The following is an 87444-nucleotide window of genomic DNA, read 5'->3' as shown; positions in this document are numbered from 1 at the left end:
CGCACGCGTTCCTATCCGTTTTCCTCGGTATCCGGTTTTCAAGGTTCCCGGGGCGTCTAGCGCCCCGCCCCGCCGCTTCCTTCCGTCCGCGGCGCAAGGAGATATATTACGCGCACCCCCTCCCGCGGTCAAGGGGCTTTCTCGCCTTTTTCCCGGGAGGGGGCGCCTCAAGGGCCTGTTTTCCCCATATGACCTGGGACGACGCGCTTCTATCGCCTTTCCTGACGCATACACATTCCCTCCATAAGCCCAGGAAGGGCGTTCGGATGCGGTGCGGGGCATCTCGACGCGCGAGGACGGGGCCGACCAAATGTTCCCGAGCCCGACTAGCCAAGCGAGCCCGGTCCCTGGGCACTCCGAACAACTGTCGGGCAGAATCATTCGAAGCGAAATCCGCCGAAGGGGTCGACGCATCACTATATATAGTAGCGTTATGCCACGCAGAGATATTTCCCGCTTCATAGTGGCACCCTTACTATAAGAAGAGGCCGAGCGCTTCTCGAGCACTCGGCCTCTTGAATGGATGAGACAATCGCCTACGGCATTCGCCCCACAGTTCTCTTCCCTCTTGGCTCTACTCAACCTCGGTGAGCGCTTCGCCCATCTGCTCCGGCGTGAGGACGGCGCCCTCGCTGGAGAACTTCGCAAGGATTGCCTTCATCGCAGCAAGGTCGACCAGACGCTCCGCGTGCGACGTCATATTGCGCACCTTCACCTTGCCCTCGGAGAGCTCATCGGGACCAAGGATGGCGACCATCGATGCGCTCAGTTTGTCGGCAAGCTTGAACTGACTTTTCAGGCTGCGCTTCTGATGGTCCATATCGGCAGACTGCCCCGCATCGCGGAACGCCTGCACAAGGGAAAACGCCTCAGTGTGAACCGAATCGTCGACGCAGGCGACAAACAGATCGCACCGCTGGGCACGGGGAAATTCAACACCTGCTGCCTGCAGCGCAAGCGCGCAACGCTCATATCCAAGCGCGAACCCAAGACCCGGCGTCGGGCGTCCGCCAACTTCCTCGACGAGCTTGTCGTAGCGGCCGCCGCCGCCGATCGCGTTCTGGCTTCCCATGCCGTTGTCCACCTGAACCTCGAACACGGTGCGCGTGTAATAGTCCAAGCCGCGCACCAGCTTATAGTCCTCCTCGTAGGCGACGCCGGCAGCATCAAGATAGGCCTTCACCGCTTCGTAATGCTCACGGCAGTCCGGGCAGAGATGGTCCGAAATCTTCGGAGCGCTCTCCATTACGTGAGCGCAGCCCTCGTTCTTGCAGTCGAACGCGCGCAGCGGGTTGATTTCGGCGCGCGTCATGCACGTCTCACACAGCTCATCAGCATGCTCGTTCATATAGGAGCGGACGAGCTCTCGATAGGCGGGACGGCACTTCTCGCACCCCATCGAGTTGATGAGCAGGCGCATCGATTCGCGCGGGATGCCGATTGTCTCGTAGAAGCGCATGAGCATGATGATGGCCTCAGCGTCGATCGTCGGCTCCTCGGCGCCCAGGCACTCCACGCCCACCTGGTTAAACTGGCGCTGACGTCCCTTTTGCGGACGCTCCGCGCGGAACATGGGTCCCGCATACATCAATTTCGCGGGCGCGCCACCCTGGGGAACGAGGTCATGCTGCGCCACCGCGCGCACGACGCCGGCCGTGCCTTCGGGACGAAGCGACAGGCGGCTTTTGCTCTTGATGGTGCCGCCGTCGATGAGGCGTTTCAGGTTCTCGCCCGACACGGCGGTGAACATCTCCTTGGACACAACGTCGGTCGCTTCGCCAATGCCGCGGACGAACAGGTCGGTCTGCTCGAATATCGGTGTCTCGATGGGCACATACCCGTAACGGGCGAAAACGGAGAACGCCGTCTCCTTAAAATGCAGCCAAAACGCCGCCTCGTCAGGTAAAAAATCCCTCGTGCCTTCAGCAGCCTGCATTGCCATTGCGCCCACCTTTTCCTTCGTTTAGCTTGATTGCGATTTGCATTGTAACGTAAATGAAGCGCGGGCTCCGATTGCCCGCGCTTCAACATATTCCATCGGGGAGTGGCGACCATGCCGGAATCGGTCGCCGCCCGCCACTTACTTGAAGTACTCCACACCGCCTTCGATGAGCGGCTGATACGTGAAGTCCGGGATGTTGCGATAGAGCCCAGCGCCCGAACGCTCGGTGTGGCCCATCTTGCCGAGCACACGACCATCGGGACTCGTGATGCCCTCGATGGACAGCACGCTGCCGTTGGGATTGACCGAAAGGTCCATCGACGGCTTGCCCTCCGCATCGACGTACTGCGTCGCTACCTGGCCGTTCGCGATGAGCTTCTCGATCAGCTCGGGGCTTGCCACAAAGCGGCCCTCACCATGGCTGATAGCAACGGTGTGAGTGTCCCCCACCTTACACTCGGAAAGCCACGGGGAAAGCGACGACGCCACGCGCGTGCGGACGAGGCGGCTTTGATGGCGGCCGATCGTGTTGAAGGTAAGCGTCGGGCATTCATCGGTCATGGGAACGATGTCGCCGTAAGGCACAAGGCCGAGCTTGACGAGCGCCTGGAATCCATTGCAGATGCCGAGCATGAGGCCGTCGCGGTTCTGAAGAAGATCGCGCACCGCCTCGGTCACCTCGGGAGCACGGAAGAACGCCGTGATGAACTTCGCCGAGCCGTCAGGCTCATCGCCGCCGGAGAAGCCGCCTGGAATCATGACGATCTGGCTTTCGCGGATGGCGGCAGCGAGGGCGACGATGCTCTCGGCGACCGCATCGGGCGTAAGGTTGTTCACGATGAGCGTGGTCGGCAGGGCGCCGGCACGCTCGAACGCGTGCGCCGTGTCGTACTCGCAGTTCGTCCCCGGGAACACGGGGATGATGACGCGCGGCTTCGCGATCGAACCGCTATACGTGAGCGGCAACTTGTCGTCGCAGGTGATGGGCGCAACGTCGGTGGCGCTGGATTCCGATTGGGCAGCGGTGCTGCGATACGGGAACACCGACTCGATCGCGCCTTCCCACACATCCTGCAGGCGAGCCAAATCAACCGCCTCGCCCGCAACCGAGAGCACGTAGTCCTCGGTCGTCGTGCCGAGAAGGGCGACGTCGAGGCACTCGGTCGCCTCGGGAAGCACCGCGTCGTCGGCCAGCTCGATGATGAAGCTGCCGTATGCGGGGGTGAAGAGCGCATCGACGTCAGCGTCTTCGAGCGCCACACCGATCCCGTTGCCGACGCACATCTTGAACAGCGACTCCGCCGCGCAACCGTAACCGGGCGTCGACACGGCAAGGGCTGCTCCTTCGCCGATAAGGCCCTCAACCGCGGCAATCGCCGCAAGCTCGTCCTCGGCAGCGGGCGCCACATCATCGGCGTCGTAGCAGCGCGGAGCGATGAGCGCGACCCTGTGGCCAGCGCCCTTGAACTCAGGACTCGTCACGCGATCGACCTTGCCGACCGCAGTGGCGAAGGACACGAGCGTCGGGGGAACATCGAGGTCCTCGAACGAGCCCGACATGGAGTCTTTTCCACCGATCGAGCCCAGCCCCAGATCGAGCTGCGCCTGAAGCGCACCGAGAACGGCAGCCGCGGGCTTGCCCCAGCGAGCAGGCTCGTTGCGCAGGCGCTCGAAGTATTCCTGGAACGTAAGGTACATGTCCTCGCGCTTGAAGCCCGTGGCCACCAGGCGCGAAACGCTCTCGACGACGGCGATATAGGAGCCGACGAACTGATTCTTCTCGGTGAGATAGGGGTTGAAGCCCCACGCCATGCCGGAGCACGTCGTGGTCTCGCCGTCGACCGGCAGCTTCGCCACCATGGCGAGCGCGGGCGTGAGCTGGTATTTTCCACCGAACGGCATGAGCACGGTAGCCGCGCCGATCGTGGAATCGAAGCGCTCGGAGAGACCCTTGTTGGAGCAGACGTTCAAGTCGCTCACGAGCGATTCCATGCGCTCGGCGAACGTGTCGCCCGCCCAGGTGCGCTCATAGGAGCTGCCTGCCTCGATATGAACGTCCTGATGCTTCGGGGCACCGTTCGATGCCAAAAACTCGCGGCTCACGTCGACGATGGCCTCGTCGTTCCAGAAGATGCGCACGCGCGGCTCGGCGACGACCTCGGCGATCACCGTGGCCTCGAGGTTCTCCTCCTTGGCGTATCCGAGAAATTCTTCCACATCGGCGGCGGCAATGGCGCAAGCCATGCGCTCCTGGCTCTCCGAGATGGCGAGCTCAGTGCCATCAAGTCCGTCGTATTTCTTCGGAACCTTGTTGAGGTTGATACGCAGGCCGTCAGCGATCTCGCCCAAGGCAACCGACACGCCGCCCGCACCGAAGTCGTTACAGCGCTTGATGAGACGGCAGGCCTCGCCGCGGCGGAACAGCCTTTGAAGCTTGCGCTCGACAGGGGCGTTGCCCTTCTGCACCTCGGCACCGCAATGCTCGAGGCTCTCGAGGTTGTGCGCCTTCGACGATCCAGTCGCGCCGCCGATGCCATCGCGGCCGGTGCGTCCGCCCAAAAGGACGATGACGTCGCCCGGCTCGGGCTTCTCGCGACGCACGTGATCGGCCGGGGTCGCCGCGACGACGGCACCGATCTCCATGCGCTTGGCGACATAGCCCGGATGATACAGCTCGTGGACAGAGCCTGTGGCCAGGCCGATCTGGTTGCCGTAGGAGGAGTAGCCGGCAGCGGCCGTCGTCACGAGCTTGCGTTGCGGAAGCTTGCCCTCAAGCGTTTCCGACACGGGGACCGTGGGGTCACCCGCACCGGTTACACGCATCGCCTGGTACACGTAGCTGCGCCCCGAAAGCGGGTCGCGGATAGCGCCCCCCAAGCACGTTGCCGCGCCGCCGAACGGCTCGATCTCGGTGGGATGGTTGTGCGTCTCGTTCTTGAAGAGGTAGAGCCAGTCCTCGTCCTTCCCGTCGACGTCGACCGTACACTTCACCGTGCAGGCGTTGATTTCCTCGGACTCGTCGAGGCCGGTCAGGATGCCTTGGGATTTCAGCCACTTCGCGCCGATGGTGCCCATGTCCATAAGGCAGATGGGCTTCTCGTCGCGGCCAAGCTCATGGCGCAGCTTAAGGTAGCGCTCATAGGTCTCGCGCACCTGCTCGTCGTCGATCACAACGTTGGTGAGCTCGGTGCCGAACGTGGTATGGCGGCAATGGTCCGACCAGTAGGTATCGATCATCTTGATCTCGGTGATGGTCGGGCAGCGCTTCTCGCCCGCGAAATACTGCTGGCAAAACGCGATGTCGGCAAGGTCCATCGCCAGACCGCGCTCCTCGATGAACTGGGAAAGACCCGCCTCGTCCAAATCGAGGAAACCCTCGATGACCTCGACGGGCTTGGGCGTCGGGTGAGCGATCTGGAGCGTTTCGCGCGCAACGAGGCACGCCTCGCGCGTCTCGACCGGGTTGATGACGTAGTGCTTCACCGCAGCGAGCGCATCGTCGGTGCACTCGCCCTCGATGACGTAGACCTGCGTGAAGGCGACGTCGGGGCGCTCGCCCTGGCTGATGAACTGGATGCACTGCGACGCGGAGTCGGCGCGCTGGTCGAACTGGCCGGGCAGCGCTTCGACGGCGAACACGTGCACGTTGGCGGGAGCTGCGGCGATTCCGGAAATGTCCGCCCCCTCCGCGGCGAGCTGCTTGGCAGTCTTGCCCGAGAACTCGACGCCCGTAACGGGAAACTCACGCGAGGCATCGTCGACCTGCGGCTCAGAGAACACCGTGGGGATGCAGCGCTCGAAAAGCTCTTCGTCGATGCCCTCGACGTCGTAGCAGTTGATTAGGCGCAGGCGAGCCGTCTTCGCAAGTCCCTCGGGAACGGCGGTGTGCAGCTCGGCGAGCAGCTGTTGCGCTTCGACATCGAAGCCGGGCTTCTTCTCCACGTATACGCGCGAAACCATGATGATCCTTTCCAGGGTGGCAGGCGATTACTTGTCGGCAGGCTTTGCAGCAGAAGCGGCATCGGCCGGCTTCGCGGCATCGACGGCGTCGACCTTCTTGCGGCTGAACAGGCCGCGCTTGGGCTTGATCTGCTCCTCGGCAACCTCCGCAGCGGCATCTTCCTTCTGCTTTTCCGCCTCGCGCTCGGCTGCGCGCTTCGCCTTCTCGGCGCGGCGGCTTTCCTTGGTGTTCTGGGATTCCATTTCCATCTGGTACTTGCGGCGGCACTTGCGAATCTTCGAGAAGTCAAGGTAGAACGCAAAGATGATGAGCACGTAGGACGAGCCGAGCGTGACGTAGCTGATCCACGCAGGCTCCCACGATCGGGCGAACCACGACAGCGCGACCATAAGCACCGCGGCAATCAGGACGACCCACCAAAGGCGGCGCAGGCGCTTGTATTCCGCTGTGGGCGGATTGTAGTACTTGCGGTCGAGCTCGTTTTGCTTGGCGCGCTCGGCCTTGCGGCGAGCCTTCTGCTCCGCCTTTCTCTCCTGAGGGGTCTTCGTCGAGGACTGGATATGCACCGAGGCGGCAGCTTTCGACTTCGGCTTCGCCGAGGCCGCGCTCTTGCGCGTCGTACCCTTAGGGCCCTCGTCCTGGTAGCGGTCGTTCATGTAGTTACGTTGTGACATGCAATGGTTCTTTCTCGTGGACACTTACTTCAAAAGCGGGAAGGCCCTTTAGGGCGGCGCGCTCGGCCGGGAATGCCCGCCTGTCGGCACGGACCGGGGAGGCTCCCTATGCGAACGGGAACTTCTCACCCGTGATCTTCTCGTAGGCCTCGATGTACTTCTCGCTCGTGCGCTTGATGACGTCCTCGGGAAGGCGGGGCGGCTTGGTGCCGGACTCCTTGTCCCAATGGGCGGTAAGCCAATCGCGGACGTACTGCTTGTCGAAGCTCGACTGGCTTTTGCCGGGCTCGTACTCGTCGCCGGGCCAGAAGCGCGAGGAGTCGGGAGTGAGCACCTCGTCGGCCAAGATGAGGCGGCCGTCGACGCGGCCGAACTCGAACTTGGTGTCGGCGATGATGATGCCGTGGTCGGCCGCGTGGTCGCGCGCGGCGGTGTACACCTTGATGGCCGCGTCGCGCAGCTCGGCCGCCGCCTCGTCGCCGATGATCTCGGCGCAGCGCTCGAAGCTGATGTTCTCGTCATGGTCGCCGATTTCGGCCTTGGTGGAAGGCGTGAAGATGGGCGTCTCGAGCTTGGAGGAGTTCACAAGGCCACCGGGCAGCTCGATGCCGCAGACCGTGCCCTGCGCCTGGTACTCCTTAAGGCCGCTGCCCGCGAGATACCCGCGCACGATGCACTCGATGGGATACATGTCGGCCTTCTTGACCAACATGAACCGCCCCTCCAACTTGTCGGCATAGGGCTTGAAGCGCTCCGGCAGGTCGGCGACGTCGGTGGAGATGAGATGGTTCTCGATCACGCCGTCGAGCAGCTTGAACCAGAAGCACGAGAGCTGCGTGAGCACCTGGCCCTTATGGGGAATCTCGTCCTCAAGAATATAGTCAAACGCGGAGATGCGGTCGGAGGCGACGACCAAAAGACGGTCGCCTAGATCGTAGAGGTCGCGAACTTTGCCTTGCGCATCGGGTTCGATGTCGATCACGCTCATGATTTCAGGTCCTTTCAAAACCTCGTTGCGAATATGCGGCGTACGAGCAAGTGCCCCGTGCGCCGACAAGCGATAATGAGTCGCGACCCATTATCGCGCACTGCCTTACTTTTTGCGATTGGAAGCGGATTTTCCTTCGGCCGAGCGTTGCTGGCGGGCGCCCGAGAGCAACTGCTGGCGGTGCTGCTGCTTTTGCTGCTGGCGCTGCCTTTGCTGCTCGCGCTTGTCGTTGGTGCGCGTGCGCTGCTCGTCGTAGAGGGGGAAATGGAGCGTGAAGCAGGCGCCCTTGCCCTTCTCGCCCTCGACCTGCACCCATCCGCCATGGCGGTCGACGATTTCCTTCACGACCGCAAGCCCGATACCTAAGCCGCCGCTCGCGCGGTTACGCCCGGCGTCCGCCCTCCAGAAGCGCGAGAAGACCATCTTCGCCTCCTCGGGGGAAAGCCCGATGCCGGTATCGCGCACGGCGATCGAGGCCATGATGTCGCCCTTCGACACGGTGACCGACACATGCCCGCCTTCGGGGGTGTAGCGCACCGCGTTCGAGATGAGGTTGGCTGTGGCCTGGCGAATCATGTCGGGATCGCCCACGACGAGCACGCCTTTCTCGGCGCGGTACTCGAACGTGAGCCCCGAGTCGGCAACGAACGCCTCGTGCGTGGAGACGATGCTCTGGATGAGCTCGCCCACATCGACCACTTCCTCTTTCATGGGGGTGGCGCGGTTTTCCAGGCGGGAGAGCTTCAAGAGCGCGTCAACCAGGCGACTTAAGCGCTGCACCTCGGAGTTCACGGTCTCGAGACGCTCGGCATCGGCCTCAAACACGCCGTCGACCATCGCCTCGACGGTGGACTGGATGGCCATAAGCGGCGTGCGCAACTCGTGGGCGACGTCGGTTGTGAGACGGCGCTCCAGCTCGCGGTCCTTCTCGACCGACTCCGCCATCTCGTCGAAGGTCTCTCCCAGACGGGCGATCTCGTCCTCGCCGTGAAGATCGGTGCGCGCCGAGAGGTCGCCTTCCTTGATGGCGCGGGCCGTCTTCGTCATGCGGTTGATGGGAGCCACCAGATTGCGCGCGAACAAAAAGCCGATGCACGACGCAAGCACGATGGCCACGAGCGACGCGAAGAGCATAGCCTGGTAGGAATTCTCGCGGAACTCCTGGTCGGGGCCGCGCATAAGCGTATCCGACCCGTAGACCCAGATGCGTACGGAGCCGACGACCTTGTCGTCGACCACAATCTTGGCGAGCGCGACCTTCGAGGCGTCCTTCGGCTCGAAGGAGCTCGTGGCGTTCGGGATGCCGTTGATGCGGTTCGAGGAATCGAAGACGGTGACGTCGTTCTCGTCGACGACCTTGATGGCGATGCCCGGCGTAACCTCGAGCGCGGCCTCGACGGGCATGAGTGCCGCAGAGCTCTTGATGGTGAGCGAGCTGTCGGCCTCCATGCGCTCCTCGATGCGGCTGGCGGTCGTCTCCGCGAGGGTCTCCATGTTGGACGCGGTGTAGGTTTGGAAATGCTGCTCCCACACAAACGAGATGACGCCGATGGCGACAAGACCGGTCATCGCGGCGATGAGCGCGAACGCCAAGGTGACGCGCGCGGTGTAGGAAAGGCTCGTCCAGCCGAACTTGCGGCGGCGCTCCTTTCGCGCGAGCTTTCCCTGATGGGGCTCGCCCGTTGAAGCCCGCTCCTCGGAAGAGTCGGGCATGACGCGAATGCGGGCAGCCCCGCCGCCCGCATTCGCAGAGGGGCTCGACGTCTCTTCGGACGCCGAGCCGTTATGTACTCGGTTCGTTTCGCTCACGGGTCACCCGCAGGCTATTTGCCGGATTTCGTGGGGTCCTCGAAGCGATACCCCACGCCGTGGACAGTGTGCAGCCATTTCGGGTTGCGCGGATTGTCGCCGATCTTCGCGCGCAGGTTCTTCACGTGCGAGTCGATGGTGCGCTCGTAGCCCTCGAAGTCGTAACCGAGCACCTTTTCCACCAGCTCCATGCGAGAGTACACGCGGCCCGGATAACGGGAAAGCGTGGTGAGCAGCTTGAACTCGGAGGCCGTGAGGTCAACTTCCTCGCCCTTCACGAGAACCTTGTGACCGGAAACGTCGATCGTGAGGTCGCCGAACTCGAGCACTTCGCGCTGCGGTTCGGAGTCGGCGTGCACGCGGCGGAGCAGGGCGCGCACGCGCGCAACAAGCTCGCGAGGGCTGAAGGGCTTCACCAGGTAATCGTCGGCGCCCAGCTCAAGCCCGATGATGCGGTCTTCCACCTCGCCCTTCGCGGTGAGCATGATGATGGGCACATCGGAGTTGTCGCGGATGGCGCGGCAGACACGCTCGCCGGGAACGCGCGGGAGCATGAGGTCGAGAACGACCAGGTCGAAATGATGCTTCTGGAATTCCTCAAGCGCCTCCTGGCCGTCGCCCACGGCGGTTACCCAGTAGTTTTCGCGCTCGAGATAAGCAGCGACCGCATCGCGGATCGCCTTTTCGTCTTCTACAAGAAGAATGCGTCGGGTTTCGTTGTTCATTGACGTCTCCTAACATGGGATTTTCCTGCGCGCATGGTCCATGCACGAGGCCGGCGGAGCGCGCAAGGCTTAAAGCCCACGGCGGACCGTCAGATTCGTCTTTGGGTTTATTGTAGCAATTGGGCGTATTCTCGCGCGAGGCGTAGGCGAAATGACACAATTACCACCATGCCAACGAAAAGACCCACTCCAGGAAAAAACAGCGCGCACGCGCAAAGAAGCCCTCGCCAAAGCACGCGGCGGGGCACTTCTGCGAGCTATCGTCCGCGTGCGGCGCATGCAACGCACGCGCCGACGGTCCGCGTCGCCGAAGGGCGCTCAGAGCAGGGCATCAAGGTTCCCGCCCCAGGCGGTGGGCAGGTCCTCCTCACCCGACGGCACTTCCTTTACGGCGCGATCGGCATCGGAGCCCTTGCCGTTGTCGGCGGGGGCATCGGCGTGGGAGTGAACGCCGCCTCGAAGGCGAACGAGCCCACCTTCAACACGCTGACCGTCTCTAAGGACGCCGTCACGTCGTGCTCCGCCGCGACGCCGGGCGACTTCACCGAAATCGAGGATTCAAGCACCGCGCTCGGGCTTTCAGGAACCTACGAGCTCCCCTACGGAACGCTCGTCTGGGCAAGCGACGATTCCGTCGCGGCGTGCCTCGTGCCCACCGACGGCTCGAAGCCGCTTACGAAGGTGGTGTTGCTCTCCCTTTCGTCGGGCAACCAGACCACGGCGATTTCCCAGGCGAAAGGCCAAGAAGAAGGTTTCGAGATCTACGATGTGCGCGCGTGCGCGACCGGCGTCGTGTGGACCGAGGCAAACATCCTCGACGGCACCTGGCGCATCTACAGCGCAGCGCTTTCGAATGGGGAACTCGGGACGGCGGCGCTGGCCGAAGAGGGCGGCGCCGATTGGGAGACCCCGACGCTCGCCGTATCGAGCGGATACGCCTTCTGGCAGGTTCTCCCCAAGAAGGACGGATCGGCGAGCAAGGAAGCGTCACGCCTGATGAGAGCACGTTTCGGCTCGAGCGACACCGAGGAGGCCTACACCTCGAAAGGCCGTATGTGCACACCGCCCTATGCGACGGGCGACTCCGTCGTCATCACCCCGCGCGCCGCGGCATCCTCGTCGCGCTACCAGCTCACGCGCATCGACGCGCAATCCGCGAGCGTGGTCGACTCCCTCGTGCTTCCCTCTTCGATGAAGCCACTCGAGGCGGGTTACGGCGACACGGGGTTCATGTTCTCGTTCGAAGCAATCTACAATTTCGGCGAAGGCATCGCCAACCTGGGAACATACATTCCCGCAAGCACCGTGCAGCCCGACACCGACGCGCAGGGCAACGCCTCGTACAGCCTGGTTCCGTGGTTCCGTCATGGCGTGACCCCCACCGCCCCGCCCGCATGGTGCGGTGGGTGGATCATCGCGAAGGACTCGTACAACGTGTGCGGGTTCAGCCCCGAGAGCAAGCAGTATTTCATGCTGGAGGTGAAGTCGGGCGCGCCGAGCTTCGGCGACTACCTGGCGTCGACCGGCTCGGTCAAGCGCGTCGTCACGTACTCGAACATCGACAACACCACGCTTCAGGGCGAATCGCAGCAGTACTGCTGCGTGCGCGTCTGGGAACCGGCTTAGCAGCCCTCCAGCCGCGCACGCTCTTCTTACAGTAGGTTCCTACAGAATGCCCTTCTCGAGCGCATTCGAGAGCACCACGGCAACGCGTTCGCGCGCGATGTGCTCGCCTGGGACGAGCTGATGCGTGCCGTCGGGCAGCTCGTACCCGCTGACCACGCCCTGTTGAATCGCCCATGCCGCAGCGGATCTCGCCCAAGGTGAAATGCTCTCGGCATCGATGAGGGACGAAAGCGCCGCTTCATCGGCATTGGATGCCCCCTTCAGGTTGGCGAGAATCTGAAGGAGCTGCTCCATCGTTACCGCGTCATCCGGCCCGAACGCCGTGCGCGCGCCCGTCTCGTCGGCATAGCCGTTCATGACGCCGTTCGCAACCGCCCAGTTCACCGCGCCCGTGTACCACACGCCGTCGCGAACGTCGGGAAGCGAGGTCTCGTTTTTGGCAGCGCTTGCATCATAGGAGCCCTCGGCTGTCGGGTCGGAATAGCGCCAGAGCACCATCGCGAGCTCGGAGCGCGTGAGCGAGGCGCCAACGCCGAACAGCGACACCTCGCTGTATCCACGCATAAGGCCTGCATCAGCGACTTTCTTCACGCCGGACGCATACCACGCATTCGGGTCAACGTCGCTGAAGCGCTTCTCAATCGAGGGAGCAGGGTCGGAGCCTTCTGCATCGGGGTCGTAGGTTTTCGCGACCTCCGAGCTGCCGGGAGTCGCGCCCTGGCCGCCTGCGACGGTGATGTCCGACTTCTGGGACACCGCAACGTCGGCGGCCACGCCATCGCCCGCCTTGTGCTTGGAAGGGTCGCCTATCGAGCCCTCGCCCGCCGCGGGAATGTTGCCGCCCGTGGCCACGACAGTCGCAACGCCGACCTTGCCCTGGCCGCCGATGCCCGCACCGCCATTGCCAAGCCCCAGGCCGACCGATCCGCCCGTGGCAGTCAGCGAGCCCTCGCCAACGATGGAGCCTCCGTCGAGCTTCACGCCCGCGCCGCCGTTGCCGCCGGTCGTGTCGACCGAGCCGCCCTTGGCGACAAGCGACGAGCCTGCTGGGATAGTCACCGTCGCGCCCTTGCCAACCACGAGGGCTGACTGGGCATCGCTGCCCGACGTGATGTTGCAACCGGTGATAGAGTTCGCGCCCTCGAACGTGACGTTCCCGTTTACCACGACAGGCGCCTCGGGAGCCTTGACCTGGTAGTTTCCATCGGAGAGGAAGTTAGCGTGCGAGACGATCGTGGCGTCCTTGAGCGTTGAACCGTCATTGAGCACGATCTGGCCCACAAACGACGAGGAGTTCTTCGCGGAAACCGTGCCGCCGTTCACTTCGACCGTTCCGTACGCCACGGAATCGTCAAGAGTGAGTTTCGCGCCCTTCTCAACGACGACCTTCACGCTGGAGAGCACCTTCATGTTGTGCAGCGTGACATCGGCGCCGGCAGGGATGGTGAGCGTTTCGGTGCCGAAGTTCCCGTTCTCGCCCTTGCCGATGGTGCCGTACGTGCCGGACTCGTGCGAGCCGTAGATGTCGGTCAGCGTGGTGGGGACGGTCGCGTTGCCTGTCTCGGCGATGGTGTAGGGCTCCATGTCCCACGATGCCGTCCCCTCGGGAAGGTCGGCGATGCGCTCGGCGAGCGTCTTGTCGTTGTCGTAGATGCGCATCTCGACCGCGTTGCTCTGCTCCGTGCGGGCACCGGAGGTCACCGTGGCAACGACCTGATAGGTGCCTGATTTTGCGGGGGTACCCGTGATGAAGACCGAGCCCATCGTCACCTTCGCTGCCATGCCGCTGCCTTCAGGGGAAATGGAGACGCTGACCTTGTCCTGGCGCTCACTGTCGTTCTTCGCCCAGTCGTTCCAGGCCGTCCACTCGCCTTCGCCTTCCTTCACCTCGACATCGAGCCGGTTGTTCTCAGACGAGCTGCTGCCACCACTCGCACCGCCGCCAGCCGACGCGAGAGCGATGCCATCGTGGTCGAGGCCCATCATGCTCGCGCCATCGACGACGAAGCATTGCAGCTTGCCGGAAAGGCGGACCTGGATCTGCTGCTGGACCTCGAATGAGAGCATTTCAGCAACGGAATCGGTCGAGCCGTCGTCCTTCGTCGCCTCGGCGGTGAGCTTCACCTGATAGGTGCCCGCCACGGGGGCCGTGCCCGAAAGCGACACCTGGCCGCCTTCGACCGTCGCGGAAAGGCCCGCCACGTCTTTGCCTTCGGCGTCGACGACGGCAGCCGAGAACTTTGCGTCCGCCGCCTTCGTTCCCGCCACGCTAAACGCGAGCTTCTGGTCGACCGAGCTTCCCTCGACCGCAGGGGAGAACGCCTTGCCGCCCGCGAAAGCGAGCGAAAGCGACTGGTACGTGTCGGCAGGTTTGCTGATGTTTTCGGGCTCTTGGGTCGACCCGGTGTAGGTTGCCGTGCCGTTGTTCTCGATCTTGCCCGTAGCAAACGTGCAGTCCTCGAAGATTGCCTCGCCGTTCACCACGGGTGTTTTGGAGAACGCGCAGTTGGAGAACTTCACCTTCGCGCCCGCATCGACGGTAACCGTCGCGCCGCCATCATCGGACTTCGCGTAGAAGTTCACGCGGTCAATCGAAACGTCGCTACCTGAGGGGATAACGAAGGAGAGAGCGCCCACATACCCGATGCTGACCGTCTTAGGCCCCTGGCTGAAAAAGCCCTCGGAATAGCCGGCGATCTCGGTGAGCGACGAGGGGATGGTAACCGTCCCAGAATCCGAAAAGCTGGTTCCGACGTGGACTTTTGTGTACCCGTTCGACGCGGCCTGACCGAGATAATACGACAGCCCGTAAGAGCTGTCGTCGATGTAATAATATCCGTCGTTTGTGCTCAGCGGCTGAATTCCGCCATCGTCTTGCGCTTCCCCGTCGGCGAGCGCCACCACGGGCGTGCCCGCCATACCCGCCGCGAGCACCGTTGCGACACCGGCTCGCGCCGCGGCTTCCCACGGTTTAATCGTCTGCGCCTTTTGTTTTTCCATATGTTTCCCAGCCTTTCTGTGGGCTCATTTCGGGACAATCACTATTTGTCACCCCTGTCGACGCGTGAGTTTACCATAGTTGACTTATATAGGTAAGCCATGTATAACATTTTTTGATAAATCTCACTCCCCATTGCAAGGAACACCTGTGAACGATTACGCAAGCAGCTCGAATACCGACTCGAGCGAAAGCCACCGCGCACCCCGCCCTTCCTCGATGGACGTGCCTTCCCCTTCCTCGGCGTGGGCGCTCCAACCTTCTTCGACAGACGCGCCCCACCCCGAGGAAACCCAGTGGCGCGAACGATGGTTCCACGCATTCGACACCGAGTGCTTCGTGAAAGCGCGCGCAACCGAACACAATCTCGACCAGGTTGTTTCTCTCTGTGCGCGATACGAACGGCTCCTCAGCCACACGTTGCCCGGAAGCGATATCTGGGCCGTGAACCACGCGAAGGGCAGGCGCACGAAAGTCGATCGGGAGACGGCGGCGCTCGTTCGCGAGGCGCTTCGGTACTGCTCGAAGTCGGGCGGTCTTTTCGATATCACGCTCGCGCCGCTCGCCCGCCTTTGGAACTTTCACACAGCGCACGTTCCCTCGGAAAGCGGCGTCGCCCGAGCGCTTCGCCATGCGGGATGGCAGCGAGTCGATGCGACCGAGGACACCGTCATCGTCACCGACCCCGAAGCCGAGATAACGCTTGGGGGCATCGCGAAGGGCTACATCGCCGATCGCGTGCGCGATTTGCTGGTTGACCAGGGCGTGCGCGACGCGTTCATAAGCCTTGGCGGGAACGTTGTGACCATGGGGCGCTCCCCTCACGACAGGCCGTGGAACATCGGGGTGCGCTCGCCCGACTTCCATCGCGACCAGGAGAGAAAGCGAATCGAGAACGAGGCAATCGCGCGATCGCCGCACGGCATCGACAAGCGCGCGCTTCGCGATTTGGGAAGAAGGCCCGAGAAGCCAGCGTGCGTTCTCACCTGCTCCGATCTGTCCGTGGTGACAAGTGGAATCTACGAGCGCTGCTTTCTCGATGAGGCGACCGGGGCGGTCCACCACCACATCATCGACCCGAAAACGGGACGCCCCTGCGAAAGCGACCTCGCGAGCGCAACGGTTCTTTCGCGCATGTCGATAGAGGGAGACGGCCTGTCAACAGCGCTTATTATCATGGGATGCGACCGAGCTGCGGCGTTCATCCGCGAGCAGACCGACGCCGCCGCCCTCTTCATCAGACGCGACGGGTCCATGGCCGTCGCTGGCAACGAGGAGATTCTCAAAGAGACCCGCGCGATCGAGATTCCCGGCGTGGAGATCATCAGCTAGAAAACGCCATATCGCAGGCATTAAGCGCAAGAAAAGGCCCTGAAACCCGAGCGGGCTTCAGGGCCTCGAAAAGCAGACGACGAAGAAAACCCGCCGCAAGGCGATTCCCGAGCCGAAACTCAAGCTGCCAGAATCCCAACCCGCGAGTCGCTAGAACTCCAGGCTCTCGAGGCGCTTGAAGACCTCGTCTTTGCGCGTGAGGAAATCCCACGGATCGAAGATCTCGTCGAGCGTTTCCTTCGTAAGCTTCGCCTCGGGGTCGGCCTCCAGGCGCTCGCGATACGTCGGTCCCTCGACGGCGTTCTGGATATCCTCCCACACCTTCATGGCGTTGCGCTGCACGATAACGTACGCCTCTTCGCGCGTGATGCCCGTCTGCACAAGCGCGAGCAGCACCTTCGAGGAGAAGATAAGCCCGCGGGTGCGCCACAGGTTGTGCTCCATCTTGTCGGGGTAGGTCTGCAGGCCGTCCAAGATCCACTGCATCTTGCCGAACATGTAATCGAGCGCCGTGAAGGAGTCGGCCAGCGCGACGCGCTCGGTGCCGGAGTGGGAAATATCGCGCTCGTACCAAAGCGCTACATTGTCAAGCGCCACCTGGGCGTTCGCCTTCACCACGCGGGCGAGGCCGCAAACGCGCTCGGCAGTGATGGGGTTGCGCTTGTGGGGCATCGCCGACGAGCCCTTCTGGCCTTTCTTGAACGGCTCCTCCGCCTCGATCACGTCGGACTGCTGAAGCAGGCGCACCTGCATCGCGATCGACTCGAGCGTCGCCGCGGCGCACGCGAGCGCGCACATCACCTGCGCATGGCGGTCGCGCGCGAGCACCTGGGTCGAAAGCGGGTCAGGCGTAAGTCCCAGTTTCTCGCACACGTACTGCTCGACGAAGGGGTCGATAGAAGAATACGTGCCCACCGCGCCCGAGATGGCGCCCGTCGCAGCAACCTCGCGTGCCTGCTCGAGACGCGTCTGAGCGCGCTTCAGAGCCCATGCCCAGCTGCCGAACTTCATGCCGAAGGTCATCGGCTCGGCATGGATGCCGTGAGTGCGGCCCACGCACAGCGTGTTCTGGAACTCGAAGGCGCGGCGCTTGCACGTCTCGCCAAGCTGCTTCACGTCGGCCAAGATGATGTCGATTGCCTGGGTGATCTGGTAGGAAAGCGCCGTGTCTCCCAAGTCGCTGCTGGTCATGCCGTAGTGCACCCAGCGCGAGGGCTTCTCCTCGCCCTCCGGCACGTCGGCATCGATGTACTCGGCCATGTTGGTGGTGAAGGCGATGACGTCGTGGTTGGTGACCTTCTCGATCTCGTCGATGCGCTCAACGGTGAAGTCGGCGTGGTCGCGAATCCACTTCGCCTCTTCTTTCGTGATGCCGGCTTTCCCCAGCTCAGCCTGCGCCTCGCACGCCAGAATCTCGATTTCCTTCCAGATGGAGAACTTGTTTTGAAGCTCCCAGATGGCGCCCATCTCAGGACGCGTGTAGCGGTTGATCATTGCGCTTGCTCGCCTTTCCCGTGTCGATCGTTCCCGTTTTGCTTGTCGCTAGCATACTATACGCCCGCGCGCGCTGGTTAAAGCCCCTTGAACAAAGCGCGTACGCGGTCGAGCGCTTCGGTGTCGGCGACGACGACCGCCTTGTCCCCAGGGTGCAGCACGGTGTCATGGCGCACCACCTCGACGTCGTCGGCGGTGTCAACGGCGACGATCAGGCTACCGTCGGGCATGGGGATGTCGCGCGCGAGCACGCCGTCGGCGTTCGAGTGGTAGCGCATGCGCGGCACCGTGACCTCGGAAAGCGCAACGTTGCCGTGCGTGAGCGAGGACACGACGCTCACCGAGCCCATAAGCGCTTCCTCTTCGATCATGTTCGCGATGAGCGTGGTGGAAGAGACGCTCTCGATGCCGACCTCGTGGAAGATGCGCATGTTCTTCGGGCTGTTCACGCGCGCGATGCATCGAGGCACGCTGAACACGCGCTGCGCGATCTCGCACGACACGAGGTTGCTGTCGTCCTGGCCGGTCGTGGCGACGAACACGTCGGCGTGGCGGATGCCCGCGTCCTCTTGGAACTTCGAGTCGCAGCCGTCGCCGTGGATGATGAGGTAGCGACCCGTGAGCTCTACCGACAAACGGTCGGCGGTGCGTCGGTTCTGTTCGATGACAGCGACCTCGTTGCCGCTCTTCAGAAGCACGTTCGCAAGATAGGCGCCGATCTTTCCGCCGCCGTTGATCACTACATACATGAATGCCCTTTCACGGAAGAGGCGCGGCGCCCGCAAGGCACGGTGTGCGATGCGGACAGACGAGCCCCCTACTCCTGGATGTATTTGCTGAACATGGGGATAAGCTCATGGCGCACGCACGCGAGCACCGAATCCCCCTGGTAGAGAACGCTTTCCTTGTTGGGAATGGAACTCGCCGACCCATCACCGCGCTCAAAGGCGATGATGCGGATGTCATGATCGCGCTCGAGCTCGCCCACTCGAATCGTGCGCTTCCCCTCGCGAGAGCTCAGGTCGAGGGAGAATCGCAGCACCTCGAATTCCCCGAAGGTATCGATATGCGCACCGTGGCCCGATACCACCTTCGAGAACACGTCCTCGGCGACCAGCGATGTGCCGCACACGTAGTCGATGCCAAGCTGCATGTAGGCGCGCTCGTGATCGGGGTTGTACAGGCGCGCGATCACGTGGGGAACGCCGAACAGGCGGCTTGCAACCTCCGCGACCATGAGGTTCGTGTTGTCGAGCTGCGTGACGGCCGCGACGACATCGCAGTCGTCCACACCCGCCTTCACGAGGGTGTCCTCGTCGAAGCCGACGCCCTGCAGCGTGGAGCCGTTGAAGTTGCGGCCGAGGTTCGCGAATGCGTCGGCGCTCCTGTCGATCACGCAGACGTTGCTCCCGTTGTCGGAAAGCATGTTGGCGAGCTGCGAGCCCACGCGCCCGCACCCTACCACAATGACATTGCTCATAAATCGCCTTTCGCCGCGACGCCGTTTAGGTGCTTAGCATAGCGCATGCGGAAAAGAAAAGGCCGGACTCGCGCCCGGCCTTCAACCTTACGTTAGATTTTCGACATTTCCCGAAGCGTGTCACGGAACCAGTTGTCGTAGTTCGGCGGACAGTACTTCTGGGCGTTCGAGTAGCTGATGGTGTAGCCATACCCCTTCGCAAGGCCTGCGACATGGGCGTTGATGGCTTCTTCCCACGAGCTCCAACCGGTAGAGCCCCAGCCCCACGCGTTGTGCGGCAGAAAGCAGTTCGCACCCTTGGTGGACTCGGTGTTGGAAATAGCCGGCGACCAGCGAGGGTCGACGCCGTTTTCCCATGCAGCGGTGGCGAAGGTCTCCCCTTGGCCGGCAAGCGGGGAACCCGCGAGGTAGTTGTTGATGCGATTCGCCCACTCGGAGATGAAGGCGTCCTTGCCGCAGCTCCAATCCACTTCGGTGAGCTGGGACATCGCGAAAGAGGCATCAGTGGTGCGCGCCTTGGCGAGCGCCTGCTCGGCAGCCTGGATGCGAGCCTGCTCCTCGGCGAGGGCAGCTTGCTCGGCGGCGATGCGCTCGGCTTCCTTCTCGGCCTCGACGGCCTGAACACCTTGGGTGATGTCGCGCGATGCGGGCTGCGACAAGACGCTGCCGACCGATGCGTCGGACACGTTGGAGACAAGCACTTCGGCAGCAGGCGCCGAAGAGGCCGTGCCACCGAACGGAGACGACGAGCCGCCTGCCGCGGCAAGGCCGTAGCCGAAGCAGCCGACCGCCACGACGGAGGCGCACCCGATCGCGGCGATTTTCGCAACCAAGCCCGTCTTCTTCATATTATTTCGACGTGTTACCACGCAGTGTCAACCTTTCTCGAACAGCACGAGACCTAACCGCCGAAGCGGTGACAGCGTATTGAATTGTGGGTGGGATTGCTGCCAAGAGAAGAACTTATGCTGTTGTTTGCAAGGCAAGATTTTACCTTATGCGGGGGTTTCAACGCAAAATCTTATGGAGGACGCTCCACGGTTTGTTCGATATTGAGCAGCGGAAATATAATCGCACCAGGTAATTGTTATTCTCATTTTTGGATTGAACGAGAACGAAATTCACACTTATCGGAACGAGCGCGGCGGCTTCGGGGGCAAATGGCCGACCCCCACATAGGTTTGCCGCTCGCCTTCGGAAGACGGCGCGGCGCAATCGATGGGCCCGAATTTCTCGGAGGACGCCGACTCGGGACGAACGTCGAACACGTCCCCGGAAACCGACGATTTCGGCAAGACAAAGATGAGCGCCACATAGGCCACGGCGAGAAGGCCGCCCGTGAGCAACGTGCCCGCGACGACGAGGATGCGCACGACGATCGGGTCGATGCCGAAGTAACGCGCAACGCCCGCGCACACGCCTCCGAGCCGCGCGTTCGCATCTCGCATGAGCTTCCTTCCGACCACGGTGTCGTCCCTTTCGTCCTAGTGCGTCTTTTCCTACTGGCCTTCCCCCTCTTCGGCGACGTCGGCCTCGCCGGCCAGACGCTCCACGCGAATGGTGGAAATGCGCGAGCGGCGCATGCGCTCGATCTTGAACGAATAGCCGCCCAGCGTGAACTCATCGCCCATCTCCGGCACGAAATCGAGTGTGTCGATCAGCCAACCGGCGATGGTCTCGTAGTCCTCCGACTCGGAGACCGGCCAGCCGAGAGCCGCCGCATCCTCGACCGGGAAGCGCCCGTCAACGCGCCAAACGCCGTCGGAGAGCTTGGTGATTTCCTTGCCCTCCATGTCGTACTCGTCGACGATTTCGCCTACGATTTCCTCGATGATGTCCTCAACGGTAATTAAACCATCGGTCCCACCGTATTCGTCCACCACGATGGCCATCTGTTGCCGATTCGTTTGCATTTCCTTGAGCAGCGGGAAGATGTCCTTGGTCTCGGGGACGAACAGGGGCTCGAAGGCGTACTTCGCGGCAAGGTCGTCCTCGCGGCCGTCGATGAGCGGCCCGACGAGGTTTTTGTAATGCACGATGCCGATGATGTGGTCGGCGTCCTCGTGGAAGATGGGGAGGCGCGAGTAGCCCGTGCCGTGCATGCGCTCGACCGCCGTGCGCACCGTCTCGGTGTCCTCGACCATGATCATGTCGACGCGCGGTTGCATGATTTCATGCACCGACATGTCGCCCAGGTCGATGATGTCGTGAATCATGCGCTTCTCATCGTCGGCGAGCTCATCGTTGTCAGCGACGATGTCTTTGATTTCCTCCTCGGAGACCGTTTGCTTCTTCGCCGATCCGAAACGTGAGAAGAAGCCGGTCAGGCCCTTCTGCTCCTCGTCGCTCATCGTAATCATCCACTCCTCGCACTCTTAGGGGACGTCAACCCCGAAAATCCATCCGCTGCGCCCGCGCAGGTGCGGACGCTCACCTCGCCGCTACATCACATACAGCGCCACGGCCAGAAACTGCAGCACGCTCGCCGCAACGACCATCACGTGGAACACCGAATGCATGTAGGGAATCTTCTTCAACACGTAGAATACGCAGCCGACCGTATAGACCAGGCCGCCCGCAACCAGGAGCGCAAGACCCTCCATGGGAAGGTTCGCCACGAGAGCCGGCAGATACGCAACGACGCACCACCCCAGAAGAAGGTAGAGCAACGCCGAGATCCAGCGCGGGCGAAATACCCAGAACGCCTCGCAGGCAATGCCCGCAAGCGCTACGACCCACACGAACACAGCCAGGTAGATTCCCCCGTCGTTTCCAAGCGTGACCAGGCAAAACGGCGTATACGTTCCCGCGATGAACAGGTAGATCCCGCTGTGGTCGAGCACCTTGAACACACGCTTGGCGCGGTCTACCGCGATAGCGTGGTACAGCGTCGACATGAGGTATTCCACCAGCATGGTGATGGTGTAGACGAGCGCAGCCGCCAGCTTCACGCCGCCGCCAGCGCGCACCGCGATCACCACGAGAATGGGAATCGCCGCAATGGAAAGAAGCGCGCCGATGCCGTGCGTCACGGAGTTGGCAATCTCCTCGCCGAGCGTGTACTCACGAACGTTGCGGCGTGCGCGATCGGCGTTCGCAGACGTGTTGGCGGGCTCGTTTCTATGTTCGCGCGCCTCAGAGAGGGTGCGCGGCTTGAACTGAGAAGGAGTCCACGCCCGAGGCGTGGGAGGATGCTCTTGCGCACGCGAAGACGACGCAGCGGGCAGAGGGGCGTCTTTGCGGGCGGCAGGCCCAGGCGCCGAAGGGTCAGACGCCGAACTTCGGCCGCCTTTCGAATCGGATGTCGCATGTGTGTCCATGCGTATCACTCTATCACATTTCCTCCAGGGACAAGCCACGCCAGCCATGCGGCGGCATCTTCTTCACATGCGTCGATCAACCTGGTCGAGGTGCCCTGCAAACCCGCAGCTGTCCGCGCGGTGATGGTCGCCACCTTCGCACGGCGCTGGAGGGGGTTCGACTTCGAGAAGCCGAACTGGATCTTCTCTCGAGGCAAGCAAACCGAGACTGTGCCGAGGCCGCCGTTTTCCACCTGCATAAAGCGCCTGTTGAACGAGAACCACGACGAGCAGGCCCAGAAAACCGCACTCACGGCGGCGAGCACCTCAGCAACCGCGCACGCGACGTAGCCCACAAGCGCGATCCGGTCGAACCAGAAGAGCTCCCCCGCCGACATGAAGCCGTCGCCATAAGCGCTCACGCCGAATATCACGCCCACGTGAAGAAGCGCAAGCGCCACAGCGCACCAAAGCCCCCATCCCTGGACGATCGTACGTCTGACCAGCGCACGGCGAAGGGCCACCTTAGGAACACGGCGACGCTCGGTCGGCATGTCGGCGAACTCGGGAACGAGACCCGCGACGATCTCGGGCACGCGGTCGACCTTCACGAAGGGATGCACGATAAGCGCGCCCTCGGAAAGGGAGTCCTCCATGCCACCCGACCCGCTCGACGCGTCCACCTTCCCGAGCGACAGCTCGCAGAAGCCGAAGATGCGCCTGACGAAAGTCTGCTTCACGATAACCGACTGCACGCGATCGACCGACACGCCGTGGAACCTGTGTTGGAGAAGGCCGCGCTCGACCTCGATGCGGTCGCCGCGACGGCGCGCCTTGAAGCCTCCGAAGGAGATGCAGGTGCCGAGCGCCGACATCACCCACACGAACAGGGATAACGCGATGAACCCGACAGCGATAAGGGCGATGAGGCTGTTGCCGAAAAGCACGAGGCCCGCGTCGGCGAGCACTTCTGCAACGGCTCCGCCAGCCTCGCCCGCCATTTGCGAGACGAAGTCGGCGACCTGCGAGAACACGCCGATGATGCCGACGACGACGAGAACCAGCGTCGTGCTGTTCGAAAGCCCGGTGAGAATGAGCTCGCTGTTGGTTATGCCGTACTGGAAGGAGATGCGCCCCGTGTCGACCTCGCTCCCGGCGAATACGCCGCGCACGTCGTCCCACACCTCAGCAGGCGCATCGAGCACGTTGCCGAAGCTGCTCGGAGCGTCGGCTTCCCGAAAGGGCGCCCCGACGGCCGCCGACTTGCGGGCGAACAGGTCGGCCCGCAGCGCCTCCGCGTCGGCCTTGCGCAAAAACGGCACCGACACGGCCTTGTTCGACGCACCGCCCGCCGTGTCGATCTGCACCGTGCACACGCCGAACACGCGCTGGAGAAGCGAGGCTGTCTGGTCGACCGACTGGATGCGCCGGTAGGGCACATGCACGCGCTTTTTGTTGAAGATGCCCGAATAGAAGCTGAATTCCTCGTCGCCGAACTCGTACCAGATATGCTTGTAGGACACGAGGCGGTAGATGAGGCTCGCGGCGAGCGAGACGATGACCGTGCCCAGGAAAAGCAGGACGATGATAATAGCCGCAAGCCCGCCGTTCACGAACTGCCCGAGGCTGTCGGGGTTGAATAACTCGGGGATGATCTGGGGAAGCACGCCGACGAGAAGCGCCGCGAACACCGCAGCGGCACCCTGAAGACCGCCAAGCCAGATGTAGCTGGAATGGACCGCGTGCCTCTCGCGATTCTCGCGCATCCCGCGCCTCTCGCGGTTCTCGCGGTTTTGGACCCCGTCCATCACATGTCCTCGCGCGCGATCCGGGCAAGCTCGGCCGCGCGGTCACGCACCTGGTCGGCGACGTCGTTCGCAAGCCCGGGGATCACGTGCTCGCCAGCGGCCGTGGCGACGGTGACGCTCGAGAGCCCGAAGGCGCGCAGAATAGGCCCCTGGCGCGTGTCAGTGTTCTGGACGCGGATGAAGGGGATGATGTAGCGTTTGTGCCAGATGATCCCCTTGGCGATGTCGAGGTAGTCATCGTGAAGCTCATAGCGCCAGCGAGCATAGCGGATAGGCGGCAGCACAACGAGGAACACCACGAGCAGCACCGCAGCAATGGCCGAGAGCACGGCGACAAGGACGAACGCCCAAGGCGCCGGTTCGATGGCGGCGCAAATGGCGAAGGGGGCAGCGCAGCAGAGGTAGCCGAGCACGATCCAGATGACGTCGTTTACCCGCCACACGTTCTTCACCCGAGGATCGAGCTTGCTTTGAGGGGTTCCGTTCATAAGGAAAGCCTTTCTCGAGCGCGCCCGCGATGCGAGCGCTTTCCCCATGATAACAAGTGTCGGCAAACTTTTCGTAAAGCGAAGGGGAAAGCCCGGCGCCGCCAAGGGGTGATGTTGCCATCGAACCTGCTCACGGCATCGATGGCATTTGTCGCCTTTTTGCAGAAGGCCGCATGGGCCAGCCAAATTGTGTACGATGGAAAGGCTGAATCGATTGCGCAGCAGAAAAGAGGGAATCATGAAATACCAGGAGCTGCAAGACGAAGTGAAGGCCGCGTTGAAGGCGCACGACAAACCGCGCGTGTCCATCCTGCGCCAGGTGCACGGCGAAGTGAAGAACATCGAGGTGAACGAGCGCCGCGAGATCATGGACGCCGACGTCGACGCCATGCTCAAGCGCGTGATCAAGCAGACGAAGGAGACGCTCGAGGGCTCCATCAAGGCGGGGAACAACCAGGAGCGCACCGACCTTCTCGCCGCGCAGGTGGAAATTCTCGAGTCGTATCTTCCCAAGCAGGTTTCGGGCGACGAGCTTATCGCGCTCATCGAGAAGACGCTCACCGAGACCGGTGCCACCTCGAAGAAGGAGATGGGGAAGGTGATGGGCGCGCTCACGAAGGCGACCGGCGGCAACTTCGACAAGGCCGCGGCCGCAGCCGAGCTCGGCAAGCGCCTCGCCTAGCGCAGGACCCGCGCGACCCGCTGCTACGTTTTGGAGACAGCGCCCGATCGCTTCGATACCCGCAAGGGCTTCAAAGCGGTCGGGCGCTTTTTGCGGGCAATCGGCTTGCGTTGTGCGAGATGACGGGAAGAACCGCTGTAGGCGGGACAACAAAAAACGCCCGCAGGCGTTTCGTTTCGAGGAGAGGAGGCCGGTGAGGGCGAGGGGGGGGTAGGCCCTCACCGGCTTGTGATGGATGGCCAGACGAGAGGAGCCTCCACCACCGGGTCAGCATTAAGAAGTGTGCTGGTCAGCGGGTTCGTTTTCTTGAGAGAGAGGGGGGATTCGAACCCTCGCTGCTGACATTTGTTATCTTAGGTTAACCTTGCTGGCGCGTCAATGGGGTTAACCATGGTTTACAATTCCTCCACAAATGTCTTGCAAGTTGGTAGGAGAATCCGCCATCACCGCAAGCGGCCTCGCCAGAAGATTGCCCGCATGAAGGAAAAACTGTGCAAAGTCAACGCGCTTTCATCGACAGCCGCGTGAGAGCAGCAAGTGAAAAGCAAATGACAGGCAAATGAAAAGTTGCGGCTAACTTTTCACGAATCCGCAGGTTATCGCACTGCTGAGGCAAAATCAAACCCGCGATAAGCTTTCCCCGCGGCCAGAAAAGCAAGTGACGAGCAAGTGAAAAACACGCAGGGAAGACACACGTTGTCGTTTATGCCCATTGAGGAATGTATCTCATATATCTCGGCGACGTCGACGGATCGACGGGCTTAATCAGCCCTTGTTCAACGCATGTTTTAAGCAACCGGGAAATCTGCGCCGAGTTGGAGTCTTTCAATCCGAAGCGCTCGCGAAGAGACTGATTACTCGCATAATCACGCGCCGCATAGCGCACGCACACATGCCAATAGCATGCGTCCCGCTTTTCCTCGATAGTTAAATCTTTAAAGGGACGCCGGCCATAAAGCACCACCCTCGTGCTGTCGCCGTACAGCTCAATGCGCGGAGCAGGAAGATGGAGCAGCTCGCACGAATAGATGATTTTATCCCAACCCGTCCCCGCCTCCTCGCATATGCCCATGCGCCGCATAACGCCCGCAAGATGCTCATTGCGCGAGCACGGCGGGTCATTCACGATTCGAGATACGTCAACCAAAGGCTGACCTGGGTTGGTGAATTCAATACGCCCGTCGAAAACCTCGACCATGGGTCCCGCGCCGCCAACCTGGAAGTCCTGATGGATCAGCGAGTTCCCCATAAGCTCGCGTAAGGCTATTTGAGGATACTCCCCTTCCGTTCTTCTTACCGCACCTTCGATGCGCTCTTCAGAAGGCAGAAGCGCCATAAGATAACGAAAAGCATCTTCGAACGACTGGGCATAGCCAGATGAAAGCGTCTCTTCTTTTTGCATGAGAATTCGAGAGGAACCATCGTAGCGGATCACCCGCAGCGCCTTCCTGGCAACGGGAGGAAACGCCGACATATCGCGCGCGATGGTTAAGGCACCTAAGTTCGTAATCGCATAGGAACCATCCACGTCTTTCGCAACGAAACGATCGACCTCGAGGGCGTGTAGCGCAGATTCCGTCTGAGCGGGCATCGGCTCGTCAAGTTTCTCGTAATAAAGGGGAATATCAAGAAGCGACACAACCTCGTCAAGCGTCAAGCGATCGAGCGCCACTTGCGTCTCAAACGCCGCCCGCCCAACCTTCGCCCATAGCTCCGATTCTCGACGAGAACCCGGAACGAGCTTCTGGGTACTGCTCCCCGTTCGAATGTAGGCTTCGTTTTTAAATCGAGCAATCTGGTACGCAGCGGGCATTATCTTCGCGACAACGACGTGCTTCCCGAACGCCTCCCCTTCCTCGAATTCGAAATGCACGTTGCTGCTCAACATACTCCGAAGCCAAATCTCCAGATCTTGGTTGCCGTGTTTTTGCCTACGCGGATAAAAGGACGTGCCCACGACCTCGTGCGATTTATCGGTAACTCCCCATACCTTGTAGGCGAATCGGACGTCATGCAACGTCGCCGAATTGGCCAGAGCGCAAATGTCCTTCCCCTCTTTCTCGAACTCGACGAAGTTCTCTTTGAATTCGAGGTATTCGGTTTCTTCGGGATATGCGCTTAGCTCTTGAATGAGCAGTTTCATATCTTTCACGGCGAGCTCCTTGCTTCCTTAGGTTTTCATTATAAAGAAAAGCAAGTGACAAGCAAGTGACAAGCAAATGACAGGCAAATGAAAAGTTGCGGCTAACTTTTCACGAATCCGCAGGTTATCGCACTGCTGAGGCAAAATCAAACCCGCGATAAGCTTTCCCCGCGGCCAGAAAAGCAAGTGACGAGCAAGTGAGAAGCAAGAAGCACGAAATTGCAGCCCGCCCGAAGGCAGACGCGAAAACGACCGGTTCGGCCCGAAAGCAGGCACAGGAAGGCGCACATCCATACACCTTACAGGGGGCTTTCGCGAAAAACCGCCCAAACAGCAAGTCCCGCAGAGTCCCTCTCGCGCGCCGCAAGCGGCCTCGCCAGAAGACTGCTCGCATGAAAGCTCTCCCCAAACGCAGGAAGGCCGGGCACTTTCGCACCCGGCCTTCCCCTTGGCTCGTAAGAAAACGTGCTATCTGAGCGCCTTGTCCATGTCGGCTACCATGCACTCGACCGCTCCGCAGCCGGAACAACCATGGCAGCTTCCACATCCGCTTCGAGGGCTATCGCTATCGCCGCAGTGGTCGTGGCAATCGCACAGGCCGCGCGTCGCGATGCGGCGCACCGCCAGCACAGCAAGCACGGCGATGACGAGCGCGACGACAATCGTCGAAGGCGTCCAAACCAAACCCATCATAAGTGCGCCTCCTTTCTTGCGGTTTGATATCGGGGACGCGCCCGAAAGCGCATCCCCAAAAGTTACTCTCAGTAGACTTTACGCTGCCTCGTTCTCGGTTTCAAGCTTGCGGGCAACCTTTTCGTCCTTCTTGCCGTAATTCGGCATCGGGCGGAAGATTTGGAAGAGCATGAGCGCCGCGATGATGATGGCGATCACGGTCCAGATACCGAAGCTCACTTCGCCCAAAGCCAGACCAACGAACTGGTAGAGCATGCAACCCACGCACCACGCGAAGCCGCACATGTAGCCGATGGTGATCCAGAACCACTTAGCGGAACGCTGCTGCTGGCGGATGGCGCCCATCGCCGCGAAGCACGGCGCGCACAGCAGGTTGAAGGCGCAGAAGGCGACGATCGCAGCGGTCGATCCGCCAAGCATCTGGGCAAAGCCGTACCACAGCTGCGGGTCCGCCTCGCCGAAGTCGCCGAGCTGGGTGATGATGCCGACGGTCGCGATGACGTTTTCCTTCGCAACGAGGGCGGTGGCGGCGGTTGCGGTGGCCTGCCAGTTCGCGAAGCCAAGCGGCGCGAAAATCCAGGCCAGCAGGTTGCCGAGACCCGCCATGAGGCTGTACTCCATGTAGTCGGGCGCCTCGGAATCAAGCAGGCCGAAGCCCTCGCCCGCATCGCCGAAGTTCATGAGGAACCAGATGACGATCGTGGACAGGAAGATGATGGTACCTGCTTTGATGATGTAGCCCTTCACGCGCTCCCACATCGAGAGCAGGATGTTCTTCACGCCCGGCATGTGGTACTGCGGAAGCTCCATGATAAACGGCGTGGTCTCGCCGGCGAAGAGCTTGGTCTTTTTCAGCATGATACCGGAGATGATAATCGCGACGACGCCCATGAAGTAGAACATCGGGGCAACATACCAGGTGGCGTCGGAGTTGCCAGAGGCAATCGCGCCGAACACGAGGGCGATGATCGGCATCTTCGCACCGCAGGGGATCATGGTGGTGGTCATGATCGTCATGCGGCGATCCTTCTCGTTCTCGATCGTCTTGGTTGACATGACGGCGGGCACGCCGCAGCCGGAGGCGATGAGCATCGGGATGAAGGATTTGCCGGACAGGCCGAACTTGCGGAAGATGCGGTCCATGATGAACGCAACGCGGGACATGTAACCGCACAGCTCCAGGAAGCCAAGGAGCAAAAAGAGGATCACCATCTGCGGGATGAAGCCGATAACGGCGCCAACACCTGCGACGATGCCGTCCATGACGAGCGACTGCAGCCACGGGGCGACGTCGGCGGCCTCAAGGGCGTTGCCGATGATAGCGCCAAGACCCGGGATCCACAGGCCCCAAGAACCATCGGAGGGGTCGGGCTCTTCGACTTCAAGAGCAGCCTGGTAGTCAGCGAAGGTGATCGCCTGCTCCTCGACCTCGCCGTCGTCACCTTCGACCTCCATCGTGGCAACAGCGTGCTTGGCCTGGGCCTCCTCATCGAACGCCGCGATCGTTGCCTGGGCATCGTCGTACTCGGCAACGGCGTCTTCGTACTCGGCCATAGCATCGACGTCAGTGGCGTCTTCGGGAGCCTCAGGCTCGGCCAAGGCAAGCGCATCGAGCACTTCCTGGGCGTCGTCGGAGGGAAGACCGGACACCTCGTCCTCGCCGAGGACGTTCTCAACGTAGGCGGTAATCTGCGCCTGGGCGTCTTCGTACTCGGCCGTGGCCTCGTCGAACGCCTCGCCGCCGGTGTAGAGCCAGCCGTCGCCGGAGATGCCGTCGTTAGCCCAGTCGGTCACGACGCCGCCACCGACGGAGACCGCCAGCCAGTACACGAAGAACATAATGACGATGAAGATCGGCAAGCCGAGGAAGCGGTTCGTGACGACGCGGTCGATCTTCTGGGTGGTGGACATGCCCTTGGTCGACTTCTTCACCGTGTCGTCGACAACACCGGCGATCTCGTCGTAGCGGGCAGAGGTCACGATAGACTCTGCGTCATCGTCAAGCTCGGTCTCGAGCGCGTCACGGATGGCGTCGACCGTTTTCTTGTCGGCGTCCGTCAGCTTGAGCTGGGAAATCGTGCGCTCCTCGCCCTCGAGCACCTTGATGGCGAACCAGCGGGCTGTCGCGGAGGAAACCCGCGAGCCGAGAACGTCGATAATCTTCGCGAGCGCCGTCTCGATCTCGTCGGAGAAGCGGATCTGCGGCGCAGCGGGAACGCCCTTCTTGCCGAGCTCGATCGCGGTCTTCACGAGCTCGTCCATGCCGCGGCCCTTGAGCGCCGAGGTGGGAACGATCGGGCAACCGAGCTCACGGGAGAGCTTGTCGATGTCGATCTTGTCGCCGTTCTTCTCGACGAGGTCCATCATGTTGAGGGCGATGACCACAGGCAGGCCTAGTTCGAGAATCTGCGTGGTCAAATACAGGTTGCGCTCCAGGTTGGTCGCGTCGATCAGGTTGATGACGACGTCCGGGTCGCCATCGAGAAGATAGTCGCGAGCGACGATTTCCTCAGGCGAATACGGCGAGAGCGAATAGATGCCGGGGAGGTCGGTAACCGTGACATCCTTGTCCTTGGTGTACTTGCCTTCCTTCTTTTCAACAGTAACGCCAGGCCAGTTGCCAACGTATTGGTTGGCTCCGGTCAGGTCGTTGAACATGGTCGTCTTGCCGCAGTTCGGGTTGCCGGCAAGAGCAATGCGAATTCCCATGATCTACCTTTCCAAAATCAACGATGCTTACCTTTGCTGCTTCGCCGAAACGGCGGCACCTTGAACGGTTGGTGCGGTCGCTTCGATAAGTTAGATACCACTAACCGCCAAGCAAAGAAAAAGGCCCGCGAAGGCCCTGCTCGAACTAAAGAACGAGCACGCTTTCGGCTTCGCTCTTGCGCAGCGAAAGCTCATAGCCGCGAACGGTGACCTCGATAGGGTCGCCGAGCGGCGCCACCTTGCGAACGAAAACCTCGACGCCCTTGGTGATGCCCATGTCCATAATGTGACGCTTGAGGGCACCCTCGCCCACAAGGCGGCGCACCGTAGCGGTCTCGCCGATGGCGACATCGCGCAGCGTCTTGTCCTGACCTGCTTCTGCCATAGCTTCTCCTCCTTTTCCTTCCTGTCTCAAAAGTCGTCCTGTCGCCGCAGCTTTCCGCGCGGTTGCGAAAACAGGCGCAATGCGCCCCTTGCTACAGCTTTAGCTTTTCACGGGGCAAGTGCACTCCCCTTTGCGGAAAGTGCGCCCGCCCACGAAAACTAACGGGTGATGATTCGTTGTGCGACCTGCTTATTCAGCGCGACCTGCGCACCTTTGACCTCGACGATGAAGTTGCCCGCCTGCTCCGAGACGACCTTCACTTCAGCGCCGGCGACAAAGCCGAGATTCTCGAGATGATGGAGCACATCGCCCTTTTCGCGAACCTTGACGACGGTGCCCGTCTCGCCCGTTTTCATGAAGGTGAGCGGCATCTGCGCCATGGAAGGTCCCGCAACGGTTGCGGTGCTCATGCCTTTGTCCATCGCCATTGCTTCCTGCATCATAGCTACCTCGTCTTTCTTTGCTAACCGTGGTTAACATCTAGCTATCATATGCCATCTCTGGCTCGATTTGGAAGCCTTGGTGAACTTTTTTGTTTCCTGCGGCTAATCTCCATAATTCGCCGTGGTTAATTTTTCGTTACGAAGGACTTTGTGAACAGACGCCGAAGCGAAGGTTGCGATAATGGTTGAATTGCAAAAATTGCGGATAATTTCCCTTTAAGATGTTTTCGCAGATAGTATAGTAAGCATGACTTATCTGAACGCGGAAGGTTGCAATATGAAAGACAGCTTCGCCCCGGCTGCAGGCGTAAACGAGAACCTCTATTCCGACACGCGCGGCCTCGTGAGCGACCCCGTCCCCTTCACGAAGGCGGTCATTGACGGCCTGGCCCATGGAGGCGGCCTCTACGTCCCTGCTCACGTGCCGACACTTTCAATCGACGAGATCTGCAGCTTGGCAGAGATGCCCTACTCCAAGCGCGCCGCCACGGTTTACCGCGCCTTCGGCGTCGACCTGCCGACCGAGCGCATCGAAGCGCTTATGGAAAGCGCCTACGGCGACCAGTTCGACGACGAGCGCATCTGCCCGATCACCTCACTCGACGAGAACACTCACGTGCTCGAGCTGTGGCATGGTCCCACGAGCGCGTTCAAGGACATGGCACTGCAATGCCTGCCCCGCTTCTTCTCTGCAAGCGCCGAGGCGCTCCGCGAGCGCGGGGAGCTCGACCACGACTTCCTCATCCTGGTGGCAACTTCGGGCGACACGGGCAAGGCCGCGCTCGAAGGCTTCAAGAACGCCGAGCACGTGCGCATCGGCGTGCTGTTCCCCGATGGCGGAGTGAGCGACATCCAGCGCAAGCAGATGGTCACGACCACCGGCGACAACGTGCAGGTCTGGGGCGTGCGCGGCAACTTCGACGACTGCCAGACCGGCGTGAAGAACGTCTTCGGCGACGAGGCGTACGCCGAGAAGCTGCTCTCCGAGCACAACGTGACCCTATCGAGCGCGAACTCCATCAACTGGGGACGGCTCATGCCCCAGATCGTGTACTACATCTCGAGCTACGCCGAGCTGGTTGCGAAGGGCAAGGTCGAAGCCGGCAAGCCGATCGACGTCTGCGTCCCCACGGGCAATTTCGGGAACATCCTCGCCGCATGGTACGCCAAGCGCATGGGCGCCCCGATCGAAATGCTCTTCTGCGCGAGCAACGAGAACCGCGTGCTCACCGACTTCATCAACACCGGCACCTACGACATCTCCGAGCGCGACTTCGCACTGACGCCGTCGCCGTCGATGGACATCCTGGTGTCCTCCAACCTGGAGCGCCAGCTGTTCGAGCTTTCCGGGCGCAACGCTGAGGCGGTTCGCGGCTGGATGTCCGACCTGCGCGAAAAGAAGTGCTTCCGCGTGGATACCGATACCTTCGCGGCCGTGCGCGCCGAGTTCGCGGCCGACTCCGTCGACAACAAGACCTGCCTTTCTACCATCAAGGAGGTCTTCGACGCCAACGGCTATCTCATCGACCCGCACACCGCGGTCGCCTACAAGGTCGCCGAGCAGCTGCGCGGCGAAAATCCCGTGCTCATCGCGAGCACGGCCCATTGGGCGAAGTTCGGCGACAACGTGTATCGCGCGCTTCACGGCATGGCGCCCGGAGAGCCGCTTCCCGAAGAGGCTGCTGCGCTTTCGGGATGCCAGCTCAACGAGCTGATCGCCGACGAGACCGGGCAGCACAACGTGCCCGCCAACCTGGCATCCCTCGACGCGGCGCACGTGCGCTTCGAAGAGGTTATCGATAACTCGACCGAGGACATCGAGCACGCAGCAGCGGCTTTTCTCGGCAAGACAAACTAGCAATCAGGAAACCACAGGCAAACAGAAAACCGTCGAAAAAGGGGAACCCATGAGCAAGCTCACCAACCTCACTCCATCCATCAGGCTTTCCATCAAGAACCCGGACTCCGAGAGCGGATCGGTGTTCGGCCGCGGCATCGCCGATCTGTGCCTCGGCGTGCGTGAGAAGGGCTCGCTAAACGCCGCCGCAAAGAGCATCGGCATGGCATACAGCAAGGCCTGGCGCATCATCAAAGAAACCGAAGCAGCCTTGGAAATCCAGCTGCTCAATCGCGATGGCGCCCACGGGAGCAGCCTTACCGACGAGGGCAACAAGCTCCTCGACTCCTATCTTGAAATCGCCAAGCGTGTTCAGGAAGCAGCCGAGAAGGAATTCCACCGTCTCGTCGACTAGGCATCGGCGGCTCTCGTTCGCCCAGCTGGGGCGCATCCCGCAAAATCGACGGCAACCCGCACGCCCGCGGCGCCTTCCGGCACTGCGATATGGAGTACGAGGTCCCGCGTAGCCGGTTTCGCATCCGCTTTGCTTTTTTGGCGCACGTCCACAGGGCGTGCGCCTTTCTTTTTCTCCTCGGCTTCGACCGAATCGCGGGCTTTTCCCGAGCAATCCGACGGCTCCTCTGGTTCGAACACACCCCCATGCGCCTCTTCGGCATCGGGGGAATCGAATCGATGCAGGCATCCGTAGCAAGTATCCATATCGTCGAACACCCGCGCCTTGCACACAGGGCACACTTTCATCTTGCTGGTCCTTTCCGCTCTCTTTGCGCCGCATAGGCAACAAGCCCCACGCGATCCCCTTCTGAAAACCAAGTCCCGCATTCGGCAAAGCGCTCAATAGTCGCCACCGCACGAGGACATCGCAGACGCCTCATCGGGCCCACTGCGCGATACGATTCGAGCACCACGCCGCAGCGATCGACGAACGCGATGTCGAGTTTTCGAACCATGCCGACGGTATGCACGTCGTTGCACGGCATGAGAATCAAAGGCTCGCTGCGCCGGCGCCGCAAAAGCAGCCCGCGCGCCCTCGACGGGCCATCCGTCGCCACCATAAGCCGCGACCAGGCGCGATCGCCCGACCTCAATCCTCGCTTATCGCGCACTGCACGACCACGCTTGAGCCCTCCCTCATAGGCACGCACGACACCATCGTCCACAGGCACACGCCCCCTTCCTTCACAAAGACCGAACACCCCTCGATGCCCGTTTCCGATTCGACCCAACCCTTGCGCGTAAGTTCGCCCTCTATCTGCGAGAACTCGCTTTCCGCCGAATTTGCGCACGAGAATCCGACGACCCCGCCCCCGCCTGAAACCCGCACCGACTTAGCCCCGCCGAGCGAGAAGAGCTCTTCCTCGAACCATGAGGGCACCGCCTCGATTCCCGTTTGCTCGCCCGCGAGCGACACCGCAGCATCGCCGTCGCTCGAATCAGGGCCGCCCCCGAGCGCGATTTTCGCCTGGTCTCCCGCGTCTTCAGCCCAAAGCGCGCGGCTCATCTTCGTCGCCGCACCCGCGACTTCGAGCCCGTCGTCGATCGCCATCGCGAGCACGACGGCGACAGCGATCGAAAGCAGGGCGGCAAGCGCCCGATGCCCCTGCCCCATCAGAACAGCACCCCCGGCTTGTAGACATCCACCACCAACTCCGTCGAATGCTCCAACTGCGGAAGCGACACGCCGAAAACGGAGGACTTCAAGCCCATGCCGAAAAGCGTCGGAGTGAAGCGGAGGGTCGCACGGAAGCGCTTCTGCCCGAACGACTCGCTCGCCACCGAAACGCTTGCCTCCAGGTAGTCCTTGTCCGCAATGCCCATTCCCTCCTCGATTGCATCAAGCGCAGAGGCGCAGCTTTGGCTTGAGTCCTCGCCATATGCCGGAGACGTCGCGAACACGCGCACCGCATTACGGGCAAGCCTGTCGAATGCGGCGCACTCCGAGAAGAAGAGCATCGCGTTCATCGCGATCACCGCAATAGCGACGAGCACCGGGATCATCACGGCGAGCTCGACAGTCATCTGCCCGCGCTCGTCGCGCGAGCAGCCGAACCTTTCTTTTAGCCCGCCCATCAGTGCCACACCCTCGTGCCGGTAACGCTCGCAACAACCCCGCGGAGCGCATCCGCCGCCGCGCTCACCAACCCTCCCGTCGCCCGCTTCACCGAATCGGGTAGCGTGATGGTTATGGGAACCGAGCCACCGCCAAGCGGAAACTCTACCTGGACGATCTCGATTGCGCCGTCCGCGCCCTCAAGGGTTCGAAGCGCTTCGTCTTCTACCTTCCCGACAAGAGAGTCGAACAAGCTTGCCGACGAGCCCGAAGTCGAGAGCGCCCCATTACGAATCACCTGATAGTTGGCAGAAAACGTACCCGAATCAGACGCGGCAACGTACCCCGTGCTCACAAGTACGGGTTTCAGAGCATCCAGCTTCGCAGGCGCAAACCCCGCCGCTTCGACGATGCCCGCAAGCTTGTCTGCCGCCCATACGCCTAAACCGCTTGCGCTTGCGAGCGGCAACGAATCGAGCGAATGGCGAATCGCGTTGTCGATTGTTTCTTGCCCATCGCAGTAAGCGTGAAGAGCGCGCGACCACACGTCGAGCGCAAACCTTGCAGCGCCAATAGCCGCTCCTCCGTCTTCGGCCAGGCCGTCGAGGAGCGAGGAGACGACCGTGCGGCCCTCTTCACTGTCCTCCTCGAGCAGCGTTGCACCGGAAACGGCGGCTCTCGTCCCGAGCGAGGGCGAGCCCCCAACAAACGAGCTCGCGAAGCCGGTATCCGCAGGCGCCGCAACAAGGTTCACAACCATCGAGATGGCCCCCTTGCATCCGGGAGGCTTCGCATCGATGCGCATACCTCCAATTTCGGAGAGCGCCTCCTTGCACTTTTCGAGCAGGCCGCCGGCTTTGCCCTTCACCTCCTTCGCCGCCTCATCCTGCTTTTCGCGAGCTGCCGTGTAATCCGCTGCAGCTCGTGCCACGGCGCCGTAGTGGTACTCGAAGCCGTTCGAGATGGAGCTCGATGCGGCGGCCACCCTCCCAAGGCTCGAGGCGGTGAAGCGGCAGACGTCGCACACGGGGTAGTTTTCTGCCTCCATCTGGGCGATCGAAGCCGTGCCCATACTAGGAGACGCATTCGGGCAACCTTCCCACACATGAAGCGTCGTCGCGCCCGATGAGTCCTTCCCAAGCGGGAACACCAGGTCCGTATAGAGCCTTGTGGCCTTCATCTCCGCCGTGTTCTTAGGGAACAAAGGGAAGAAAGCGTCGAAGGAATCTCCCGTGTCGAGCACGAACCCGCGCGACACCTCGGCAAGCGCGAAGCGGTAGAACACCTTGCGCAAGGCGGACTCGGCCTGCTCCTCTGTCGCCGAGGACTGAGGAGCCTCGTCCTCGAAGCGCGCCGAGTAATAGGCTTTCGCGCGATCGAGGGCGACGGAAAACGACCACGCATCAACCGCGCGGAACAGCGGGTTCGATGTCGGGGAAATGCTCGAAAGGGCCTCGGCGCGCTCGTACATGCAGTACGCGGGCGCATCGCCGCAATCGCGCTTGAAGCCTTCCTCCTTTGCAGAGAAGGCCTCTTCTGCAGCCTCTTCCGCCTCTTCAGAAGCTTGTTTGAGCGATTCAGCATCCTCGGACACGGCGTTGGCGGCATCGGAGAGCGCCTTCGACGACCCTACCTCGATCCGCTCCCCCTCTGCGGGAACGAGCATCGCCACACCGAGATAGCTCGCAGCCATGACACCGCCCGAGTTTGAGCTCGCCGTCGCATACGCGCTCGCCGCCGCGAGAAACGGCAGTGCCTCCTGGAGGGCGTTGAGACCCGACGCAGCACGCTCGGCGAAGGTGCTCCTCGACTGAAGCACCCTCGTCCCCAGGTTCACCAGCTCGATCCCCAGATCTGCCGCAGGCGGAGCGCAGAGCGCAACGACGCCCAAGCCGAACATCGCGGCGCTCGTCAGCGAAAGGGAAAGCACGACGGCGTCGCATACGCGAACGGCGATCATGAACTCTGCAACCTCGCCCTCCGCCGCAAGAACGCATGCGTCGGCGACGTCCTGTATGTCCGCAGAGGCAGAAGAGACCCGATACACCTGGGCCGCCGAGAACACGAGGGACAACGTGACCAAGAGGGCAATAGCCATGCCAAGCGTCGAGAATCCCCCATCGTCATCCCAGAAGGCACCGCGCCCACCCTTGAGCCTAAGCCTCATCAACCCACGCTCCAATCCATTCAGAGGGCGATCTTCCCGCCGCAGCATCAGCCACCCATGTCGGCTGCACAGGCGCCGACGCCTCGACGGATACTTCGAAGTCCTCGCCATCGTTGACTACCCCCAAAAGACGGGCTCCCACCCCGATAAGCGGCAGCGGCCTTGCCTTCGTCGCAATGCGCACATAAACCGTATCGCTCGACTCCCCGCCCTCAAGCTCCACCTCCCATGTGCAACCTCCCTGGTGAACGTGGAAGCAATCCTGCTCGGGCACCGCGCCCAGCCGCCTGAGCGCGAACGCCCTGCACACCCCCGAAGGGTCCCCCTCAGGAGTCGTCGCAAGCAGGCGACAGGTTTCCGCGGCAGCTTGCTGCATGACGATGCGGTCGTAGAGCAAGATGCCCGGCTGCACGAGCAGTATCACCAACGCCAGCGCGACAGGGAGCGCAAACGTCGCCTCCACGGTCGCCTGACCAGCATCTTCGCGAAATACCTTGCAAGCTAGAACGCGAACACGTCCGCCACCGACCCTAAGGCCGCGAGCTGCAGGTGATGGGAAGCCGACATGAGCGCATGCTCCACGAACAGCCCTTCCCCCATCGCCTTGGCAAGCATGCCCAGCGCCATAATTGCACACAGCACGCCGGCGAGCACGACAGCGTATTCCACCGTGCCCTGTCCCCGCTCCGATTGCATCTTGTCGGCGAGGGGCGCGAGGTCGGCCTTTGCCCTCGGGGCCGTCACAGCCCGTTGATACCGTTTGCGATCGCATCCCAAAGCTCCTGGATTTTCGGCCGGAACAAGGTTATGGCGACTATCGCGATCACGACGAGCACGCCGACGAGAATCGCGTACTCGGTCGTCCCCTGCCCCTTCTCGCAAGCGAGCTTCGCCTTTGCTGCACACCATGCGCCTATTGCACGTTGACCGATTTCGGCACGTACCCTTCTCATGAACATCATCCTGCATCCACCTTTCCTTTCTAGAAACCGCCGACCAGTTCAAGCAGCATCGGCCCTAACACCAAGATGAGCATCGCGGGGAGCATGAGCGTCCCTGTCGGGACCATCATTTTCACCGGCGCCTTCGCGACCTGCTCCTGCTTGAGCGCGCGATACGACGCCCTCGCTTCGCGCGCCGTCGCCTCGAGCCCCTCCGCAAGCGAGGAGCCGTAGCGCAAAGACCTAATCACGGACTCGATCGCCCGCGAGAAAAGCGCCGAATCGTAGGTTTCGGCGACACCGCGAAGCGCGTCGTCCCGACGAGCGAGCCCTAAGGACCATTGCTGACGAGCTGACGCCAAGGAACGTGAGAGCAGCGTGTCGAAATGATCGAGGTACACGTCAAGGCTCCTATCGAACGACAGGCCGCTCCTCAAACCGAGCGAGATCACCTCGAGCATTTCGGGAAGATGCCGTTCGAGTTCTTCCGCCCGCTCCTTCTTTCTTTTCTCAAGCGCCCTTTTCGGAGCCGAGAAACCCCACAGCCCGCCCGCTATCGCAAGCAGAACAGCAAGTTCGAAGGAAAGCGCACACCCGAGAAGAGCACCTGCGGCAGCTGCGAAGAGCGCCAAACGAAGCCGCGCGTCGAGAAACCCTGCGATCGATGCCGACGAGGCCAAGCCCGCCTGTCGAATTATCTGGACAAGGGCCTCTTCCCGTCGTAGGGGAACCGGGCGGGCAGACCGCTTCTTCGCAACGCGGCTTCGCGCCTCGACAAATGAGATCGCCCCGTCCGAGATGCCCTTGCCCCCGCGAGAGGCAGCAAGACCTTCCCCCGAGAGGGAAGCCCGGTGCCTCGCTGCGGCACGGCTTTTCTCGCGCGCGCGAACGGCCCCGGCAGACGCGACGAGCCCTGCGCCGAAAGCCCCGACACCCGCAAGCACCGCGACGACACCGCTTTCCGCAACCATCACTCCACCTCAACTTTCAACATATGGCGCACGGACACGATGCCCGCGACCTGCATGGCAACGGCAATGCACAGAAGTGCCATCCCCGCGAAGCTCGAGAAGAAGGGACCAAGAAAATCTTCGCTCACCAGCGAAAACAGGGCGACAAGGACAATCGGCATCACGCTGACAATGCGGGCCGAAAGCTTCGCCTGAGCGGTTTGGACGCGAAGCGAGCGCGTGAGCTCGAGCTCACCTTCGACGGTCTCCCGCGCGGCGTCGAGCACGCGCTCCATGCTTCCCCCCGTTTGATGCTGCACGTCAAGCGCAACGGAAACGAAGGCGAGCTCGGGAACCGAGTTCCTCCCTTGAAAAACCGAGAGTGCCTCGCGTGTGCTGCCGCCCGTCTCGAGAAGGTGAGCTGCGCGCTGGAACAGTACCCCAACAGGACCTTTCGTAGCAGCCCCAACCTGCTGCATCGTCTGGAGAAGCGACTGCCCCGACCGAAAGCACACCGCCATCGAGCGCAGCGCGTCGGGAACGGCCTCTCGCATACGCTCACGCCGCTTGTCTTCCGAGCTCTTCGCGCAGATCGCGCACGCCGCCGCAACGCAGAAGGCGAGGGCCACGCCGCATATTGGAGCCGCGGTGAGCGCAGCTCCGCCCACGCCTGCGACGAGCATCGTGGCGAAGATGAGCGTGAGCACCGATTCCTCGGTTGCCGCAAACCCCCGCCCCTCTGCGGCAGCAAGAACGTTCTCGCTCGTCGCGCGCACCTTCGCGCTCCTAAGCGCAAACCGCGCAGCAGGACGCATGATTCCCACCCCGTTGCGAACAAGCCACGAGAACCAACCCGATTTGCCCCTTTCGGGCCCGATCGAGTATGCGGCGGCACGTGGCCTTTTGCCGAGCACTCCCAAAATGGCATGCGCCGAGAAGAGCGCACAGCCGAACGCCGCTAAAACCGCTACAGAGCGCAAAGTGAGGCTTCCCTCCATGAGCGCACCTCCTCATCGGTTGCAATTCCCCTCTTCGTCAAGCTACACACCCATTCAGGCGCAGCGAGCCATGTGCCCTCCTCGCCGCAGATATCCCGCTGGTAAATCGGCGCAACGATGCACTCCCTTATGCTTTCACCTGGGGAAATGACCGCAATTTGGGATACCATCCGCGAGCCATCGGCGCCGCGGGCCGTCTGGACGATAAGGTCGAAAGCGCTCGCAATCTGCGATTCGATAACATCGACGGGCAAATCGGCAACGAAGCGCACCATGGTCACCAAGCGAGAAATCGCCTCCTTGGGAGAGTTCGCATGAAGCGTAGTAAGCGACCCCTCATGCCCCGTGTTCATCGCGGAGAGCATGTCGAGCGCCTCACCGCCACGGCATTCGCCCACGATGATGCGGTCGGGGCGCATGCGAAGCGCGTTCGCAACCAAATCGCGAATGGTGACTTCCCCCACCCCTTCCGCATTGCGCGGACGAGCCTCAAGGCGCACGACGTGAGGGTGCTCCAAAAAGCGCAGCTCAGCGGAGTCCTCTATCGTGATGATTCTCTCATCAGGGGGAACGTGGCAAGAAAGGGCATTAAGCAGCGTTGTTTTGCCGCTTCCCGTTCCACCGGAAACAGCGATGCTCTTGCGAGCGCGAACAGCCCAGATGAGCAAGCGCTGCACGCATTCCTCAATCGAGCCGCTCTCCACCATGTCCTGCAAGGTGATGACCCTCGAGGAGAATGTTCGGATCGTGAGCATCGGGCCGTCGAGCGCAAGAGGAGGCACAATGGCGTTCACGCGATGCCCCTGCGCAAGGCGGGCGTTCACCATAGGCGACGACTCATCGATTCGCCGGCCGAGCGGGCCGATGATGCGGTCGATGAGCATCCTCACCTCATCATCGCTCGTGAAACAAAACTCGCTTCGATGCAAAACACCGTCGCGCTCATAAAACAACGAACGCGACCCGTTCACCATGATCTCGGTGATCGACTCATCCGCGAGAAAAGGTTCGAGCGGCCCGAATCCCAGCATGGAATCAATCAGGGTGTCGGCGAGCGCTTCCTGCTCCGCAAGGCCGGTATCGAAGCGGCCGCTTCCCTCGAACGCTGCCCGGCAAACCGCTCGGATCTCGTTGCGCGCCCGCTCGGGATTGCCCTTGGCAAGCGAGGCGATATCGTCAGCGGGAAGCTGCTCGCGAACCCGCCCCTTCAACCACTCGAGCATTTCATCGCGAGTCGCCCGAGAAACGGCAGGAGTTTCATTTCCCGCCGCCCGAACGCGATCGAGGAGCGTCATGGGAGCACCCCCTCTCGGCGAGCACGCCTGAAGGAGAATAGCCCGCGCGAAGACGCCTCGGACTCCTCGGATGAAGCCAATGAGCCCGCAGCCTCCCCTGCCACCTCGCCCATAAGCTCCCTCACGCTTAGCGCGAAGGGGTTGCGCGAGGAAACCAAATCGTAAGCAAGCCCTGTACCGAGCGCCTGCTCGACTTCCACTCCGCCATCTTTAAGTTCGGCAGCATGCGCACCCTGCATCGCGCACGACACATCGATTGACGAGAACAGCGAACGCTTCGAGCAGCGATTTGCGACGAATAGGAAGGGGCTTGCCGCAATTCCGCAACGAGCGCACAGCTCGACCGCATGCTTGCATGCCCGAAGAGACGATGCCCTCTGATCGACGAGGAACAGCGCCCGAGAAGATCGCTCGAGAAGCACCGCATGCTGCTCTCCCCAGTTTGCGCCCGTGTTTGCAACAATCGCGTCAAAGTGAGCCATTGCCGAATCGAGCAGCGCAGGCAATTCGTGCACTATCGTTTCGGATTGCTCGAGTCTTCTCGGTGCAGCGATAAGGCAGAGCCCTTGCTCGTCGCGCGGCAAATCGGACAGGGGAACAGCGCCGGAAAGCACCTCGTCAACCCCGTAAGCACGCTTGGCCCCGAGCAGTTCGCGCATATCCCCGAATTGGAAGTCGCAATCGAGAAGCAGCGTCTTGATTCCCGCCGAAGCTAACGTCGCCGCCGCAACCGCAGATACCGCACTCTTACCCGCGCCGCCGCTTCCACTGACGACGGTAATCAGAGTAGCTCGCTTTTCACCTGATGAAACGACAGGTTTTGGCAAAACCGAGCCCGTGCGGGGAACCGCGCAGGGACCAGTCTCCCTTTTGGAATCGCGCGAGCCCGAAGCTAGCGCACGGACCTGCCGCTTGCGCGCCGCATAACGTTCAGCAAGCACCTGGTGAGTCATTGTCTCATCTATTCCCGCCGCCTTCGTCCGACTATGAAGCGAGCCAGACGGCTGCGAACAGAGCATCGACACGCGACGCCTTGGATTGTCGCGCTTCACCGCCGCAGCCAAGTTAATCGGCTCGACGTCGGGGCAAGAGACCACCCATATTTCCTCAATCGAGGCGCTTTTCGCGGCCAAGTTCCGCGTTTCCCGAGCCGTCGTACGAACCGCAAGCCATGGCTGCTCGAGCAGATTCTCTTCCCGAAGGCCGATAAGCTCGGGGTGACGTGCGCTCTCCTCGTCGGCGCACAGCAAAACCTTAGCGTTCATGGGAAGCCCCTTCTCCAGAGTCGAGGTCGGAAGCAGGCGCCGGCAAGGCGCCCTCAGCCTGCGATGAGTCAGCAGCCGCGGACCGATCGTCAGGTTGCGAAACTTGAGACGAAACCGAATCAGACGCCGCGCCCGACCTCTGTTGGGCACTCGGTCCCTTCTGACCCTCGTTCGCATCGAGCGACTTCGACACCGTCGGCTCGGGAACGTCTTCGCCAGGAAGGGTGAAATACAGCTCTGAGCTCTGCGCAACCGATACGATTTCCTGAACATTCGCAGGGTCGAGCGCAAGCGTTACCCATGAAACGGAATCGGCCCCCGATTTCGACTGCACGCTCGCGTTCGTTGCAAGCACCAAAACGTTATGGGCGATGAGCGTCGTTCCCGCCGAGCCCGTCGCGTACACATCGACGAACATCCCGGGGCGAAGCGCGCCCCCAACCGTTTGCACATCGCGCGCAGGAACGCTGACGGCGGTCAGCTCGCCGGGAACCTCGATGGAAGATGACGACTCCTCGAACCGCCTTGAGGTCAGCACCTCGCCTTTCAGCACCGTTGAGGTCACCTGCTTGCCAAGGACGTCGCCATCCTGCGTAAGGGGGTCTTCGGGCAGAAGCGCTGTGACCCACATCCGCTTCTCGAAAGAGGAGGCATCGACTACCTCACCAGCTGCGATGTCCCTTTTCGCCACGCACACCTCGACTTGTTCGCCGCCAAAACGCTCGAGCGCCTCGGCGCGCGCCGCATCGACCTGCGCACCCGCATCCTGCAGGTACACAAACACGCAGACAGCGCATAACACGCCGCACGCGATACCAACGATCCACGATTTCGTTCGCCTCATGAGTCCTCCGCTCATCCAAGTGAAGAACATGCTAGCGAGCGATTCAGGCACAACTCGAGCAAATAGCTTCTCGAAAACCCACGCCTTATCCGCAGGGATTAGTCAGCTTTTCCGAAAAAGCGCGCAAAAACCTGGCAGCAAGTCCCTGAATACGCGCCATTTCTCGGCAGAAACGAAGCGCGAAATCGAAAAAACCTTGCAGAAACCCGGCAGGAACCTGGCACGACGTCGACGGAAAACAGGCAGGCCCGACGAGCCGTCAAGACGCGAACAATCCTCCGCCGAAAGAAAAAACGGGCCACGGAAAACCCGTGGCCCGTCGAATATCTGGTGGTCGCTGAGGGATTTGAACCCCCGACCCAGTGCTTGTAAGGCACTTGCGCTCCCGCTGCGCCAAGCGACCATGATTGCGCGAATGCGCTTAAGTATTGTCCCACACCTTCCTAGCGAGCGCAATATGGCGTGAAACCGAAGTGTTCCCGAAGCGCCGCCGAGACCGAAGCATCATCTTCGAGCGGAGTCTTTTCGCTCACGCCGGATTCGCGCACATTCAACACCCCGCGGCCAATGCTTTTGAAGCCGGAAGCCGTGCGGATATTCGCCATCACGGTATCGCGGAACACGGTCCCAGGCTGTGAACAGGCCAAACTCAACGCCGCAAAATCAATATCCTCGACAGCGGCAAGGCAGAACTCAAGCTCAGTCTGGCGCCTCGACGGGCCCTCGTCGCCGTACAGGTCGCGCTTCGCCTGCGAAATCCGGTCGATGGCCCACCAGTGCTCGTCGATACGGCGTGGAATGTACACCTCGCCGCGAACCGTCTGCTCACGCTCGTCGCAGACGACAAGCGAACCCGCGGGAAGCGGTCCGCCGAACCCGACGTCGACCGAAAGCAGCTCCCCGTCAAGGGAAACAAGCGTGCCCCGGTGGTTGATCGGCATGCGTCCTTCCCTGCCGCGGACAGCTCGGCTGAGGCAGGGACGCACCTCGAAGCCCACCGAACGAAGCAGCAGCTCGAACATCTTGTTCAGCTCGAAGCAAAATCCACCATGGCGATCGACAACGATCTTTTGATAGAGGTCGCCCATCTCAAGAGAGGGCGCTTCCCCAAGCGCAACCAGATCGGCGGTCTCGAACGGGACGCTGCACTGATGCGCGTACACCAAGCCATCGAGCGTCTCCCTCGTCACCGGGGCGTCGCCTTCCCATCCGATTCTCGCCAAGTACGCCGAAGTCATGACGTCATTGAGCATTTCCATCGCCATAGAGGGCCTCCCTCGCAAATCGCCGCGTTTCCCATCGGTTCCATAATACTAAAGCGAGCCTCCTACATCGGCTACACTCCGATTGAGTGTTGACTTGTCCTCACTGCAGCGTATCTTGCATAGGAGGAACGCGTATTGCCGAGCCGAAGGGGGACGCCATGGGATCCTACGAACGAGAGCAGCAGATGATTGCCGACAAGACGGCATCGCGAGGAGAAACCGCGCGCCGATACTTCGCGGAGCTCGATTCCCAGCTCAACGAGGAGACGTCGCATCTCTCCCATCGACCCGATTACTCGAAAACGCTCTTCGCGCCCGAGAATGACGACATCTACCGCGAGTTCTGCGCCTTCGTCGACCTTCCCGAGCCGCGCCATTTCGACGACATCGAAGACCCGATTTCCGTCGATGGGCGTACTGCCGCCGACGTCTACTTCGCCATGAAATCGAAGAACGACCGTATCGTCGCCATCGACGGCGCGGCAGTCTATAACATGCTCGTGAAACTTCGCACGCAGCCCGAGATTGCCAACAAGGTGCTCAACTTCCGCCCCACGTGCTACCAGGGAGGGTGCGGCTCCAAGGACGCCGGCTTCGACCTGGGGTATTACGACTAGGAAGGCACCCAAGCAAGCCGCACACCTGGTGGAAAACAGGCTCGCCTCGGGCTACAACGAGGGAAGCCCACCCGCGCGAAGGCTTACGCCCGTTCCATAACAAAGCCGTGCGATTCGTCCCATAATTCCCGCACCGTCCAAGCGAACCCCCCGCACACCGCATACTTAAACAAAAGAACACACCACCGTACCTGAGGAGTTCGTATGCAAACCAGTAATGCGCTTTTGCTCGATATCGTGGGCGCATCCCGAACTCGATTCGTTATTCCACCTTATCAGCGAGCATATTCGTGGAAGCGCCGCCAATGCGAGGAACTCTGGCTCGACATTTTCCGTGCCGCGCGGTCCGCCTCGCAGCACTTCGTCGGAACGCTCCTCTACGCCCCCGAGCGCAACGACGAGAATGGCAACGCCCGCTTCTCCATCGTGGACGGCCAGCAGCGCACGACAACCGTTTCGCTTATCCTGATCGCGCTCGTTCGCCACCTGAAGAACACGGGCACCACCCTCGTTCATACCACGGCAGGCGAAATCGAGGCGCGCTACCTTTTGCTCGACGGCGACTCGAACCTCCCCGGCAAGCTCGTGCTCTCCCGAGGGGACCGCGCCTCCTACTTCGACGCGCTGCGCGGGGCCGCCCCCGACGCGATCACCTCGGAGTCCATCGCGCACAACCTCGCGTTCTTCAGCGAGAAAATGGCCGAGCCCGATTTCGACGCCGAAGCGCTCTGGCAGGGGCTCAACCTGCTTTCCGTCATCTTCGCCGAAGTCGAGAAGACGGAGAGCGCACAGCCGATCTTCGAGAGTTTGAACTCCAAAGGTGCACCTCTTACCACCGCTGACCTGGTACGAAACTATCTTCTGCTCGCCGAAACGCACACGCAGCAAACCTATCTCTACGACACGTACTGGAGCATCATCGAGAGCCTGTTCGTGCCCGACCCCGGCTCCCTTCGGCTCGACAACGCGATCCAAGGGTGGCTTTCGGTAAGGTTCCGAAAGGTTCGTGCGCACGGGCCCGGCGAGGTGTACAGCATCTTCAAGCGCTACGTCGAGGACGACTACACCGGCACGACCGAGGACCTTTTGCGAGAGCTGCGCAACTTCTGCTTCGTCTGGGCGGAAAACTACCGCTACCACGCGGTGAAGAAATTCCGCACCATGGATTGGGCGGTTAACGGCGCACCAACCTTGACCAGCGGGTTCACCCGCCAGAAAGCCCACAACGAAGCATATGCGCAACGCGTGCGCGCCGAGATGCGCAACACGGACGCGGCGCTTTAGGAGAGATGGCATGAAAACGACGCAGCGCACCTTCCTCGATTACCTCGGGGCACCGCACACGCACTTCATCATTCCCGTCTACCAGCGCGTCTACACCTGGAGCGACAAGCAATGCGCGACGCTCTGGCGCGACTGCGCGCATGCGGGCGAGACGCAAAGCGAGCACTTCATCGGGACGGTGCTCTATTCGCCCGATTCGGAGCTCACAAGCGCGCAGACGCAGGCAATCGACATCATCGACGGACAGCAGCGCACGGCAACGATCTCGCTGCTCATCGCCGCATTGGCCGACTATTTGGAAGAACAAGGGGTAACGCTTGAAGACGGCACCGACGCGTCGACGCTGCGCGCGCGATTCCTCCTCGCAGACGAGCGCACCCCTGGGGAAGGCTCACGTAAGGAGAAGCTGACCCTCTCGCGGCTCGACAGGGAGACCATGACCGCGGTGCTCAACCACACCGACCTTCCCGAGGAGGACGACCTGTCGAAAAACGTCGTCTCCAACTACCAGCGCTTCAAAAGCTATCTGCAAGCCGAATCTGATGCGGAAACGATATGGCGAGGCCTCAAGCAGCTGACCATCATCGCCGCCGAGGTCGAGGAAAGCGACCATCCCCAAACGGTGTTCGAGAGCCTGAACTCGAAGGGAATGCCGCTCACCACGGCGGACCTTGCGAGGAACCTATTGTTTTCCGACGTCGAATACGAGGAGCAGGAGCGGCTCTACGACCAGTATTGGAAGCCCATCGAGAATATGTTCGCAGACGATGACGATGATGCCACGAGCATGAACGCTGCTTTGCGCGGATGGCTCGCCGTGAAGGCACCGCGCCTGCGCAGTAGGGCGAGCGATGATGTCTACGACGCGCTCAAGGCGTTCTTGCAAACCGAGAACCACTCAGATACCGAATCGCTGCTGCGCGGATTCAAGGGCTTTTGCGAAACGTTCCGCGCGCGTTCCCAGTCGAAGGGAGCGCGAACCGCCGATATGCATACGACCTGGGGAATCGGCGGAAGAACGAAGGGATTGCCCGTCGATCGGAGCCTCTTCGGAGAATAATAGGACCAGCTTGCGGGCGGCATCGCGTCCGCAAGCAAATGCCCCATCCGATGCCGGCCGCCCCGCCGAGAACCCCGCCCACGCTACGCCGGGTCGGCGGAGTTCAACCTGATGGCGCACGCTTGAAGCTCGTCGACCAACTCCATCGTGAGAGGCTCCGCGAGCTCCTCGCCCGCCTCCAGCTGAGCGTCGAGCGCGAAGCAGCGTCTCGTGAACGCCTCGTTTTCGGCATCGAACATCTTGAGCTCGCGCGCAGCACGAAAGCCATCTTCCACATCGGTCGACTTCGCGATGCGCCACAACAGCAGCGTCACCAGCCGAACCGACCCACGAAACCGCTTGTCAACAGGCACTTCAACCATTGTTTTCCCCTTTTATGCGAAGGCGCCTGCCAAGCCGCAGCGGCCCGGCAGACGCCTCATTCCCTTTGCAAGGCACGACGCCTAGCCGTAAAGTTTAGCGCTTCTTGCGAACGTAGAGAGACACGGCCGTGAACTTCACGTTTTCGTCTCCTGCCACCTTCGGCACGGTATGCCCCGCCTTGTAACCGCGATCTGCCTCAACCTCGAAGGACTCTTCGACAGAGGGCGCCTCGAAACCCGCAGCTTCAAGCCACGCGACGTTTTCCTGCTCGGTTCGCGCCGCCTGCACGCTGTTGCCGATGGAGCGAGCCTCGTCCACGACCGAGTCGGTGCGCGGCCGGTCCGCGAAGATTGTCTCCAAAATCAGTAGTCCGCCCGGTTTCAGGACGCGGCCAAATTCCCGTATTGCCTGCTCCTGGTCGTAGAAAAGCGTAATCACGTTATTCACGTAGATCGCATCGTAGACGGACGACCCGATGCCTGCGCCGATCAGGTCTTCGGGGAAGGCGACGCGGAACTCCATGTTGTTGCGCGAAAGCCCGCTCTCGTGCCACGCGCGGCTCATACCGTCTTTCGCCTCTTCGACATACGACGGACTCCAATCGACGCCCATCACCTCGCCGCTATCGCCGACCAGGGAGCTGAGCTTGTATACGCCGCGCCCGCGCCTGCAGCATATGTCGAGCACCTTCTTGCCTTTGAGCTCCTCGCGCGGCAAGAGCATCTTGCACACGCTCGCGAAACCGTACTCGAACTGTTTCCCACCATAGTGTTTTGCAAGCGCGCCCGCAGGAATCTCCGCCGGCACGTTTTGCGAGCCCTGTGCGCTCGCAGAAGCTGCAGAAACAGGGGCGGAAGTCGCCGCGCCGACCGCAGGTGTTGAGGAAGTCGCCGCGCCGCGCGAGCCCGCCGTCGCACCCGGCTCGCCCTTTGGCTTCGAACCGACGCGCATCCCGACCGCACCGGGCTCGCCCACCTCGCGCTCTTCTGCCAGCGAGGCATCGATCTCGGCAAGCTTGCTCACCCGCTCGGTGAGCCCCATGCGAGCCGCATCAACCTGAAGCTCCTGGTTGTGCTCGTAGTACTTCTCGTTTCCATAATGGGAGATGAAGCGCGTGGTCGGCTTGCGCGTAGTAAGCTCGGCCAGAAATACGAGCATCTCGCGGCTGCTGAGCGTCTCGTCGATGAAGTCGAACGCGTTGCTCATGCGCTCGCCCGCGGCATCGACCAAAGGCGAAATCTTCGAGACCTCAGCTTTGTACGCGCGCTCGATGGCATGGAACGCAACATCACCCTCGGTCGCCTTCTCGAGCATGCACTGCGCCGCAAAGCCCTTCAGCAAATCGATGACCAAGCGCTCCTCGCGAACGAACTTCCGCGAGGCGGTGCCAGATTCGATCTTTCTCGCCAGCTTGCGTTCGCGTTCGGACACGCGGGGGGCAAGCGCCTCGTCAACGCTCGCACCTGCGAGGAACTCAGGCTTCGTCTCGCGCAGCAAGTCGCGAAGCGTCACAACTATGCCCTCCTGGTCGAGCGCCTTCGAGCAGTCCGCCGACAGCGTATCGATCATCAGGCCAAGAAGCGCAATGCGCTCGTCGAAGGGCGCTGCCTTCGCGCGATCTTTGATGGACGGCGTCGCAGTGCCGGAAAGAATCGACCCCACCTGATAGTCGGAGCGATACTTCTCGAACAGCGAGTAGTACACGGTGAACTGGTCAGCAATGTCGTCGTCGCGCAAGAACTGCACGAACAAGTCGCGGTTCACCGGCTTGCCCATCTGTTCGTACAGCGAGATGACCTTCGCCAAATCCTCCCAACCGCGGGCCGTCACGAACGATTTGCCGCCGCCTGGCCGCGATTCGACCTTGTAGAAGCAGTCCTTCTTCGCCTCGAGGAACGTGGTCACGGCGGGGTGAAGACCCGCTTCGGAAGCATAGGTCTTCCACGCGCCGTAGTCGGGCTCGACGTCGATTTCGCGCAAACGGTCGAGCGTTACGATGTCGAACTCGTGCACCGAGCGGTTGTACTCGGGCGGGTTGCCCGCGCACACGATGACCCATCCCTCAGGCACCTTATGTTTACCGAACGTCTTGAACTGCAGGAACTGGAGCATCGAGGGGTACAGCGTCTCCGAAACGCAGTTAATCTCATCGAGGAACAGGATGCCCTCGCGCAACCCCGTGCGCTCCATGTAATCGTAAATCGCCGCGATGATCTCCGACATCGTGTACTCGGATGTATCGAATTCCCTCCCCTCGAATTCCCGATGCTCGATATGGGGAAGGCCGAGCGCGCTCTGGCGCGTATGATGCGTCATGGAGTACGACACGATGCCGATGCCCAGCTCGCGGGCGACCTGCTCCATGATTGCGGTCTTGCCGATTCCCGGCGCGCCCACCAAGAAAATCGGTCGCTGGTGCACGGAGGCAATCGAGAGCAGCCCCGCGTCATCCCTCTTCAAGTATGCCTCAACAGTGTCTTTCACCTGCTGTTTCGCCGAGACGATATTCATAGTGCCCGTCCTTTCACGCGCCCGCGGTTAGCGGATGCCTTGGCTTTTGAACCGATTGATGCCCGCCTCGTCGATGACGACCTTCATCGCCCAGGGCGGCACTGGCGGAAGGTCGCGCCCCTCTTCGTCCATGAATACGAACGCTGTGTCGTAATCGGGCGGCTTTTCGGGAAAGCTCCCCAGGCCGTCCGTGAAATAGATAAGCCCCTTCATCTCGGCCAACTCGCCGCGATCGCGCAGCGTCTCGACATAGTCGAACACTGGACGGAAGTCAGTCCCGCCGAACCCCCTGATGACGAAGTCCTCCATGAGCTTGTCGATCTCGCCGATATCGGTGATCCGCATATCGGACTGCACGCGCGCGTCGCACTGCACGATATGCACGTTGACCTCGGTTGTATAGGTTTCCGACTCCTTCAGGATGTCGAACGTGTGCTCGATGAAGCGACGGACCAGATCGCCCCGTACCGATCCCGACGTATCGATAGCAATGACGAACTCTCGCACCCGATCGGTCTCCTTGTACTCGAGCGGCTCGACAAGGGGCATGTTCCCGTAGAGCTCCATGCCGTAGGTGTAGTAGATGTAGTCGAATTCGTCCTGGTTGAGCAGCATTTCCTCGTTCATCGTCATGAACTTGCGCAGAAACTCCGTGTAGTCGTACACCTTGCGGTTCGCCACTGACAGATGCTGCATCAGGCTGTCCGATTCGCGGCCCCACTCCTTCGAGAACGTCTCGAGGTTCATCTCGATCTCCTTCGAGATTTCCTCCCATTCCCGCTCAGCCTCGTCGTCCTCGGAATGCTCGCGTTCCTCGTCATCGCTGGTCAGCGGAACGGGCTCAGCGCTGTCGCCTTCTCCATCCTCAGCATCATCGGTATCGTCCGCCGCATCTTCCGCCTGTTCGGTTTGCGAATCATCCTTTTTATCGTCCGTGTCGGTTGGCTCGTCGGCGCCGCCCGCAGACTCAAGCTCTATGTCGTCGGACTCGGGCGCCTCGCCGGATTCGCGCTCGCTCACCTCTTCCGGCTTCTGAGCTTCACGGCGCTCGGCAGGCGCATCCTCGTCGACGTTCGACGGCCATGCTGAATGATCGTCCCTCTCGAACAGGGCAACCCAATCGTTGAGCGTCGAGCGGCCCATCCCGAGGTACTGCTGCCCAGAAGGCGTGAGAACCATGCCCTTCACCAGCGCATATACCTTATTGGGAAGAAGGCTTCCCGTAAGCATCTTTATCCTGTCGAGCGCTTCGGTCCGCTCAGCGTCCTGTGGGGAGGAGAATCGCCCCGCGCACATATCGAGCACCACGCTCTCGGCGATGATATCGCACGTCAGATTCCATGCCTGCCGATTCCGGTGGTCCTTATCGAACGGGTGGCGGAAGATGCAGTGCATCACCATATGCAGATAGTCGCGGATGAGTTCGTCGAAGTCCTCCTCGAAGCGCGCGATCACGCGCGGCGGGTCGAAGGCCACACGGCGCGCATCCGTGGTCAGCGGATACCGCGCCCCCGCCCGAATCGGCAAGTTCTCCATGCGCCAAAGGGCCATGTCCAGGAAGCGGAACTTCAGCATGAGCTGGACGCGGCATTCGTCGAGAATGTCCCGGGCGAGCTCGTCCTCGCGAGCGCGACGCGCAAGCTTCGCGTCAGCTATCGTCTCCTGCGCCGACATGCCGCCCCCCTATAAATCGAAGTCCATCAACTGGCTGCCGAAGAATCGGCGCTTCACTTCAAGAAGGTATCCCGTCATCGCGGCATCCTGCACATCGCCCGCGCGCTCTACCACGATATCGATATTATCTTTTGTGAGATAGCCCAAATCAAGCATGTCATCCACGACCTGCCGATCATCATGACGCGCCGCCTGCACGATGATATCGACGAGGTTGCTCCTCATCACGCGATCGCACATGCTCTTGTTTGAAGGCGTCATGAGAACAGGGTCTTTCAGCCGCGCGATGATCATCTTGCTCTGGTCGTATATGCCGATGCCACCGTCCACCATCGCGTCATAGCTCGAGCCGCTCACAATCGACCCGTCGTAATGGTCGAGAATCGCCTCAACGCTCACATGGTCGGGGACGCTGAATGCAAGCTCGATCTGCTTGACGCTTCGGTCGATTTCGGGAAAGCGCACGTCAAAGCTGGTGTGACCCTCAATCGGCTCTTCAAGGTCGATATGGATCAGCTCGATAAAGCACTGGAAGGCAAGGCCGCGCATTCCCACCAGCTTGATTCGATTGGAAAGGTAGAGCTCGCGAATGCTCCTGTCACCATTGAAAGCGTACGGCGCAATGGCGACGACCTCCTCGGGGATTCTCACGCATTCCCGAGAGTCGGTGTTCACCACGACACGGGCCTGGCCGCTACTCCATTTCTCGAGCAGCATGCCATTTTTTTCCTCATAGCGCGCATTGCCTTGCGCCACCGTAACCTCGCGAAGTGTCGGCCGGCGCTTTCCATTGTGGGCGTTGTAGGTGACAAGCGCGTTCTCCCCGATCTTCTCGAGCGATGCGGGGATATGCAGCGATTCGAGAGCCGTATCCATAAGCGCCTCAGCGCCCATTTCGGCAACGCCCTCCGGGATAACAATGCGCCGCAGCGCTCGGCAGCCCTTGCATGCAGCGGCACCGATAATGCGAACGCCTTCGGGCAGCACCTCTTCTTCGAGCGCCGCATGGTTGAGCAGCGCCCCCGGGGCCACCTCCGTCGTCCCTTCCGCTGCCTCGAATCGCTTCGCCTCGCCATCGAACAGGCACAGCAGCTTCATGCCGTCGCCCTGAAGCTCATAGAGGGCGCCAAATTCGTCGAGCATGAGCCGCTCCGAACCGGGCTCCATCGTAAACGTTGCACCCTCGCCCGCGTAAACCAGCTTTGTTCGTGCAGCAACAGGGTATCCGATTTCGACAATGCTGTTCGGAATCCTTAAGGTTGATATACTTGAATTGCTGAACGCATCCGCCCCGATGACCTGCAGCTTCTCGTTGAGCGAGACACTCTCAAGGAAGGCACAGGCGAAGAACGCGCGCTCCCCGATTTCCCTTAAGGCAGAAGGAGCCTGGAAGGTCCGCACCCCAGTACGAGCGAAAGCGTAGGGGCCTATTTCCTCGACGCTGCTCGGCAGGTCGACCTGCGCTAGCTCGTCAAAGGAGCTGAACGCTTTCCGCGCAATCGTCGTGCACGAAGGCGCGACGGCGTACGATGGCAAGGGGCACGCAAGCGCTACGAGCGTTTTGGCGTCTTTTGAGTAGATTGCAACGCCGTCGGTCTGCAACCAGGGATTTTCAGGATCGATCGATATTCCAATCAGCCTGCTCTTCTGGAACGTTCCCGGTTCAACGCGAGAAAGCGCCGCACCGAACTCGACGTACTCGAGATGGGGAATGTCGAACAAGCTCGGTCCAACCTCTTCCAAAAGCCCCGGCATGCGCAACCTCGAAAGCGAAGGGCATCCACGAAACCAGTCAGACTCGAAAGTGGCAAGGTTGCATGGCAGCACAACGCATTCCAAACGCTTGCAGAAGCGGAAAGCGCAGCCCCCGATAAACCTCACTTCCTCCGGTACGACGATCGACGTCACGTCTTCTAAGCTCGAGCAGGCATCGGGCGCCAGCGAGCGAACCGGCAAACCCTCGATCGCATCGGGAATCACAAGCTCGCCTACAGCAGGCGAACAGCGCTCAATACGAATCGAAGATTCCGACAGCACGACGTATTCCCAATCGGTTCCAGCTTCATCAGCGAAATGAAGAAGCTCAGAAGTACATGCATCCTGAATCGCCTGCGCTCGCAGAGCAGCCTCGCGGCGCTCACGAATTCGCGCTTCGGTCGAAAGGACCTGCTCCCTTGTCGCCTTTCCGTCATTGAGCGGCATAGGGGTAAAGCCTCCAAAGCTCACATCGAGCTTGCTAACATCGAGCGACTTGTTACGATTCACCTGAGCTTTCGCATAGGCGATATAAGGAATCCCTAAAAGACCATCTGCCATTCCCGCACCTCAAAGCAACTATCAACTAACGAACGCAATGCGCCACAAGGGGCAATCCAAAACCCCGTCCAATCCCATTGCATTCCCCAGAATAGACAAAACGGCCCGACGCGAGGGTGTCGGGCCGTTTTCGAAAAATGCGATTACTTGCGGGGAACGCCAGCAGGGTCGACCGGGCGACGAGAGGAAATCTCATCGCCAAACGTGATGCAATAGCGCATACCCTTGAGGGTTACGTACAAGCAAGCAATCTCGTGCTTCCCGCCCTTGTTGAAGACCTCGTAGGTTAGCATCTCGCGATCGATCATCGGCTGATAGATTTCACTGTCGACAACCTTCTCAAGCAACATATTCGTCGCCTCGCGGCCAAGCTCGTCCTGCTTCAAAGCAATGTTGTACAGAATATCTTCTTGAGCTTCCGTAAGACGCCCGAGCTCTTCAACTTCAGCGCGAATTTCCTCTTCATTCGTCATAGCCATATCGAAAGCAATCCTCCTTGAGTAGGTAGCGCGAAAACGCATAACTCTGCTGATGGATGTATCTTAGCATTGGAAAATCGCCATTTGAGCAGGTCGAAGCTAGTGGAACAGTATGGCTGAAATCGTTTCATCCGCATTTTCGGGACAAAAAAAGAACCCCTTCTTGCGAAGAGGTTCTTAAGTGAGCTTAAATCAGGCCCCTAGAAAAACATCCCCTGGAGGGAACTAGATGCCGTTGTAGCCCTTCGAAGGATCGGAGTCGCCAACGCCATTAGCGGTGTCGCCAGCTTCATTGCCGGTACGCTTCGTAGAGGTGTATCCACCCCAAGCGCGAGCAATGAACTTGTCCTTCACGAAGAAGATCTGAGCCTTCATGAGGTCAGCCTGAGCAATGCCATGATCGGCGAGGACTTCGTCCTTGCTCTTGCCAGCCTCGAGGCCTGCGTTCAGCTCAGCAGCTGCAGCAGCAGCGTCGAGCTCAAAAAATTCATCGCGGGTCATGTTATCCCTCCTTATTGGTCTATCACACGATGCCATGGTCGCCAGTCGCCTAGCGACCACGGACATCTTAACACACTAAAGAGTTACAGCTGGAAGAGAACCATCGGACGATCGAACTCTGCCATCTTAGCGACCATCTCTTCGACGGTACCGTAGTACATCGAAGCGGACTCGTCGACCTGGACAGCGAGCGGACGCTGGCCAGCCTTGTCGCCATTGGTTCCCCAATGCTCGGAGAAGATGGACGTCGGGCAAGGAATGTAGAACCACTCCCAAGCGTCGCCGTCATTACCTTCGCCCTTCTTGAAGGGACCAACCTGAACTTCCTTGATACCGAACTGTTCGAGAGGAAGGCCAAGCTCTTCTTTGCAGCCGATCTCGGCGGCATGGTTACCGGAGTAGTACGTGTAGTCTACGAGCAGTGCGTACTTCTGATCTGCCATTTATGCCACTTCCTTTCTTAGTCGTCGGAGTTCAGGCTATGGACGCGGCGGATGTTGCACATAACACCCTTGTACGGAGCGCCAAAGCCAAGCTTACCAATGTTCTGATGCGGCACGAGGCTGTTGAAGTTGGACTTCCAAACGCCGAACAGGTTGGGCTCTTCGCCGTCCTGCTCAGGGAACCACCAGCCGTGAGCGCAGTTGAGGATACCAGGCTTCATGACCGGCGTGATCTCAGCCTTGAAGCGAGCCTCGCCGAACATGTTGTAGACCTCGATCCAGTCACCGTCGGTCACATCGTACTCTGCAGCGGTCTCAGGATTGATCTGGCACCACGGCCACGGATCGATCTGGCGCAGGGACGGAACCTGACGATGCTCAGAATGGAAGGAGCTGTAGCGACGAGAACCAGAGGTGGTGATCAGAGGATACTGACCAGCCAAGTCGGGCTTGCTGATCGGGCTGTAGTTCGGCTCCTCGTAGTACGGCAGCGGATCCTCGCCCCAGGATTCGTAAAGAATCGAGTAGGCTTCGATCTGACCGGTAATGGTGTTGAAGCCGGGAGCGCCGTCGAAGCGGAGCATGCCCTTCGCGTACTTCTCGTACTCGAAGCCATGAGCGCCAGGCTGATAAAGGCCGAGCTCCTGGAAGGTCTTCCAGTCGAAGCCGAGCTCCTTGAGCTGATCGCTGAAGAAGTCTTCGACTGCCTGCTGCAGCGCAGGAAGGTCAAGCGACTTGCCGTCTGCAGGCTTGTACCACGGCCACCACTCGGGGTTGAGGCGCTGACCGAACATGAGGCAGATCTCGATGTCGGACTTGCACTCGCCAACCGTGAGAGCCTTGTTCATGGGGCCCATGAACACGGTGTTGCGGCCATAGTGGGTGAGGACGATGCCATCATGCTCAGCCCAGGTGGACATGGGCAGGAAGTAGTCACCGAGAGCCATGGAAGTCGGCGTCTGGGTGAGGTCCTGGATGACGACGAACTCGAGCTTCTGGAGAGCCTTGTGCCAACGCTTCGGCTGAGCGGAGCAGGTCGGCGTCAGGAAGTTGGAGCTGTTGAACCAGCCCATCTTCAGAGCGTACGGCTGATCCGTCTCCATGGTGTTCAGGGTCTCGTCAGGCTGGGTGGTAGCCATGCCGGTGGACAGGCCAGGCCACTGCGCAGCACCGATACGCTTCGACCAAACTTCGTCGGTCATAGCGCCGCGCTGCTCCATGCGCCACTTGCCGAGAAGTGCCGACGGAGGACCAAGGGTAAGTCCACCAGGACGGTCGATAGAACCGCACATAGCAGCCAGGATGATGAAGGACTGGGACAGCTGAACGCCGTTCTTGTTCTGGTCAAATGCCAGACCCCAAGCCCAACCGATAGGACGCTCGGTGCCGATGATGTGGGCGACGCGCTTGATTTCCTCAGCGTCGACCGTGGTGATCTCGGCGACCTTGTCCACAGGATACTCAGCGGCACGAGCCTTCAGCTCGTCAACGCCGTAGATCCAGTTCTCGACGAACTCATGATCGTACTCATCGTTCTCGAAGAGGAGGTTGATGAGGCCGAGTGCAAGAGCCGTGTCGGTCTGCGGGCGAACCTGCAGGTTGATGTTGCCATCATGAGCGCCGACCCAGGTGATGCGAGGGTCGATGGAGATGATGTGCGTGCCAAGCTTCATCATGTCGACGAGGCAGTGGCCGAAGAAACCGTCGCCGTTGGAGGGCAGCGGCTCCTTGCCCCAAACCACAACCCACTTGGACAGCGTGTAACGCGGGTCATGATAAGAACCGGGCAGGTGACCAGCGTAGTCGAGCTCAGGATAGCCTGCGCCGAGCACGTAGTCAGAGATGGAGCAACGAGGACCATAGCAGGACCAGCCAGACTGCGTGTAGCAGCAGTTGGGGGACTGCAGAACGGAGAACGTCAGCGCGTAGTAGTAGATGCAAGCCTCACGACCGGTACCACCGAAGCAAACGATGGACTCGGGGCCGTAGGTGTTCTGGAAGTAACGGACCTTCTCGCAGATCGTGTCCATTGCCTCGTCCCAAGTGGTGCGCTCCCACTTGTCCTTGCCGCGATCTTCGAACGCACGCTTCATCGGGTAGATGACGCGATTCGGAGAATGGGTGTACTCACGAAGAGCAAGGTTCATGGCGTTAACACGACCAGTGGTGATCGGGTTATCGTCGTCGCCTTCGATACGGATGAGCTGATCGCCCTTCGTAACGACCTTGACACCGTATCCAACCGGGTGAGATCCCGGAGGAGACCAAGTGTTGCTACGAGTGACTACGGTACCGTCTTCAAGCTCGGTACGCCACTGCTTACCATATGCCATAGTCTTCTTCCTTCCTTTTCCCTCGCCAATTTCTTTCTCCACATTTACCGAGCGGGGTCGCTTGGAAGCCGCTGTCTTGCTTCCTTGCGTCACCGCCTCAAGGCACGTTTCATATTAGAGACATTACGGGGCATGGAATCGAATCAGCGGGTTGTTTTTGAGTAGTTCAACCTCATCCTATTAGGTTGATTTTCTCAATCCAACCCGCTATTTCCCCTGGTCATGAAAAATTCCGCGAACGGCATGTCCATTTTTCAACTTTTTAGCGTTTCGCTTCGCTCCCCTGAAATCGGGTAGGAAAAGGCGCGGAATCACACGCTGCATGACACCATCCATTGGTACAATAAGAAGCGGTATTCATGCTGTCTGATACCAATTACGTATGAAGATATCCACGTCACGTCCCGGGCCTGATTCACGGCCCGGTTTTTTGGGGAGGAACGCACTATGGCCACTCAGCAATTCACCCTTACTTCTTACGATCCCGTCTATGCGATCGCCGAGGAAGTCCGCATTCCCGAAGACACGATTCGCGAGACCGCTGTCCGCTGGCTTGAGATCAACATCTGCAAGGAAGGCGAGAAGGCGAAGCTGACCGACGGCTGGGTCAACGCCCACTGCGATGATTTCAAGTCGGTCGACGAGCTTTTGATTTTCATCCGTTACAACATGTATCGCGACAATCGCGAGGTTCAGGAACTTGCCGACCAGGACGCTATCTGCAAGGAACTCTCCAAGCGCCTCGTGGAGGAGCTTCCCGCCGACCTCGTGGAGAATTCCCTCTATGCGTCAACGATGCGTATGGAAGAGATGATCAGCCGTCAAGGCATGACGAAGGAAGAGTTCTGCGAGCAGCGCGGCATTACGCCCGAGCAGCTCGACGCCGACGTTCGCGAGCGCACCATCCAGAGCCTGAAGGAGGATTCCGCTCTGGCCGCATACGCCGACCATGCCAACTACACGCTCGAGGCTGAAGACTTCTACGCCATCATTCCGGGCGACTCCATCCAGGACAAGGCTTACAAGCGCCGTCAGATCGAGCTCGACGGACGTCTTCCGCAAATGGAAGAATACGCCCGCAAGACCAAGGCGTTGAAGGAGATTATGGAGAACGCCATGATCAAGCGCAAGGCAACCGACACCGAGTGGCTGCGCTACGGCGACACGAGCAAGGACGTGCTGAACGCGAACAAGCAGTTCCCCGAGAACTTCGTCACGCTGTAAGCGCTGTAAGCGCCCTACAACACCTAACACGCGAAAGCCGCTGCAAAGCTGCAGCGGCTTTTCTTTCGCCTGAGCGAGGCTCTCTTCTGCTCTCCCAGGACGCAAGGAGGCCCCCGCATCTGCGAGGGCCTTTTGTTTCACTTGAAATGGAAGTGCGGCTTTGGCTATGCGCTATCGGTAGGATTCGCCCTGGTCGCCGCCGAGGAGCTTCGACTGCTCCTTCATGTGCTGGCGCTTCTCGTGCTCCGAGATGAAGTTCTCAGGTGCCGCCTCGACGCTCTTGATCTCTACCTCGAAGGTGAGGTCCTTACCTGCGAGCGGGTGGTTCAAGTCGAACTTGGCGTTGCCGCCCTCGATCTCGATGACGGTGCCGAGCGTCGGCTCGCCCTCGTCGTTGGCCATCCACAAGCGAGAGCCCACTTTGATGTCGCGCTTGGGAATCTGGTGCGTCGGTATGACAACGACGTAGTCATCGAGGTATTCGCCATATGCCTCGTACTGGCCGACGGTGAACGTCTTCTTCTCGCCTTCGACGCCTTCCATGGCGAGGATTTCCTTCTCGAAACCGTCAATCGCCATGTCCATTCCCGTTTGGAAAACCATGGGGTTCTCCTCGGTCGCATAACCGAAAACAGTGCCATCCTCCAACGTGCCCTTGTAGACGAGCGTTACGGTAGATCCAAGATCCATGTTTATCTCCCTTTTCCGGCGCCCGGCCAAGGTGCCGCAGCGCGTTTGAGCGTTCCTATGCTGATTTAAGCCTCTTCGTCAACCACAGTCACTTCTGCAGTCTGCACAAGCCAGCGAGAGGCCTTCGAATGGCGGCAGACTTTGCGAAGCTCGGCCATGCGATTCGCCTTTTCCCACTTCTCGCGCGTTGCGATGGCGTCGTCTTCCTGGGCAAGCTCTTTCTCAATATCTTCCTCGGTAACCTCGATGCCCTTCTCGGCAATGAGGGCCTCGAGGGCGCAATCAATACGGGCGCGGCGAATTGCCTCTTGCGTCACGTTCTCCTTGATCTCATCGGCCTTGCCGTTGTTGTTGAGGAGCCATTCCTGCAAAGAGGTGCCCTGCTTCTCGAAGCTCTGCATCATCTCGCGGCCGACGTCCTGGCGGATGAAGTCGACGTAGTATTGAGGAACGTCACCCACAAGGCGATCGGCGAGCGCGTCTACCGCACGCTGCACCATAAGGCCCGGGAGCTCGGCTTCTTTGTGCTGATTGATCTGGTGGCGCATCTGCTTGCGCATATCCTCGGCGTCCATGCAGCCCACCTTGGCCGCGAGCTCGTCGCCGATCTCGGGAACGATCTTGCGGCGGAATTCCTGGATCTCGACGTTAGCGTGCAACTGACCATCGCCGAACTGCGTGTTGCCCTCGTCGTCTTTCGCCTCGAAGTCGAACTCGAGGGTATCGCCGAGCTTGCTGCCGACAAGATGCTCGTCGAAGGACGCGGGCATAGAGCCAGAGCCCAACTCGATCATGCGCGTTGCATAGCGAAGGCCGTTCACGGCATTGCCGTCTTGCGTGACCGTCACAGCCGCCGAGACCACGTCGCCCATTTCCGCAACATGATCGGGATCGTCAATCTTCTCGAAGGAATGGTAGACATCCTGGAGGTGCTTAAGCTGGCGCTCGACTTCCGCGTCGGTCGCCTCGTCGGGCGGCATCTCGATGGAAACGCCGTCGTAGCTCGAAAGCTTCATTTGCGGCACCACGGCGCCAGAGACGGTGAACGTGAACGACTGCCCCTCGACAACGTCGTTATCAACGTTGAAATCCGGCTCCCCTACGAAGATCACGTCCGCGTCGTCGAGCGCCTTGAAAGCCTTTTCGTTGATGAGCATCTCGGCGACGCCGCCCATGGCGTTCTTGTGGCCACCTACGTTCTGCTCGAGAACCGCACGAGGCGCCTTGCCCTTGCGGAACCCAGGAATATCGCGCTGAGCGATTTCAGCGAAGAACTTGTCTGCCGCTTCCTTCACTTCGTCGGCGGACGCAACCAGGGTCAGAACCAATTCCTGCTTGTCCCCATCGTCCTCGCGAACTCTGTCTTTAACCTGCACAGCTCCTCCTTTATGCCGGCAATGATTTCTGCGTTGCTGAATTTACGCTGTTCCTGCAGTTCATTGTACCTTAGAGGACATTTCGGGGAATAAAAAAAAGACTGGTTCAGAAGCTTTCTGGACCAGTCTTTGAAAAATCGTACTACAACTATTACGTTGCGGAACGAGTGGCTTCTTACATGCCAGGAGCCTTGGGGGCACCGGGAGCCGCAGGGGCACCAGGAGCAGCCGGGGCACCGGGAGCACCGGGGGCAGCCGGAGCGCCAGGAGCAGCAGCCGTCAGATCACCTTTGCAGAAGGGGCAGTTCTTGAGAACCATGCCGCCCATAGCCTGGATGGTCTTGCCGCAGTGCGGGCACTTGTTCGGGCCAGCCGATGCGTCTGCAGGACGAAAACACATAACAATCCTCCTTTGTAGCTTCCCGAAGATTCGGCTTCATACCAAAACTTCGGACATCCTTTTTTCAAAACGCCATCCCCGCCGGATTGACGCTTCGATTACCTTCCGCTTTGTCCGAACGTAGCCATCGGCTGCTCTGGACCTTCCCAATCCGTTAATTGAGCAATCGATATCTAAGCTCTGTTATCAAAGCATCTTTAGTTTATAGGTCGAGGCGGGAAATGCATCATCACAATGGGATGTCTTCATATTTTCACCATCATCCTTCGAGGTTGAATTTCCTCGTCTTATCTGGGAAAACGTATAGGACATAATCCACTATATGGGGCATTCCTATGATAAAATCGAGAAGCAAGAATAACGGTAGCTTTTAAAGCTAAATCTATGAGATTGCCGACCCCTAAAGCGGCGAAATCACGTCTTGCACTATACTTTTAGTAACGTTTTCGGCACTACCGAAGGAGCTCTATGCCCAAGTTCAACAAGATGTACTTCCCCGTCGACGCTATCGCGAAACACGAGGATTTCGATGTTTGGTATAGCGACGGAGAACGAGCTTTGCGCTTCGAGGGCCCTTGGGAGAAAGAGTCCGACCGCATCGCGATGATCGGGCGCATGGGCGGCCAAATCGGCCAAATCAGACCCGACAACAAGGCACTCAACTATTATCTGCGCCACGATCGCTTCGAATACGAGTTCCAAACCCGCGTCATCAAGGAGCACTATTATGTCGAGGGCATGCTGTGGGACATCCACGGCAGCGTGAGCAAACCGCCGGTCGACTTCTTCCAGATCAAAAAGAAGAAAAACGAAGTCCACGTTCGCAAGACGCTGTTCAAGGACCACGGCGAGTGCTTCGAGGTAACCGCTCGCGACACGGCGACGCTGCGTATTGCCGTTGAGGCCACGGTGGCCATGTGCATCAAAGAGGAGTACAAGGGCTTAAGCGACCCTGATGAAGACGAGCGCGGCGGAAAGAAACGCGGCACTTTCGGCAAGTTCTTCGACTTCATCCAGCCCAAGGGCGTTCCCTACGAGAAGCTCTACGATGAGGAGGGCAATCCTCTCGGCTAGCACCCATCCCTTTAGCTGGGCGAACGCCAAACTGCAACCTAAAACTAGAGAAATCGAAGAAGGCCTCGGACATCGCAACCCGAGGCCTTCTTTATATGCTCCAAGCATTTCTTCAGGAGCAGGTGGCACCTGGCAGCAACACTCTAGCGCCCGGAGGCGGTTAATGTCGCCCCTGCCCTGCCCGCACAACAAAAGAACCCCCGCCGAAGCGGGGGTTCTCGATGCAACCGAATGGGTTACTTTTCAAGCTTGCGCTACTTCTCGAAGTAAGCCTTGCGATACGGGGTAGCGAAGATGAAGAAGTAGACGAACGGAAGCAGAACGCCGACTGCCATGAGAGGCAGAGCGATCGGGTTCTTCGACCAACCCTGGACGGCCAGCGGGCACACGATGCAGGTGATGAACAGGAACGCGATCACGACAAGCATGATGATGAAGTTCGTCATGCCGGTGTCGGAAGCATCGGTCTTGCCGTCGCCAGCGAGCTCGTCCATGGACTTGCCGCCGGTTTCCTTAACGAACAGGAGGCAGCAGATGAAGCCGAGAACGAACGGAACGATGAGGACGAGGACAACCATCGACCAGTTCGTGGCGCCTTCGGCGGTCTGGAACATAGCCATACCAGCGATGCCACCGAGGACGATCGAGGAGGCGGAGCCGCCGAAGCGGGCGAACGCCTGGCACCACGAAACGCCGGTGTTGCGGATTGCGGTCGGGTAGGACTCAGGCATCAGCGGCTGAACAGCGGTGATGGCGTAGTTCAGAGCAAAGCCGAAGAGGAGCATGAGGGCGATCGACAGACCGAAGTTGTTCGGGACAACGAACACGGAGCAGATGACGATCGCGACGATGCAGAAGATCCAGGAGAACGCAAGGTTGCGCTTACGGCCGATGCGGTCAGCGACGAAGCCGACGCAGCAGTTGGAGGCGATAGCAGCAACGTTGTTCCAGGTCTGGAGAGCAACAGCCTCAGACGGGGTGTAGCCAATGCCCTTGAACCAGGTGGGCAGCCATGCGTTCATGCCGTACACGCAGAACTGGCCAACGAAGTAACCGGTCCAGATAGCAGCGGTCGGGACGATGAACTTCTTGGAGAACAGGATGTTCGGGGAAGTCTTGGCAGGCTTCGGCGGAACGACGAGAAGCTTCGGGTCGAAGTGGGTCTCTTCCTGGCCAGCGGAGCGCTGAAGATGGTTGAGAGCCTTGCAAGCCTCTTCCATGCGACCAGCGTTGGCGTACCAGTGCGGAGTCTCATGCATGAAGAAGTGAAGCACGATTCCGTAGATGATGGGCAGAGCGCCGATCAGGTAGCAGAGGCGCCAGTTGGCGTACATGGTAGCGGAGGAACCGTCAGCGTTGAGATAGGTGACCTCATTGGTGAAGCCGCCAAGGATCGGGGTTGCAGTGTTGCAGATCGGGTTGCCGATAACGCCAGCGAGAACCCAGCCAGCAACCATGCCCGCCATGCCGATCGTCACGAAGACGCCGCGCTGCTTGGACGGAATCGTCTCAGAGAACACGGTGGTGACGATGGGGATGCAGGAGCCGACGCCGAAGCCGGCGATCAGGCGGAATGCTGCGAAGAACACGAGGTCGTTCGCGAAAGCCTGGGGCAAGGTGAACAGACCATAGAAGATAACAGCGATGGTCAGCATCTTCTTACGGCCGATCTTGTCGGACATGATGCCGCCGACTGCGCCGCCGAGAACCATGCCGAGCAGGCCCCACGTGGTGAGCGAGCCCATGAGAGCACCCGGGTTCGGGTTGTCGGGCCAGAACGTATGTGCAACGAACAGGTTGGTGGTGTTAACGACCATGAAGTCGTAACCATCGAAAATCATAGCGAAGATCATGAGGAAGAACATAAGCCACGTGTGGCCGTTAACTCCCAAATGGTCTACAACCTCTGAAACGGTGAATTCCTTACCGTTCATTAGTCCCTCCTTTAAGTGAGAAGCTTGAGTATCCCGACTCAAGCGGAGCGGCTTTGCCTATATCCCTTAGGCGGACCGCCATGCAATTACTCCCCATTTGCACTAACGGCAAGAACATGGTGCGAAGGACATGCCCCAGAATTCAGATTCCGCAACTACGGGTAGTGACTCTTCAATACCGGCCATTGCAGAAGCTTCGGCGCCCTCTCGCATCCACTGCGAGAAACCGTGCGTGCGCATCCCCCTTTCAGACTTCTCTTCCAAATTGCCAATCTATCCCCTGCGGCCAGCGGTACAAAAACGCCGGCGAACAGACAAACGGTACTTTACGTAAGGCAAACGGTATGAGCGTCAAACCATGAGGTTATTTTTGCTCATATCGTATCAACCTCACGGGTTGATATTTCAACATCCACGCGTAAATCTGTCCACTTTTACCCTCATCAAATCGCAATTGCCCGTCCCTTCCCCAAAATGGGCACTGTGTTGTTTTTGCTGCATTCTGCGCACGAAATTGAGCAAAGATTGCGCGCATTCGATAGCATTACCTAGCTTCAGTAGGGTAATATAGCTGCATACGCAGTATCGAACGCTTAGGTTGAGATTTACCGCGCAAAAGAAGATAATCACGAAGCTCGCAAACGCATCATTTAGGGGAACAAACATATGGCTTCGACTTTTCCGCATGTCACTATTACGGTCGCAGGCAAGGAAAACGGCTCTGACGCCTCAGGTGAACTTAATACGCTTTCACTCGGGTACGGCTTCCATCAAGCATGGATTTACTCTGCCATGTTCAGCGCTGGCGTGTTCTTTGGGACCGACAAACCCTTCACCATGCTTTTCGACGGAGCATATTCCTGCTCGCTCATCGTTCTCGTAATCTCGATGATTTTCTTCGGCATCGCACTTCTTGCCCTTGGCGTTACCAATCAGATGTTCTTGCGCTTCTACGTGTCGAAACGAGCGCTCGGGCTTTCTGCGTCGCTCACCTGTTTGGGCACCTACGCCTCGTTCCTCATTCCTGTCGGCGGCCCCCTCGGCACCTTCGCCTTGCTCTTCGCGGGCTTGGCAACGGGCATCGGGTCGAGTCTTATGGTCGTGCTGTGGGGCACGGCGTTCGCGCGCTATGAGTTCAGCACTATCATCCTGAACACGGCGGTTTCAGTCGCCATCGGCATCGGCCTCTACATGGTTCTCACTCACTTGGTGCCGCCCTTCTGCTCGGGCGTCATCACCGGCATCTTCCCCATTGCCGAAGTCTTCATCCTCTGGCGCCTGACGCCGATTCCCTACTATCGTCGTCGCGAGATTCCGATTTTCCATCCGTTGACGGTCAAGCCCGCGCAGTTCCTTGTCCGCATGCTTATCCCGACAGCGATCTTCGGTTTCGCGCTCGGCGTCCTGCGCACCGTTGCGAGCAACATCGTGCTCCCTGCCGCCGACTTAACGATGCTCCTCGTCATGGGCGCCGCAGCCTGTTTGGGCATGTTCATCACCATCGCAACGATTTTCATTTCGAAGAACGAGGGGCATTGGGACCTCATCTTCCGAACGCTTTTGCCGTTCATCGCCCTCGCAGCGATTTCCCTGCCGTTCCTCAACTCCCCGAGCTCGCTTCTCGCGTGCCTCGCGCTCATCGTGGGATACATGTGTTTTGAAGCGCTCATGTGGATATTCTTCGCCGATCTGGCGCAGGAGTTCCGCCTTTCGCCCATTTTCGTATTCGGCACGGGACGAGGCACGCTTGCGCTTGCCTCTCTTTTCGGGACACTCTTCGCCATGACACCGATCAGCGACGCCAGCTCCATGATCACGGGAGCCGATTACGGCTCTGGGGCTCTACTCGTTCTGTTTGCGCTCATCCTCGGATACGTGCTGTCCCCTCGCCAGCGCGAAGTGAAGGCGATTGTCGCCGCCCCAACTGAAGGAGTAAACGTGGATCAGGGAACGGAAGCCCTGAAAAAGCACATCGCTGCGCTGGACGAGAAAGATGCCACTGCAGAGAAGGCGCCCGCTCCCGAATCCGAAGAACCTCAGGAGACGCCGCAGGATGCCGAGGAGGGTCGCCGCGCGAAGGGGCGCTTCCATGCCCAATGCGAGGCAATTGCCGACCGTTATCTTCTCTCGCGGCGCGAGACCGAGGTTATGTTCCTTCTTGCGAAGGGTCATAACGCGGCGTTCATTCAAGACCAGCTCTGCATCTCTAAGAGCACGGCGAAGACGCACATCAACCACATCTATCGCAAGCTCGATATCCACACGCAGCAGGAGCTTCTCAGCATGGTCGAGGCCGCCAAGCGCGAGGCATACGACTCGGAGAACAATCCTCCGCGCCGCTAGCGCATAAGTTGGCGCTCGAAAGATGACGACAGAGGAGCCCACCAAAACGTATCGCTTCGGGATCGACGCAGGGTCGAAGACCGTGAAAGTGGCGATCGTCGGCGAGGACGGCACCGTGGTGAACTCGATTTACCGCCGCCATCTCTCGAACATCCGCGAGACGCTTGTCGATATTCTGCACAACCTGGTCTGGCGTTACGGCGACCTTCCCGGCAAGGCAACCGTCACCGGCTCGGCGGGCATCGCACTCGCCGAGATGCTCAAGCTCCCATTCGTGCAGGAAGTCCTGGCAACCGAGCGCGCTGTGAGGGAACTCTGCCCCGATGCTGACGCCGTCATCGAGCTTGGCGGTGAGGACGCGAAGGTGATGTATCTCTCGGGTGCCCCCGAACAGCGAATGAATGCGACCTGCGCCGGCGGAACGGGCGGGTTCATCGACTCGATTGCCTTCATGCTCGGCGTGCGCACAAGCGATATGAGCCGACTTGCGGGCGGCGCGTCGCGCGTCTACCCCATCGCGTCGCGATGCGCCGTGTTCGCGCAAACCGACGTGCGACCCCTTTTGAACGCCGGCGCCAAGAAGAGCGACATCGCGGCAAGCGCCCTTGAGGCCGTCGTACGCCAAACGATCACCGGGCTCGCGTGCGGGCGGCCCATCAAAGGGAAGGTCATCTTCCTCGGGGGACCACTGGAATTCATTCCCGACCTGGTCAGGCGCTTCCAAATCGGCCTTGGGCTGAAACGCGGAGAGGGCATTAGGCCGCGCTGGGCCCACATCTTCACCGCCCATGGCGCCGCGCTGTATGCAGGGGAGCTGCCAGAAAGCAAGCCCACATCGCTTGGGCAACTCGAAGAGCGCATACGACAAGCGGATGCGCCGGAAGATGACTTAACGCGGCTTGAGCCCCTGTTCGCAACCGACGAGGAGCGCGAGGCGTTCAAGAAGCGCCATGCACGGGTTGATTTCCCTCGAAAGAGGCTCTTCGATTGCAAGGGTCCGCTTTACTTAGGGATAGACGCGGGTTCGACCACAGTGAAGATGGCCGTTATCGATGATGCGGGCAACCTCGTTTATTCCTGCTATACGCCGGTGCAGGGCGATGCGCTTGACACCGCAACCGAGGAGCTGCTCGATTTCGACAGATCGCTCCCCCACGTCTACGGCACGGACGAAACGACCGCCTGGGTTGCACATGCCACGGCGACGGGATATGGTGAGGACCTGCTGCGTGCGGCGCTCGGTATTGATTCAGGCATCGTGGAGACGACGGCGCACGCCCGCGCGGCAATGGAGCTCGTGCCCGACGCGACGTTCGTGCTCGACATCGGCGGACAGGACATGAAGGCGCTCTGGATCAAGAACGGCATGGTGTCGAACGCCATCCTCAACGAAGCATGCTCGAGCGGCTGCGGATCGTTCATCGAGGGGACCGCACATTCGCTGCGCCTGAACCCCCATGCATTCAACGACGCCGCACTTACCTCGGAGCATCCTGTTGACCTGGGGACGAAATGCACGGTGTTCATGTCGTCCCGCGTCAAACATGCCCAGAAGATCGGGGCGAGCGTCAACGATTTGGCGGCAGGTATCGCATACTCGGTGGTGAAGAACGCCCTGTTCCGCATCATCGGCGCCGAGAGGATCGACTCGCTGGGGCCTAAGATGGTCGTGCAGGGCGGGGCATTCAAGTCCGATGCCGTGCTGCGCGCGTTCGAGAAGATTTGCAGTGTGGAGGTCATCCGCCCCGAATCCGCCCATCTTATGGGGGCGATCGGCGCCGCGCTGATCGCACGCGAGCGAGCTCATAATGCGATGGAGAAAGCCGACGACAGCTTGGACGCAGCGCCGCGAAGCACGATGATTTCCGCGCGCGAGCTTGAGTCGCTGTCCGTCGAGCGCTTCTCGTCCCGATGCCCGGGGTGCTTGAACGCATGCCTTCTCGCCATTGCCGATTTTGGGAATGGTAGGCGTTTTATCAGCGGAAACAAATGCAGTAACGCGAATGACTTCGAGTTTTCGCGCAACGGGGATCAAAAAGCCCGAGCCGAGGGAACAAACGCGGTCGAAGGACATGGGCGGCACTCCCGCCCCCGCCAGGTCCCGAACGCGATCGCCGTCGAGCAGCATCTGCTGCAGTCGGTTGGGAGCGTAGCGCAAGGCGGCGCCCGCGGGACGCGCGCGATCGGCATCATGAACTGCTTCGAAACCTACGAATATACGCCGTTTTGGCGGACGTTGTTCGCAGAGCTTGGTTTCAGCGTCATTATGCCCGACGATGCTCGTGGAGCCTCGCCCGAACAGGCGGCGCTCGCAACCGTCCCCGCCGAAGGTGCATGTTTCCCCGCAAAGATAGCGCATATGAGAGCTTTTGACCTGATGAACGCAGGTGCGGACACCATTTTCATGCCCCGTTTCAACCGTATCGGGCGTTGTGCGGTGTCGTGCGAATACGCCGATGCGCTCGCAGATGCCGTGCCCGCGTTTGAGCAAGGGAAAGTGCGGCTTTCGCGACCCCACCTCTCATCATTCAAGGTGGCGCGCATTGCAAAGGACGAGGACGACCTCTCGACGCTCTTTTCCGAGGTGGGAAGCTTCTGCCCTGACGGCGCGCCGCTTTCCCGCGAAGAATTCGACCGCGCCCTCGAAAAGGCGCTCGCGTCGCAAAGGGAATTCTTCGATGCGATCGCCCGGGCGAACGGGAAAGTGATCGACTGGCTTGCCGAGGACGCACAGCGGCACGCTATCGTGGTTGCCGGGCGCCCCTATCACACCGACCCTCGCCTTATGAGGGGAATCGACACGATGCTTACGAAGTTGGGGTTCGCCATCTTGTGCCCCACAAGCTCAGACACGTGGGCGACGCGTCGACCGCACGATCCGAATTGCCCGCCATGGAAACCGGGCAAGCACCTTGCACGCCTCGCTCGCTTCGCTGCCGAGAATCCGCAGGTCAATCTTGTGTGCCTGCAATCGTTCGGCTGCGGCTACGACGCGCTGAGCCTCGAAGACGCGCGCGACATCCTCGAAGCGGCAGGCAAACCCTTCACCGCGCTGAAAATCGACGACCTTTCGGACAAGGCGCACCTCAATATCCGACTTCGCACACTGGCCGAGGGAATCGAGTCGATGAGCCGCCGCGGAGGAAGCGCGCAAAGATCGCTCACCGAGAGCCCGAAAAAGCGCGAATGCGCAATTGGCGGCCCAGCTGCCAGTATCTTGGCCGCAACATCGCATGTCGAGAAGGGGCGCGCCGCAGTCGAAGGCTTCGCAGGCAACGCAGAGGTCCCCGAAGTTTCGGGCCGTGAGATCGAGCGTATTCCGAACGTCATGAGCGAGGGTATATCCGCCGTCGATGCACAGGTGGCGCAACGCCAAGTACCAGGCGACGTCTGCTTTACCGCAGCGGCTCTCATCGCACGCACTCTGCGAATAGTTGAGGAGAATCCCCAGTTCAAAGCATTGCGAATCCCGCTGGTCTGTAACCGCTGCCTGCTCGACGGGCTCGCCCATACCGTTTGGCGGCTCAACGGCAGTTGCCCAGAGATCATATGGGAAGAACGCTGGCCGCAACCCATCGAAAAACCCGCCACGCCCAAGGAAAAAGACGCCAGGCGAGTTCTCGTCGGCATTGTCGGCAATCCGCTTCTCTGCTTCGACGCCTTCATGAACGATTCCATCTTGAAGCTACTGGAACGCCTGGGGTGCGACGTTGCGATGCCCGACCCCGACAAGCTCTTCTGCGAGGACGTCCGCTATCTCGACCAGCTGGACGAGTTCTCACGCAAAGGGGTCGATTGCGTAATCTACCTGCAGAGCTTCGGCTGCATGAAAGCGCATGTGCACGCCCGCGGCTTCGCCCACGAATACGCGCAGCGCTACCCCGATATGCCAATCACCATCATCGACTATGACCCCGAATCATCGGCGCTGAACAGGGAGAACCGCATCCGTCTCGCCGTGGAGGCCGCCCAGCGGGCGAAGAAGGAAAGATAGGCACCAACATAACAATGCCGCGCCTGGCAAACCCGAGCCCGCCGCAAGCACCCGGCAAATTGCGCACGCGAGGTACGCAGGGAGCTTATGGTGGGAAGGCGGGCGCCGAGCGCGGCCTTGAAAGCGGCCCGCTTTACGAGCCGCCCATCCGAATAACTAGTTGACGCAGTGAACCTTCTTGCCCGTTTCCAGGTAGTCCATGACCTCGCGCACGGCCATTTCCGCGCAGTTTTCCTCAGCCTCTGCGGTCGATGCGCCCAGGTGAGGAAGGACAAGCGCGCCCTCCATCGTCATAACCTCGGGCGTTGCGAAGTCCGTCACGTAACGGCGAACCTTGCCCGACTCAAGCCCCGCGCGCATAGCATCATTGTCGATCAGAGTGTCGCGCGAGAAGTTCAGAAACGCCGCGCCCTCCTTCATGGCCGCAATTTCGTCCGCACCGATCATACCCTTTGTCTTCGGCGTCGCCGGGACATGAATCGTGATGTAATCGCAGCTCGCGCACAGGTCGAGCAAATCATCGGTGAAACGAAGGTTCGGGGAGATGGTGGCTGCTCTCTCGGCATCGAGGAACGGATCGTAGCCGACCGTCTTCATCCCCAGCGCCTCAGCTGCGGGGATGACGAGGCGCCCGATGGCGCCAAGACCGATCACCCCGAGCGTCTTTCCCATGATCTCGGTACCGGCGAACTGCTTCTTCGCCTTCTCGGCGCTCTTCGCGATGTTCTCGTCGTCCGCGTTGTGGCGGCACCACGCGGCGCCTCCCACGACATCGCGCGCAGCCATGAACAGGGCACACAGCACGAGCTCCTTCACCGCGTTCGCGTTCGCGCCTGGCGTATTGAACACGGGAATCCCGCGCTCGGCAAGCGCGTCGAGCGGGATGTTGTTCACGCCCGCGCCCGCGCGCGCAACCGCCTTCAAGTTGTCGGAGAATTCCATCTCGTGCATGTTCGCACTGCGCACGAGGATGACGTCGGCCTCCGACACGTCGTCGGTCAGCTCATAGTCGGACGACAGGAGCGCCAGCCCTTTTTGCGAGATGTTGTTCAAGCAGTGCACTTTGTACATGGAATCCCCTTTCTATTGGTAGGTTTACCGCACAGGATAACGCGGCGGCGGCACAATGCACGGGGAAAATACTGTAGGCGGCTAAAGTGGCGCCTATTAAGACGCGCTGGCCGCCGAAAGCGGGAAATGAGCAGTTGGCGGTGGTAGTGGGCGAAAACCCCGGCGCCAGCAGCCGCGAGCGGCTTGGGATCGCATGGGCGAGGGGTCTGGCGCCTGCGGGCCCGCAGCTGCGATCACACTAGAAGCTGATGCCGACCGTCATATGCATCATATAGAACGAGAAACGCATCACGAAGATGCCCGCGAGCACAAGCAGGGCCGCAACCGAGGCGCGCAAAACCGAGATGGTCATCTCGTCGGGAGACGCCTTCCCCTCCTGCGACACAGAGGGCCTGAACAGCGACAACGCGTCGATAGCGATTCCCGCCGCAGCGAAAACGGCGAAGACGCAGACGAGCAGCGCGTAATGCGGCACCAAATCGCCAGCGGACGCGACGGCGTTCTCGGCCGGCAAAACAATCGCCCCCTGAAGGGCATACACGACAAGGCATGCCGCCAGCGCAATGACCGCAAGCACGAGCATGAGCCGCCCAAAGCGGTTCCCCCGCGATTTCCACCGCGCAGCCCTTAAGCCCACGATGGCGAGGACCGGCCCGCCGAGCAGCGCGTTCGTCCACAGGCTCAACGGGGAAAACGGCGTGTCCCACGTGACGATGGTGCTCGCGGAGTACGCGAAGGCGATGGCTGTGATGCACGCGATGGCGCTTGCGCACGCCCCGACGGCGAGCAGGCGCTGGAGCAGCCGACGGGGCTTCACGGCGAACGAGTAGAGCCAGTACACGCCCGAAAACGCGAGGAATATGACGGCGCTGAACACCTCGTTGGAAAGTGGGCTTCTCCCCACCCCCATGAACACGTAGAGCGCGTTCGCCGGGTTCCCCAGATGCGTGGCCGACGCGACAAGCCCCACCAGCGACACGATGAGCGGGATGCAAAGCGCCTTGTCGATGCGGCGATGGGCGTCGTCGGAGAGCCTTCCGCGAATAATAGGGAGCGACATAAGCGCGTACGCCACCGCACCCGAGGGTGCAAGCGTCGTGAAAAGCACGAGTGTGATTTCGCTGAACGCGGTGGCGAATCCCGTCGACATGATGATTCCTTACTTGTAGAAGCGCGGAAGCTTTACGGAAAGCCCGCGGAAATCCTGAATGCCGAGAAGCGTCGAGCACGTGAGCTCGGCAAGGCCGTGGTAGAAGGGATGGTGGGCGGCAGAGGCAAGTTTTTCCAGGTAATGCGGCGCCCACGTGAGAAGATGATTGCACAGGTAGTCATCGAGCGCCTCGGGCTGCGTACGACAAAGATGGGACATGAGGGCCAGCATGAGGCCGATGTGGTCCTCGGGGGTCTTCTCGTCGGTCGCCCGCGCGACGCCATGCTCGCGCATCCACGCGCGCAACGCAAGCGTCGCCTCGCCGAACACGACGCACTCGCGATCGGTGTAGACCGACCCCCACGGCGGAGCCACGAGGTGCCCTGGCCCTACGAAAAGGGCTCGATACTCCCAAACGAGGTCGTCGGTGACGCCTTCCGCCAAACCTTCGACCATTTCCTGAAGAGCAAGGGCAGACGATGCCGTCTCGGCGAAAGGCCACTCGCGCGCCGCCGCGTCGGCATCGAGCGACGCCAAGGCAGAAAAGGACGCCTGCGCGCCGCCTGTCTTCGGGTCTTCCAGGAAAAACGGCGCGAGCGTGTCGCCTACAAAAGCAATCGCGTCGAGCATCTCGTCAAACTGTTCGGCCATAGCGAACCCCCTCTTATCCTGTCGCCTGAATATAGCACAAGCTCCGCTACTGGGAAGGTGGTAGCGGAGCTTGCTCATTTTGAGCCGCAAGGGCGGGTCAAAATCGCTGGGAAGGCGTTACCCGAAGTAGATGCCCACCGACATCTGGATTGCGTAGAACGCCATGCGGGCCAAGAAGATGCCCACCAAAGCCGCGATGCCAGCCGTTGCAGCAAGGCCGGTTGCAGCTTCCTTCTTCACGGAGACGAAGACGAACGCTGCGGCGACCACGATAAGCGCCAGGCCGTCAACGGCGGGAAGGAGGGCGCCGGAGACCAGCTCAGAGCCGGAAACAAGCGCGTTCTCCATACCAGAGGCCATGGCAAGCTGGCCAGCCAGGCCCACGATGGCGAGCACCGCGCCCACAACGGCAAGCCCGATGATGGCAGACTTGAAGGACCCCTTGCACGCATCGGCCCACGCGCCCGCACTTGCAAGCACGAGCGCCGCAGTGGCAGCACCGCCGACGAGCGCGAAACCGAGCATCTGCACGGGAACGAGCGGCGTGTCCCAGGTGGCAATAGTGCTCATGACATACGCCAGGCCGGTGAAGATGGCGAAAATGACGGCCAGCACGGCCACGACGGCGGCGAAGCCTTTACGGGCGGACCCGCAAAGCTTGCCCGCGTTCGCAGCGATCACGTACACGATAGCGACGATTGCGAACACACAGCCCGCGATGATCTCGTTCGACATCGGGGAACCCGCGCCCAAAAACACCGAGGGGGCGTTCATCGGACTGGCCAGGTGGAAGAATGCGCAGATGAAGCCAGCGATGACAATCACGAGCGGGATGATGGTGCCGCGATCGATCTTCTTTTGCTGTTCGTCCGAGAAACTCGTGGTGAAGAAAGCGCACGCAAGGGCGAGAAACGCGCCCGCACCCAGCGGCGCCAGCGTGGTGAAAAGCGCCAAAGGCAGCTCAGCAACGGAAAACTGCATGCTACATCACCTCCAGGGGATTGACGATCTTCGCCTCAACGTCGTCGGTAGGACGCGCGTCGACGGAAGCTTTGATGTACAGGTTCGGATTGGTATAGGAAGGCTTGGGGAGCGGGGCAATGCTGCCGCGCTCGCCGAGCTTCGCCATTTCGTCGACCGTGCCGAACGAAAGGGCGCGCGCTGGGCAGGCCTCGACGCAAACGGGCGCTTCACCAGCGGCAACGCGATTGGCGCAACCGTCGCACTTCACGCTGTGGCCCTTTTCGCGGTCGACCTTCGGCGCATTGTAGGGGCATGCCATGTGACAGTAGCCACAACCGATACACTTGCGCTCGTCGACGGACACAAGCCCTGTTTCGGAATCTTTGTGCATAGCCGTGGTGGGGCACACTTTCGTGCACGCCGGGTCGTCGCAATGGTTGCACGACATGGACAGCGGATAGCTCACGCAGTTCGTCGTGATGCAGCCATTAGCGTCGCGGGTGGTGTCACCCAAGGTCACCTCGTACACCTTGCGGAACGCAGTGCCAACGGTGAGGTCTTTGAAATCTTTGCAGGCCATCTCGCAGGTTTTGCAACCCGTGCAGCGAGTGCCATCGAAATAGAATGCATATTGAGTCATTTCTCTGCTCCTTTCTTAAGTCTCGCTGCGCTTTACGCCTTGACGACCTGGCAGATGTTGGTGTGCTGCGGGTTACCCTTCGACAGGGGCGAGGGGCGATGGGTCGTGAGCGTGTTGATGGAACCGCCCTTGTCAAGACGCGCGTTGTGGTCGGAAGACGACATATCGGCTTCGTGCCATGCACCCTGCGAAATCGCTACAACACCGGGGATGACGCGCGGGGTGACCTTTGCGAGAAGCTCGATCGTGCCGAACTCGTTTTCCACATGAACGGTATCGCCCTGTGCAATACCGCGGGACTCGGCGTCGGCCGGATTAATCCACGCCTCCTGCGGATTCACTTCCTTGAGCTCTTCGACGCCGCCCCACGAAGAATGCAAACGGCCACGATAATGGAAGCCGGTGAGCACGAGCGGATGCTCGTCTGTGATGGTCTCGACGCCATACCATTCGGGGAGGTACGCGGGGATCGGCGGCATCGTGTCAATCCCTTCGATGGTGTCGTCTTTGGCGACTTCCCAACCATCGGTGAACTGAAGCAGCTTCTCGGAGAAGATTTCGATTTTGCCGGACGGCGTATCGAGCGCATTGGCGACAGGGTCGGCGACGAACTTGTCCATGGAGACCTTCTTCTTGCCCTTAGTCACCACGACACCCTGCTTTTGAGCCTCTTCAAAGGTCGGAAGCGAGGCGTTCTTCGCGCGAGCCTGCTCGTAGAGATCGCGAATCCATTCTTCCTCGGACTTGCCCTCGTCGAACTTGTCTTTCGTGCCGAGCTTTTCAGCGATGAGCTGGGCCATCTCGAACGCGGTCTTGCGCTCGAACTTCGGCGTAGTGCACGGGGTGCCCGTAATCATGTACGCGTTGTCACCGCCGGTGCCGATCTGCGTGTTCTGTTCGAAGCGGAACATGTCAGGCAGAATGACGTCGGCATACTTCATTGAGTCGCACAGCACCGTGTCAATGCCGAGAATAAACTCGCATTTGCTCTCGTCGGAGAGAACATCATGCACGTAGTTGATGTCGCCGTTCTGGTTGGTCAGGCAGTTGCCGGCATAGTTGATCATGTACTTGATATTGACGGACAGCTTGTCAACACCCTTGACGCCAGCGTTCTTCGACGTCATCTCCGTACCGTGGTCGATCGCATCGGCGAACAGGAAGCAGGGGATGGACGCCTTCACGGGGTTCGTGCCTTGGGGCATGCTCGTGAGGGACACCGAGTTGGAGCCTTCGCGGGTGCCATTGTTGGTGCCGGGAAGGCCGATTTGCCCAACGAGGCACGGCAGCAGCATAATAGCCCATGCGGTCCATTCACCGTTGCTGCGGCGCTGCGGGCCCCAGCCCTGCACGACGTAGAGCGGCTTGGTGCTGGCGATTTCTTCAGCGAGGCTTTCGATGCGCTTTTCGGAGATGCCGGTGATTTTCGCAGCCCACGCCGGGGTCTTCTCGACCTTGTCGTAGCCAGTGCCCATGACGTAGTCGGTGTAGGACATGTTCTTGCCCTGATAGGACTCGGGCATCGTTTCCTCGTCGAAGCCGACGCAGTAAGTATGCAGGAAGTCGGTATCGACCTTGTTGTTCTTGATGAGCCAGTGCGCGATGCCGGCAACAAGCGCGGCGTCGGTGCCCGGATTGATGGGCAGCCACTGATCGGAATGACCCAAAACGGAGTCGTTCATACGCGGATCGATGACGTAAATCTTGCCCTTGGTTTTCTCACGCATATGCGCATAGTCGTAATGCGAGACTGCGCCGCCCTGACGGGTCTCGGTCGGGCTCGAGCCGAACACCAGGATGAGCTCAGCATCTTCCGCGGCGGAAAGGGTGGAGCCACTGTTATTCTTCGAACCGTACATGTACGGCGTGATGCAGCTGATCTGCGCGGTGGAATAGCTGTTGTAGAACTTCAGATAGCCGCCGAGCGTGTTCATCATACGGTAGAACGGGCGCGCGGTGGTGGCGGAAACACCCGTAGCATACGGGATGTAAACGGCCTCGTTACCGTACTGGTCGATAACTTCTTTGAGCTTCGTGGCCGCAAGATCGATGGCTTCGTCCCACGAAATGCGCTCGAACTTGCCCTCGCCGCGCTTGCCGGTGCGCTTCATCGGGTAGTTGATGCGGTCGGGGCTGTTCATCCAACGACGATAAGTGCGGCCGCGAAGGCACGCACGAGGCTGAGGCTCATCGAAATCGGCGTCCTTGCTCGTGTAGGTGTCGACCCACACAACCTCGTCATCCTTCACATGGAACTTCAGGCTGCAACGGCCCGGGCAGTTGATCGCGCAATGGCCCCATGTCGTGGTCTCTTCCGCCTCGGCGAACGCCGGCGTTGCAGAAGTAAACAGAGAACTCGTTGCCGCGGCACCTCCGCCGACAGCTGCCAGGGCGCCCAAAGCCCCCGTCGTTTTCACGAACGTGCGGCGACTTACGCTCACGTCTGACATAGCACTCCCCCTCTTTCTCATTTCTTCGGACTCGCAGTGGACATCTCGAACCCACCGCCTTTGCGAAGCGATTCCCATTCGCTCCGCGCGCGCCCTTCCGCTATGGGATCTCGTTACAAGGGCGCGATTACACGGTATGCACTTTAGCTGCTTGCCGCTGAATGCGTGTCACATAAAACGTGCGAATTTTTGATTTCCGCAGGTCATGCGAATGCATGTGACAAGCTATGTGACAAGATAACCTCATATGAGTATAGTTAAAATAAGCGCCTCATCCCGTCTCCACCCACGTCGATTGCTATACTGTAGCAGCAAAAAACGCCAGCGAGCGACCTCGCGCCTGCGGAGCGACCATTCGAACAGCCCGAGGAGGAACGTGGACAGCACCACGCTAACACACCTTTTACGCCCGAACGTGGCTTCGTTGGGATATGCGCTCTTCCTGGCAATCAATGCCGCGGGCGTTTGGGGCGGCGTGTTCCCGTTCCTTCCCCTGGATTTCCAAACGCCGGAAATCATCTTCTGGTTCTTCCTCGCCCAGTCGCTCGTGTTCTCGCTGTGCTACTTCGCGAGCGCCGTGGGCGTGTACTTCCTGCCAGGGCCGACGCGCCGGTTTCTCGTGAGACTTGCCTGCATCCCCTACCTTCTGGGATGGTGCTGCCTTATCGCCGCGATTTACTTCGACCGAGCCTCACTTCCGCTCGTCGTCGTTGGTGGTGCGTTTTTGGGACTCGGGTCGGCCGGCTTCTACATGCTGTGGCAGCGCCTGTTCGCAAGCTCTGACTCCGACCGTGGAAACCTCGACCTCATCCGAGGAACGGCGTACGGCGCCATCATGTACTTCGGGCTCTACGCTATTCCCCATGCGGTGACCGCGTTTCTCATTCCCTTGGTCTTCATGCCGCTGTTCGGCCTGGCCATCGTGTTGAAAAGTCGCGAGATCGACCTTGACCAGCCGATGTTCGAGGACGTGCCGCACGAGAACGCGGCGGTGTATCGCGCCGTGATTCGCGACTACTGGCGGAGCGCCCTCTGCGTCGGCGCCATCGGCTTCTGCACCGGCATCATGCGCGCGCTCGCAATCGGCGAGCCCCAAGTCGGGTCGCTCGTGAACATGCTTTCGATGGCCGCTTCGTTCGTTGGCGCCATCACCATGCTCGCGCTGTGGAAGGTGAAGAACGTGCGGTTCAACGTCGTCGGGCTCTATCGTGTGGCGTTCCCCTTCGTGATCACGTCGTTTCTGCTTCTGCCATTCTCGTCGCTTGAATACGCCCGATGGCAGGCCGCGATTCTCTACGCGGTCTACAGCGTGGTCATCATGCTCATGATGATCCAATGCGCTCAGGCCTCGCGCGACCGCGGCATCAACCCGGTCTTTATCTACGGCTTCTTCGGCGGTATTGTATACACCCTTCATGACGTGGGATTTCTTGCGGGAACTTTCTCAGAGCAGGTGCGCATTTTGGGTATCGACCCCTTAGCGACGACCGCGCTCGTGTCGCTGTACCTTCTGGGGTTCATGTTCTTCATCGGCCAAGGCGGCTTCAGGCGGGTCCTTCGACACGACCCGTCCGCTGAGAACATCGAGCTTATCATGCTCGACGGTCGCGGCAGCGGCCAGCCTGATGAGAGTAAGCATGGCGCCGACCAACCTGATGGAAGCCGTCGCGACGCGAACATTCGCAGCGGCAGCCCCACCTCGCAGGCAGATGCCCCGCGCGGACGCGGCAGGCACAATTTTGAAGGCGACTTCGAGCTGACCGATCGCCTCTCAAAGCAGGCGCAAATCCTTCGCGAGCAATACCGCCTGAGCGCGCGCGAGACGGAGGTCATGGAGTATATCGCGCGCGGGTACACCGTCGCGCGCACCGCCGAGGAGCTCATCGTGTCGGAAAACACCATCCGCACGCACAGCAAGCGCATCTACGCGAAACTCGACGTGCACAAGAAGCAGGAGCTCATCGACATGCTCAAGGCCGTCGAGCTGTAGGCGCGCGCCGCTTTTCCAAAGTCGCCATTTGCGACCGTCTTCAGCAGCCAGCCGCACCTACCCCGTGACGTCGCCCGATTGGTCGAGCGAAATCGGCTCGCCCACGTACGTCGAGGGCACATCGAAGAGCGCCTTGAAGAAATCCTTCGTGCGCGCAGGAATTTCACGCACATCGTACCAGGTCTGCTTGCCGTAGCTGCGATAGTCGCTCGCCACGCCGATAGCATCGACTCCCAGGGCGTGCGCCGAGTAAAGTGCGCGGTAGAGATGGTAGGTCTGCGTGGCGACCACAACACGCGAGCAACCAAACACGTTTTTCGCGCGGTACATGCTCTCGTAGGTGGAAAAGCCCGCGTGGTCGCAGAAGATGTCCTCGGAAGGCACGCCTTGCGAGATCGCATAGCGCTTCATTGCCGCGCACTCGTTGTAGTGCTCAGTGCTGTTGTCGCCCGACATGATGATCTTGGGCGCGGCCCCTGCCTTGTAGAGCGCGATGCCGCAATCGAGGCGGTCCTGCAGAATCGTCGAGGGCGTGCCATCGGCGAACACCGACGCACCAAGCACGACGATCGCATCGGCCTGATAACCCGAGGCCTCGTCGACGCTCACGATATCGTCCTTCGTCGTGAGGACTACCAGCGCGTTCGTCGCGCCGACGACGATCGCCACGGCGGCAATGCAGGTGCACAGTATTTTCAACAACGCCTTAATCATGCAGCTATCACTTCGATGCCTTCCAAACTGCGAGATGACAAAGAAGGGTCGGCAGCTGAAACTGCCGACCCCCGATTTCCCATTCAATCCGCCGCCTAGCAAGTGATCAGCGGAGCTTGTCAACGAAACGATTGTAACGCGACAATCCTCTTTTGAGGTTTATTTCGCGACGATGTTCACCAAACGTCCCTTGACGACGACGACCTTCTTCACGTCCTTGCCCTCGATGGCCTGGGAGACGGCTTCGAGCGCCTGGGCCTTCACGTCTTCCTCCGCAGCATCGGCAGCGACCGTAATCTTCGCCTTCACCTTGCCGTTCACCTGCACCGCAAGCTCCACCTCGTCGGCCTTCGCCTTCTCGGGGTCGAACTCCGGCCACGGCTCGACGTGCACGCTGCCCTCATGGCCGAGCACCGTGTGCCACAGCTCCTCGGACCAATGCGGGCAGATCGGCGAAAGCAGCTTCACGAGCACCTCGGCGATATCGGCCGAAAGTGCCTTGAGCTCGGCGTTTGCCGCGCGCTCCTCGGCGGATGCCGCATGCAGGAAATCGCCCGTCGCGTTCGCGAGCTCCATGATGGCAGCGATAGCGGTGTTGAAGTTGTTGCGGTCGAAGTCCTCGACCACCTTGCCGCACACGCGATGACGCTCGCGCACGAGCACCTTCGCGGCTTCAGCAGCGGTCAGCTTGCCGCCTTCCTGGTAGAGCGTGTCTTCCCCCGCGACGCCGGCCAAGTCGCCAACCATGCGCCACACGCGGTTCAGGAACTTGTACATGCCCGCAAGGCCGTCCTCGTTCCACTGCAGCTCCTTGTCAGGCGGGGCCATGAACAGGATGTACGCGCGCACGGCATCGGCGCCGTAACCTGCGATCATGTCCTCGGGCGAAATCACGTTGCCCTTCGACTTACTCATGACGTCGCCGTGCTCGTCGAGCACCATGCCCTGGCACAGCAGGTTCTTGAAAGGCTCGTCGAAGTCGACCATGCCCATATCGCGCAGCACCTTCGTGAAGAAGCGGCTGTAGAGGAGATGCAGAATCGCGTGCTCGATGCCGCCGATGTACTGGTCGACGGGCATCCAGCGGTTCGCCTTCTCGGGGGCGAAGGGCAGCTCGGTGTTGTGCGGGTCGGTGTAGCGCAGGTAATACCAGCTCGAGCACGTGAACGTGTCCATCGTGTCCGTCTCGCGGCGCGCAGGGCCACCGCACTTCGGGCACGTGCATTTCGCGAACTCCTCATGCGTGGCGAGCGTCTCACCTGCTGAAAGATCGATATCCTTCGGGAGCGTGACGGGCAGGTCCTCTTCGGGAACCGGCACGAGTCCGCACGTGTCGCAGTAGATGGCGGGAATGGGGTTTCCCCAGTAGCGCTGGCGGGAGATGAGCCAGTCGCGCAGGCGGAACTGCACCGACTTCTTCCCCTTGCCCGCGGCCTCCAAGTCGCCGATGATCGCGTCGACGGCGGGCGAATGCTTGCCGCCAACCATGCCGGTGTACTTGCCGGACTGCACGAGCTTGCCCTCGGCCTCGTAGGATTTCTCCCAGTCGACCGTGGTGACAACGCGATTCTGCTCGTCTTTGAGCTGCGGATAGAGCGCGTCGTCCTCACCCAAGATGATGGGGATGATGGGCAGGTCGTACTTGCGGGCGAACTCGAAGTCGCGCTGGTCGCCGCACGGGACGGCCATGACCGCGCCGGTGCCGTAATCGGCCACGATGTAGTCGGCGACCCACACGGGGACCTTCTCGCCGTTCACGGGGTTCACGACGTAGCGGCCGGTGAACGCGCCGTGCTTCTCGCGGTCGCCCTGGGCGCGCTCGACGGCGCTCACCTTGGAAGCTGCCTCCACGAGCGCCATGACTTCAGCTTCGTATTCCGTGCCGGCAACGAGCTCGGGCACGAGCTTGCTCTCGGGAGCGAGCAGGAAGAAGCTGCATCCGAAGAGCGTGTCGGGGCGCGTCGTGAACACGGTGATCGTCTGGCCGTCGTCTTTGCCCTCGGCGGGAAGGAGCTCGAAGTCGACCTCGGCGCCTTCCGAACGGCCGATCCAGTTGGACTGCATCTGCTTCACGCGCTCGGGCCAGCCGTCGAGCTGATCGAGGTCGTCGAGCAGCTCCTGCGCGTAATCGGTGATCTTGAAGTACCACTGCGTGAGGTCGCGCTTCTCGACAGCGCCGTGGCAGCGCCAGCATTCACCTTCCGTGACCTGCTCGTTTGCGAGAACAGTCTTGCAGTTGGGGCACCAGTTCACCGGGGACTCGCGGCGCTCGACAAGCCCGCGCTTCCAGAACTGCAGGAAGATCCACTGGCCCCAACGATAGTACTCGGGGTCGCACGCAACGACCGTACGGTCCCAATCGTAGGACAGGCCCATGCGCTTGAAGGACGCCTTCTGCGTCTCGATGTTCGCATACGTCCACTTCGCAGGGTGGCTGTGGTGCTTGATGGCGGCGTTCTCGGCCGGCAGACCAAAAGCGTCCCAGCCCATGGGATGAAGCACGTCGAAGCCGCGCATCTTCGAGTAGCGGGCGATCACGTCGCCGATCGTATAGTTGCGCACGTGCCCCATGTGGATGTCGCCCGAAGGATAGGGAAACATCTCGAGCACGTACTTTTTGGGCTTCGATTCGTCTTCTCGAACGGTATTCAGACCTGATTCGTCCCACGCCTTCTGCCAACGCGGTTCGATCTCATGCGGGTTGTAAGCTTTCATGGTTGCTGCCTTCTCGTTTTCATTCTCGCTGGGTAAAAACGCGACTATGTATTGTAGCGCATCCAGAGCGCTCGCCGGCTACGTTTGCGCCGCTAGGTCGACCATTACCGACATGCGGAACCCGCCCTTAGAGCGTTCGAGGGAAACCGCCCCGTCGTAGCGCTGCACGATTGTATCGATGACGGACAGTCCCCAACCGTGCTCAGCGAGGGAGCCGCCGCTCGTCTGCTCTTCGGCGAACCTGATTCTCTCGAGAATTCCGCGGCGCGTCGTTTCACGACCCTCGTCCCCTTCCGACGCCGACTTGCTGTTGCGCATATCGAGCACAAGGTACGAACCTTTGACGGAAGCCCTGAAAACCACGAAGCGCTTGCCGCGATCGACATCTTCACAGGCGTTGAGCGCGTTGTCGAGCATATTCGACACGAGGGCGCACAGCTCGGAGTTGGAAATCGACAGCTCGGCAGGAACCTTCAGCGAGCACTCCATGTTAACGCTCTTCGCCTTGAATTCCCGCATCTTGAGCGACATCAACGCATCGAGGGCGACATGGTCGCACACGCGCAGCGATTTCCTGCTCGCAAGCACGATGATCTCGTCCACGCGCTGTCCACTTGAGGCGACTTCTCCTCGGGAAAGCTGCGCATCGAGCTCGTGGAGCTGCTCGGCGATCTTCCTGCGGATGTCGCGCGCCTCGTTTTCCACGGAGACAAGCCCGCGAGCGCCCATGCGCTCGGCATCGATCTGAGCCTCGAGCAGGCGCGCCTGTTCGCGAAGGGCATCGGCATGCTCGGCCTTCCCCAGCGCGGTGAACAGCAGCGAATCGAGCGGGATACAGGCCACACCCAGCGCAAGCGTCAAGAAAAGCATCGTCGGCTCTAGGTGGAGAAGCATCGTCGACGCCGCGATTCCCGCCACGCAGACGATCTGGCTTGCGGGGAACAGCATGCAGGGCAGCAGGTAGCGAGGCGACGTGCGGGTCAGTCGGCGGCACAGGATAGCGGCCTTCACCGTCATCGCGACCAGCACGGCAACGGTAAGCGAAAGGGAGATAACGAAAAGCGCGTCCATAGCCTTCACCCGACCCTACGCCCTATCGCTCGACAATGCGGCGGGTTCGCAAAGCGGCGATGCGGCAGAAAGGGCGGCCTTGGAGCGAAGGACCACCGAGGCATCTCGGGCGTCCATGCTCTCGATTTCCCCTAGAAGGTCGCGAACATGCTCGCGGGCGGCGTCGAATTCACCACGCGACGCGAGCATCTCGATAATCTGCAGATGGTTGCGCAGGTCATGGCGAAGTTGAGCGGAATTCTCGAGAAGGGCGGAAAGGTCGTCGAACAGCTTGAGTTCTTCGTCGAGCTGCCGTTCGAGGACCTCGATGCGAAGAGCCTCGAACCGTTCGAGCACGAAGTCGTCGATCGCACGGAACAGGACAAGGTCGGACACGAGGAAGAAGGCGCCCATGACAAGAACGCACACAACAAGCGGCGGGTTCCACGCGGCGGCTGTCCCAATACCTATGAGCGCAATCAGCAAGAAAGGCACTTGGAGCAGAGGAAACCATATGAAGTACTTCGTTCCCTCACCGATATAGCGCTTCACTTCGGGAGTCAGCCACCGGCTTTGAGCGCGGCGAAGCAGCACAAACAGCGAATCGAGCACGATCAGATGGAGACCAGACGCCACCGCATACCCGGCAAGATGGGCGTATTTCTCCTGGTAGCTAAAGGGGTCGTCAGCGACGAGCATCCAAAAGAGAAGGCACGCGAGGTAAGCGATGGTAACGACAACGATCGACGATGCGACAATGATCGCACGGTGCAGCACGCGGTCGCGCGCAAAGAGCGCAGGGGTTGCGCAGAGCAGAGCCTCCACCAGACTGAAAAGGGGCATGCCAATCAACGAGGAAAACGACACCGCCAAAAAGGAGCAGATGGAATACACGACCACGAAGAGGGCTGGGCGCGGGATGTCCAAAAGCCGCGTCATCACGTAACCGTATAAGATCTGAACCGGTAGGTACCCGACTAAATCGACAACGATGTTTTCCCAAGGCAGACCGAACGCCAGAACGTCCATCTCGCTACGCTCGCGCTTTCAAGTAATCGAGCAGCGCCTCTTTCACCTCGTGGCGCCGCTTCTGGCTCATCGGGACGCGCGAGCCGGATTTCGCAAGAATGTCGTCTTTGCCGATTTCCACAATGTCGGCAAGATTCACCACGAAGCTCTTATGGCACCGCACGAATCCTTCGGGCAGCATGACCTGAGCATCTGCGAGCGAGCAGTACACTTCCATAACACCGCCGTCGGTGTGCAACCGCAGCTTGCGGCGCTCGCTTTCCAGATACTCGAGGCAATCAGCGTCGACCACAATCGTCCGACCGCGCACGTTGAACGTGAGTGTGCAGGGAGACGACTTCGGGGGGACATCGGCACGCGCGCCTTCGCCTTCCTGCGCGTCCTGCGTATTTTGGCCCGCGAGATTCTCCAGCGCCTTTTTCAGGGCGTCATCGAGGGCGCTTTGCCTGATGGGCTTAACCAGGAAGTACACGTGTTGCGTTTCATAGACGGGCGTACAATACTCAATGTAACCAGTTGCGTAGATGACCTGGGTTTTCGAGCCCACCGGGAACAAGTCGCGCACCATGGAGATGCCGTCTGCGGCGTCGGTTCCCAAGTTGATGTCGGTGATGAGAATGTCGATTGCGCGGCCTTCGGAGACGAAGGACTCGAGTTCGGCGCGGGAAGCCATCTCGTGTATGACCAAACCCTCCGAGAAAGGCGAAGCCGCAACCCTGTCGATGAGCGCCGCCGCGCACTCTGCGTTGTCTTCGACTATGCAAACCGTGTAGGAAGGCATGTTTGCAAACCTACTTTCGCTCGCTTTCCCCTGAATGATATCGAGTATACCCGAAAGGCCCGAGTTTGACGCGCCGCCGCGAGAAGCATGAGGGGGACAATTTGAGGGGCTCTACAGCAACGCCCAGTCGATCAGACAGTCCTCGCTGCGCTGCGGAACTCGCTTTGTGGAGGTTGATTTTCATCTCTAGCCGGACACTTGCGGCATAAATAGAGTTTTCGCAGTTAGCAGGACGGGCGCGTGAGCGCCCGTCCTGTGTTTTCCCAGGTCGATATGGCCCGGTCTGCGGCAAATCGGGGCGTTCGGTTGAGT

Annotated in this window: 70 protein-coding genes and 1 tRNA gene; 13 read left to right on the top strand and 58 right to left on the bottom strand. The window is 60.5% G+C overall.

The genetic code is table 11. The annotated features are described in order from the left end of the window. Window positions 1-574: 574 nt before the first annotated feature. From hisS to ACMRQN_RS08370, 6 genes are all read right to left on the bottom strand, one after another. Entirely contained in the window at window positions 575-1942 is a 1368-nt protein-coding gene (gene hisS, locus ACMRQN_RS08395) for a histidine--tRNA ligase (protein WP_418734604.1), read from the bottom strand. Between the two features lie 138 nt (window positions 1943-2080). Then, entirely contained in the window at window positions 2081-5902 is a 3822-nt protein-coding gene (locus tag ACMRQN_RS08390; protein WP_418734603.1) for a phosphoribosylformylglycinamidine synthase, read from the bottom strand. Window positions 5903-5929: 27 nt separating this feature from the next. Beyond that, window positions 5930-6577, bottom strand: coding sequence for a hypothetical protein (locus tag ACMRQN_RS08385; RefSeq protein WP_418734602.1), 648 nt, complete (start codon window positions 6575-6577; stop codon window positions 5930-5932). Between the two features lie 106 nt (window positions 6578-6683). Then, window positions 6684-7565, bottom strand: coding sequence for a phosphoribosylaminoimidazolesuccinocarboxamide synthase (locus ACMRQN_RS08380; protein WP_418734601.1), 882 nt, complete (start codon window positions 7563-7565; stop codon window positions 6684-6686). Between the two features lie 105 nt (window positions 7566-7670). Then, on the bottom strand, window positions 7671-9278 hold the full coding sequence (locus ACMRQN_RS08375) for an ATP-binding protein (RefSeq protein ID WP_418734605.1): 1608 nt from the start codon (window positions 9276-9278) through the stop codon (window positions 7671-7673). A gap of 110 nt (window positions 9279-9388) precedes the next feature. Continuing rightward, window positions 9389-10099, bottom strand: coding sequence for a response regulator transcription factor (locus tag ACMRQN_RS08370; RefSeq protein WP_158048812.1), 711 nt, complete (start codon window positions 10097-10099; stop codon window positions 9389-9391). A 168-nt stretch (window positions 10100-10267) separates the two neighbouring features. On the opposite strand from ACMRQN_RS08370, the gene ACMRQN_RS08365 reads away from it, so the two are divergent. After that, entirely contained in the window at window positions 10268-11725 is a 1458-nt protein-coding gene (locus ACMRQN_RS08365) for a Tat pathway signal protein (RefSeq protein WP_418734600.1), read from the top strand. A gap of 39 nt (window positions 11726-11764) precedes the next feature. Here the strand turns inward: ACMRQN_RS08365 and ACMRQN_RS08360 are convergent, their stop codons facing one another. After that, window positions 11765-14725 (bottom strand): S-layer homology domain-containing protein, encoded by a 2961-nt coding sequence (locus tag ACMRQN_RS08360; RefSeq protein ID WP_418734599.1) that lies wholly within the window; start codon window positions 14723-14725, stop codon window positions 11765-11767. A gap of 148 nt (window positions 14726-14873) precedes the next feature. Here ACMRQN_RS08360 and ACMRQN_RS08355 point away from each other — a divergent pair, with 148 nt between their 5' ends. Then, a complete protein-coding gene (locus ACMRQN_RS08355) occupies window positions 14874-16055 on the top strand; it encodes an FAD:protein FMN transferase (protein ID WP_418734598.1) in 1182 nt (393 codons plus the stop codon). A gap of 150 nt (window positions 16056-16205) precedes the next feature. On the opposite strand, the gene purB is transcribed toward ACMRQN_RS08355, so the two are convergent. From purB to ACMRQN_RS08310, 9 genes are all read right to left on the bottom strand, one after another. Further along, window positions 16206-17549 carry an adenylosuccinate lyase gene (purB, locus tag ACMRQN_RS08350; protein WP_276997354.1) on the bottom strand — a complete coding sequence of 448 codons (1344 nt, stop codon included), beginning with the start codon at window positions 17547-17549 and terminating at the stop codon, window positions 16206-16208. Between the two features lie 77 nt (window positions 17550-17626). After that, a complete protein-coding gene (locus tag ACMRQN_RS08345) occupies window positions 17627-18298 on the bottom strand; it encodes a potassium channel family protein (protein WP_158048817.1) in 672 nt (223 codons plus the stop codon). A gap of 68 nt (window positions 18299-18366) precedes the next feature. Beyond that, the gene (locus tag ACMRQN_RS08340) at window positions 18367-19029 is read right to left on the bottom strand and encodes a potassium channel family protein (protein WP_158048818.1); all 663 of its coding nucleotides are present in this window, start codon (window positions 19027-19029) and stop codon (window positions 18367-18369) included. A gap of 92 nt (window positions 19030-19121) precedes the next feature. Beyond that, window positions 19122-19862, bottom strand: coding sequence for a CMP-2-keto-3-deoxyoctulosonic acid synthetase (locus tag ACMRQN_RS08335; protein ID WP_418734597.1), 741 nt, complete (start codon window positions 19860-19862; stop codon window positions 19122-19124). Window positions 19863-20156: 294 nt separating this feature from the next. Continuing rightward, the gene (locus tag ACMRQN_RS08330; RefSeq protein ID WP_418734596.1) at window positions 20157-20495 is read right to left on the bottom strand and encodes a PspC domain-containing protein; all 339 of its coding nucleotides are present in this window, start codon (window positions 20493-20495) and stop codon (window positions 20157-20159) included. A 33-nt stretch (window positions 20496-20528) separates the two neighbouring features. Then, window positions 20529-21389: a hemolysin family protein gene (locus ACMRQN_RS08325; protein WP_418734595.1), complete on the bottom strand. Its 861-nt coding sequence runs from the start codon at window positions 21387-21389 to the stop codon at window positions 20529-20531. 81 nt (window positions 21390-21470) lie between these two features. Then, complete coding sequence (gene trhA / locus ACMRQN_RS08320) at window positions 21471-22349, bottom strand: PAQR family membrane homeostasis protein TrhA (protein WP_418734594.1); 879 nt, start codon at window positions 22347-22349, stop codon at window positions 21471-21473. 5 nt (window positions 22350-22354) lie between these two features. Next, window positions 22355-24136: a PH domain-containing protein gene (locus tag ACMRQN_RS08315; RefSeq protein ID WP_418734593.1), complete on the bottom strand. Its 1782-nt coding sequence runs from the start codon at window positions 24134-24136 to the stop codon at window positions 22355-22357. Continuing rightward, window positions 24136-24624: a PH domain-containing protein gene (locus tag ACMRQN_RS08310; protein ID WP_418734592.1), complete on the bottom strand. Its 489-nt coding sequence runs from the start codon at window positions 24622-24624 to the stop codon at window positions 24136-24138. Before ACMRQN_RS08310 ends, ACMRQN_RS08315 begins: the two co-directional genes overlap by 1 nt. A gap of 238 nt (window positions 24625-24862) precedes the next feature. On the opposite strand from ACMRQN_RS08310, the gene ACMRQN_RS08305 reads away from it, so the two are divergent. Further along, on the top strand, window positions 24863-25306 hold the full coding sequence (locus ACMRQN_RS08305) for a GatB/YqeY domain-containing protein (RefSeq protein ID WP_418734591.1): 444 nt from the start codon (window positions 24863-24865) through the stop codon (window positions 25304-25306). Window positions 25307-26009: 703 nt separating this feature from the next. Here ACMRQN_RS08305 and ACMRQN_RS08300 read toward each other — a convergent pair. The 5 genes from ACMRQN_RS08300 to ACMRQN_RS08280 form a co-directional block, all read right to left on the bottom strand. Continuing rightward, entirely contained in the window at window positions 26010-27449 is a 1440-nt protein-coding gene (locus ACMRQN_RS08300; protein WP_296060812.1) for an ATP-binding protein, read from the bottom strand. Between the two features lie 468 nt (window positions 27450-27917). Beyond that, window positions 27918-28142: a hypothetical protein gene (locus ACMRQN_RS08295; protein ID WP_417059379.1), complete on the bottom strand. Its 225-nt coding sequence runs from the start codon at window positions 28140-28142 to the stop codon at window positions 27918-27920. Between the two features lie 78 nt (window positions 28143-28220). After that, the gene (gene feoB / locus ACMRQN_RS08290) at window positions 28221-30851 is read right to left on the bottom strand and encodes a ferrous iron transporter B (protein WP_418734590.1); all 2631 of its coding nucleotides are present in this window, start codon (window positions 30849-30851) and stop codon (window positions 28221-28223) included. A 145-nt stretch (window positions 30852-30996) separates the two neighbouring features. Beyond that, window positions 30997-31236: a FeoA family protein gene (locus ACMRQN_RS08285; RefSeq protein ID WP_158048828.1), complete on the bottom strand. Its 240-nt coding sequence runs from the start codon at window positions 31234-31236 to the stop codon at window positions 30997-30999. A 158-nt stretch (window positions 31237-31394) separates the two neighbouring features. Continuing rightward, on the bottom strand, window positions 31395-31679 hold the full coding sequence (locus ACMRQN_RS08280; protein WP_277012178.1) for a FeoA family protein: 285 nt from the start codon (window positions 31677-31679) through the stop codon (window positions 31395-31397). 277 nt (window positions 31680-31956) lie between these two features. Here ACMRQN_RS08280 and thrC point away from each other — a divergent pair, with 277 nt between their 5' ends. Both thrC and ACMRQN_RS08270 read left to right on the top strand, forming a co-directional pair. After that, window positions 31957-33537, top strand: a complete 1581-nt coding sequence (thrC, locus tag ACMRQN_RS08275) for a threonine synthase (RefSeq protein ID WP_418734589.1) — start codon at window positions 31957-31959, stop codon at window positions 33535-33537. A 49-nt stretch (window positions 33538-33586) separates the two neighbouring features. Beyond that, on the top strand, window positions 33587-33931 hold the full coding sequence (locus ACMRQN_RS08270) for a winged helix-turn-helix domain-containing protein (RefSeq protein ID WP_276997833.1): 345 nt from the start codon (window positions 33587-33589) through the stop codon (window positions 33929-33931). On the opposite strand, the gene ACMRQN_RS08265 is transcribed toward ACMRQN_RS08270, so the two are convergent. The 14 genes from ACMRQN_RS08265 to ACMRQN_RS08200 all read right to left on the bottom strand — a co-directional run bounded on the left by ACMRQN_RS08265 (window position 33928) and on the right by ACMRQN_RS08200 (window position 45312). Beyond that, complete coding sequence (locus ACMRQN_RS08265; protein WP_418734588.1) at window positions 33928-34278, bottom strand: hypothetical protein; 351 nt, start codon at window positions 34276-34278, stop codon at window positions 33928-33930. The genes ACMRQN_RS08270 and ACMRQN_RS08265 overlap by 4 nt on opposite strands. Before the next feature lie 343 nt (window positions 34279-34621). Continuing rightward, window positions 34622-35146 carry a hypothetical protein gene (locus ACMRQN_RS08260; RefSeq protein WP_418734587.1) on the bottom strand — a complete coding sequence of 175 codons (525 nt, stop codon included), beginning with the start codon at window positions 35144-35146 and terminating at the stop codon, window positions 34622-34624. Next, a complete protein-coding gene (locus tag ACMRQN_RS08255) occupies window positions 35146-35607 on the bottom strand; it encodes a TadE/TadG family type IV pilus assembly protein (RefSeq protein ID WP_418734586.1) in 462 nt (153 codons plus the stop codon). Before ACMRQN_RS08255 ends, ACMRQN_RS08260 begins: the two co-directional genes overlap by 1 nt. Further along, entirely contained in the window at window positions 35607-37754 is a 2148-nt protein-coding gene (locus ACMRQN_RS08250) for a molybdenum cofactor biosynthesis enzyme (RefSeq protein ID WP_418734585.1), read from the bottom strand. Before ACMRQN_RS08250 ends, ACMRQN_RS08255 begins: the two co-directional genes overlap by 1 nt. Beyond that, window positions 37744-38217, bottom strand: a complete 474-nt coding sequence (locus ACMRQN_RS08245) for a TadE family protein (RefSeq protein WP_418734584.1) — start codon at window positions 38215-38217, stop codon at window positions 37744-37746. The genes ACMRQN_RS08250 and ACMRQN_RS08245 overlap by 11 nt, the downstream gene beginning before the upstream one ends. Window positions 38218-38255: 38 nt before the next feature. Then, the gene (locus tag ACMRQN_RS08240; RefSeq protein WP_418734583.1) at window positions 38256-38498 is read right to left on the bottom strand and encodes a hypothetical protein; all 243 of its coding nucleotides are present in this window, start codon (window positions 38496-38498) and stop codon (window positions 38256-38258) included. Continuing rightward, window positions 38495-38707: a Flp family type IVb pilin gene (locus ACMRQN_RS08235; RefSeq protein ID WP_276998839.1), complete on the bottom strand. Its 213-nt coding sequence runs from the start codon at window positions 38705-38707 to the stop codon at window positions 38495-38497. Before ACMRQN_RS08235 ends, ACMRQN_RS08240 begins: the two co-directional genes overlap by 4 nt. A 29-nt stretch (window positions 38708-38736) precedes the next feature. Beyond that, a complete protein-coding gene (locus ACMRQN_RS08230; protein ID WP_418734582.1) occupies window positions 38737-39666 on the bottom strand; it encodes a type II secretion system F family protein in 930 nt (309 codons plus the stop codon). Next, complete coding sequence (locus tag ACMRQN_RS08225) at window positions 39666-40643, bottom strand: type II secretion system F family protein (RefSeq protein WP_418734581.1); 978 nt, start codon at window positions 40641-40643, stop codon at window positions 39666-39668. The genes ACMRQN_RS08230 and ACMRQN_RS08225 overlap by 1 nt, the downstream gene beginning before the upstream one ends. Continuing rightward, window positions 40613-41938 carry a CpaF family protein gene (locus tag ACMRQN_RS08220; RefSeq protein WP_418734580.1) on the bottom strand — a complete coding sequence of 442 codons (1326 nt, stop codon included), beginning with the start codon at window positions 41936-41938 and terminating at the stop codon, window positions 40613-40615. Before ACMRQN_RS08220 ends, ACMRQN_RS08225 begins: the two co-directional genes overlap by 31 nt. Then, window positions 41935-43203: an AAA family ATPase gene (locus ACMRQN_RS08215; protein WP_418734579.1), complete on the bottom strand. Its 1269-nt coding sequence runs from the start codon at window positions 43201-43203 to the stop codon at window positions 41935-41937. Before ACMRQN_RS08215 ends, ACMRQN_RS08220 begins: the two co-directional genes overlap by 4 nt. Further along, window positions 43193-44047, bottom strand: a complete 855-nt coding sequence (gene cpaB, locus ACMRQN_RS08210; RefSeq protein ID WP_418734578.1) for a Flp pilus assembly protein CpaB — start codon at window positions 44045-44047, stop codon at window positions 43193-43195. The genes ACMRQN_RS08215 and cpaB overlap by 11 nt, the downstream gene beginning before the upstream one ends. 328 nt (window positions 44048-44375) lie before the next feature. After that, window positions 44376-44450 (bottom strand) — tRNA-Val (locus tag ACMRQN_RS08205). A gap of 40 nt (window positions 44451-44490) precedes the next feature. Beyond that, window positions 44491-45312 (bottom strand): arylamine N-acetyltransferase family protein, encoded by an 822-nt coding sequence (locus tag ACMRQN_RS08200; protein ID WP_418734577.1) that lies wholly within the window; start codon window positions 45310-45312, stop codon window positions 44491-44493. A 158-nt stretch (window positions 45313-45470) separates the two neighbouring features. On the opposite strand from ACMRQN_RS08200, the gene ACMRQN_RS08195 reads away from it, so the two are divergent. The 3 genes from ACMRQN_RS08195 (at window position 45471) to ACMRQN_RS08185 (ending at window position 48273) form a co-directional block, all read left to right on the top strand. Next, the gene (locus ACMRQN_RS08195) at window positions 45471-45929 is read left to right on the top strand and encodes a hypothetical protein (protein ID WP_418734576.1); all 459 of its coding nucleotides are present in this window, start codon (window positions 45471-45473) and stop codon (window positions 45927-45929) included. 204 nt (window positions 45930-46133) lie between these two features. Then, the gene (locus ACMRQN_RS08190; RefSeq protein ID WP_418734575.1) at window positions 46134-47213 is read left to right on the top strand and encodes a DUF262 domain-containing protein; all 1080 of its coding nucleotides are present in this window, start codon (window positions 46134-46136) and stop codon (window positions 47211-47213) included. 10 nt (window positions 47214-47223) lie between these two features. Beyond that, entirely contained in the window at window positions 47224-48273 is a 1050-nt protein-coding gene (locus tag ACMRQN_RS08185) for a DUF262 domain-containing protein (RefSeq protein WP_418734574.1), read from the top strand. An 83-nt stretch (window positions 48274-48356) separates the two neighbouring features. On the opposite strand, the gene ACMRQN_RS08180 is transcribed toward ACMRQN_RS08185, so the two are convergent. From ACMRQN_RS08180 to ACMRQN_RS08145, 8 genes are all read right to left on the bottom strand, one after another. Next, window positions 48357-48635, bottom strand: coding sequence for a hypothetical protein (locus ACMRQN_RS08180; protein WP_418734573.1), 279 nt, complete (start codon window positions 48633-48635; stop codon window positions 48357-48359). 94 nt (window positions 48636-48729) lie between these two features. Beyond that, a complete protein-coding gene (locus ACMRQN_RS08175) occupies window positions 48730-51147 on the bottom strand; it encodes a methyltransferase domain-containing protein (protein WP_418734572.1) in 2418 nt (805 codons plus the stop codon). Between the two features lie 27 nt (window positions 51148-51174). After that, complete coding sequence (locus ACMRQN_RS08170; protein ID WP_418734571.1) at window positions 51175-52821, bottom strand: VWA-like domain-containing protein; 1647 nt, start codon at window positions 52819-52821, stop codon at window positions 51175-51177. 9 nt (window positions 52822-52830) lie between these two features. Then, window positions 52831-55137: a leucine-rich repeat protein gene (locus ACMRQN_RS08165; RefSeq protein ID WP_418734570.1), complete on the bottom strand. Its 2307-nt coding sequence runs from the start codon at window positions 55135-55137 to the stop codon at window positions 52831-52833. A 143-nt stretch (window positions 55138-55280) separates the two neighbouring features. Further along, window positions 55281-55616: a hypothetical protein gene (locus ACMRQN_RS08160; protein ID WP_277013509.1), complete on the bottom strand. Its 336-nt coding sequence runs from the start codon at window positions 55614-55616 to the stop codon at window positions 55281-55283. A gap of 225 nt (window positions 55617-55841) precedes the next feature. Next, on the bottom strand, window positions 55842-56117 hold the full coding sequence (locus ACMRQN_RS08155) for a hypothetical protein (RefSeq protein ID WP_158048850.1): 276 nt from the start codon (window positions 56115-56117) through the stop codon (window positions 55842-55844). An 83-nt stretch (window positions 56118-56200) separates the two neighbouring features. Next, window positions 56201-56560 carry an oxidoreductase gene (locus ACMRQN_RS08150; protein ID WP_158048851.1) on the bottom strand — a complete coding sequence of 120 codons (360 nt, stop codon included), beginning with the start codon at window positions 56558-56560 and terminating at the stop codon, window positions 56201-56203. A 17-nt stretch (window positions 56561-56577) separates the two neighbouring features. After that, a complete protein-coding gene (locus tag ACMRQN_RS08145) occupies window positions 56578-58893 on the bottom strand; it encodes a molybdopterin-dependent oxidoreductase (protein WP_418734569.1) in 2316 nt (771 codons plus the stop codon). A 447-nt stretch (window positions 58894-59340) separates the two neighbouring features. Here ACMRQN_RS08145 and ACMRQN_RS08140 point away from each other — a divergent pair, with 447 nt between their 5' ends. Beyond that, entirely contained in the window at window positions 59341-60117 is a 777-nt protein-coding gene (locus tag ACMRQN_RS08140; RefSeq protein WP_418734568.1) for a hypothetical protein, read from the top strand. A gap of 171 nt (window positions 60118-60288) precedes the next feature. On the opposite strand, the gene ACMRQN_RS08135 is transcribed toward ACMRQN_RS08140, so the two are convergent. The 3 genes from ACMRQN_RS08135 to ACMRQN_RS08125 all read right to left on the bottom strand — a co-directional run bounded on the left by ACMRQN_RS08135 (window position 60289) and on the right by ACMRQN_RS08125 (window position 62583). Then, window positions 60289-60807: an FKBP-type peptidyl-prolyl cis-trans isomerase gene (locus tag ACMRQN_RS08135; RefSeq protein ID WP_418734567.1), complete on the bottom strand. Its 519-nt coding sequence runs from the start codon at window positions 60805-60807 to the stop codon at window positions 60289-60291. A 65-nt stretch (window positions 60808-60872) separates the two neighbouring features. Beyond that, window positions 60873-62183: a trigger factor gene (tig, locus tag ACMRQN_RS08130; RefSeq protein ID WP_418734566.1), complete on the bottom strand. Its 1311-nt coding sequence runs from the start codon at window positions 62181-62183 to the stop codon at window positions 60873-60875. 175 nt (window positions 62184-62358) lie between these two features. Then, on the bottom strand, window positions 62359-62583 hold the full coding sequence (locus ACMRQN_RS08125; protein ID WP_170264496.1) for a hypothetical protein: 225 nt from the start codon (window positions 62581-62583) through the stop codon (window positions 62359-62361). 468 nt (window positions 62584-63051) lie between these two features. Between ACMRQN_RS08125 and ACMRQN_RS08120 the strand changes: the two genes are divergently transcribed. Next, on the top strand, window positions 63052-63657 hold the full coding sequence (locus ACMRQN_RS08120) for a hypothetical protein (RefSeq protein WP_296060776.1): 606 nt from the start codon (window positions 63052-63054) through the stop codon (window positions 63655-63657). Between the two features lie 254 nt (window positions 63658-63911). On the opposite strand, the gene ACMRQN_RS08115 is transcribed toward ACMRQN_RS08120, so the two are convergent. Further along, window positions 63912-65591: an MFS transporter gene (locus ACMRQN_RS08115; RefSeq protein ID WP_418734565.1), complete on the bottom strand. Its 1680-nt coding sequence runs from the start codon at window positions 65589-65591 to the stop codon at window positions 63912-63914. 666 nt (window positions 65592-66257) lie between these two features. Between ACMRQN_RS08115 and ACMRQN_RS08110 the strand changes: the two genes are divergently transcribed. Both ACMRQN_RS08110 and ACMRQN_RS08105 read left to right on the top strand, forming a co-directional pair. After that, window positions 66258-67934, top strand: a complete 1677-nt coding sequence (locus ACMRQN_RS08110; protein WP_418734564.1) for a LuxR C-terminal-related transcriptional regulator — start codon at window positions 66258-66260, stop codon at window positions 67932-67934. A gap of 22 nt (window positions 67935-67956) precedes the next feature. Continuing rightward, entirely contained in the window at window positions 67957-71928 is a 3972-nt protein-coding gene (locus ACMRQN_RS08105; protein WP_418734563.1) for an acyl-CoA dehydratase activase, read from the top strand. 156 nt (window positions 71929-72084) lie between these two features. Here the strand turns inward: ACMRQN_RS08105 and ACMRQN_RS08100 are convergent, their stop codons facing one another. The 6 genes from ACMRQN_RS08100 to ACMRQN_RS08075 form a co-directional block, all read right to left on the bottom strand. Further along, window positions 72085-72999 (bottom strand): 3-phosphoglycerate dehydrogenase, encoded by a 915-nt coding sequence (locus ACMRQN_RS08100; RefSeq protein ID WP_418734562.1) that lies wholly within the window; start codon window positions 72997-72999, stop codon window positions 72085-72087. Window positions 73000-73237: 238 nt separating this feature from the next. Then, window positions 73238-74149, bottom strand: coding sequence for a dimethyl sulfoxide reductase anchor subunit family protein (locus tag ACMRQN_RS08095; RefSeq protein WP_418734561.1), 912 nt, complete (start codon window positions 74147-74149; stop codon window positions 73238-73240). A gap of 9 nt (window positions 74150-74158) precedes the next feature. After that, window positions 74159-74800, bottom strand: a complete 642-nt coding sequence (gene dmsD / locus ACMRQN_RS08090; RefSeq protein ID WP_418734560.1) for a Tat proofreading chaperone DmsD — start codon at window positions 74798-74800, stop codon at window positions 74159-74161. Window positions 74801-74917: 117 nt separating this feature from the next. Then, window positions 74918-75781, bottom strand: a complete 864-nt coding sequence (locus ACMRQN_RS08085) for a dimethyl sulfoxide reductase anchor subunit family protein (protein WP_418734559.1) — start codon at window positions 75779-75781, stop codon at window positions 74918-74920. Window position 75782: 1 nt separating this feature from the next. After that, entirely contained in the window at window positions 75783-76403 is a 621-nt protein-coding gene (locus tag ACMRQN_RS08080) for a 4Fe-4S dicluster domain-containing protein (protein ID WP_418734558.1), read from the bottom strand. A 32-nt stretch (window positions 76404-76435) separates the two neighbouring features. Beyond that, window positions 76436-78853: a DMSO/selenate family reductase complex A subunit gene (locus tag ACMRQN_RS08075; protein WP_418734557.1), complete on the bottom strand. Its 2418-nt coding sequence runs from the start codon at window positions 78851-78853 to the stop codon at window positions 76436-76438. A gap of 376 nt (window positions 78854-79229) precedes the next feature. Here ACMRQN_RS08075 and ACMRQN_RS08070 point away from each other — a divergent pair, with 376 nt between their 5' ends. After that, window positions 79230-80843, top strand: a complete 1614-nt coding sequence (locus ACMRQN_RS08070; protein ID WP_418734556.1) for a helix-turn-helix transcriptional regulator — start codon at window positions 79230-79232, stop codon at window positions 80841-80843. 57 nt (window positions 80844-80900) lie between these two features. On the opposite strand, the gene ACMRQN_RS08065 is transcribed toward ACMRQN_RS08070, so the two are convergent. From ACMRQN_RS08065 to ACMRQN_RS08045, 5 genes are all read right to left on the bottom strand, one after another. Beyond that, the gene (locus tag ACMRQN_RS08065) at window positions 80901-81557 is read right to left on the bottom strand and encodes a SanA/YdcF family protein (RefSeq protein WP_418734555.1); all 657 of its coding nucleotides are present in this window, start codon (window positions 81555-81557) and stop codon (window positions 80901-80903) included. Window positions 81558-81716: 159 nt separating this feature from the next. After that, window positions 81717-84272 (bottom strand): leucine--tRNA ligase, encoded by a 2556-nt coding sequence (gene leuS / locus ACMRQN_RS08060; RefSeq protein WP_418734554.1) that lies wholly within the window; start codon window positions 84270-84272, stop codon window positions 81717-81719. 78 nt (window positions 84273-84350) lie between these two features. After that, window positions 84351-85343 (bottom strand): GHKL domain-containing protein, encoded by a 993-nt coding sequence (locus ACMRQN_RS08055; RefSeq protein ID WP_418734553.1) that lies wholly within the window; start codon window positions 85341-85343, stop codon window positions 84351-84353. Between the two features lie 15 nt (window positions 85344-85358). Beyond that, window positions 85359-86351: a hypothetical protein gene (locus ACMRQN_RS08050; RefSeq protein WP_418734552.1), complete on the bottom strand. Its 993-nt coding sequence runs from the start codon at window positions 86349-86351 to the stop codon at window positions 85359-85361. A gap of 4 nt (window positions 86352-86355) precedes the next feature. Next, the gene (locus ACMRQN_RS08045; protein WP_418734551.1) at window positions 86356-87132 is read right to left on the bottom strand and encodes a LytR/AlgR family response regulator transcription factor; all 777 of its coding nucleotides are present in this window, start codon (window positions 87130-87132) and stop codon (window positions 86356-86358) included. Window positions 87133-87444: the final 312 nt, after the last annotated feature.

The sequence above is a fragment of the Ellagibacter sp. genome, from assembly GCF_048412355.1.
Taxonomy (GTDB): domain Bacteria; phylum Actinomycetota; class Coriobacteriia; order Coriobacteriales; family Eggerthellaceae; genus Ellagibacter.
Note: the sequence above shows the minus strand (reverse complement) of the source record. Positions and strands in the feature narration are given on the sequence as shown.

Coding starts and splice junctions, on each gene's coding strand:
- hisS (WP_418734604.1), bottom strand. CDS start 1,942: ATGGCAATGCAGGCTGCTGAAGGCACGAGGGATTTTTTACCTGACGAG.
- ACMRQN_RS08390 (WP_418734603.1), bottom strand. CDS start 5,902: ATGGTTTCGCGCGTATACGTGGAGAAGAAGCCCGGCTTCGATGTCGAA.
- ACMRQN_RS08385 (WP_418734602.1), bottom strand. CDS start 6,577: ATGTCACAACGTAACTACATGAACGACCGCTACCAGGACGAGGGCCCT.
- ACMRQN_RS08380 (WP_418734601.1), bottom strand. CDS start 7,565: ATGAGCGTGATCGACATCGAACCCGATGCGCAAGGCAAAGTTCGCGAC.
- ACMRQN_RS08375 (WP_418734605.1), bottom strand. CDS start 9,278: ATGCCCGACTCTTCCGAGGAGCGGGCTTCAACGGGCGAGCCCCATCAG.
- ACMRQN_RS08370 (WP_158048812.1), bottom strand. CDS start 10,099: ATGAACAACGAAACCCGACGCATTCTTCTTGTAGAAGACGAAAAGGCG.
- ACMRQN_RS08365 (WP_418734600.1), top strand. CDS start 10,268: ATGCCAACGAAAAGACCCACTCCAGGAAAAAACAGCGCGCACGCGCAA.
- ACMRQN_RS08360 (WP_418734599.1), bottom strand. CDS start 14,725: ATGGAAAAACAAAAGGCGCAGACGATTAAACCGTGGGAAGCCGCGGCG.
- purB (WP_276997354.1), bottom strand. CDS start 17,549: ATGATCAACCGCTACACGCGTCCTGAGATGGGCGCCATCTGGGAGCTT.
- ACMRQN_RS08345 (WP_158048817.1), bottom strand. CDS start 18,298: ATGTATGTAGTGATCAACGGCGGCGGAAAGATCGGCGCCTATCTTGCG.
- ACMRQN_RS08340 (WP_158048818.1), bottom strand. CDS start 19,029: ATGAGCAATGTCATTGTGGTAGGGTGCGGGCGCGTGGGCTCGCAGCTC.
- ACMRQN_RS08325 (WP_418734595.1), bottom strand. CDS start 21,389: ATGATTACGATGAGCGACGAGGAGCAGAAGGGCCTGACCGGCTTCTTC.
- trhA (WP_418734594.1), bottom strand. CDS start 22,349: ATGGACACACATGCGACATCCGATTCGAAAGGCGGCCGAAGTTCGGCG.
- ACMRQN_RS08315 (WP_418734593.1), bottom strand. CDS start 24,136: ATGGACGGGGTCCAAAACCGCGAGAACCGCGAGAGGCGCGGGATGCGC.
- ACMRQN_RS08310 (WP_418734592.1), bottom strand. CDS start 24,624: ATGAACGGAACCCCTCAAAGCAAGCTCGATCCTCGGGTGAAGAACGTG.
- ACMRQN_RS08305 (WP_418734591.1), top strand. CDS start 24,863: ATGAAATACCAGGAGCTGCAAGACGAAGTGAAGGCCGCGTTGAAGGCG.
- ACMRQN_RS08300 (WP_296060812.1), bottom strand. CDS start 27,449: ATGAAACTGCTCATTCAAGAGCTAAGCGCATATCCCGAAGAAACCGAA.
- ACMRQN_RS08295 (WP_417059379.1), bottom strand. CDS start 28,142: ATGATGGGTTTGGTTTGGACGCCTTCGACGATTGTCGTCGCGCTCGTC.
- feoB (WP_418734590.1), bottom strand. CDS start 30,851: ATGGGAATTCGCATTGCTCTTGCCGGCAACCCGAACTGCGGCAAGACG.
- ACMRQN_RS08285 (WP_158048828.1), bottom strand. CDS start 31,236: ATGGCAGAAGCAGGTCAGGACAAGACGCTGCGCGATGTCGCCATCGGC.
- ACMRQN_RS08280 (WP_277012178.1), bottom strand. CDS start 31,679: ATGATGCAGGAAGCAATGGCGATGGACAAAGGCATGAGCACCGCAACC.
- thrC (WP_418734589.1), top strand. CDS start 31,957: ATGAAAGACAGCTTCGCCCCGGCTGCAGGCGTAAACGAGAACCTCTAT.
- ACMRQN_RS08270 (WP_276997833.1), top strand. CDS start 33,587: ATGAGCAAGCTCACCAACCTCACTCCATCCATCAGGCTTTCCATCAAG.
- ACMRQN_RS08265 (WP_418734588.1), bottom strand. CDS start 34,278: ATGAAAGTGTGCCCTGTGTGCAAGGCGCGGGTGTTCGACGATATGGAT.
- ACMRQN_RS08260 (WP_418734587.1), bottom strand. CDS start 35,146: ATGGGGCAGGGGCATCGGGCGCTTGCCGCCCTGCTTTCGATCGCTGTC.
- ACMRQN_RS08255 (WP_418734586.1), bottom strand. CDS start 35,607: ATGGGCGGGCTAAAAGAAAGGTTCGGCTGCTCGCGCGACGAGCGCGGG.
- ACMRQN_RS08250 (WP_418734585.1), bottom strand. CDS start 37,754: ATGAGGCTTAGGCTCAAGGGTGGGCGCGGTGCCTTCTGGGATGACGAT.
- ACMRQN_RS08235 (WP_276998839.1), bottom strand. CDS start 38,707: ATGAGAAGGGTACGTGCCGAAATCGGTCAACGTGCAATAGGCGCATGG.
- ACMRQN_RS08230 (WP_418734582.1), bottom strand. CDS start 39,666: ATGGTTGCGGAAAGCGGTGTCGTCGCGGTGCTTGCGGGTGTCGGGGCT.
- ACMRQN_RS08225 (WP_418734581.1), bottom strand. CDS start 40,643: ATGGAGGGAAGCCTCACTTTGCGCTCTGTAGCGGTTTTAGCGGCGTTC.
- ACMRQN_RS08220 (WP_418734580.1), bottom strand. CDS start 41,938: ATGACGCTCCTCGATCGCGTTCGGGCGGCGGGAAATGAAACTCCTGCC.
- ACMRQN_RS08215 (WP_418734579.1), bottom strand. CDS start 43,203: ATGAACGCTAAGGTTTTGCTGTGCGCCGACGAGGAGAGCGCACGTCAC.
- cpaB (WP_418734578.1), bottom strand. CDS start 44,047: ATGAGGCGAACGAAATCGTGGATCGTTGGTATCGCGTGCGGCGTGTTA.
- ACMRQN_RS08200 (WP_418734577.1), bottom strand. CDS start 45,312: ATGGCGATGGAAATGCTCAATGACGTCATGACTTCGGCGTACTTGGCG.
- ACMRQN_RS08195 (WP_418734576.1), top strand. CDS start 45,471: ATGGGATCCTACGAACGAGAGCAGCAGATGATTGCCGACAAGACGGCA.
- ACMRQN_RS08190 (WP_418734575.1), top strand. CDS start 46,134: ATGCAAACCAGTAATGCGCTTTTGCTCGATATCGTGGGCGCATCCCGA.
- ACMRQN_RS08185 (WP_418734574.1), top strand. CDS start 47,224: ATGAAAACGACGCAGCGCACCTTCCTCGATTACCTCGGGGCACCGCAC.
- ACMRQN_RS08180 (WP_418734573.1), bottom strand. CDS start 48,635: ATGGTTGAAGTGCCTGTTGACAAGCGGTTTCGTGGGTCGGTTCGGCTG.
- ACMRQN_RS08175 (WP_418734572.1), bottom strand. CDS start 51,147: ATGAATATCGTCTCGGCGAAACAGCAGGTGAAAGACACTGTTGAGGCA.
- ACMRQN_RS08170 (WP_418734571.1), bottom strand. CDS start 52,821: ATGTCGGCGCAGGAGACGATAGCTGACGCGAAGCTTGCGCGTCGCGCT.
- ACMRQN_RS08165 (WP_418734570.1), bottom strand. CDS start 55,137: ATGGCAGATGGTCTTTTAGGGATTCCTTATATCGCCTATGCGAAAGCT.
- ACMRQN_RS08160 (WP_277013509.1), bottom strand. CDS start 55,616: ATGGCTATGACGAATGAAGAGGAAATTCGCGCTGAAGTTGAAGAGCTC.
- ACMRQN_RS08155 (WP_158048850.1), bottom strand. CDS start 56,117: ATGACCCGCGATGAATTTTTTGAGCTCGACGCTGCTGCTGCAGCTGCT.
- ACMRQN_RS08150 (WP_158048851.1), bottom strand. CDS start 56,560: ATGGCAGATCAGAAGTACGCACTGCTCGTAGACTACACGTACTACTCC.
- ACMRQN_RS08145 (WP_418734569.1), bottom strand. CDS start 58,893: ATGGCATATGGTAAGCAGTGGCGTACCGAGCTTGAAGACGGTACCGTA.
- ACMRQN_RS08140 (WP_418734568.1), top strand. CDS start 59,341: ATGGCCACTCAGCAATTCACCCTTACTTCTTACGATCCCGTCTATGCG.
- ACMRQN_RS08135 (WP_418734567.1), bottom strand. CDS start 60,807: ATGGATCTTGGATCTACCGTAACGCTCGTCTACAAGGGCACGTTGGAG.
- ACMRQN_RS08125 (WP_170264496.1), bottom strand. CDS start 62,583: ATGTGTTTTCGTCCTGCAGACGCATCGGCTGGCCCGAACAAGTGCCCG.
- ACMRQN_RS08120 (WP_296060776.1), top strand. CDS start 63,052: ATGCCCAAGTTCAACAAGATGTACTTCCCCGTCGACGCTATCGCGAAA.
- ACMRQN_RS08115 (WP_418734565.1), bottom strand. CDS start 65,591: ATGAACGGTAAGGAATTCACCGTTTCAGAGGTTGTAGACCATTTGGGA.
- ACMRQN_RS08110 (WP_418734564.1), top strand. CDS start 66,258: ATGGCTTCGACTTTTCCGCATGTCACTATTACGGTCGCAGGCAAGGAA.
- ACMRQN_RS08105 (WP_418734563.1), top strand. CDS start 67,957: ATGACGACAGAGGAGCCCACCAAAACGTATCGCTTCGGGATCGACGCA.
- ACMRQN_RS08100 (WP_418734562.1), bottom strand. CDS start 72,999: ATGTACAAAGTGCACTGCTTGAACAACATCTCGCAAAAAGGGCTGGCG.
- ACMRQN_RS08095 (WP_418734561.1), bottom strand. CDS start 74,149: ATGTCGACGGGATTCGCCACCGCGTTCAGCGAAATCACACTCGTGCTT.
- dmsD (WP_418734560.1), bottom strand. CDS start 74,800: ATGGCCGAACAGTTTGACGAGATGCTCGACGCGATTGCTTTTGTAGGC.
- ACMRQN_RS08085 (WP_418734559.1), bottom strand. CDS start 75,781: ATGCAGTTTTCCGTTGCTGAGCTGCCTTTGGCGCTTTTCACCACGCTG.
- ACMRQN_RS08080 (WP_418734558.1), bottom strand. CDS start 76,403: ATGACTCAATATGCATTCTATTTCGATGGCACTCGCTGCACGGGTTGC.
- ACMRQN_RS08075 (WP_418734557.1), bottom strand. CDS start 78,853: ATGTCAGACGTGAGCGTAAGTCGCCGCACGTTCGTGAAAACGACGGGG.
- ACMRQN_RS08065 (WP_418734555.1), bottom strand. CDS start 81,557: ATGATTAAGGCGTTGTTGAAAATACTGTGCACCTGCATTGCCGCCGTG.
- leuS (WP_418734554.1), bottom strand. CDS start 84,272: ATGAAAGCTTACAACCCGCATGAGATCGAACCGCGTTGGCAGAAGGCG.
- ACMRQN_RS08055 (WP_418734553.1), bottom strand. CDS start 85,343: ATGGACGCGCTTTTCGTTATCTCCCTTTCGCTTACCGTTGCCGTGCTG.
- ACMRQN_RS08050 (WP_418734552.1), bottom strand. CDS start 86,351: ATGGACGTTCTGGCGTTCGGTCTGCCTTGGGAAAACATCGTTGTCGAT.
- ACMRQN_RS08045 (WP_418734551.1), bottom strand. CDS start 87,132: ATGCCTTCCTACACGGTTTGCATAGTCGAAGACAACGCAGAGTGCGCG.